113 protein-coding genes, 1 pseudogene and 1 riboswitch (1 of these 115 only partly in view) are annotated in these 111,546 nt (G+C 63.1%); of the genes and pseudogenes, 57 read left to right on the forward strand and 57 right to left on the reverse strand.

The annotated features are described in order from the left end of the window. The 3 genes and pseudogenes from ABVV53_RS06680 to ABVV53_RS06690 form a co-directional block, all read right to left on the reverse strand. On the reverse strand, positions 1 to 237 hold a 237-nt coding region (locus tag ABVV53_RS06680; RefSeq protein ID WP_353983617.1), incomplete at its 3' end, for a transposase. An 81-nt stretch (positions 238 to 318) separates the two neighbouring features. Continuing rightward, a pseudogene (locus ABVV53_RS06685) lies at positions 319 to 741 on the reverse strand (transposase); the annotation flags it as partial. Positions 742 to 829: 88 nt separating this feature from the next. Further along, positions 830 to 1,309, reverse strand: a complete 480-nt coding sequence (locus ABVV53_RS06690) for a response regulator transcription factor (RefSeq protein WP_353983618.1) — start codon at positions 1,307 to 1,309, stop codon at positions 830 to 832. Positions 1,310 to 1,696: 387 nt separating this feature from the next. On the opposite strand from ABVV53_RS06690, the gene ABVV53_RS06695 reads away from it, so the two are divergent. The 10 genes from ABVV53_RS06695 (at position 1,697) to ABVV53_RS06740 (ending at position 11,055) form a co-directional block, all read left to right on the forward strand. After that, the gene (locus ABVV53_RS06695; RefSeq protein WP_353983619.1) at positions 1,697 to 1,936 is read left to right on the forward strand and encodes a hypothetical protein; all 240 of its coding nucleotides are present in this window, start codon (positions 1,697 to 1,699) and stop codon (positions 1,934 to 1,936) included. Next, positions 1,933 to 3,153 carry a WcaI family glycosyltransferase gene (locus tag ABVV53_RS06700; RefSeq protein WP_353983620.1) on the forward strand — a complete coding sequence of 407 codons (1,221 nt, stop codon included), beginning with the start codon at positions 1,933 to 1,935 and terminating at the stop codon, positions 3,151 to 3,153. Before ABVV53_RS06695 ends, ABVV53_RS06700 begins: the two co-directional genes overlap by 4 nt. Positions 3,154 to 3,253: 100 nt before the next feature. Further along, positions 3,254 to 3,592, forward strand: coding sequence for a spike base protein, RCAP_Rcc01079 family (locus ABVV53_RS06705; protein WP_353983621.1), 339 nt, complete (start codon positions 3,254 to 3,256; stop codon positions 3,590 to 3,592). Between the two features lie 13 nt (positions 3,593 to 3,605). After that, positions 3,606 to 5,003, forward strand: a complete 1,398-nt coding sequence (locus tag ABVV53_RS06710; RefSeq protein ID WP_353983622.1) for an SGNH/GDSL hydrolase family protein — start codon at positions 3,606 to 3,608, stop codon at positions 5,001 to 5,003. Beyond that, complete coding sequence (locus ABVV53_RS06715) at positions 5,000 to 6,169, forward strand: glycosyltransferase family 4 protein (RefSeq protein WP_353983623.1); 1,170 nt, start codon at positions 5,000 to 5,002, stop codon at positions 6,167 to 6,169. Before ABVV53_RS06710 ends, ABVV53_RS06715 begins: the two co-directional genes overlap by 4 nt. Continuing rightward, entirely contained in the window at positions 6,162 to 6,770 is a 609-nt protein-coding gene (locus ABVV53_RS17275; protein ID WP_419956757.1) for an LbetaH domain-containing protein, read from the forward strand. The genes ABVV53_RS06715 and ABVV53_RS17275 overlap by 8 nt, the downstream gene beginning before the upstream one ends. Continuing rightward, positions 6,767 to 7,744, forward strand: coding sequence for a glycosyltransferase family 2 protein (locus ABVV53_RS06725; RefSeq protein WP_353983624.1), 978 nt, complete (start codon positions 6,767 to 6,769; stop codon positions 7,742 to 7,744). Before ABVV53_RS17275 ends, ABVV53_RS06725 begins: the two co-directional genes overlap by 4 nt. A gap of 8 nt (positions 7,745 to 7,752) precedes the next feature. Next, positions 7,753 to 8,352, forward strand: coding sequence for an LbetaH domain-containing protein (locus tag ABVV53_RS06730; RefSeq protein WP_353983625.1), 600 nt, complete (start codon positions 7,753 to 7,755; stop codon positions 8,350 to 8,352). Continuing rightward, positions 8,349 to 9,695: a hypothetical protein gene (locus ABVV53_RS06735; protein WP_353983626.1), complete on the forward strand. Its 1,347-nt coding sequence runs from the start codon at positions 8,349 to 8,351 to the stop codon at positions 9,693 to 9,695. The genes ABVV53_RS06730 and ABVV53_RS06735 overlap by 4 nt, the downstream gene beginning before the upstream one ends. 1 nt (position 9,696) lies before the next feature. After that, a complete protein-coding gene (locus ABVV53_RS06740; RefSeq protein ID WP_353983627.1) occupies positions 9,697 to 11,055 on the forward strand; it encodes a lipopolysaccharide biosynthesis protein in 1,359 nt (452 codons plus the stop codon). Positions 11,056 to 11,120: 65 nt separating this feature from the next. Here ABVV53_RS06740 and ABVV53_RS06745 read toward each other — a convergent pair whose 3' ends face one another. Together ABVV53_RS06745 and ABVV53_RS06750 are read right to left on the reverse strand one after the other, a co-directional pair. Continuing rightward, complete coding sequence (locus tag ABVV53_RS06745) at positions 11,121 to 11,930, reverse strand: class I mannose-6-phosphate isomerase (protein ID WP_353983628.1); 810 nt, start codon at positions 11,928 to 11,930, stop codon at positions 11,121 to 11,123. Then, positions 11,927 to 12,964, reverse strand: coding sequence for a mannose-1-phosphate guanylyltransferase (locus ABVV53_RS06750; RefSeq protein ID WP_353983629.1), 1,038 nt, complete (start codon positions 12,962 to 12,964; stop codon positions 11,927 to 11,929). Before ABVV53_RS06750 ends, ABVV53_RS06745 begins: the two co-directional genes overlap by 4 nt. A 194-nt stretch (positions 12,965 to 13,158) precedes the next feature. On the opposite strand from ABVV53_RS06750, the gene rpoZ reads away from it, so the two are divergent. Continuing rightward, positions 13,159 to 13,503, forward strand: coding sequence for a DNA-directed RNA polymerase subunit omega (gene rpoZ, locus ABVV53_RS06755; RefSeq protein ID WP_353983630.1), 345 nt, complete (start codon positions 13,159 to 13,161; stop codon positions 13,501 to 13,503). Between the two features lie 34 nt (positions 13,504 to 13,537). Then, the gene (locus ABVV53_RS06760; protein ID WP_353983631.1) at positions 13,538 to 14,353 is read left to right on the forward strand and encodes a ParA family protein; all 816 of its coding nucleotides are present in this window, start codon (positions 13,538 to 13,540) and stop codon (positions 14,351 to 14,353) included. Positions 14,354 to 14,441: 88 nt separating this feature from the next. Here the strand turns inward: ABVV53_RS06760 and ftsH are convergent, their stop codons facing one another. From ftsH to ABVV53_RS06780, 4 genes are all read right to left on the reverse strand, one after another. Continuing rightward, complete coding sequence (gene ftsH, locus ABVV53_RS06765; RefSeq protein WP_353983632.1) at positions 14,442 to 16,373, reverse strand: ATP-dependent zinc metalloprotease FtsH; 1,932 nt, start codon at positions 16,371 to 16,373, stop codon at positions 14,442 to 14,444. A gap of 143 nt (positions 16,374 to 16,516) precedes the next feature. Then, positions 16,517 to 17,581, reverse strand: a complete 1,065-nt coding sequence (locus ABVV53_RS06770; RefSeq protein ID WP_353983633.1) for a sensor histidine kinase — start codon at positions 17,579 to 17,581, stop codon at positions 16,517 to 16,519. Positions 17,582 to 18,272: 691 nt separating this feature from the next. Further along, the gene (locus ABVV53_RS06775) at positions 18,273 to 19,019 is read right to left on the reverse strand and encodes an SDR family NAD(P)-dependent oxidoreductase (RefSeq protein ID WP_353983634.1); all 747 of its coding nucleotides are present in this window, start codon (positions 19,017 to 19,019) and stop codon (positions 18,273 to 18,275) included. Next, positions 19,019 to 20,533: a replicative DNA helicase gene (locus ABVV53_RS06780; protein ID WP_353983635.1), complete on the reverse strand. Its 1,515-nt coding sequence runs from the start codon at positions 20,531 to 20,533 to the stop codon at positions 19,019 to 19,021. The genes ABVV53_RS06775 and ABVV53_RS06780 overlap by 1 nt, the downstream gene beginning before the upstream one ends. Before the next feature lie 156 nt (positions 20,534 to 20,689). Between ABVV53_RS06780 and ABVV53_RS06785 the strand changes: the two genes are divergently transcribed. The 4 genes from ABVV53_RS06785 to ABVV53_RS06800 all read left to right on the forward strand — a co-directional run bounded on the left by ABVV53_RS06785 (position 20,690) and on the right by ABVV53_RS06800 (position 23,178). Further along, positions 20,690 to 21,172 carry a UPF0262 family protein gene (locus ABVV53_RS06785; RefSeq protein ID WP_353983636.1) on the forward strand — a complete coding sequence of 161 codons (483 nt, stop codon included), beginning with the start codon at positions 20,690 to 20,692 and terminating at the stop codon, positions 21,170 to 21,172. Between the two features lie 8 nt (positions 21,173 to 21,180). Beyond that, on the forward strand, positions 21,181 to 21,891 hold the full coding sequence (locus tag ABVV53_RS06790) for a glycoside hydrolase family 25 protein (RefSeq protein ID WP_353983637.1): 711 nt from the start codon (positions 21,181 to 21,183) through the stop codon (positions 21,889 to 21,891). Further along, positions 21,888 to 22,328, forward strand: coding sequence for a cytidine deaminase (locus ABVV53_RS06795; protein ID WP_353983638.1), 441 nt, complete (start codon positions 21,888 to 21,890; stop codon positions 22,326 to 22,328). Before ABVV53_RS06790 ends, ABVV53_RS06795 begins: the two co-directional genes overlap by 4 nt. A 79-nt stretch (positions 22,329 to 22,407) precedes the next feature. Then, the gene (locus tag ABVV53_RS06800) at positions 22,408 to 23,178 is read left to right on the forward strand and encodes a hypothetical protein (protein ID WP_353983639.1); all 771 of its coding nucleotides are present in this window, start codon (positions 22,408 to 22,410) and stop codon (positions 23,176 to 23,178) included. 10 nt (positions 23,179 to 23,188) lie between these two features. Here ABVV53_RS06800 and ABVV53_RS06805 read toward each other — a convergent pair whose 3' ends face one another. The 3 genes from ABVV53_RS06805 to ABVV53_RS06815 form a co-directional block, all read right to left on the reverse strand. After that, complete coding sequence (locus ABVV53_RS06805; RefSeq protein ID WP_353983640.1) at positions 23,189 to 24,241, reverse strand: acyltransferase family protein; 1,053 nt, start codon at positions 24,239 to 24,241, stop codon at positions 23,189 to 23,191. Positions 24,242 to 24,316: 75 nt separating this feature from the next. After that, on the reverse strand, positions 24,317 to 25,486 hold the full coding sequence (locus ABVV53_RS06810) for a M14 family metallopeptidase (protein ID WP_353983641.1): 1,170 nt from the start codon (positions 25,484 to 25,486) through the stop codon (positions 24,317 to 24,319). Beyond that, positions 25,483 to 26,094 carry a DUF4136 domain-containing protein gene (locus tag ABVV53_RS06815; protein WP_353983642.1) on the reverse strand — a complete coding sequence of 204 codons (612 nt, stop codon included), beginning with the start codon at positions 26,092 to 26,094 and terminating at the stop codon, positions 25,483 to 25,485. Before ABVV53_RS06815 ends, ABVV53_RS06810 begins: the two co-directional genes overlap by 4 nt. A gap of 207 nt (positions 26,095 to 26,301) precedes the next feature. On the opposite strand from ABVV53_RS06815, the gene ykgO reads away from it, so the two are divergent. From ykgO to ABVV53_RS06845, 6 genes are all read left to right on the forward strand, one after another. Continuing rightward, entirely contained in the window at positions 26,302 to 26,427 is a 126-nt protein-coding gene (gene ykgO, locus ABVV53_RS06820; protein WP_003046794.1) for a type B 50S ribosomal protein L36, read from the forward strand. 33 nt (positions 26,428 to 26,460) lie between these two features. After that, on the forward strand, positions 26,461 to 27,171 hold the full coding sequence (locus ABVV53_RS06825; RefSeq protein WP_353983643.1) for an HAD family hydrolase: 711 nt from the start codon (positions 26,461 to 26,463) through the stop codon (positions 27,169 to 27,171). A 126-nt stretch (positions 27,172 to 27,297) separates the two neighbouring features. Beyond that, positions 27,298 to 28,728, forward strand: a complete 1,431-nt coding sequence (locus ABVV53_RS06830; protein ID WP_353983644.1) for a circularly permuted type 2 ATP-grasp protein — start codon at positions 27,298 to 27,300, stop codon at positions 28,726 to 28,728. A 13-nt stretch (positions 28,729 to 28,741) separates the two neighbouring features. Further along, on the forward strand, positions 28,742 to 29,689 hold the full coding sequence (locus ABVV53_RS06835) for an alpha-E domain-containing protein (RefSeq protein WP_353983645.1): 948 nt from the start codon (positions 28,742 to 28,744) through the stop codon (positions 29,687 to 29,689). A 14-nt stretch (positions 29,690 to 29,703) separates the two neighbouring features. After that, positions 29,704 to 30,573 carry a transglutaminase family protein gene (locus ABVV53_RS06840; RefSeq protein ID WP_353983646.1) on the forward strand — a complete coding sequence of 290 codons (870 nt, stop codon included), beginning with the start codon at positions 29,704 to 29,706 and terminating at the stop codon, positions 30,571 to 30,573. Positions 30,574 to 30,632: 59 nt separating this feature from the next. Then, complete coding sequence (locus ABVV53_RS06845; protein WP_353983647.1) at positions 30,633 to 31,394, forward strand: proteasome-type protease; 762 nt, start codon at positions 30,633 to 30,635, stop codon at positions 31,392 to 31,394. 5 nt (positions 31,395 to 31,399) lie between these two features. Here ABVV53_RS06845 and ABVV53_RS06850 read toward each other — a convergent pair whose 3' ends face one another. Further along, positions 31,400 to 32,728, reverse strand: coding sequence for an HlyD family type I secretion periplasmic adaptor subunit (locus tag ABVV53_RS06850; RefSeq protein WP_353983648.1), 1,329 nt, complete (start codon positions 32,726 to 32,728; stop codon positions 31,400 to 31,402). Beyond that, complete coding sequence (locus ABVV53_RS06855) at positions 32,725 to 34,467, reverse strand: type I secretion system permease/ATPase (RefSeq protein WP_353983649.1); 1,743 nt, start codon at positions 34,465 to 34,467, stop codon at positions 32,725 to 32,727. Before ABVV53_RS06855 ends, ABVV53_RS06850 begins: the two co-directional genes overlap by 4 nt. Positions 34,468 to 34,728: 261 nt before the next feature. Here ABVV53_RS06855 and ABVV53_RS06860 point away from each other — a divergent pair, with 261 nt between their 5' ends. Beyond that, a complete protein-coding gene (locus ABVV53_RS06860; protein ID WP_353983650.1) occupies positions 34,729 to 34,995 on the forward strand; it encodes a hypothetical protein in 267 nt (88 codons plus the stop codon). Positions 34,996 to 35,026: 31 nt separating this feature from the next. Here ABVV53_RS06860 and ABVV53_RS06865 read toward each other — a convergent pair whose 3' ends face one another. Together ABVV53_RS06865 and ABVV53_RS06870 are read right to left on the reverse strand one after the other, a co-directional pair. After that, positions 35,027 to 35,443: a Rap1a/Tai family immunity protein gene (locus tag ABVV53_RS06865; protein ID WP_353983651.1), complete on the reverse strand. Its 417-nt coding sequence runs from the start codon at positions 35,441 to 35,443 to the stop codon at positions 35,027 to 35,029. A 75-nt stretch (positions 35,444 to 35,518) separates the two neighbouring features. Next, positions 35,519 to 36,298 (reverse strand): metallophosphoesterase family protein, encoded by a 780-nt coding sequence (locus ABVV53_RS06870; protein ID WP_353983652.1) that lies wholly within the window; start codon positions 36,296 to 36,298, stop codon positions 35,519 to 35,521. Between the two features lie 521 nt (positions 36,299 to 36,819). On the opposite strand from ABVV53_RS06870, the gene ABVV53_RS06875 reads away from it, so the two are divergent. The 5 genes from ABVV53_RS06875 (at position 36,820) to ABVV53_RS06895 (ending at position 42,178) form a co-directional block, all read left to right on the forward strand. Further along, positions 36,820 to 37,398 (forward strand): polysaccharide biosynthesis/export family protein, encoded by a 579-nt coding sequence (locus ABVV53_RS06875; RefSeq protein ID WP_353983653.1) that lies wholly within the window; start codon positions 36,820 to 36,822, stop codon positions 37,396 to 37,398. A gap of 47 nt (positions 37,399 to 37,445) precedes the next feature. Continuing rightward, a complete protein-coding gene (locus ABVV53_RS06880; RefSeq protein ID WP_353983654.1) occupies positions 37,446 to 37,934 on the forward strand; it encodes a hypothetical protein in 489 nt (162 codons plus the stop codon). Between the two features lie 78 nt (positions 37,935 to 38,012). Beyond that, positions 38,013 to 39,311 (forward strand): outer membrane beta-barrel protein, encoded by a 1,299-nt coding sequence (locus ABVV53_RS06885; protein WP_353983655.1) that lies wholly within the window; start codon positions 38,013 to 38,015, stop codon positions 39,309 to 39,311. A gap of 52 nt (positions 39,312 to 39,363) precedes the next feature. Further along, positions 39,364 to 41,496, forward strand: coding sequence for a GumC family protein (locus tag ABVV53_RS06890; protein WP_353983656.1), 2,133 nt, complete (start codon positions 39,364 to 39,366; stop codon positions 41,494 to 41,496). Between the two features lie 55 nt (positions 41,497 to 41,551). Next, the gene (locus tag ABVV53_RS06895; protein ID WP_353983657.1) at positions 41,552 to 42,178 is read left to right on the forward strand and encodes a hypothetical protein; all 627 of its coding nucleotides are present in this window, start codon (positions 41,552 to 41,554) and stop codon (positions 42,176 to 42,178) included. Here the strand turns inward: ABVV53_RS06895 and ABVV53_RS06900 are convergent. Continuing rightward, entirely contained in the window at positions 42,143 to 43,636 is a 1,494-nt protein-coding gene (locus ABVV53_RS06900) for an O-antigen ligase family protein (protein WP_353983658.1), read from the reverse strand. The two genes, ABVV53_RS06895 and ABVV53_RS06900, sit on opposite strands and share 36 nt — an antisense overlap. Before the next feature lie 362 nt (positions 43,637 to 43,998). On the opposite strand from ABVV53_RS06900, the gene ABVV53_RS06905 reads away from it, so the two are divergent. Continuing rightward, on the forward strand, positions 43,999 to 45,009 hold the full coding sequence (locus ABVV53_RS06905) for a glycosyltransferase family 2 protein (protein WP_353983659.1): 1,011 nt from the start codon (positions 43,999 to 44,001) through the stop codon (positions 45,007 to 45,009). 40 nt (positions 45,010 to 45,049) lie between these two features. Here the strand turns inward: ABVV53_RS06905 and ABVV53_RS06910 are convergent, their stop codons facing one another. The 3 genes from ABVV53_RS06910 to ABVV53_RS06920 form a co-directional block, all read right to left on the reverse strand. Beyond that, positions 45,050 to 46,426, reverse strand: a complete 1,377-nt coding sequence (locus tag ABVV53_RS06910; RefSeq protein WP_353983660.1) for an O-antigen ligase family protein — start codon at positions 46,424 to 46,426, stop codon at positions 45,050 to 45,052. 400 nt (positions 46,427 to 46,826) lie between these two features. Further along, positions 46,827 to 48,176, reverse strand: a complete 1,350-nt coding sequence (locus ABVV53_RS06915) for an oligosaccharide flippase family protein (RefSeq protein WP_353983661.1) — start codon at positions 48,174 to 48,176, stop codon at positions 46,827 to 46,829. 3 nt (positions 48,177 to 48,179) lie between these two features. Next, on the reverse strand, positions 48,180 to 49,223 hold the full coding sequence (locus tag ABVV53_RS06920) for a glycosyltransferase family 4 protein (protein WP_353983662.1): 1,044 nt from the start codon (positions 49,221 to 49,223) through the stop codon (positions 48,180 to 48,182). An 829-nt stretch (positions 49,224 to 50,052) separates the two neighbouring features. On the opposite strand from ABVV53_RS06920, the gene ABVV53_RS06925 reads away from it, so the two are divergent. Beyond that, positions 50,053 to 51,069 carry a transglutaminase-like cysteine peptidase gene (locus ABVV53_RS06925; protein WP_353983663.1) on the forward strand — a complete coding sequence of 339 codons (1,017 nt, stop codon included), beginning with the start codon at positions 50,053 to 50,055 and terminating at the stop codon, positions 51,067 to 51,069. Between the two features lie 27 nt (positions 51,070 to 51,096). Here the strand turns inward: ABVV53_RS06925 and ABVV53_RS06930 are convergent, their stop codons facing one another. The 11 genes from ABVV53_RS06930 to otsB all read right to left on the reverse strand — a co-directional run bounded on the left by ABVV53_RS06930 (position 51,097) and on the right by otsB (position 61,923). Beyond that, the gene (locus ABVV53_RS06930; RefSeq protein ID WP_353983664.1) at positions 51,097 to 52,275 is read right to left on the reverse strand and encodes a glycosyltransferase family 4 protein; all 1,179 of its coding nucleotides are present in this window, start codon (positions 52,273 to 52,275) and stop codon (positions 51,097 to 51,099) included. 100 nt (positions 52,276 to 52,375) lie between these two features. After that, positions 52,376 to 52,852 carry a glycosyltransferase gene (locus tag ABVV53_RS06935; protein ID WP_353983665.1) on the reverse strand — a complete coding sequence of 159 codons (477 nt, stop codon included), beginning with the start codon at positions 52,850 to 52,852 and terminating at the stop codon, positions 52,376 to 52,378. After that, positions 52,849 to 53,238, reverse strand: a complete 390-nt coding sequence (locus tag ABVV53_RS06940; RefSeq protein WP_353983666.1) for a glucuronosyltransferase — start codon at positions 53,236 to 53,238, stop codon at positions 52,849 to 52,851. Before ABVV53_RS06940 ends, ABVV53_RS06935 begins: the two co-directional genes overlap by 4 nt. A 230-nt stretch (positions 53,239 to 53,468) precedes the next feature. Beyond that, positions 53,469 to 54,431, reverse strand: a complete 963-nt coding sequence (locus ABVV53_RS06945; RefSeq protein WP_353983667.1) for a cell wall hydrolase — start codon at positions 54,429 to 54,431, stop codon at positions 53,469 to 53,471. A 247-nt stretch (positions 54,432 to 54,678) separates the two neighbouring features. Further along, complete coding sequence (locus ABVV53_RS06950; RefSeq protein WP_353983668.1) at positions 54,679 to 55,278, reverse strand: thymidine kinase; 600 nt, start codon at positions 55,276 to 55,278, stop codon at positions 54,679 to 54,681. Positions 55,279 to 55,300: 22 nt separating this feature from the next. After that, entirely contained in the window at positions 55,301 to 56,305 is a 1,005-nt protein-coding gene (gene galE, locus ABVV53_RS06955) for a UDP-glucose 4-epimerase GalE (protein ID WP_353983669.1), read from the reverse strand. Positions 56,306 to 56,404: 99 nt separating this feature from the next. Further along, positions 56,405 to 57,190, reverse strand: a complete 786-nt coding sequence (locus tag ABVV53_RS06960) for a sulfite exporter TauE/SafE family protein (protein WP_353983670.1) — start codon at positions 57,188 to 57,190, stop codon at positions 56,405 to 56,407. 247 nt (positions 57,191 to 57,437) lie between these two features. Further along, positions 57,438 to 57,686 (reverse strand): hypothetical protein, encoded by a 249-nt coding sequence (locus ABVV53_RS06965; RefSeq protein WP_353983671.1) that lies wholly within the window; start codon positions 57,684 to 57,686, stop codon positions 57,438 to 57,440. Between the two features lie 132 nt (positions 57,687 to 57,818). Further along, positions 57,819 to 59,261 (reverse strand): alpha,alpha-trehalose-phosphate synthase (UDP-forming), encoded by a 1,443-nt coding sequence (otsA, locus tag ABVV53_RS06970; RefSeq protein WP_353983672.1) that lies wholly within the window; start codon positions 59,259 to 59,261, stop codon positions 57,819 to 57,821. An 83-nt stretch (positions 59,262 to 59,344) separates the two neighbouring features. Next, on the reverse strand, positions 59,345 to 61,147 hold the full coding sequence (locus ABVV53_RS06975; protein ID WP_353983673.1) for a glycoside hydrolase family 15 protein: 1,803 nt from the start codon (positions 61,145 to 61,147) through the stop codon (positions 59,345 to 59,347). After that, complete coding sequence (gene otsB, locus ABVV53_RS06980; RefSeq protein ID WP_353983674.1) at positions 61,144 to 61,923, reverse strand: trehalose-phosphatase; 780 nt, start codon at positions 61,921 to 61,923, stop codon at positions 61,144 to 61,146. Before otsB ends, ABVV53_RS06975 begins: the two co-directional genes overlap by 4 nt. Positions 61,924 to 62,063: 140 nt before the next feature. Here otsB and ABVV53_RS06985 point away from each other — a divergent pair, with 140 nt between their 5' ends. From ABVV53_RS06985 to ABVV53_RS06995, 3 genes are all read left to right on the forward strand, one after another. After that, on the forward strand, positions 62,064 to 62,621 hold the full coding sequence (locus tag ABVV53_RS06985) for a hypothetical protein (protein WP_353983675.1): 558 nt from the start codon (positions 62,064 to 62,066) through the stop codon (positions 62,619 to 62,621). 78 nt (positions 62,622 to 62,699) lie between these two features. Next, on the forward strand, positions 62,700 to 63,152 hold the full coding sequence (locus ABVV53_RS06990) for a Dps family protein (RefSeq protein WP_353983676.1): 453 nt from the start codon (positions 62,700 to 62,702) through the stop codon (positions 63,150 to 63,152). An 88-nt stretch (positions 63,153 to 63,240) separates the two neighbouring features. Further along, complete coding sequence (locus ABVV53_RS06995; RefSeq protein ID WP_353983677.1) at positions 63,241 to 63,732, forward strand: NUDIX hydrolase; 492 nt, start codon at positions 63,241 to 63,243, stop codon at positions 63,730 to 63,732. Here ABVV53_RS06995 and dinB read toward each other — a convergent pair. Next, a complete protein-coding gene (gene dinB / locus ABVV53_RS07000; protein WP_353983678.1) occupies positions 63,714 to 64,838 on the reverse strand; it encodes a DNA polymerase IV in 1,125 nt (374 codons plus the stop codon). The genes ABVV53_RS06995 and dinB overlap by 19 nt on opposite strands. Before the next feature lie 151 nt (positions 64,839 to 64,989). Here dinB and ABVV53_RS07005 point away from each other — a divergent pair, with 151 nt between their 5' ends. After that, positions 64,990 to 66,240 carry a multidrug effflux MFS transporter gene (locus ABVV53_RS07005; protein WP_353983679.1) on the forward strand — a complete coding sequence of 417 codons (1,251 nt, stop codon included), beginning with the start codon at positions 64,990 to 64,992 and terminating at the stop codon, positions 66,238 to 66,240. Between the two features lie 15 nt (positions 66,241 to 66,255). Here ABVV53_RS07005 and ABVV53_RS07010 read toward each other — a convergent pair whose 3' ends face one another. The 5 genes from ABVV53_RS07010 to crtY all read right to left on the reverse strand — a co-directional run bounded on the left by ABVV53_RS07010 (position 66,256) and on the right by crtY (position 70,712). Beyond that, positions 66,256 to 66,402 (reverse strand): lmo0937 family membrane protein, encoded by a 147-nt coding sequence (locus ABVV53_RS07010; protein ID WP_353983680.1) that lies wholly within the window; start codon positions 66,400 to 66,402, stop codon positions 66,256 to 66,258. Between the two features lie 74 nt (positions 66,403 to 66,476). Further along, positions 66,477 to 67,469, reverse strand: coding sequence for a phytoene/squalene synthase family protein (locus ABVV53_RS07015; RefSeq protein WP_419956758.1), 993 nt, complete (start codon positions 67,467 to 67,469; stop codon positions 66,477 to 66,479). Further along, entirely contained in the window at positions 67,466 to 68,044 is a 579-nt protein-coding gene (locus ABVV53_RS07020) for an LOG family protein (RefSeq protein ID WP_353983681.1), read from the reverse strand. The genes ABVV53_RS07015 and ABVV53_RS07020 overlap by 4 nt, the downstream gene beginning before the upstream one ends. Next, entirely contained in the window at positions 68,041 to 69,519 is a 1,479-nt protein-coding gene (locus ABVV53_RS07025; protein ID WP_353983682.1) for a phytoene desaturase, read from the reverse strand. The genes ABVV53_RS07020 and ABVV53_RS07025 overlap by 4 nt, the downstream gene beginning before the upstream one ends. Continuing rightward, complete coding sequence (crtY, locus tag ABVV53_RS07030; protein WP_353983683.1) at positions 69,516 to 70,712, reverse strand: lycopene beta-cyclase CrtY; 1,197 nt, start codon at positions 70,710 to 70,712, stop codon at positions 69,516 to 69,518. The genes ABVV53_RS07025 and crtY overlap by 4 nt, the downstream gene beginning before the upstream one ends. 75 nt (positions 70,713 to 70,787) lie before the next feature. Between crtY and ABVV53_RS07035 the strand changes: the two genes are divergently transcribed. Together ABVV53_RS07035 and ABVV53_RS07040 are read left to right on the forward strand one after the other, a co-directional pair. Beyond that, positions 70,788 to 71,327: a GNAT family N-acetyltransferase gene (locus tag ABVV53_RS07035; protein ID WP_353983684.1), complete on the forward strand. Its 540-nt coding sequence runs from the start codon at positions 70,788 to 70,790 to the stop codon at positions 71,325 to 71,327. 86 nt (positions 71,328 to 71,413) lie between these two features. Further along, a complete protein-coding gene (locus ABVV53_RS07040) occupies positions 71,414 to 72,250 on the forward strand; it encodes a MipA/OmpV family protein (protein WP_353983685.1) in 837 nt (278 codons plus the stop codon). Positions 72,251 to 72,297: 47 nt separating this feature from the next. On the opposite strand, the gene ABVV53_RS07045 is transcribed toward ABVV53_RS07040, so the two are convergent. Beyond that, complete coding sequence (locus ABVV53_RS07045) at positions 72,298 to 73,020, reverse strand: Coq4 family protein (RefSeq protein WP_353983686.1); 723 nt, start codon at positions 73,018 to 73,020, stop codon at positions 72,298 to 72,300. Positions 73,021 to 73,197: 177 nt separating this feature from the next. Between ABVV53_RS07045 and ABVV53_RS07050 the strand changes: the two genes are divergently transcribed. Continuing rightward, positions 73,198 to 73,842 carry a TetR/AcrR family transcriptional regulator gene (locus ABVV53_RS07050; protein WP_353983687.1) on the forward strand — a complete coding sequence of 215 codons (645 nt, stop codon included), beginning with the start codon at positions 73,198 to 73,200 and terminating at the stop codon, positions 73,840 to 73,842. An 18-nt stretch (positions 73,843 to 73,860) separates the two neighbouring features. On the opposite strand, the gene ABVV53_RS07055 is transcribed toward ABVV53_RS07050, so the two are convergent. The 3 genes from ABVV53_RS07055 to ABVV53_RS07065 form a co-directional block, all read right to left on the reverse strand. Further along, positions 73,861 to 74,448: a uracil-DNA glycosylase family protein gene (locus tag ABVV53_RS07055; protein ID WP_353984195.1), complete on the reverse strand. Its 588-nt coding sequence runs from the start codon at positions 74,446 to 74,448 to the stop codon at positions 73,861 to 73,863. Positions 74,449 to 74,552: 104 nt separating this feature from the next. Beyond that, positions 74,553 to 75,305 (reverse strand): alpha/beta fold hydrolase, encoded by a 753-nt coding sequence (locus ABVV53_RS07060; RefSeq protein ID WP_353983688.1) that lies wholly within the window; start codon positions 75,303 to 75,305, stop codon positions 74,553 to 74,555. A gap of 118 nt (positions 75,306 to 75,423) precedes the next feature. Continuing rightward, a complete protein-coding gene (locus ABVV53_RS07065) occupies positions 75,424 to 76,047 on the reverse strand; it encodes an SOS response-associated peptidase family protein (RefSeq protein WP_353983689.1) in 624 nt (207 codons plus the stop codon). 49 nt (positions 76,048 to 76,096) lie between these two features. Then, a riboswitch (TPP riboswitch) is annotated at positions 76,097 to 76,221 on the forward strand. A 36-nt stretch (positions 76,222 to 76,257) separates the two neighbouring features. Between ABVV53_RS07065 and thiC the strand changes: the two genes are divergently transcribed. The 5 genes from thiC to ABVV53_RS07090 all read left to right on the forward strand — a co-directional run bounded on the left by thiC (position 76,258) and on the right by ABVV53_RS07090 (position 79,845). Further along, positions 76,258 to 78,117, forward strand: a complete 1,860-nt coding sequence (gene thiC, locus ABVV53_RS07070) for a phosphomethylpyrimidine synthase ThiC (RefSeq protein ID WP_353983690.1) — start codon at positions 76,258 to 76,260, stop codon at positions 78,115 to 78,117. A gap of 29 nt (positions 78,118 to 78,146) precedes the next feature. Further along, complete coding sequence (locus ABVV53_RS07075; RefSeq protein ID WP_353983691.1) at positions 78,147 to 78,440, forward strand: YciI-like protein; 294 nt, start codon at positions 78,147 to 78,149, stop codon at positions 78,438 to 78,440. A gap of 154 nt (positions 78,441 to 78,594) precedes the next feature. Next, entirely contained in the window at positions 78,595 to 78,981 is a 387-nt protein-coding gene (locus tag ABVV53_RS07080; protein ID WP_353983692.1) for a nuclear transport factor 2 family protein, read from the forward strand. Between the two features lie 354 nt (positions 78,982 to 79,335). Next, complete coding sequence (locus ABVV53_RS07085) at positions 79,336 to 79,542, forward strand: cold-shock protein (RefSeq protein WP_353983693.1); 207 nt, start codon at positions 79,336 to 79,338, stop codon at positions 79,540 to 79,542. 72 nt (positions 79,543 to 79,614) lie between these two features. Beyond that, positions 79,615 to 79,845: a hypothetical protein gene (locus ABVV53_RS07090; RefSeq protein ID WP_353983694.1), complete on the forward strand. Its 231-nt coding sequence runs from the start codon at positions 79,615 to 79,617 to the stop codon at positions 79,843 to 79,845. Positions 79,846 to 79,865: 20 nt separating this feature from the next. Here ABVV53_RS07090 and ABVV53_RS07095 read toward each other — a convergent pair whose 3' ends face one another. The 4 genes from ABVV53_RS07095 to ABVV53_RS07110 all read right to left on the reverse strand — a co-directional run bounded on the left by ABVV53_RS07095 (position 79,866) and on the right by ABVV53_RS07110 (position 85,425). Further along, complete coding sequence (locus tag ABVV53_RS07095; protein ID WP_353983695.1) at positions 79,866 to 83,291, reverse strand: AAA family ATPase; 3,426 nt, start codon at positions 83,289 to 83,291, stop codon at positions 79,866 to 79,868. A gap of 27 nt (positions 83,292 to 83,318) precedes the next feature. Beyond that, positions 83,319 to 84,074 (reverse strand): DsbA family protein, encoded by a 756-nt coding sequence (locus ABVV53_RS07100; protein WP_353983696.1) that lies wholly within the window; start codon positions 84,072 to 84,074, stop codon positions 83,319 to 83,321. Between the two features lie 107 nt (positions 84,075 to 84,181). Next, entirely contained in the window at positions 84,182 to 84,865 is a 684-nt protein-coding gene (locus tag ABVV53_RS07105; protein WP_353983697.1) for a thioredoxin domain-containing protein, read from the reverse strand. Next, positions 84,862 to 85,425, reverse strand: a complete 564-nt coding sequence (locus ABVV53_RS07110) for a DUF721 domain-containing protein (RefSeq protein WP_353983698.1) — start codon at positions 85,423 to 85,425, stop codon at positions 84,862 to 84,864. The genes ABVV53_RS07105 and ABVV53_RS07110 overlap by 4 nt, the downstream gene beginning before the upstream one ends. A 29-nt stretch (positions 85,426 to 85,454) precedes the next feature. Between ABVV53_RS07110 and ABVV53_RS07115 the strand changes: the two genes are divergently transcribed. From ABVV53_RS07115 to nudC, 3 genes are read left to right on the forward strand one after another with little or no spacing between them, the layout of a single operon-like run. Continuing rightward, entirely contained in the window at positions 85,455 to 86,516 is a 1,062-nt protein-coding gene (locus ABVV53_RS07115; RefSeq protein WP_353983699.1) for an A/G-specific adenine glycosylase, read from the forward strand. Continuing rightward, positions 86,513 to 87,817: a serine hydrolase domain-containing protein gene (locus tag ABVV53_RS07120; protein ID WP_353983700.1), complete on the forward strand. Its 1,305-nt coding sequence runs from the start codon at positions 86,513 to 86,515 to the stop codon at positions 87,815 to 87,817. The genes ABVV53_RS07115 and ABVV53_RS07120 overlap by 4 nt, the downstream gene beginning before the upstream one ends. A gap of 3 nt (positions 87,818 to 87,820) precedes the next feature. Further along, a complete protein-coding gene (gene nudC, locus ABVV53_RS07125) occupies positions 87,821 to 88,744 on the forward strand; it encodes an NAD(+) diphosphatase (RefSeq protein WP_353983701.1) in 924 nt (307 codons plus the stop codon). 74 nt (positions 88,745 to 88,818) lie between these two features. On the opposite strand, the gene ABVV53_RS07130 is transcribed toward nudC, so the two are convergent. Genes ABVV53_RS07130 through mgtE form a run of 3 tightly spaced genes read right to left on the reverse strand, consistent with a single transcriptional unit; the run spans position 88,819 to position 90,951 of the window. Next, a complete protein-coding gene (locus tag ABVV53_RS07130; protein ID WP_353983702.1) occupies positions 88,819 to 89,037 on the reverse strand; it encodes a hypothetical protein in 219 nt (72 codons plus the stop codon). A 60-nt stretch (positions 89,038 to 89,097) separates the two neighbouring features. Further along, the gene (locus ABVV53_RS07135; protein ID WP_353983703.1) at positions 89,098 to 89,493 is read right to left on the reverse strand and encodes a DUF1489 family protein; all 396 of its coding nucleotides are present in this window, start codon (positions 89,491 to 89,493) and stop codon (positions 89,098 to 89,100) included. A gap of 24 nt (positions 89,494 to 89,517) precedes the next feature. Beyond that, positions 89,518 to 90,951 carry a magnesium transporter gene (gene mgtE / locus ABVV53_RS07140; RefSeq protein WP_353983704.1) on the reverse strand — a complete coding sequence of 478 codons (1,434 nt, stop codon included), beginning with the start codon at positions 90,949 to 90,951 and terminating at the stop codon, positions 89,518 to 89,520. A gap of 158 nt (positions 90,952 to 91,109) precedes the next feature. On the opposite strand from mgtE, the gene ABVV53_RS07145 reads away from it, so the two are divergent. After that, positions 91,110 to 91,580 (forward strand): peptidylprolyl isomerase, encoded by a 471-nt coding sequence (locus ABVV53_RS07145; RefSeq protein ID WP_353983705.1) that lies wholly within the window; start codon positions 91,110 to 91,112, stop codon positions 91,578 to 91,580. A gap of 107 nt (positions 91,581 to 91,687) precedes the next feature. On the opposite strand, the gene ABVV53_RS07150 is transcribed toward ABVV53_RS07145, so the two are convergent. From ABVV53_RS07150 to ABVV53_RS07165, 4 genes are read right to left on the reverse strand one after another with little or no spacing between them, the layout of a single operon-like run. After that, entirely contained in the window at positions 91,688 to 92,572 is an 885-nt protein-coding gene (locus tag ABVV53_RS07150) for a LysR substrate-binding domain-containing protein (RefSeq protein WP_353983706.1), read from the reverse strand. A 32-nt stretch (positions 92,573 to 92,604) separates the two neighbouring features. After that, a complete protein-coding gene (locus ABVV53_RS07155; RefSeq protein WP_353983707.1) occupies positions 92,605 to 93,531 on the reverse strand; it encodes a hemolysin family protein in 927 nt (308 codons plus the stop codon). Positions 93,532 to 93,552: 21 nt separating this feature from the next. Next, positions 93,553 to 94,044, reverse strand: coding sequence for an rRNA maturation RNase YbeY (ybeY, locus tag ABVV53_RS07160; RefSeq protein WP_353983708.1), 492 nt, complete (start codon positions 94,042 to 94,044; stop codon positions 93,553 to 93,555). Positions 94,045 to 94,055: 11 nt separating this feature from the next. Next, positions 94,056 to 95,081, reverse strand: a complete 1,026-nt coding sequence (locus ABVV53_RS07165; RefSeq protein ID WP_353983709.1) for a PhoH family protein — start codon at positions 95,079 to 95,081, stop codon at positions 94,056 to 94,058. A gap of 261 nt (positions 95,082 to 95,342) precedes the next feature. Here ABVV53_RS07165 and ABVV53_RS07170 point away from each other — a divergent pair, with 261 nt between their 5' ends. Next, the gene (locus ABVV53_RS07170; RefSeq protein WP_353983710.1) at positions 95,343 to 95,834 is read left to right on the forward strand and encodes an RcnB family protein; all 492 of its coding nucleotides are present in this window, start codon (positions 95,343 to 95,345) and stop codon (positions 95,832 to 95,834) included. A 34-nt stretch (positions 95,835 to 95,868) separates the two neighbouring features. Here ABVV53_RS07170 and miaB read toward each other — a convergent pair whose 3' ends face one another. Continuing rightward, entirely contained in the window at positions 95,869 to 97,203 is a 1,335-nt protein-coding gene (gene miaB, locus ABVV53_RS07175; RefSeq protein ID WP_353983711.1) for a tRNA (N6-isopentenyl adenosine(37)-C2)-methylthiotransferase MiaB, read from the reverse strand. A 280-nt stretch (positions 97,204 to 97,483) separates the two neighbouring features. Here miaB and argS point away from each other — a divergent pair, with 280 nt between their 5' ends. The 8 genes from argS (at position 97,484) to tatC (ending at position 104,151) form a co-directional block, all read left to right on the forward strand. Continuing rightward, positions 97,484 to 99,244 carry an arginine--tRNA ligase gene (gene argS, locus ABVV53_RS07180; protein ID WP_353983712.1) on the forward strand — a complete coding sequence of 587 codons (1,761 nt, stop codon included), beginning with the start codon at positions 97,484 to 97,486 and terminating at the stop codon, positions 99,242 to 99,244. Positions 99,245 to 99,246: 2 nt separating this feature from the next. Beyond that, positions 99,247 to 100,053, forward strand: a complete 807-nt coding sequence (locus ABVV53_RS07185; protein WP_353983713.1) for an SPOR domain-containing protein — start codon at positions 99,247 to 99,249, stop codon at positions 100,051 to 100,053. Between the two features lie 103 nt (positions 100,054 to 100,156). Then, positions 100,157 to 101,182 (forward strand): beta-N-acetylhexosaminidase, encoded by a 1,026-nt coding sequence (nagZ, locus tag ABVV53_RS07190; protein ID WP_353983714.1) that lies wholly within the window; start codon positions 100,157 to 100,159, stop codon positions 101,180 to 101,182. Next, the gene (locus ABVV53_RS07195) at positions 101,179 to 101,970 is read left to right on the forward strand and encodes a segregation and condensation protein A (RefSeq protein ID WP_353983715.1); all 792 of its coding nucleotides are present in this window, start codon (positions 101,179 to 101,181) and stop codon (positions 101,968 to 101,970) included. Before nagZ ends, ABVV53_RS07195 begins: the two co-directional genes overlap by 4 nt. Continuing rightward, a complete protein-coding gene (scpB, locus tag ABVV53_RS07200; RefSeq protein ID WP_353983716.1) occupies positions 101,967 to 102,533 on the forward strand; it encodes an SMC-Scp complex subunit ScpB in 567 nt (188 codons plus the stop codon). The genes ABVV53_RS07195 and scpB overlap by 4 nt, the downstream gene beginning before the upstream one ends. A 111-nt stretch (positions 102,534 to 102,644) precedes the next feature. Beyond that, entirely contained in the window at positions 102,645 to 102,899 is a 255-nt protein-coding gene (locus ABVV53_RS07205; RefSeq protein WP_353983717.1) for a twin-arginine translocase TatA/TatE family subunit, read from the forward strand. Between the two features lie 30 nt (positions 102,900 to 102,929). Beyond that, entirely contained in the window at positions 102,930 to 103,313 is a 384-nt protein-coding gene (tatB, locus tag ABVV53_RS07210; protein ID WP_353983718.1) for a Sec-independent protein translocase protein TatB, read from the forward strand. A 31-nt stretch (positions 103,314 to 103,344) separates the two neighbouring features. After that, positions 103,345 to 104,151, forward strand: a complete 807-nt coding sequence (gene tatC, locus ABVV53_RS07215; RefSeq protein ID WP_353983719.1) for a twin-arginine translocase subunit TatC — start codon at positions 103,345 to 103,347, stop codon at positions 104,149 to 104,151. Between the two features lie 36 nt (positions 104,152 to 104,187). Here the strand turns inward: tatC and ABVV53_RS07220 are convergent, their stop codons facing one another. Next, on the reverse strand, positions 104,188 to 105,033 hold the full coding sequence (locus tag ABVV53_RS07220) for an arginyltransferase (RefSeq protein WP_353983720.1): 846 nt from the start codon (positions 105,031 to 105,033) through the stop codon (positions 104,188 to 104,190). 359 nt (positions 105,034 to 105,392) lie between these two features. After that, positions 105,393 to 106,697, reverse strand: coding sequence for a threonine ammonia-lyase (locus tag ABVV53_RS07225; protein WP_353983721.1), 1,305 nt, complete (start codon positions 106,695 to 106,697; stop codon positions 105,393 to 105,395). An 82-nt stretch (positions 106,698 to 106,779) separates the two neighbouring features. On the opposite strand from ABVV53_RS07225, the gene ABVV53_RS07230 reads away from it, so the two are divergent. Further along, on the forward strand, positions 106,780 to 107,676 hold the full coding sequence (locus ABVV53_RS07230; protein WP_353983722.1) for an NAD(P)-dependent oxidoreductase: 897 nt from the start codon (positions 106,780 to 106,782) through the stop codon (positions 107,674 to 107,676). Then, positions 107,673 to 109,394, forward strand: a complete 1,722-nt coding sequence (locus ABVV53_RS07235; protein ID WP_353983723.1) for an amidohydrolase — start codon at positions 107,673 to 107,675, stop codon at positions 109,392 to 109,394. The genes ABVV53_RS07230 and ABVV53_RS07235 overlap by 4 nt, the downstream gene beginning before the upstream one ends. A 5-nt stretch (positions 109,395 to 109,399) precedes the next feature. Here ABVV53_RS07235 and ABVV53_RS07240 read toward each other — a convergent pair whose 3' ends face one another. Both ABVV53_RS07240 and metC read right to left on the reverse strand, forming a co-directional pair. Next, the gene (locus ABVV53_RS07240) at positions 109,400 to 110,527 is read right to left on the reverse strand and encodes a mechanosensitive ion channel family protein (protein WP_419956767.1); all 1,128 of its coding nucleotides are present in this window, start codon (positions 110,525 to 110,527) and stop codon (positions 109,400 to 109,402) included. Between the two features lie 5 nt (positions 110,528 to 110,532). Then, a protein-coding gene (metC, locus tag ABVV53_RS07245) for a cystathionine beta-lyase (RefSeq protein WP_353983724.1) crosses the window boundary here: on the reverse strand, positions 110,533 to 111,546 show its 3' portion. The gene runs 204 nt beyond the window's last position; only the last 1,014 of its 1,218 coding nucleotides appear in the window; the start codon falls outside the window, past its right edge; the stop codon is at positions 110,533 to 110,535.

Genomic DNA, 111,546 nt, shown 5'->3' on the forward strand with positions numbered 1-111,546 from the left:
GATGTGCTTGTCCAGGCTCAGGTCAGCAACGAGCTGCTTGAGCTTACGCTTCTCCTCTTCGAGCTGCTTAACCCGCCGCAGCTCGCCGACACCAAATCTGCCGTACACCTTCTTCCAGCGGTAGAATGTCTGCTCGAAGATCCCCATACGGCGGATCACCTCCGCGACCGGTGTACCCGTCTCCGCCTGCTTCAACGCGAAAGCAATCTGCTCCTCGGTGTACCTCGACTTCTTCAATTCCCAGCTCCTTGCCTGATGGCTCTAAAGCGCCGGAAAAATCTCACTCAAAGTGGATGAAAAAATAGGCAGGACGTCGCAGGTTTCATCGATGAACACGAGCCGTCCGGGATCGAGATCTAGCTGGCGATCGAACTGGTCGTGTCGCTGGCTCAGGACGTCGGGGCGGTCTTGCTTGATCGCATGGCCAGCCTTTTTTGCGCGTCATCCCGTGACGAACGAAGAAGCGGTGAAGCCCGGCCATCGAAACACGTTGGCCGAACTCGATCAACGCTACGCGCAGTCTTCCAGCGAGATGTCCTTGCACGCCTCCCACACCGCAAGAATCTCCGCCCGCCGCTCCTCTTTCGACGCGAGCGCATGTCGCCGCCCTGAGGCTTGGGAGCGAAGCTGCCGGTCTCCCGCCGATCCGCCAAACCGGGCCGCTGCCGATCGGCAACTCATCCCGTCATCAACCGCAGCCAGAAGCCGGCTGCGCAAATCCATTGACAGCGGCTGCCCCATCCATGCTGGCCTCCTCCACCAGCACGAACTCTGAATCAAGTCATGCCAGGTGGGATACCCCGCTGACTCACGACGCTCGAAAACCGCTCTAATGGATCAATGCAGCTTCGATGGCGATGCGGATCGCTTCTGAGCTGTGGTTGGCGCCGAGTTTGTTAAGCATGTTGGCGCGGTGAATCTCGACGGTCCGGGGGCTGATGGCGAGCTTCTCGCCGATCAGACGGTTGGACAGGCCATTGGCCACTCCGTCGAGAACCTGACGCTCCCGCTTGGTTAAACGCTCCAGGCGCGACCGCGCCATCACCTCGCGGAGTTTGGTGTTGCCGACAGCTTCCGTTTTTTCGATCGCGCGAGCGAGCGTATCTTTCAGTTCCCCCGCAGGAACCGGCCACGCGACGTATTCCACGGCGCCGTCGAGAACCGCCTGCACAATCTGACGCGGTGCCGGGTCTTCTGAAAAGCCAACGATCGGGTGCCATTCTCCGTGAGCCGCCATCTTCTCGACCAAGCTGACGATGTGGTCTGCCTCGTCGTGGATCATGATGACTCCGAATCTGGGCCAAGACATAGCGAGCTCTTCGATATCCTCGAATGGCTCAATATGCATATCAGCGGCTGCCAGCGCGTGACTTATCGACGCCCGTCGCCGAGAATGGCCATCGATCAAAGTAAGATTGGATGCGTGCTCCAACGAATATCCCCTAAGGATTGTGCCTAAAGGGATACTCCCGCATTTTAGCCCACGTGATTGCCGCAATCCCATCCGTTTCAGATGGACAAGCACTGGCCGTCGCCCATTGATGGCGGATGTCCTAAGGCTGCCTGATCGCCAAACCGGAATATTAACCTCCGACTTCCGAATGCGCCGTGGATTGGCGTGCAATCGCGAGGAGGGCCCATTCCTGTATTAACCAAGATGACCAAATTGTAATTTGTCTCGGACAGGAGTCCGTGGTTGCTGTTTATCATTAAGATTGGGGGCAATCACGATGAACTATGGTCGGCTTTGCGCGGCTTGCGGCAGCCCGTATTCACGAAAAGGGCAATTCAGCACAGCTTTGGTGCGGACACGGTGAAGGTGTCCAAGCGGAGCCGTGCTGCGGCACGGGCAGGCACCAATTCGCTGGCGCAAGGCAAGCGGGCGGCGAGCCGCGTTGTCAGCCAAAAGCCTGTGATGAGGGCTGAAGCGGCGTGAATGTCCTGATCCTCGGCATCAACTATGCGCCTGAGCTTGTGGGCATCGGACCCTACACTGCAGGTATGGCCGGGGCGCTCGTAGAGGCCGGGCACCGGGTGACCGTGATCTGCGCTCAGCCGTATTACCCGCGCTGGCAAGTGGAGCCCGCCTTCAAGAGCAAGCGGGTCCGCCGGCGGGTGGAGCATGGCGTCACTGTCGTTCGCCTGCCGATCTACGTGCCGCGGGAGCCTAGCGGTACTCAACGATTGCTGCACCACATGAGCTTTGCTGCCCTTGCTCTGCCTTGCGCTCTTGCTGAAGCGCGTCGCTGGCGTCCGGACGTGGTGCTTGCAGTCGCGCCCTCGCTGGTCTCCACGGTCGTCGCCAAAGCGGTCGCCAAACTGACCGGAGCCAAGTTCTGGCTGCACTTGCAGGACTTCGAAGTGGAGGCCGCTTTCGCGACGGGGCTCCTCGCAAGCGACGGGCTGGTCTCGAAAACGGCCCGCGCGTTCGAAAAATGGTGTCTGCGCGCGGACCGACTCAGCACGATCTCGCCCCAGATGTGCGCGCGCCTGGCCGGAAGAGGTATCGAGACGGACAAGATCGTCGAACTTCGAAACTGGGCCTCGCTCGAGAGGATCGCACCGCTCAGCGGTCCTTCGCGTTTTCGTGCGGAGTGGGGCATCGATCGGCCGCACGTCGCGGTTTATTCCGGTAGCATTGCCAACAAGCAAGGCCTGGAGCTCATCGTCGAAGCGGCCCGGCGCCTGCGCCACCGCAAAGACCTTGCTTTCGTGGTATGCGGCGAGGGGCCTTTGCGCGAACGGCTGATAGCGTCGGCCGAAGGTCTGGACAATATCCAGTTCCAAGGACTTCAACCCGCCGAGTGCCTGAGCGATCTGCTCGGCCTCGCCAGTGTGCACCTGCTCCCGCAGATCGCCGGTGCGGCGGATCTCCTGTTGCCCTCGAAGCTCACCAACATGTTTGCTTCAGGACGTCCGGTCGTGGCGACTGCGGCAGCGGGCACCGGCCTTGCCGAGGAGGTCGATGGCTGCGGTATCGTGGTGAAGCCCGGTGACGCCGAAGCCTTCTCCGAAGCGATCGAGCGACTGATCGACGATCCCGACTGGTCCGCCGAGCTGGGGCGACGGGGCCGTGAGCGGGCGGAGGAGCGCTGGAGTCGCTCTCGAATACTTGGGCGCTTTGAGCTCCAGCTGTCCGAGCTTGCAGCATGATTTCCGGAAGTTCGTATTTTGTTCTTTCCTACAGCGCCAGATCGCGCATAGTTTCCCGGCTCCACAATCCGCGGGAGACTCCCGCGCGTAGGAGCTGTTGATGACCTTTCAAATCACTGCACCTGCGGCCTATGTGCCGCAGACCGCCATTGCCTTTGCCGGGGCGGACGGCGCCGCTCTCGTGTCGCGTAGCACACCGTTGCCGACGAGCGAGCCGTCCTACCATGGCGCTGCCGCCATCACCCCGGATGTGGAGTTCGCGCCAGCGCGCGCCATCGCCGTCGTGGCGATCGGATCGGGTGATGTCGCCTTCCGGTTTGCTGACGCCAGCACCATCGTGGTTCCGGTCTCGGCCGGGCTGACGATCCTGCCCTTTGCGGCAACGCAAGTGCTGGCGAGCGGCACGACCGCCGCTGCCTCGTTCCACGCACTGGCCTGAAGGAGGATCTGCGATGCTCGCTGTCATGATCCCCGCGGCAAGTCCGCGCGAAATCGCCAACCAACGTTTGCTCGATCGCCTGCGCCGTACCGCGAAAGCCGCCGACATCAGCAATCCCAGGATTGCCGGAACCGTTTCGACACCGCCCATCGTTGTCGATCATGGAGCGACTTTTCCCGCCCTCACTTCGTCCACTCTCTACCCTTGCAACGGCGTCAGCCAAGGCGTGTGGCACGTCGTCGGTGGCCGCTATGCCAGCGGCGGCCGCATCAGCGCAGGGGTGCAGGACGGGGTACCCAACCAGCTGAACAGCTACGCCCGCTGGGAGGTGATGGCAGACAGTCGCTACTTCACCGCTCGTCTAGGCCCCACCAGCGTGCCGTATCGCTTCATCGTCGATGGGCGCTACGTGTCGCTGTCGGGGACGGTGCTTGAAACGACCACCGGCAACACAGACCAGTATCTGACGCTCGATTTCGGCAGTCGTGCCGTGCGCCGCATCGTTGTCGAAGCGATGAGGACCGGTCGGCTCGCAGGCGGGGCGGTGGAGGATGGAGCGGCGCTCTGGCCAGTTGATGCGAGCGACGTCCCTCACACGGTGTTCCTGGGCGACAGCTACGTCTTTGGCTCAGGCCCCGATCTCACCGCGGATGGCGTTGCAGTACAGATGGCCGACAGGATGGGGCTTGCGCTTCAGGCCAGCGGCTCCGGCGGCACCGGCTGGAACCAGAGCGCCAGCCATGTCTATCGCTTCGACCAGCGCATCGACAATGGCGATCTTGGCCTGGCGTACCATTCGCCCGAGGTAATCTTCCTGCATGCATCCGTGAACGATGCTTATGCCGGCCAAGACAACGCGATCGTCAAGACGAACGCGCTCGCTGGGCTGCGTTCTGCGCGCGCGCAATTTCCGGGCGTTCCCATCATCGTCTTCGGGTGCATTGCCGCGCCGAACCGGAGCGAGTCTTTCATTGCTGCAGCCGAGGCGAGTGTCGCGCAGGCGGTGGCAGCCTTCGCCGATCCGTTGTGCCGGTTCGTGCCGATCAATGGCGATCCGCAGGGGCGCTGGATCAGCGGATCGGGCTCGGAGCTGCGGTTCAGCACCACGCTTTCGGATGCCACCAGCGCCACGTTGGCCACACCGTGGCCGGCGGGCACTTCGGCTTCGACTTACACAATTATCTTTTCCGACGGCTCAACGCGGCTGGCCAGCTTCACTCAGAATGGCACGAAGGTGACCTGGAGCGGACCGGTCACGGCAGGAGCGATGGCGATGGTACGCCAGACGGAGGGCAACGCGCGCTTTACGATCCACCCGGACTGGATTCACCCGAGCAGCTACGGCGCCGCGTACATCGGTGAGCGGTACGCCCGCAGCGCTCTCGCGGTCCTGGAGGATATGCTCGGATGACTGGGGCGGCCAGCCATGAGGCCTCGGCTGAGACGCCGCTGCGCGTCGCCGTGATCTATCATGTCTGGCCGCACTACCGGGAGGCCGTGATGCAGGCGATGGATCGCAGCAAGGCGATTGCCTACGACTTCTACGGCAGCGGCGAGCCGCTTGAAGGCATTTTGCATGCCGACACCGCAGCGGTCGATCGCTTCATCAAGGCGCCTTTCCGTCGCCTCGGCAATTTCCTGTGGCAGCCGCAGGCGGTGAAAGCAGCAGGCGGCGGACACTACGACGCACTCATCATGTTGGCGGACCCAAACTTTGTCTCGACGTGGGTTGCGGCCGTACTTGCGCGCTGGCGGCGCACTCCGGTCCTGTTCTGGGGGCATGGCTGGCTGAAGCCGGAAAACCGGCTGAAGCAACGCGTACGCCGCCTCTACTTCGGCTTGTCGCATCAATTCCTTGTCTACGCCGAACGCGGAAAGCGACTGGGTACCGCAGTGGGATTTCCGCCCGAGCGCATCACCGTCGTCTATAACAGCCTTGCAGTAGAGCGGGCCGACGCCGTGATCGCACTCATCGAGAGCGGGATGACGAATGCCGAGCGTCCGCAGGCGTTCTTCGCTGATCCTGGCCGCCCCTTGCTCATCTGTACCGCGCGGCTGACCGCGAGGTGCCGGTTCGATGTGCTGCTCAAGGCCGCCGTGCTGCTTGAGGAGCGCGGACAGGCCGTCAACGTGCTGCTGGTGGGTGAGGGCCCGGAGCGAGCAGAGCTGGAGCGCATGGCGGCTGAACACGCTCTGGAGGTGCTTTTCTTTGGCGCTTGTCATGACGAGGAGTTGGTAGGTCCGCTTCTTTACCACGCCGATCTCACAGTCTCGCCCGGCAAGATCGGGCTCACTGCCATGCACAGCTTGATGTACGGCACGCCGGCGATCACGCACGGTGATTTCGACGCGCAGATGCCCGAGGTGGAGGTGATCGAAGAGGGCCTTACCGGGGCATTCTTTCGGCGTGACGATGCCACGAGCCTTGCTGATGCAATCGCATCCTGGCTCGCCACCGCTCCGCCTCGTGCGAACGTACGGCACCATGCCCGTGCCGCGATCAAGGCGAAGTGGGCGCCGCAGGTGCAGGCCGCGATCATTGAGCGGGCCGTGCTGGAGGTTACAGGCCGTGCCTGATCGTGTGTGCGGGCAAGGCATGCCGGAGCCGGATCGCACGACGGACGCGGTAATCGCCCGCTGCCGTCGCGAAGTGGAAGGCAGCGCGAAAGCGGCGGTGCGGCGTATGCTCCTGCCTTGGATTCGCCGCCGCCTGCGGCTCGCGGAAGTCGGGGAGGGCTTCCAGTGGGGCAAGGACCTGATCGTCGGCCGGGGCAGCCGGATCGGGCGCTACGCTTATCTGGGGCCGGGCTTCGCCGCACACGGCCCTGTCGTTGTAGGTGACTTGTGCATGATCGCGGCAGGCTGCCGGATCGTGGGCGCCGACCACGTGTTCGACATCGCGGGCACCCCGACACGGCTGGGCCGCCCGGACGAACCGCGCCGCGTCACGATCTTTGGAGCCGACGCCTGGGTAGGTGAGCGAGTGACAATCCGTGAAGGCGTGAAAGTGGGCGAGGGGGCGGTCATTGGTTCGGCGGCGACTGTCGTGCGTGACGTTGCCCCCTACACCATCGTAGCCGGAACGCCGGCGCGCTTAATCCGCGAGCGCTTCGATCCGCACGTGCGTGCGTTTCACGATAGTGAAGTGCGCGGCGTCCTGCGCGAGGCGGCGGAATGACGGCCTTGAGACACTTCGAAGCCCCGCGCTTGTCCGCAGGTGGTGCAGTGCGAGCCGGATATCTGCCGGGCATCACCACGATCATCCTTACGCTAGACGAAGAGATCCATATCGCTCGCGCCATTGCCAATGCCCAAGCCTTTTCGCGCGAGGTGCTGGTGGTGGACTCCTTCTCGCGCGATCGCACTGTCGACATCGCGCGGAGCATGGGCGCGCGCGTGGTGCAGAATGCCTGGGTCAACTACGCGCGGCAGTTCCGTTTTGCGCTGGAAGAGTGTGGCGTACAAACCGAGTGGATCCTGCGGCTCGACGCCGACGAGCTTATCGGCCCGGAGCTGGCGAAGCGCATGGAACTGGTTCTTCCGACGCTTACGCAGGATGTGACCGGCATTGTGCTCAACCGCCGCCACGTCTTCATGGGAAAGTGGATCCGCCACGGAGGCCGCTATCCGCTCCATCTCTTGCGGGTCTGGCGCAACGGCCTGGGGGAAGTCGAAGATCGGTGGATGGACGAACACGTCCGGGTTCGCGGGGGGCGTACCATCGCTTTGCCCGGCCTCTTCGAGGATGCCAACTTGCGCGACATCGCCTTCTTCGTTGCCAAGCACAACGGCTACGCTGCGCGTGAGGCTCTTGACGTGCTTGGTAAAAGGCACGGCCTGTTCGCAGAGGGACCGGAGCTGACTGCCGCCAACAGCGGAGAGCAGGCCGGGCTCAAGCGGCATTTGAAAGCGAAAGTGTACAATCGGCTGCCTTTCGGCATCGGCCCTCTTGCCTACTTCCTCTACCGCTACGTCTTTCAACTGGGCTTTCTCGATGGACGTGCCGGGCTGGTCTACCATCTGATGCAGGGCTTCTGGTACCGGTTCCTGGTCGACGTGCGCGTACTCGAACTTGAGCAGGCAATTCGATCCTGCGTCACGCCAGAGGAGAAGCGGGCGGCGTTGCGCGATGCAACGGGGCTGAAGTTGTGATCTCTGTTGTGAAGACCTCCAAGCCCTCGCCGATCCTCGATGCGGAGCGCGCCAGTCCTCGCACCGGCGGCGCAAGCTTCACGATGCGCCTGCGCCTGCATCGCGCACTGTTCTTGCTGTGCTGGATGGTGCTCGCTGCCTGGACACCACCGCCGCTGCGCGCGTGGCGCCGCTTGATCCTGCGGGCATTCGGCGCGCGTGTCGCCAAGGGCGCCAACGTCTACGCCAGTGCACGGATCTGGTATCCGCGGTTTCTGGTAATGGGCGAGCATGCGACGCTGGGGCCCAGAGTGAACTGCTACAATCAGGCGCCGGTCACGCTGGGAGCCTTCGCCGTGGTATCCCAGGATGCAACTCTCTGCGCGGGAACCCACGACTACGAGGATCCCCACTTCCAGCTTCAGGTGCGGCCGATCACGCTCGGCGCCCATTGCTGGGTCGCGGCGGAGGCTTTCGTCGGCCCCGGTGTGACCGTCGGCGAATGGGCCGTGCTCGGCGCGCGGGGCGTGGCGATGAAGGATCTTGAGGCAGGCGTTGTCCATGCCGGAAACCCTGCAGCCGCGATCAGACATCGTCGCTTCGGCCGGCAGGGGGCGGCGCGCTCGTGATCGCGGGGTTCATCTGGATCTTCTTTCTAGCGGGAGCGGCGATCAACCTCGTCATTCTCGCGCGGCTCGACTTGTCGCGGCTCGACTTCCTGGACGGTATCCTGATCGGGCAGGGCTACTATGTCATGATCCCGCTGTTCGTATTCCTGGTCGAGGGACAGTCGGTTCTACCCGAACTTTCCTTGATGTACCGGCCCTACGACGATCTGCCGACGACCGCGTTGCTCATCCTTGGCATGTTCCTGCTGCCAACAATCCGTATGCTCTTTCCCAGAGTGCGGGCGAGCAGCGCTGATACCACCGACCCCCGTGTGTTCACGACCGTGATCCTGCTATTCATCGTGACAGGCCTGGTCTCCTTCATGCTCACCGGCCTCGCTAAAGGCGGGCACTGGCAGGCAAACCTCGAGGGCGCGTTCGAGAATCCTGCCTTCCTGCCGATCAAGTATGCGTCGAACGTCGCGCGGAACGCGGTCTTCGCCGTGCTGCTCTACAGGGTCACGACCGGACGCATGACGGCGCAGCGCGCGATCCTGTTCGGCGCGGCTCTCGCTGTGCTTGACCTACTCACGACGTTCAATCGCATCACGGCCGTGTATCTCCTGCTCACTGCCATGCTGCTGATGAAGCACCGGCCCTTACGGATGGCACTGGTGGGCGGCGCAAGCTTGTGGGCCTTGTCCACCTTCAGCACGATGTGGCCAGCATTCCGTGGCTTGGCGACGGCGCAAGGCTACACCCTGAGTTCGTTCGCTGCGGCCTGGGAAACGGCGCAGCGAGCGCAGAGTCTTCGCTCCATGACGACCGATGCCGCACTCAACGGGGTTTTCGAGTCCTCCAATCTCGTGGTGCTGAACTGGATCGTCGAGAACTATGGTACGACCACCCGACCGTTCCTTTCCTATGCCATGTTCGCCCGGCCAATCACGCTGCTGTTGCCGGGAGGAGTGTGGCCGGATCGGCCTCAGAACTTTGGCCTTACCCTTGGGGACGGCATCGCAAACCTGCCTTCGCTGGCGCTGAATTCCACGCTGTATGGGGAGAGCTACGCCAACTTCGGCTGGTTCTGGCCTCTCGGCCTCGGCGTCTTTCTGCTGATGTGGCACGCAATCTTCCGGTCTATCGCTCCCAACGCACGTGGGGTGCAGATGATCGGCGCTTTTGCCGGCATTGCCATGTGGCGCTTCGACGCCTCGTTCATCGGTTGCTCGGCACTGTTGACGGCCGGGATTGTGTTCGGCCTCCGCTTGCTGCGGCTGAGCCGGCCCAAGCCAGTGAGGCAGCTCTACCTTCTGCCGCCACCGCTGTGGGCAGCGCCTGAACCGATCTTACGGAAGAAGTGACGTGATCCGCCGTGTTGCCGCCGGAATCGGCATGACGACCTTCGACAAACTGGTGGTCGCCGCCACGCAGCTCGCGCTTGTACCCATCCTGGCGACGCACTGGGGTCTCGCTCTCTACGGCAAATGGCTGCTTCTCGCGACCATCCCGCAGTTCTTGAGTGTAAGCGACCTCGGGTTCGCGACTGCTGGAGGCACCCGGATGACGATGGCAGCCGCGCGCGGCGACCGCGAGGAAGCCATCAGCATCTTCCAAAGTGCCTGGCGTGCGATCCTGGCTAGTTCTGGCGTGATTATCTGCCTTCTCTCGGCAGCGGTTTGGCTCTTGCCCGCCAGCGGGTTCGGTGAAGCGCTGCTAGGATCGTCTGCGGAATTGCAGCTGACCCTGTGGCTGCTGGCGATTTATGGCGTTTTCGCGGTTCAGGGCAGCATCTTCTTCGCGGGCTTCCGCGCGGCGAACCGATTCGCGACCGGCGCCTTCTGGAACGCCATGGTGCTGCTGATAGAGAATGCGGTGCTCGTCGCGGTGGTGCTGAGCGGCGGGGGACTGGTGGGGGCCGCCGCGGCATGGTTGCTCGGTCGGCTAACGGGGCTTGCCCTCCAGATGCTCCTCCTGCGGCGGATGGTGCCTTGGCTCGTCATTGGGCTTCGGCGTGGGAGCTGGACGCAGGCGCGTGCACTGTTGGCACCTGCAGGGGCCGTGATGCTGCTGCCCATCGCCCAAGCTCTGTTATTGCAGGGGACTGCGCTGATGGTGGGCGCAGTGGCCGGGCCTGCAGCCGTGCCGATCTTTGCGGCGACGCGCACACTTTCCAGAGTGGGCATGCAGATGTGCTGGATCGTCAGCACTCCGCTGATGCCAGAGTTCTCGGCCGCCGTGGCTCGTGATGACCGCAACGGCATGGCGACGATGGTGCTGGTGATCCTGCTGTTCTCCGCCGGGCTGGTGCTGCCGTACGCACTGGGGTTCATGGCGTTGGGGCCTTGGATCATTGAATTGTGGACTCACGGTGCGATTGCGCCGCCGGTGAGTCTGGTCACTGCAATGGGCTTCGCGATCCTGTTCGGGGGCGTGTGGTACCCGATCTCCAACCTGATCCTCGCGTGTGACCGACAGGCGAGCTACACGGTCTGGTACGCCGTGCTGGCACTGTTCAGTCTGCCTGCGGCCTGTCTGTTAGTCGAAGCCTGCGGTGTGGCAGGAGCAGGATACGCCGTTGCCGCCCTGGACTTCGTCATGCTGCTGGTGATCGGACGGTTGGCGAGAGACACGCTGGCGAGCCGCCAGGAGCTATTCGCAGCGGTGCCACGCTTGCAGAGCTATCTTCGCCGGCTCGTGAGCGGAGCATCTATGGCAAGCTAGCTGTGCTCTGTCCTGCTGGGCTACTCGAAGCCTGTCGTCCCAGATCTCGACTGGCAGCCAACGCTTCATGTGCAAGGTGCTGCAAGGAGGCACAAGCCCGAGCTGTCAAAAGCCACTTCGGCAAGGCGGTCGGCAACGGCACAGCCGCCGGGAGCGATCTCTTCGCCCGCTACGTGCACCCGCCCCTCACGCGGGATCACCAGCAGCGCGCCGGCATAACGGGCAGCGGTATTTTGGTCAGGCACGCCAGCCACCTGATCGAGCCGGAACAGCGGGCCTTCGACCAGAGTTGCCGAGCCGCCTGCAGGCGCCTTGCTCTTGCAACTGGCTGGGTAAGGCTCGCCTTTGGCTACAGCCATGCCGTCATTCAAATGCAGCTCGCGCGGCCGCCCATAATCATAAAGACGGTACGTAAGATCGGAGTTCTGCTGGACTTCGATCAGACTGACGCCTGCGCCGATGGCGTGCACCGTATTGGCCGGGATGTAAAAGAAGTCGCCCGGCGCGACGGCATGCCAATCGAGCAGCTCCTCGATGGAACCATTCAACGCCGCTTTGCGCATTCTATCGGGATCGACGTGCGCCTTGAAGCCGATGCCCAGCTTTGCTCCCGGCTCGGCATCAACGATCAGCCAGCACTCCTCCTTGCCCTGCCGGCCAAGTCCCTTTTCCTGGGTTTGGCTATCGGAGGGGTGCACCTGGATCGATAGAGCCTCGCTCGTAAAAATGTACTTCACGAGAAGTTGCGGCAGTTCCGGCGGGGGCTCGAACCAGATCTCGCCAATGCGTTCGGCTGCCGGAGCTACGAAGGGCGCAGGCAGCACGTCCCGACCCCACGGCTTTGCCACCTTGCAGGTCGCAAGCGCCCGGCTCATTGGTTCACAGCACCGGAGAGCTTCCCTACCTTCTGCGCGCCTTCGGCCGTAGTTATCATGATGTCGTCGCCGTCAACTACGACATAGACCCCCTCAAGACCGATGACGGACACACGTGGGCCGTCGCTGTCCACCAGGACATTGCGGCAATCGACCAGTTCCACCTCGCCCCGCGCGCAGTTTCCCGCCTCGTTCCGCTCGCGCGCTGCATGCAGCGCTGGCCAGTTTCCAATGTCGGACCAAGCCATGTCGGCTGGCACCATCGCCGCTCTTTGCGTGTTCTCCATCACGGCGTAGTCGACCGACTCACTGGGCGCTTTCGCGAAGGCTTCCCGTTCCGGGTGGAACTGCCGCCCGTCTGCAGTTCCACTCTCCACCGCCTCGCGCACCTGCTGCAGGATGGCGGGACGATGAGTGCCGAGTTCTCCTAGGAAATCGCTGACGCGAAACGCGAAGATACCGCCATTCCACGAGTATATCCCCTCCGCCAGGAAAGCCTGAGCGCGCCTCAGATCCGGCTTCTCGACGAATTGCGCAGTGCGAAACCCATGGCTATTGATAGGCTCGCCGCGCTTGATGTACCCAAAGCCGGTCTCAGGAGTGGTCGCTTCGATCCCGAACGACACCAGCCAGCCTTCCTGCGCCAGCTCCGCCGCTGTGTGAGCTGCTCGTACGAAGGCTTCGGGGTCGCCGATGTGGTGATCACTGGGGCACACCAGCATCACAGCATCCCCCGGCAGGCGCAAGGCAGCGAGAGCGATGGCGGCAGCAGTGCTTCGGGCGCAGGGCTCCACGACGATCGTACTACCCGGCACGTCGCCCGACTGAGCCTCGACATAGCCCAGGTGGGGGGCGCCCGTAACTACGATCGGGGGAGCAAAACCGGCACTTGCCGGGCAGCGGGCCAGGGTGGCCTCGAAAAGAGTCTTGTCGCCGACAAGAGGCAAGAACGGCTTGGGCTTTGATGCCCGGCTGCGGGGCCAGAGCCGCGTTCCACTGCCGCCGCAAAGTATAACCGGTACGAGTTGATTCATCAGGAGGTCCTAGCCACCGTCGCGAGATTTTCTACTCAAAACGTGGTTTGGCTTAGGCGGCTATCTCTTTCAGGTCCGTTTCCGCGCTTACCGATTTTTCCGGACTTCTGCCCTGTCGGTGCGTTCGTTGACTGCAGACGCTTTTTCCACTATCGGCTGGCCTTTCCATTCTCGCAGATGACCTGGAGTGCCCTATGGCGCGCGTTACCGTCGAAGATTGTGTCGACAAGGTTCCCAACCGTTTTGATCTCGTGCTCCTGGCAGCGCAGCGTGCGCGGGAGATTTCCGGCGGTGCAGAACTGACCGTTGACCGCGATCGTGACAAGAACCCCGTGGTGGCCTTGCGTGAGATCGCCGAGACGACGGTGAAGCCCGCGCAGTTGAAAGAAACGCTGGTCACATCGTTGCAGCGGGTGCTGCCCGAGGATGATGACGAGATGGACGAGATCGGTTCGCTCAGCCAGTCCGCAGAAGCGCTGCGGATCACGGCTGCGGCGCCCACGCGCAACACCTCTGTCGGCGCCGACTACGACGGCTAAGGCGGAACGAATAGTGGGGCAGGTGAGGCTGGGCATGGCGAAGCGCAGCAACACCCTGCCCCGAATCGCGGGCGTCGGCCGGTCCGCTTCTGCCACCTCCGGTAGCACCCGGAGCGTTGGCACCATCGCCGTTTACAGCGTCAAGGGTGGGGTCGGAAAGACCACTATCGCGGCCAATCTGGCTTGGTGTTCTGCTGAGCTCTCCGGGCATAAGACGCTTCTTTGGGACCTCGACGCCGCCGGTGGTTGCGGCTTCCTTTATGGTTTGGAGCGGGAAGGCTCGCGAGCGGCAGGCACGGTGTTCTCGCGCGACACTGCTCCAGAGAAGCTGATTCGTCGAACTGCGTTCGACGGCCTCGATATTCTTCCTGCCGACGAATCCATTCGGGCGCTTGACGCGACACTCGCTGCAATCGGCAAGCGCAAGCGCCTCGCCAAGCTGACCAGCGAGCTGAGTTCTCACTATGATCGTATCGTGCTGGACTGTCCACCGGTGCTGAGCGAGCTCAGTGCTCAGGTCATGCGTGCGGCCGACCTCGTAATTGTGCCCCTGCCGCCTTCTCCGCTTTCGGCCAGGGCGCTCGAAGTCGTCGTGCGCGAGGTGGCGGATCACGCGAAGCGGCATCCACCCATTCTGCCGGTGCTTTCCATGCTGGACATGCGCCGGGCTCTGCACAAGCAGGCGCGTGAGGAGAACCCGGCTTGGCCGGTAGTGCCTTACACCAGCGTGATTGAGCAATGTGCCGTGCAGCAGCGGCCGGTCGGTGCAATCGCGCCGGAAAGCCCTTCTGCGCAGCATTTCATCAGCTTGTGGCGCGCAATTGAGCGGAAGCTATCGCAGGTCACGTAGAGCCGCGTTGAGGGCAGAAGGCTGCCGTCGGCAAAGAAAAGGGCCGGAGAATCTCCGACCCTTCAGCTTGTCAGTTCTGTGCCTGGCTTTAGGCGCCTTGGGGTGCGGGGCCGCCTGAGAAGCGCTTCCCCGCCTTCGGGATTGAGGAGCCGTTCACGGGGTTTGTCCGAGCCGGTCCACGTGGTTCCTCAGGCCGGTCGAGCTCGCCCGTCTCCATAAGCTGCTTGATTTCATCGCCAGTGAGCGTCTCGTATTCAAGCAAGGCGCGTGCGAGTTGCTCCAGTTTCTCGCTCTGCGTCTGCAGGATTTCCGTCGCCCGCTTATGGGCGGTGTCAACAAGCAGCCGGATCTCAGAGTCTATCAGCTTGTTGGTTTCGTCCGAGGCCATCGTGCGGTTTGAGCCGCCCATGCCGAGGTAGCCTTCCTGCTGTTCCTCATATTGAAGCGGACCGAGCTTATCCGACATGCCCCACTTGGTGACCATGTTGCGGGCAAGTCCCGTCGCGTACTGGATATCCGAAGAGGCGCCGGAGCTGACCTTGTCATGGCCGAAGATGATTTCCTCTGCCACGCGTCCGCCCATGGCGACCGAGAGGTTCGCCAGCATCTTATCGCGGTGGTAGGAGTAGCTGTCCCGCTCCGGAAGGCGCATGACCATGCCCAGAGCGCGACCGCGCGGGATGATCGTCGCCTTGTGGATCGGGTCGGACGCAGGCTCATTGACCGAGACGATTGCATGGCCTGCCTCGTGATAGGCAGTCATCTTCTTCTCTTCTTCAGTCATGACCATCGAGCGGCGCTCGGCGCCCATCATGACCTTGTCCTTCGCGTCCTCGAACTCCTGCATCGCCACCAAGCGCTTGTTGCGACGAGCGGCGAGCAGAGCGGCTTCATTGACGAGGTTGGCAAGGTCTGCGCCCGAGAAGCCCGGCGTGCCGCGGGCGATGACCCGCGGGATGACGTCAGGGGCCAGCGGCACCTTCTTCATGTGAACGGCGAGGATCTTCTCGCGGCCCTCGATGTCGGGCACCGGCACCACGACCTGGCGGTCGAAGCGGCCCGGACGCAGCAGCGCAGGATCGAGCACGTCGGGACGGTTGGTCGCCGCGATGATGATGATGCCCTCGTTGGCCTCGAAGCCATCCATCTCCACAAGGAGCTGGTTCAGCGTCTGCTCGCGCTCATCGTTCGAGTTGCCCAAACCATGCCCGCGATGGCGACCGACGGCGTCGATCTCGTCGATGAAGACGATGCAAGGCGCGTTCTTCTTTGCCTGTTCGAACATGTCGCGCACTCGGCTGGCGCCGACGCCCACGAACATCTCAACAAAGTCCGATCCCGAGATGGTGAAGAATGGCACGCCCGCTTCACCCGCGATGGCGCGGGCAAGCAGGGTCTTGCCGGTGCCGGGCGACCCGACCAGCAGCGCACCCTTTGGAATCTGTCCGCCCAGCTTGGAGAAGCGGCCGGGGTCGCGCAGAAATTCGACGATCTCCTGCAGCTCCTCACGCGCTTCATCGATGCCTGCAACGTCATCAAAGGTGACGCGGCCCGAACGCTCCGTCAGCATCTTGGCTTTGGACTTGCCGAAACCCATGGCGCCGGACCCGCCGCCCTTCTGCACCTGACGCAGCGCAAAAAACGCGATGCCCAAGATCAGGATGAAAGGGAGGGCCTGGACGAGGATGTAGAGCAGCAGGTTAGGCTCTTCGGGCGCTCTGCCAGCGTAGCTTACGTCATGCTCCTGAAGAAGTTGCGGCAAGCTGGTGTCGTTGGGGATCGGCACAGTGCTGAAGCTGTCACCGTTCTTGTATTTGCCGACGATCCGGTCCTGCCCGACCTGCACTTCGGCGACGGTACCCTCGGCCACCTTGGCGCGGAAGTCCGAGTAGCGGATCGCTTGACCGACATCGCCGCGCGAGCCGAACATTGAGACCACCATAAGGAGTGCAAGGAAGATACCTCCCCAAACGAGAAGGCTCTTCACCCAGGGATTTCCGGTGGGCTGATCGTCGTTCATAGCTGTCTTTCGGAGTCCATTTGCCTCACCAATGTAGGCTTGGCGCGCTGAATGACAAGTTAGCGCAATCCCTCACAGAAATCGACGCAACGGATGGAGAGGAGCCGATGCTCGAGCTGCTCTCGCGGTGGAGTTGCGACCGATCAGCACGGGTTGGGAGTAAGTCGCCGCTTGGGTATGATAAGACGCATCCTGGATCCCGGGGCAGCGTTTTCCAGCGCATACTCAGCGTTCAACTGACGGCTAAGAACGCGCGAGATGCGCAAGCCCAAGCTGTCCGCCTGGTTGAAATCAAAGGCATCGGGGAGCCCAGCTCCGTTGTCGTGCACTTCCAGTATCACATCCTCGTTGCGCCGCTCCAGCACTACGCGGACTTCCCCCGTCTCACCTCCTACGAAGCCATGCTCGGTTGCGTTGGCAAGCGCCTCGGCCAAGATCAGCGCCATAGGAACGGCGCCTTCAGGCGCAAGGACCAGGTCCGAGGTGGTCGTCACGCTATAGGTGATCCCCGGACGCCCATTCGATCGCATCAACTGCTCGCTGACTTCGCGGATGAAGTCATCGAGCGGTACGAGTTCGCCATTGTTGCGGTAGAGCCGGCGCTGAATGCTCCCGATGACCTGCACGCGCGCAACGGCATCGGAGATTGCGCGTCGCGCCTTGGGCTCGTCGAGGCTCCGGAGCTGGAGCGAGAGCACGGCGGCCACCATTTGTAGATTGTTGCCGACTCGGTGCTGCAATTCCTGGAACAGCAGTTCGGATCGCTCCGCCAAACGGGCGCTCTCCTGCGCAAGTGTCCTACCCCGTTCCCGCGCCTCACGAACCCGGGCGTTGGTTGCTTGCAGCCAGTGAATAAGCGCGATGTTCAGGGCGACAACGAGGACGTAGAAGGCGAGCGCCGTCAAAGCGCGGTGGTCGAACGCGACGGCATCTGCGGGCTCAATGAAGAAGTACCATGCGAACAGTCCGCACAAGATTGCGGCGAATAGGCCCGTGGCGCGGCCGAAGAAAAACGTGGCGATCATGACGACGGGCAAGAACGCCACGAACGGATAACCCGGTGGCAAGACGGGCGCGAGTGCTATGCGCCCCGCCAGCGCGGTTACCGAGAGAACAATAGTGATTACATAGCGCACGACCGGCCGCTGCTGCAGAACGGGCAGCTGCTCGATACGATCTGTCGGCTTACTCAACTCAAAACTTGTCATGCAGCCTGCGCCGGCCCGGCGACCCTTTATGTTTTTGGTGCCTCTACTTGCCTTTGGATCGTAGGGCGAAGCTATGTTCTTGTTCTCGAGAACTACCAATCCCGTGGTCCGATGGCGAGCGGAATCCGGTCATTTTTGAAACCCATGCCCGCAAGGACGGGTAGAAAGACTGCGAAATGGCTCTGTGGGCCCACTCTCCGGTGCTTGCCGTCGCTCTGACGTATCGCCTGCTTTGCCGCCGAATCAGATACAGGAGAGGAGGCAATGGCGAAATTCGTCCTGGTGTGTGGCGGCGGTCACGGCGCCTGGTACTAAGACAAGCTGAACCTGCTTCATCGAGAACGCGGCGACTTGGTGTTCTCGCCTAGTCTCCCGGGCTGCGGCAGCCGCAGGCACACGGTGATGCCCTTCACCGACCGTGAGACGCAACACGCGGACATCTTGATCTGCTCGAGCAAGACGATTTGTCCCACTTGATCCTGGCGGGCCGCCGCTATGGCGACATGGTCATGATCGGCGTTGCCACCCCTCTGCTTGAGCGCATTCGCGAACTCGTTTACCTGGATGCTTCGCACCCCCGCCGATGGCGTTTCGCTGCACAGGAATGCTCCACATCGGATCGGGCCGGCTTGTGTCGCGATGCGAGGCGTGGAAGGCGTGGAGCTGGTGCTCTTCTTACAGCCCGACAGGGCTACGCGTGCAGGCCGCCGTTGATGCTGATGACTTGTCCCGTTATTTTCTGAGCGCCTTCACCGCACAGGAAGACGGCTAAGGGCGCGATATCCTTTGCGCTCGGCAGTCCAAGGCTTGCGCGGCTTGCGGCCTTTGCCATGCGTTCCGAACCCATTCTGCCGGCGCTTTCGCTGCCTTCGACGAAGCTTGGCGAGATGCAGTGCGCGCGCACGCCGTGGCGTGCAGCCTCGAGCGCGAAATTGCGAATGAAACCTATGGCAGCGGCGCGCGCCGCGCCGATGAGCGTCTGGCGAGGGGCGGCGAAGACTCCGGCGTCCGAGGCGAAGGAGATGAGGGTGCCACCGTCCTGGACGAGGTGGGGGTAAGCGGCGTGTGCCAGCCGCTCCAGCCAGCCGACGGACTGATCCAGAAAGGCGCCAAAAGCGTTGGGCTCAGTCTCAGCGAACAGTCCGGTGATGCCAACGGGACCGCATGCTGTGCAGTCGATCACGGCATCGATTCGCCCGAACTGCTCAGCCACTTCGGCGACCAGCGCTTGCGCGGCATCGCCCTCGCGGATGTCGGCGACGAAGCCTTCGACGGGGCCGGTTACGCCAAGCTGCGATGCCAGCGCATTCACTTTGTCGGCGCAGCGCCCGTGAATCGCCACCGTCCAGCCTTGCGTTTGCGCTTCGCGGGCAATGGCCGAGCCGATGGAGCCGCTGCCACCGGCGATCAGCATGACCTTGCCCTTGTCCGCCGTCATTAATCGTCGTCGTAGGCCTGCGCGAGCGCGTCGTCCGCGAGGTCCGAGAAGCGCGTGATTCGCGCCTCGAAGCGCAGGCGCACCTTGCCGGTCGCGCCGTGGCGCTGCTTGGCGACGATCAGTTCGGACAGGCCGGTGATCTGCTCCATCTTCTCGCGCCAGGCCTGCCATTTGGTGTGAACATCCGGCGGATCGCTGTCAGTCGGTTCCTTCGGCTCGGTCGCCATCGCGTAGTAGTCTTCGCGATAAACGAACCAGACCATGTCGGCGTCCTGCTCGATCGAGCCGGATTCGCGCAAGTCGGACAGCATCGGTCGCTTGTCCTCGCGCTGCTCCACTGCACGCGAGAGCTGCGACAGCGCGATCACGGGAACCTGCAGTTCCTTCGCCAAAGTCTTAAGGCCGCGGCTGATTTCCGAGATTTCGTTGACGCGGTTGTCGGTGGCACGCCCGGAACCCTGCAGCAGCTGCAGGTAGTCGACCACGACGAGCCCGATATCGTGCCGCCGCTTGAGCCGCCGCGCGCGTGTGCGCAGTGCCGCGATCGTCAGCGCCGGGGTATCGTCGATGTACAGCGGCAGCTCGGCGAGCCGCTGGCTGGCGAAGGAGAGCCGTTGGAAGTCGTCACGGCTGATCTTGCCCATGCGCAGCGCTTCCGAGCTGATGCCCGACTGTTCCGCCAGGATGCGCGTGGCCAGCTGGTCCGCGCTCATTTCCAGGCTGAAGAACACGGTTGCCGCGCCGACGGACTGGTCCAGTGGGATACCATCCTCGATGTCGCGCCGTAGACGGTCGGCTGCGTTAAACGCGATGTTGGTGGCGAGCGAGGTCTTCCCCATACCGGGGCGTCCCGCCAAGATGATGAGGTCCGAATCGTGCAGGCCGCCGATCTTGGAGTTCACCGAATTGAGGCCGGTCGTCTTGCCGGAAATGTGGCCGCCAGAGTTGAACGCCTTCTCGATCGCGCCGATGGCAGTGCGAGTGGCCGTGCTGAAGCTCTGCGCCTCGTTGCCCGTCGCGGCACCCTCGGCCACTTTGTAGAGCGCAGCCTCCGCCTGTTCGATCTGCTCGAGCGGCTCCACCGAATCGGAGGTGTCCATCGCCGATTCGACGAGATTGCGTCCCACCGAGACCAGTTCGCGCAGCAGTGCGAGGTCATAGATCTGTTCGGCCAGTTCTCGCGGAGCAAGCAGACCTTGTCCGTTGGCGGTCAGGCGAGCGAGGTAAGCGACCCCGCCCAGGGCCTTCAGCGCCTCGTCGGCTTCGAAGTAAGGCCGCAAGGTGATGGGGGTAACGACCGCCTTGCGATCGAGCAGGTGCAGGACCCGCTCATAGATTCGGGTGTGCACCGGCTCGAAGAAATGCAGCGGCGTGAGCGGCGTCTGCAGTTCTTCAATCACACGGTTGTCGATCAGCACTGCGCCGAGAAACGCGGCCTCCGCCTCGACGTTGGACGGAAGGGTGCGCACCGCCGGCGCTTCTGCATCGCGGATCAAGAGAGCTTGTTGGACCATGAGCCCCTGATTTTGCTCCGCCGCAGGCACTACGGCAAGCACCAGCTTGCGGCATATTAATCCACAGCTTGTGGATCGATCGCCGTGCCCCGCGCCTGTCCCACCCACACCCGGTGGGTTGGACACACTGTCTCAAAAGCGTAAGGCGCCGCGATCATGCCGGAACAGCGCATCTCTCATATCGAGCTCGACGAGGCGACCATCCTCTGGCGCAACGACGATATCGAACAGGAGCGCCGTATCGCCATCTTCGACTTGATCGAGGATAATAAGTTCAAGCCGCTGCGCGCTTTCACTGCGGGGCATCACGGGCCCTACCGGCTGCGCCTCTCGGTGCGCGACGGGCGGCTCTCCATGGAGGTGGCAGATGAGAGCGGCCAGCATCTCGAATCGTTGATCCTTGGAATGGCCCGTTTTCGACGGTCTATCCGGTCCTACTTCGGAATCTGCGAAAGCTATTTTCAAGCGGTGCGCAAGGCCAGCGCGCAGGAGATCGAAACCATCGACATGGCGCGCCGCGGCATTCACAACGAAGCGGCTGAGATGCTGCTGGAGCGGCTGGAGGGCAAAGTAGAGACAGACTTCGCCACCGCCCGGCGTCTGTTCACATTGATCTGCGTCCTGCACATCAAGGGCTAGGGCAGCACATGGCACGCAAGGCAAAGAAACGCCTCGGCACCCGCACGCGCATCAGGATCCTGGGAGCGTTGCTGCTAGTGGTGCTGATCGGCGGGGGCTGGGCATGGTGGCACCTCCACCACTGGATTCCGTTGCGCGAAGAGTTTCCGATGCAGGGTGTGGAAGTCGGTGCGGCAGACGGTCCTGTCAGCTTCGCATCCCTCAAGGCGATCGGCGCCGACTTCGCCTATATCGACGCCAGCGTCAGCGTGTTTGCGCGTGATCCTCGGTTTGTCGCGAATTTCGAGAATGCGCGCGCCGCCGGCATGCAGGTGGGGGCGGTCCATCGCTATGACCCCTGTCAGCCCGCTGGACAGCAGGCGGCCAATTTCGTGACGACCGTGCCGCGTGACCCAGCGCTCTTGCCGCCGGCTATTGAACTCGACATGCTCGCCGATACCTGTCCGATCAAAGTCACGGATGCCAAAGTCGAAAGCGAGCTGATGACGTTCCTCAACCAAGTGGAGACGCATACGGGCAAGCCGACCGTGCTCAAGATCACGGAGCCCTTCGAGGAGCGCTATCGCATCGCCCGCAAGCTCGACCGCAATCTGTGGCTCGTCTCGGAACGTGTGCAGCCGGATTATGCCGGCCGCCCGTGGACCCTGTGGACTGCGAACACGGCCCTCGCCAACGAAGTCTCGGATCAGGGGCTGCGTTGGGTGGTAGTGCAACCATGAGCGGCGGGCCTGAAGATGCTCGGCGCGATGAACTGCTTGCAACCGCGCGGGCTGCTGCTGGCGGTGCTTATGCTCCTTACTCGAACTTCCATGTGGGCGCGGCGCTGCTTTTTGCCGATGGTTCGGTGGTGACCGGCGCCAACGTCGAGAACGCCAGCTACGGTCTCTCGCTCTGCGCCGAAACCGTCGCCGTCGCAAAAGTGCTGAGCGAGCACCAAAGCGGCGGCCTGGTGGCGGTTGCCGTCACCGGAGGCGCGCCGGGTGCGGCCGGAAAGGGCACGACCGTCACGCCATGTGGACGTTGCCGCCAAGTGCTGAACGAAGTAGCGCAGCTCGGAGGCACCGACCCCGTTATCTGGTGCGATGGAGTGGAGCCGGTTGAGACTACGCTCTCTGCCTTGCTGCCGCATGCCTTCGGGCCGGCCAACCTGAAGTAGGAGGCTGCTTGCAGTAATCGGTCGCAGGGCGCCGGGTGGCGATTGCGGCTCAACCGCATCAGGGCTAGCGCGACTGGCGATGGACACCGACAGCTATCGGCCCGCATCCGGGTACCAGCCAGGCTCTCCCCGAGAGCGGCTGATCTCGTCCGTTCTGTCGATCGGCATCATCCTGATCGTGGTGCTGGCGATAATCTTCCAGGCGGTCGTCTCGCCGGAGCGATCGCAGAGCAAGCGTCCGGTCACCTTCAACGTCGCTGCCGAAGATTCCGACAAGGCGGCGCGCAGTAGCCAGGCACGCCCGAAGGCTCCACGTGCAGCCAATCGCGCGCAGGAGCAGTCGAGTTCTCGCCCCAAACCGCCGGTGACGGTGCAGAAGCAGATCGCAGCGCCCGAGACAGAAGAAGACATCCCGGGGTTCATCAAGATGTCTCGTGCCGATCTCGCCGCGTCGGACATAAGCCGGATGAAGGAGCCGGCTAGCGGTTCCGACACGAACGGGCATGGCAACGATGCAAGTACCGCTTATGGGCCCGGTGAAGGACCGGGAGGCGTCAGGCTCTACGAGGCGGACTGGTATCGCAAACCTACGGATGCGGAACTTGCCACGTACATGCCTCAGAGCGGCGCGATCTCCGGCTGGGGGCTGATCGCGTGCCAGACGGTCGAGCGTTATGGCGTCGAGAACTGCCAGATTCTTGGGGAGTCGCCCCGTGGGTCCGGGTTCGGACGTGCCGTGCAGAATGCGGCGTGGCAGTTCAAGGTGCTCCCGCCGCGGATCGACAACAAGCCGCAAATCGGGGCCTGGGTCCGCATCCGTATCGACTACAGAGTTCGTGAAGCCGGTTGATAGGCGAGGTTCAAATTGCCGAAGATGCGGCCGTTTTGCGCCACCTCGCCCTTGGGTCGACGTACCGGAGCCATCGTCCGATTGGCTTTTCGACGATCAGGTGGACGGCAATCGCGGCAATGACGCTGGCGCCGATTGCGCTGGCTATGCTGAGAGCTGGCATGTCCGACCCCACAAGCCTGCCGACGATCAGGCCCGTTGCCGCAACCAGGTACATGTGGACGAGGTAAAGGCTATACGACGCATCGCCCAGAAGGAGTCCAAACCGCCAATCCGGCAAAAGCCGCTCCGAGCAAAGGCCAAGCAGGACGAGCGATGCCGCTGCCAAGGCGAATGTCGCGTCCGTAAAAGGGCTGAGCGGCGCAGTTTGCGGCGCGTTCAAGGCAAGCGCTATGAATACCGCGGCGGATCCGAGCCAGATCGGCGCCAGCCGCGCATCGCAAGCCAGGAAGGATTGGCGTTGGTATAGCAGTCCAACACCCATGCCGACGCAGAAGGTCAGGAGCAGGGGCGCAGTCAGGAACAGGGGAATCGCGGACTCGAATGGGACGACGGCTCCCGCGATCACGAGCAGCACGAACAAAAGCGTGACTAACAGCACTCTGCTTCGGGCACTCAGAAAGGCTAGCGAAGCGAAAGCTAGATAAAAGAACATCTCATAGTTGAGAGTCCAGCCCAGCTTCATCAATGGAACAATCTCTCCATTCTCTCGTGCGTAGGGAATAAAGAAGAGAGACTTAATCAGCTGGTCCCACGAAAACGTGGTGTTCTTCAGGAGTGTCGGGGCGAAAATTGCAAGAAATGAGACTCCGAACGTGACCAGCCAGTATAGCGGTGCGATACGTTCGATACGCCGACGCAGGAACTTTCCGGGAGCGAATGCACCTGTGCCCGTGGTGTAGATCATGATGAAGCCGCTGATCACGAAGAACAGCAGCACTCCGAACGAGCCTAATCGCTGATACGTCGCCTCCGCATGAGCAAGCGGATGCAGCAGCGCATGCGCCACGACGACCAACAGCGCGGCCGTGGCGCGCAAGTACTGGATGGACCGAATCTTCATTGCCCCGCCCCTCCGTTGCACGTCACGTGCATCGCCATAGAAGGTGGGAAAGTCCAGTAAGAACGCGTAGTTCGGTTACGTGCTGGTGGTACGACTGTCCGCCGATCCCGCTTCCAGCCACTCCAGCAATGCGCCCAGGCAATCGCGGCCGAGCTGCGCGGAGCGTTCCGGGCTCCAGGCCTGGTGCGCATCCGCTGCGGGGTTGTGGTCCTTGAACGGCATCTCCAGCGTCATTGATACACAGCCGCGTGCGACGAACCGCTCGGCGAGCTGGTTGGTCGACATGGCGAGGTTGCCCTTCCCGGCCGGGGTGATGGGATAGCCGAGCGCAGTCTGGAAATCGGGCGTTCGCCTCTCCAGGATCTGGGCGAAGCTCCGGAAACCCTCGCTCTGCTGCGGCTTGAGCGAGGGGATACCCTCGAACCCTGCAAGGAAGACGGCCGGGATCGCCTCATCCCCGTGGATGTCCATGGCAAAGTCGACGCCGCTCTCATCCATGGCATTGCGCAACGCGAGAACTTCCGGCGAGCGCTCGGCCGTGGGATTTTCCCATTCGCGATTGAGGTTCACGCCAGCGGCATTGGTGCGCAAGTGCCCACGCGCGGACCCATCGGGGTTCAGGTTGGGAATCAGGTGCAAGCGGCAGCGACTGCGCAATTCGCGTGCCGTGGAGTTTGCGGGATCAGCCAGCATCGCCAAGGCCCCCTCCATCCACCACTCGGCCATCGATTCGCCGGGGTGCTGGCGCGCGTAGAGCCAGACCTGCACCGGTCCTTCTCCGCTCTCAAGGCAGTCTATCGGCTGCCCATCTAGCGTGGCGCCGAGACACCGGTAGTCAAATCCGGGTGTACTGGCGATTCGCGCGACAAGGTCATGGTGGCGCTCCATCGAGTAGGGCGCGAAGTAGGCGAACCAGGCGATGTCGCTTGTCGGTGTGTAGCGGATGGTGAGAGTGCCGCCTTCGGCGCGTTCGTCCCAGCTGGTCTCGGCGCGTCCCCAGTACTGGCGGTCTTCCGACACACAGGCCCGGTATCCGGACCAGCCCATCGGATAGGCCGAGCCATTGAGCCCGGTGATACGCAGGACCAAGGTGCGGCCGCTTCCGCCCGAAACGCGGAAGTGGAACCACTGGAAGAAGCTCGATTCGCGATCGGGGCGAATTGCAAGGCGCGCTTCATCGCCTTCAATCGAAAGAACCTGGATGTTACCGGAATCGAAAGCGGAGGAGATCTGGATAGCCGTCATTCCACGGTGATAGTTTCGCCGGACCGTCCGGGGAAGTCCTTGAACAGCGCCTCCGCCATCTTCGCGGCGCCCAGGGAAGTCTGCGCAAGCGGTGAGTTCGCCTTCACCGCAAACGCGGCGCGGCCTTCCCAAAGGCTGCGGCCGGTGGCGCGATCACGAATCATGACGCTCATGCGCGTCTCGACTTGCTCGGGCGGCGGGCCAGACAAGTTGATCCCGAGCCCAAGCCCCACGCCTGAACCGAAACTGCCGGTGCTGCCGCCAACCCCCACCGAAACCGGGCTTCCGGATCGTTGCGGCACCAGCGTATCACGCTCGACGCTGAGTATCGCCACTTGCGAGCCGGCCAGCGAGTCGGGAGGTGTCTCGGAATAGCCAAGTCGCGCCAGCTCGCGGGCGACGGCGGCGGCGTAAGTACGAAACTCGATGCTGGCGCCATCTTCGCCGGGCGCCGGCTCAACCTGGATCGCGCCGCGGCCCAGCATCGTGGTATCCGGCAAGTGGAAGCGCGTAACTTCGACAGGTCCCACGGGCGTGGCGCAGCCGGCGAGCACCGCACAAGCGGCGAGCGCTGCGCCGGGCAGCAGCATGCGGGCAAAGGGCTTCATTGCATCGTCTCCCTGGGACCCGTGGATTGTCCCTGATCTTAAAGGAATTTGTGCTTTTACGAGCGGCGATGCAAGGGGAGTGCCATGCGTGCGGGTGCCAGCGGGCGCTGCGCTTGGCTTGACTTCGCGGCGTACTCCCACTAACGGCGCGGCTTCGATTTTCCGGCGGTCGGAACCGCCACGAACCGAATCACGGAAAGAACTGCCATGAAGATCCGCAACAGCCTGAAGTCGCTGAAGGACCGCCACCGGGATAACCGCGTTATCCGTCGTCGCGGCCGGACGTATGTGATCAACAAGACCAACCGCCGCTTCAAGGCGCGCCAGGGCTAATCTTCGCGCGTCCTCCTGCGGGAGGATGCCGACATGACCGGCGGGTATGAAGCACCGCATGGGGCCCCCGCCAACGCGGGGGCTCTTGTTTTGTCCGGTACAGGCGGCAGCGGCGGAGAGGATGCTCTGGTTGAAGCAGTGGTTTTCGACGTCGGGCGCGTGCTTGTCCGTTGGGATTTGCGCTGCCTGTATCGCAAGCTGATCGACGATCCCGCGCGGCTGGAATGGTTCTGTACCACCGTCGTCACTGAGGACTGGCATTTCCAGCACGACGCCGGACGTGATCTCGACGAGATGGTCGCGGAGCGAAAACGTGCCTTTCCGGACTGCGACGATCTGATCGACGCTTACGCGACTCGCTTCCTGGAGACGATACCCGGCCCTGTGGAGGGGACGCACGAGATCGTGCGCCGGCTCGCTTCTCGCGGGGTGCCGCTTTACGCGATCACCAACTTCGCCAGCGTGTTCTGGCGGCAGTTCGAACCCACGGATACCATCTTCGCGCAGTTCCGCGACATTGTGGTTTCCGGCGACGAGAAGATCGCCAAGCCGGACAACCGCATTTTCGAGCTGGCTGCGGAGCGATTCGGCCGCGCGCCGCAGACCATGCTCTTCATCGACGACAACGCAGCCAATATCACTGCGGCGAGCGCACTGGGTTGGCAGGTGCACCATTTCGCGGGAGCTGCCGCTTTGGAGGAGGATCTCGCAAGCAAAGGGCTGTTCGGTCCTGTGGTGAGCTAACCATCGGCGGCGACCCTTGGCCTAAGCTTGAGAAAGCGCGCGCCACCCCTTTCTTTCGCACTCGCAGCATAACCCGCTTGGCAATTCGTGATCGGTGTTGCATCACTTTGTCAAACGGGAGTCACGATGAGTTCTGCGAGCCGGTCACTCTACGACGAAATGCTCCATGAGGACGGCTCGATACGTCCCGCTTACGCTGATTACTGCGAGTGGTACGATAGTCAGGACAGGGCCTGGCTGCGCCGGCAGGACGCGGAGGCAGAACGCTTCTTTCGCCGCATTGGCATCACCTTCAACGTCTATGGGGATGATGCCGGCGAAGAGCGGCTGATCCCCTTCGATATGCTTCCGCGGATTATCACCGCGAAGGAGTGGCGCACGTTGGCGCGCGGGATCGAGCAACGCGTCAGAGCGATAAACGCCTTCCTGCAGGACCTGTACCACCGTCAGGAGATCATCAAGGCGGGGCGCCTGCCGATCCATCTCCTGCGCGAGAACGATGCCTTCCTCACGCAGATGATAGGGTTCACCCCGCCGGGAGGCGTTTACACTCACATCGTCGGCATCGATCTTGTGCGCACTGGAGCGGACGAGTTCCTGGTGCTGGAGGACAATGCCCGAACGCCCTCGGGGGTCTCGTACATGCTCGAGAATCGCGAGACGATGATGGCGATGTTCCCGGAGCTGTTCACCAAGGTGCCGGTCCGCCCGGTCTCGGATTATCCGCGCCGGCTTGCTCGTTCGCTGCGGGCCTGTGCTCCGGCTTGCGCGGGCCCGCGTCCGTCGGTGGCGGTACTCACGCCAGGTATCTATAACTCTGCTTATTTCGAACATGCCTTCCTGGCGGACCAGATGGGCGCGGAATTGGTGGAAGGCAGCGACCTGCGAGTCTGCCAGGGGCGCGTGCAGATGCGCACGACCGAAGGTTACAAGCCTGTCGACGTGATTTACCGCCGTGTCGACGACAACTACCTTGATCCACTCAGCTTCAACCCCGACAGCGTGCTGGGGATCGCCGGGATCATGGACGTGTACCGTGCAGGCGGTGTGACCATCGCCAACGCACCTGGCACCGGCATAGCCGACGACAAGGCAATCTACAGCTTCATGCCCGAGATCGTGGAGTTTTACACCGGCGAGAAGCCGATCCTTAAAAACGTGCCGACGTGGCGGTGCAGTGAACCCGACGCGCTGCGATATGTGCTCGACAATTTGTCCGAGCTTGTGGTCAAGGAAGTCCATGGTTCCGGCGGCTATGGCATGCTGATCGGACCGACATCGTCGAAGAAGGAACTCGCCCGGTTCCAGGCGAAGCTGCGCGCCAAACCAGAGAACTACATCGCCCAGCCCACGCTTTCGCTTTCCACCGTTCCTATTTTCACCCGCGAGGGTCTGGCGCCTCGGCACGTGGACTTGCGACCCTTTGTGCTGGTTTCACCTGACGGCATCGACATCACTCCGGGCGGCCTCACGCGCGTGGCGCTCAAGAAGGGATCACTGGTGGTGAATTCATCGCAGGGCGGCGGAACCAAGGACACTTGGGTGCTCGACGAATGAGGGGTGCTCGCTGATGCTCGGGCGGGCCGCCAACGGCGTTTACTGGATGGCACGGTATCTTGAGCGTGCGGAGAACACTGCGCGGCTCATCGACGTCGGCTTCCACCTCGCGCTCACGCGCGGCAGCCGCGCCTCACAGGAAGAGGAATGGCGGTCGGTCCTGACCACCACCGGGCAGGAAGCCGGGTTCGTCGCCCATCACCACGAGCTGTCGGGGCCGCTGGTGTTCAACTATCTGCTGCGCGACCGCGAGAACGTCGGCAGCGTGCTACAGATGGTGGAAGCGGCGCGAACCAACGCGCGAGTAGTGCGAACGAGCATCACCAACGAGGTTTGGGAAGCCGTCAACGAAACCTGGATGGTCATGCGCGAGTTGCTGGCGCGTCCGGTACGCGAGACGAACCTCGGTGAGGTGCTCACCACCATTCGGCGCCAGGCGGCACTCGTTCGCGGGGCCATGGAAGGGTCGATGCTGCGCAACGAGGTGTTCAACTTCTCGCGCATCGGCACTTTCATCGAGCGCGCCGACAACACCGCCCGGATTCTGGACGTCAAATACTATGTGCTGCTCCCCTCCGTCGCCTGGGTAGGGTCCAGTCTCGACAATGTGCAATGGGACACGCTGTTGCGATCGGTCGCGGGGAACCGCGCCTACTCGTGGCTTAATGCTGGAACGATGGACCCGCGCGAAATCGCTTGCTTTCTGATTCTGGACAGCCGCTTCCCACGAAGCCTTGCATTCTGCTTCGACAAACTGGGCAGCAACATGGCGGGTCTCGCGAGGCAGTACGGCGGCGAAACCCGCGCGCATCAGTTGCTGCGCGATGCGGGATCGCGGCTGCACGACTTGAGCATCGAGCAGATTTTCGAGAGTGGTCTGCACGAGTTCCTGCAGGACTACATCGGCAGGACATACCGCATTGGCGAGGCAATCGCCGCGGACTACGGCTTCATCACTTAGGAAACGGACTAAGCGTGCTCCTCAATATCGTACACGAGACTCGCTATTCCTTTACCCAGGGCGTTACCCACGGGCTTCAGCGATTGCGGCTCCGACCCAAATCGTCGCATGGCCAGACCGTAGTCGAGTGGACCACCCAGCTTGAGGGTGCGGTGCACGAGGCTGAATACGACGATCAAAATCGCAACCGGGTCGAACTGGTTTCCATCGAACCCGGCGCCCGTGAAGTGGTCGTGACGTGCCGTGGCACGGTTCATACCGCCGACAACAACGGGATAGTAGGCGACCAGGCGGGGCACATGCCGCTGTGGTGTTTTCTGCGCCCCACGCCGTTGACCCGCGCAGGCCTTAAGGTGCGTGCGCTGGTCGCCCGCGTCGACGCAGATCGAACCGACAGGCTGACCTACCTCCACAAGCTGAGCCATGCCGTGCGCGAAGCGATCGATTACGTTCCGGGAGTCACCGACGTGAATACGTCCGCGGAGCAGGCCTTGGCGGTCGGGCGCGGCGTGTGCCAGGATCACGCGCATGTGTTCATAAGCGCTGGTCGCCTGGTGGACATTCCCACCCGTTACGTCGGCGGCTACCTGAAAATGGATGGTCAGATCGAACAGGAGGCGGGGCATGGTTGGGCGGAGGCCTACGTGCCCGATCTGGGGTGGGTCGGTTTCGACGTGTCTAACGCGATCTCTCCGGACGAACGTTATGTTCGCGTTGCAACGGGGTGCGATTATAGTGAGGCGGCACCGGTAACGGGAATTGCCACGGGAGCAGGGGAAAGCCGCCTGTCCGTGCATGTCTCGGTGGAGGAAAGTCAGGCAGGTCAGCAGCAGCAAGCGCAAGACCAGCCTCCAGGCGAACAACAGCAGTCGCAAGGCGGCTGACTCCGGCCAGGTGCCGCAGGGGGCGTCAAGCCCGAAGTGATGAAGGATTCTACGAGATCATGACCTATTGCGTCGGCATGATGCTGGATCGCGGGTTGGTGCTGATGAGCGACACCCGCACCAACTCTGGCGTCGACAACATCTCGGTGTTCCGCAAGATGTTTCATTGGTCTGTGCCCGGAGAGCGGATCGTCGCGGTGCTGACCGCCGGCAATCTCGCCACGACGCAGTCGGTCGTGAGCCAACTGGAGGAGCGAAACAAAGCGCCTTCGGAGCGGCAGAACTCCCTGCTGGAAGCGCCTACGATGTTCCAGGTGGCCACGGTCGTCGGCGATGTGCTGCGTGACACGATCGCCTCGCGCGCCTCTAACAATGGACAGGCTGCAGCGAGCACGTTTTCCGCTTCGATGATCGTCGCCGGCCAGATCGAGGGCATGGAGCCGCGGTTGTTCCTGGTTTATCCGGAAGGGAACTTCATCGAGGCCAGCTTCGACACACCCTTCTTTCAGATCGGCGAGACCAAGTACGGCCGTCCCATCCTGATCCGTGGCTATGACCGGGACATGAGCTTCGAAAGCGCGGTAAAGCTGCTTATGCTGTCTTTCGACTCGACACTGAAGGCGAACTTGTCCGTAGGACTTCCGCTGGACCTGTTAGTGATCGAGCGCGATGGACTAGAGCCTCTGCACGAGCGCCGGATAGACGGCGGGAACCGCTACTTTCAAACCGTATCCGCAGGCTGGGGGGAAGCGCTGAAAAAAGCTTTCCTGTCGCTTCCGGAGTACGCGTTCGACGAGCAGGCGCGCAGCCCCTCCCAGTAGCGCCCTCAGTCGTTGAACGCCCGCGCCATCTGGTCCCGGAACGGCTTGGTGAGATAGGAAAGCATAGAGCGCGAGCCGGTCGAGACGAAGACCTCGGCAGGCATGCCGGCTTTCAATTGCAAACGCTCGCGTTTGATCTCGCTCTGATCCAGCTGCACCTGAATGCGATAGAAGCTCATACCTTGGGCGGAGTCCTCCGTACGCTCAGCCGATACGAAAGTGACTCGTCCGGCAATCTCTGGCGTGGTCTGGCCATTGAAAGCTGAAAGCCGCACGCGAACATCTTGCCCGATGTTGACGCGATCCACGTCTGTGGGGCTGATCGCGGCTTCGACGATCATGCGATCGCGGTCGGGAACGATCTCCATGATCGTATCGGTCGGAGGGATCACGCCACCGATCGTGGCTACGGCAAGCTTGTCGATCACGCCATCGTAGGGCGCCTTGATCAGGCTGCGAGAATACTGATCGCCCGCGCTGGCGCTCCGGACGCGCTGCTCATTGAGCGCCGCGGTGACTTGTGCCAGCTCCGCCCCGGCGTCCGAGCGGGCGTTTTGGTCCAGCGAAATGGCTTGTTCGTTGGTTTCGGAAATGCGGGCGCGGGTCTCGGCAATTCGGGCTTGCAGGGCGCCGATGGAGCCGTCCATATCCACAGCAGTTCGCTCAAGCTCATTGCGCCGGCTGATGGTCACCAGACCGCGCTCCCAAAGCTGCCGAACGCCTTCGCGCTCGGGCTCAATAAGCGCCTTCTGCTTGCCCAGCGCGGCAATCTGCGCCTGGAACCCTGCGATCTGCTCGCGCAGCTGGCGGGTCCGCTCGTGCAATTGTCCGCGCTGGCCTGTCCGGCTGGTGGCGCGAAGGCCGAACAAACGGCGTTCAGTGGCCATGGCATCCTGCGCCGAAGGGTCGGTGCGAGACGCGAGTTCAGGCGGAAATGTTATCGCGCCCAGGCCTTGGGTCTCGGCCTGGAGCCGCGCTTGGTGGGCGAGCAATTGATCCACTGACCGAGCAGAGAGATCGGCGCTGACTTCAGACACACTCGTGTCGAGCCGTATCAGCAACTGGCCGGCCTTGACCCTGTCTCCGTCGCGCACGTGAATCTCGGCGACAATGCCTCCCGTGGGATGCGAGATGCGCTTCACCTCGGTTTCCGCTCCGAGTCGGCCCTGGCCCACGACAGAGCCGCCGATCGGAACCAACACCGCGGCCAAGCCAAGTCCGAGAAAGAGGACGGCGAGAGCCAGCAAGGCAATGGAGCGAGTCCGCCGCAGCGAGCGTTCAATTTCGCCATCCTGCATGAAACCGGCAGGCGCGTTCATGACAAGAGTATTCATGCCGCCACCGCTTCGAACTGAGGCTCGCCCGTTCGCGACTCGACGGGTGTGGGCGCAGAGGCGATCGTCAGCTTTTTGAGGACGTCCGCCTTCGGTCCGTAGTCCGTGACGCGCCCGCCTTGCATGACTGCGACCAGATTGGCGCGATTGAGCGCGCTGGGCCGGTGGGCAATGACAACCACGACGCCGCCGCGATCGCGTACGTTGGCGATCGCCCGATCGAGAGCGGCTTCGCCCTCTCCGTCGAGGTTGGAGTTCGGCTCGTCGAGCGCGACGAAGAACGGATCGCCGTAGAGCGCTCTTGCCAGGCCGACGCGTTGCCGCTGGCCGGCCGAGAGTTGTGCGCCCTCGCTGCCAACCGATGTGTCGTAGCCCTGAGGCAGCGATACGATCAGGTCGTGCACGCCGGCAGCTTGCGCAGCTGCCACGATCTTGCCTGAGTCATGCTCGATTGCGAAACGCGAGATGTTCTGCGCAATCGTGCCTTCCATCAGCTCGACGCTTTGAGGAAGGTAGCCGATGTAGCTCCCCAGGGTGTCAGAGGGGTACTGGTCGATCGCCGCGCCATCGAACCGTACCTTGCCGCGAACGGCGGGCCATGCCCCGACCAGCGCCCGCACCAGCGATGTTTTGCCCGAGCCGCTTGGACCCACGACACCCAGCACGTCGCCCGCCTGCAGCTTTATGCCGGTCACGTGCGCGATGGCCGTCTGCGAACCCGGTGGTGCGACTACGAGGTCTTCGATTGTGATGCTATTGCGGGGTTGCGGGATGACCGTCTGTACCTCCGGCTGTTCGGGAAGGCGCCCCAGCAGCGTCGAAAGCCGCGTCCAACTGTCACGAGCGGCTGCGAAGGGTCTCCAGCTCGCGATGATCTGATCGATAGGGGAAAGCGCCCTCGCGGAGATGACGGAGCTTGCGAATATGACTCCGCCCGTCGCCTCGCCGCTGATCACCAGCAAGGCGCCGACGGTGAGGACGAGAGATTGCAGTAGCATCCGGAACACGCGACTCGCGCCAGTGAGCGCTCCACTATTCCGGGATAGGGCATCATGCGCCTTCAGGTGCGCGTCATTGGCGAGCAGGAGCCGGTCAAGGCTGCGCCGCTCCATTCCCAAGGCGCGCAGCAGTTCCACGTGGCGCCACCGTTCCTCCGCGACTGCATTGCGTTCGACAGCGGTACGGGCGAGTTCCGCGGAAGGCTGCTTGCTGCGGACGTGCGCGAGATACGTCAGCCCCACCATGACCAGGCCGCCAGCCAGAGCAGTAAGGGCCAGCCAGCAATGCAAAAGTCCGAGTACCAGGAGAAAGAAGAGGGCCCACGGCAAGTCCATGAAGGCAGCTGGGCCGGGACTGGCAAGGAAAGCCCGGATGCTATCCGCATCGCGCATTGCTGAGCGGGCCACTTTCGCCTGTGAAGGGTCGCGCGCCAGGGCCTGAAACGCAGAATCATGCACGCGCGCAGCGATGCGGGCATCGAATGCTGCTCCGATGTCGGAAAGCATGCGCGAGCGCAGCACGTCGAAGATGCCCTGAAACGCGTAGATCGCCCCGACCATGAGCAGGAGGCCGACCAGCGTGGGAATGCTCTGGCTCGGCAGAACCGAGTCATAGATCATCATCATGTAAAGCGAGCCGCCGAGTTGCAGCACGTTGAGCACAGCCGTCATCGCGGCTGTCATCACCAAGGCGTTGCGAGTCCGCAGGAGCGTCTGACGCAGGTACGTGTTCTGTCGCAAGCTTGCCAAACTCCAAGGCAACGGACGAGCTGCACTCCGGGGAGTGGATTCGTCGTCGAGGAGTTTGCTATGCCTCGGAAAATCCAAATCTTTTCCTAATGACAGGCCACATAGGTATTTGCCCTTAGTGCAGGCAAGCCGCGGGCCCGGAGCCGCCTCGGCGACATCCCATGGCTGTGGCTTTGGAAAAAGTTAACCATTGGCTTTAAAGTCATCGCAATTCCGGCACGGCACAACGGGGGTCAGAGCCGGAGTAGTGCCATGTACATTCAGCGCAAAACTGACGTCGAGAGCTTTGAGGAACATCGCGGCGTTCACGTCCCCAGCGGTCCTGCCGAAGTGGAGAAACTTGGCTCGATCGCGTCCGACGACTCGCATGCTCGCGCGCTTCAGTACCGCCTGACGGAAGCCTTCAGCGAAACGCCTGAAGACGAAAAGTTGCCGATCCGGCAGCGCGTGGCGGTTATTGCCGGCGCGACGAGCGCTTTGTGGCTGATGATCGGCGCGGCAGTCTACGCCGTTATCTAAGTCACCGGCCCGGTCTCTTGCAGACGGCAGGCTAAGGTTTCTTCGGCTTCGCTGATGAGGTTGCCGAGCTGCCGTTCTGCGGCCCCGATATGCAGGGGTACGTCTCTTTCAACGCCACCACGATGACCGATGCCGCTTGGCCGGAGCGGTTGGTGGGATAGGCAGTGACATACGTCAGAAACGACCTGCGGAGTTCGCTTTGCGCCACGCCCACGGGGGCGCAGAACTCTTTCACTCCCAACCAGACTTCATATGCCCGCATCGCGTCATGAACCGCGGCAATGTAGGCAAAGCAGTACGATATGTCCGCAGGAGCGCCCGCTACAGAGCAGCGATCGGCCAGTTCGCCTGCCGTAAGGTAGCCAAGCTCACTGGTGGAGGTCGGCTTGGTCGGCGGTGGCGGACTCTGCACGGGTTGGGCGACTGCGAGCAAGGCTGCGAGGAGCAACGTGGTGAATCCTTATCTATTGTGCTGGACAGCGACGACCGAGGCGAGTGATCAAGCGGACCCGAAAGCCGTCGCTCAGGCGGCCTGATCCTCACCCTGGCCGAATTCACTGGTGATGATTTCGCGCTGCTCCCCTTCCAGGTAGAGGGCGGTCAGTACGCCAGTACGATAAGCGCCGGTATCTATTCCGATGCGGTAGGGGCGCATCTCCACATCTGTCGAGATGCTATGGCCATGTACCACTACAGCTTCGTGCCGGGTCACGTCATCGTGCAGAAATTCGTCACGGATCCACAGCAGGTCGGCTCGCTTCTGCCGCTTCAGGGCAACACCTGGCCTGACGCCTGCATGGCAGAATAGATAGTCGCCTGAGCGGGCCGTCAGCGGCAATGCGCGTATCCAGGAGATCCACTCCGATGGAATGACGCGCCGAATCTTCTCGATAGCCTCGCGGGGATCCTCGTTACGGTCGGGCGGTTCGATGCCGAAGCTGCGAAGCGTCGCATCGCCGCCAATGCGCATCCACGCGCGCATCATGCCCGGCTCACCGTCTAGGGCGCGGAGCATGAGTTCCTCGTGATTGCCCATGAGGACGATCACTTTCTTCGTCTCTTGCTGCAAGCGATAGAGGGAACCGATGACCTTTGCCGAATCCGGACCGCGATCGATGAGATCTCCCAGCAGAATGATGTGCGTAGCACGGGCACTTGGCAGAGCCTGAACGTGGGTTTCGATACGTCCAAGCAAATCCTGTAGCTGACCGTAGCAGCCATGGATATCGCCAACGGCGTAGATCCTCTCGCCAGGAGCCGTCGCATGTGCCGTGGCGCGGCCTCTACCGAAATTGAAAACCATCTAGTACTCCGACTCGACCCGACTGCAGCGTGGAAGGAACTCGGCGCGATCGAGCGCGTCACCACCTCTCCTCCAACATCCGGCGCTGCAGGGAAGGGAGGGAGATCCGAGTCACGATTGCTGCAGTGCAGCGATATTTCACATTGTGACGTAAAGCGCCAGCCACCGCAAGCGGCCATTAGGCAAGTAGCTGTTGTCCCACCAGCGGCCCTGGCAAGGGTCCGGGCAAGTTGCGGCGCAAGAGGTTGGTACACCGCTTTCCGTCGAAATACTCACACGATTTTCGCCCAGTCCTCCATCTATTGTCTGCAGTCTTAAGGACCGGGATTGTTGCCGTATTGCCAACTGCCTCGCTTCTCTTCCTGACTACAGGTGTGACATTTTGAATACAGCGCCCAATCGCTAACACGAATTTGCCCGCTAGTTTCGATCTGGCACGCCTGCGTGCATGGCTTCTTGTGTCCGTCCGTAAAACTCCTTAGAGCCATCTGGACCAAGTTTAATCCAAGGTGGGGTCTATCGTGATACAACGGTTCGTGCTTGCAGTGCTGCTGAGCATCTTGGCGACTGCCTGCGCTCCGTCCGTCTCGGGCGGCCTTGTCGATTCGGGCGATCGCTACGCTTTGCAGGCCGCCGACGAGGGGGAGTACCGACTGGGCGTCGGTGATCAGGTCAAGCTCACAGTATTCAATGAGCCGACTCTCTCGGGCGAATTCAGCGTGGCTGCAAATGGATCGATGTCCATTCCGTTGGTCGGCGATATTCCGGCGATGAACATGACGACCGATGAAATCGGGAAGGCGGTTCAGACCAAACTCGCCGACGGATATCTGCGTGAACCGCGAGTTAGTGTCGAAGTGGTGAAGTTCCGCCCCTTCTTCATTCTGGGCGAAGTTAAGGCGCCGGGTCAGTACCCCTACGCCAACGGATTGACTGTTTTGAACGCCGTCGCGACGGCCGAAGGCTTTACGCCGCGGGCGCAGCGGAAGGTGGCTTATATTCGCCGGGCGGGATCGTCCGTGGAAGAGGCGTACAGTCTCACGCCGGACCTGCGGGTCTATCCTGGCGACACGGTTCGCGTCGGCGAGCGCTACTTTTAAGCAATAAGATGAGAGGGGCGGACGTGAAACAACAGGGAAAGCGTCGAATGGCAATGTGGATACGTTACGGCGTCGTGGGCGCGCTTGGGCTCGCCGGGGCAGGTATGGCGGTTGCCCAGCAGGCAGGCCTGCAGCCGCCGGAGTTGCGTGCAGCGCCAGTGGTCGACGAGGCGCAGGTTCAAGCCATCGCTGTTCGCTTGGCTGCCGCAATCAATGCGGAAATCGCAAGGATGCCCGCGGACTCGTCGGTTGAGGACTACGAGGCCGCGATGATCTTCATCCTCGTCCAAGATGAAAATCCGCTGGATTCGATGCTTGTCGCGTTGGACATCGTAGAGGCGCGGCCGAACTTGTCCCCCGTTGTGAAGCAGGCGATCGACAACGTTCGAGCCATATTGTTGCGGCGGTTCCGCAGAGGTACGTCGGCCCTTCTGCAGGGCGGCGGCTTCAGTAATGCTGGCTTTGGCGCCTTCGGCGGAGCGATCGTGGGGATCGGCGGCGGCGGCGGTGGTGGTGGGTCCAACTACACACAGTAAGTGGACGGCCGTGTCCAAATTGTCTGACGCGTTGGCGCCAATTCAATGGCGCATCGTGTACATGAGGGAACTGCGCAATTGAAACAGGCACTTCTAGGCCTCGGGCTGCTCGCTTCCGGCCTCTCTTCGTGGCCGCAGGCGGCGCTCGCGCAATCCGAAAGCTTGCTCCTGGAGCCGAGCCTTCCTGCTGATTACGATCGCGGGCGCAATGTCAGTGTCACGGAGCGGGCCAGGCCGGACTACGACCCCTTGGGGCTTCACGTCGGTTCTTTCCTCGTCTTCCCGCAAATTCAGGCTGGTGCCGGCTACAGCAGCAACATCTACCTGGACGACAGTGGCGAGCGGACCGATGCTCCGTTTGTTTTCCTTTCGCCGTCCGTACGGGCCGTAAGCGATTGGTCTCGCCACCGGGTCCAGTTTCGTGGTTCCGGAACGCTGCGTCGTTTCATCAATGAGTCGGCGCGGAACGAGGACGTGTTTTCGATTGCGGCCGATGGGCGCTACGATGTCAGCTCAGAGGTTGCGGTCAGCGCCGAAGGCCAGTTCGCCCAATTCTTCGAATCGCCGCTGTCGGGGGAAGTGGATCCGGGCGTCTCGGCATTGTCCAACTACCAGCGGGCATCAGCAGGGTTGCGCGCGGAATATCGCGTGGGTCAGATTCGCGCGATAGCAGCAGTCGACCGGGCCGACTTCGATTTCAGCAACATCACTTTGCCCGATGGCACCGTTCGCAGCCAAGCTGATCGTGATCGCACTATTGAGCGCCTGTCGGGCCAGCTGCAGTATGCCTGGACGCCGAGCGCCAGCGTTTACGGACGAGCCTTCTATACCGAGATCGACTACGATCAGGCTTTGGCGAACGGAAACGCGAACCGGGACTCCAAGGGAACCGGGCTGATCGCTGGCTTAAATCTGGACCTGGCCGGATTTCTGCGCGGTATCGTCGGGGTGGGTTACCTCTGGCGTGAGTACCACTCGCCGCTATACCGTGACGTGCAGGGCTTCTCAGCCGAAGCGCGGCTCGAATACTTCCCGAGTGAACTCACGACGGTGACGCTCGCGGGACGTCGTGTGATCGAGGACAGCAACCTAGGTACGAGCAACGCGTACTTCGACACCCGGTTGAGCGCCCGCGTGGATCACGAATTGCTTCGTAACCTTATCCTCTACGGACAGGGTGAGGCGTCATTCCAGAATTTTATCGGCACCACGGACAAGAGCAACGTCTATCGGATCTCGAGCGGAGCTCGGTATCTATCCTCACGTGACGTCGCTCTGGAGCTGGGTGCCGCTTACGGCACGCGGAACTCAAACAGCATCTCGCGAGCGGAGTTCGACGAGTTCAGAGTACAAGCATCCCTGATACTGCAGCGCTAACCAGTCGCCAGGCACGCCAGGCCCCGAATTAGAAGTGTGAAGGTAAGTTCCAATGGAAATCGTGCACACCTCCGACGCACAAGACGGTAGGTTTTCCGATCTTGTCGCCATGGTTACCGACACGCTCCGGCGCCGTTGGCTGACGATGGCGATCGTTTCTGCCGTGATCTTCGCGCTCGGAGTTGCCGGCGTTTTGATGCTCACGCCGCAGTATTCAGCCACCGCGCAGATACGCATCGACCCTTCTCAGAATCCGCTGTCGCGCAATACGCAACAGGAAACGCAGCAGAGCCTCTCGGCAGAGGCGATTGAAACCGAAGTGGCGGTGCTGAGTTCTCTCGACCTCGCGCGCGCCGTGGTACGGCGCCTCAGACTTACGTCGGACCCGGAATTCACGGAAGTTATCGACAGGTCTGCCGAGGCCGCGACGATGAGCACGGCCGATCGTGAAACCGCGATTGCGCGCGAATTGCTGCAGAACCTTTCGGTGGGTCGCGAGAAGCTGTCGTACATCCTTGGCGTTACTTTCCGCTCGGAGGATCCGGAGAAGGCTGCCCTTATCGCTAATGCATTCGCCGAGACATACCTCAGCACCAAGACCGGCTCGCGTGTCGGTACGGCCGAACGTCAGGTGGAATGGTTTAACCAGCGCCTTGCGGCGCTGGGGGAAGAAGTTCGCGCTGCAGACGCCGCACTGGCGCAGTACCGCGCTCGTGCCGGTTTGACCCAGAGCGGGGGAGCAGCAGGTACGACAATTGTCGACCAGCAGGTCGGTCCGCTGTCCAGTCAGCTTGCGACGGCAGAGTCCGAAGCCGCGGCAGCTCGCGCTTCGTTGAATGCCGCACGTAACCAGATCGCGCGTGGCGGCATCGACTCCGTGTCTGAGGTGCGGATGTCTAACGTGATCGCTGACTTGCGTCGGCAGCGGGCGGATATCCTCCGCAATATGGGCGAAGTTCAGGCGCGCTACGGCGAGCGCCACCCCGAGAGCGTTCGCGTTCGCGATCAGCTCGCGGCCGTCGACCAGCAGATTGAAGACGAGGCTCGACGCGTGATCGGCTCGCTGGAAGCGAACGCTACTGCCGCCGACGCGCGCGCCGCAAGCCTGCGAGGCTCCATGAACAGGCTGGAAGGCGAGCAGGCGCAGAATACGCGCAATGCCGTCATTGCCGAAAGCCTTCAGCGCGAGGCAGAAGCCAAGCGGGCTGCTTACGATCGCTTGGCTGCTGCATCGCTCGAGAGCACGCAGGTCGCACAGGATCAGATCTCGCAGGCCGTCATCGTCAGTCGGGCCGAACCCCCGCTGAGTCCGAGCTTCCCGAACAAGCCGCTCTTCATAGCTCTGGCGCTGGTTGTGGCGCTTGCGGCCGGCGCGGGCACAATCGCGGTGCAGGAGATGCTGGTGACCGGGCTTCGCAGCGTCGAGGATGTCGAAACGCAACTCGGCATACCTGTTCTGGCGGCGATCCCGAAGGTTGGGCGCTCGAAGAACCCGGCCGACCTGCTGCTGGAGAAGCCGACCTCGATGTATGCGGAATCTCTGCGCATCGCGAGGGCATCCATACTGGGCGTGCGCACTGCACGTCCTCCTCAGGTGATCGCTCTGACTTCGGCTCTGCCAAGCGAGGGCAAGACCACTACCGCGCTTTCGTTCGCTCGGACTCTGGCCACTAACAACGCCCGCACTCTTCTGCTGGAGTGCGACGTTCGCCGTGCAGCGCTTCGCCCGCTGGTTTCGAACGCAATGGACAAGCCTGGCATCGTTGAGGTGCTGCACGGTGAGGCATCCGTCGCCGAGGCAATCCAGTCCGGTGACGTGCCCGGGCTGGATCACATGCTGGTGCGTGAACAGTACTTCAGCTCTGGGGATCTCTTCGGCGGTGGCGCTATGGAAAAGGTCTTGGCCGAGTTGCGCAGCCAGTATGACCTAATCGTGCTGGATCTGCCGCCGCTTGTCGGCCTGGCCGACGGCCGCTTCCTTGCTGTTCTTGCCGACGTGACTGCTCTGATCATCAAGTGGGACGCGACTCCTGCGCAGGCCGCAGCGTCGGCTCTCGGCTGGCTCAAGGCAGACGGCGCCAATCCGGTCGGCGCGATCTACACCATGGTGGACTCGTCTGCGGAGGCGATCGGCGGGTTGTACTATTCGAAGAAGTATTCCGGATATTACACCCAGGCGGCGTAAAGCGCCCGATGGCGGAGCAGGGCGGGTATTGCACCCGTCCGAGGCTCTGGCGCCGATGAACCGATGGACGGGGATTGCAGCCGCTTGCGCCGCTGCGCTGATGGTGGCTGGGGGGCTGGCCGTGCAGCGGGAGGCTGTGATTGCGGCCTCGGTGGAGCGACTTGAGAGGCAGGCGGCAGCTTTGCGCGCTGAAGTGCGCCCGCCTCGGCGTACCCTGCGCATCGACAAGGATGCTTCGCCGCGGACACTGCTGGCCGATGCGCTGTTCCTTGCACGACAGGGCGGCGACGCTCGCGATCCACATCGTCGTGCGGAACTGCTGGCCGCCGACGAGGCTGTTGGAGCGGTCATCGCTCGACGACCGCAGTGGGGAGAGGCCTGGGTGGTTCGCTCTCTTGTTCGCACCGAGCTAGGGGGAGCGAACGACCCCCAGGCCACCGCCGCGCTTGAGAAGAGCTACGCACTCGCGCCCTTTCTTCGCGACGCAGCAGAGTGGCGCATTTCCCGTGCGTTTGCAGCTTGGAGCTACCTGGACCCGTACGCCCGTCAACGAGTGATCAATGAAGCTGTGATCTATGCGCAGCTCAACGGTGCGGCACGCATCCGGACGTTTGAACTTGCGCGCGGGACTGCCGCTTACGTTCCGCTATCCGTTGCCTGGCATGCGCGGACGCAGCGCTGATCGGCCGTGTAGGCGCAGCCCGCGGCCCCAGAGTAGCCCCGTCAGGAACATCGCAAGGAAGATAGAAGCGGGCACATCCAAGGCGATGTCTACAAGTGCGCAGACCAAAATCTGCATGGACATCGCAAAGACGCCCACAAAGACAATCGACATGCGACCGGACCAGATCAGCGGGAGGACATCACGGGCAATTCTCAATCCGGCAAGGAACATCAATGCCAGATATGGAAGGCCGCCCTCCAGGGCGAGCTGGAGGACGATATTGTGCGCAGAGTTCACGTACCACAAGGTCTTGCCGAGCACGGGATTATCGAGGCTGGCGGCGTTTAGAGCCGGGAAGGAGCCGGGCCCATAGCCCTGGATCGGGGCCTCCAAGACAAGAGAAACATAGTGCTGCCACATCAGCGAGCGCACTGCCACTTCCGTGCCGATCGCCTCGAAGCGGGTGAGAAGCAACTCGGACGACGTCAGCCCGATCGCGCAGGCCAGCGCCGCGAACACCAGGCCGAATCGGTACGTCTTGCGCCCTCTTCCCCTCGCCGTTCGAGTCGTGAGGAAAAGGGTGAGCACTCCGAGAGCCATCACCGCAACGATAGGAAACCGGGCAGCAGTCAGGAAAGCCGCGACCAGAGCTATGCCCGCGATCGCAAAGCCCGCCAGTGCCACAGCCATATCCTTGCTGCGATTGCCCTGCTGCAGCCGGTTGGCGCTCATCATCAAGGCAAGGATAATGGTTCCGCAGGCGACAGCCGCCGTTACGTTCACATTCCCGATCAGCCCGGCAAAACGTCCTTGGCGGCTAATCGCCCAGAACGCGGAGGATCGGGAGGGCTGGTCCAGAAAATGCAGGATGAGGCCGGCGAGCAGACTCATCCCGATGAAGAACGTCACCAGTTCTAATGCCTTCCGGCTTCGTACGCGCTTCATGCCGAGAATGCTGCCACAAACGAGCGCCGCAAAGCTGCCGAGCCAAGAGAGCAGAGATGTCGCAGCGAAATCGGGAGCCAGCGGCATCGGCGTGTCGGATACAGTCACTCCTAGAGCTCCGATACACACCCACGCGAATGCAAGCACTGCGGGGACAAGCACGGGCTTGCGCTCTCGCCAGAACTGCTCCTCTGGCCGCTCCGCCAACAGCAGAGTCAGCAGCATTCCGCCGCCGAGAATGGCGACCACGGCTTGGCCGGTGGCACTGTTGAGGCCGTTGAACGCCAGTCCGACGGTCACTGTCAGAGCGCACAGGAAGGGTAGCGCGCCTCGAAGAACATGGGAGAAGGAAGGTCTTTGCAGCCGCACGGAGGGAGCCGTGGCGATGCCCGAAGTGGGGACGCCACTCACGGGCGTGTAGCTATGGATGTTCGCATCGGTCTTGGATGCAGCAGGTTTGCCATAGAGCCAGCCAAATCCTTCGAAACCAATGTAAACGCATCCCAGTACGTTCTTGTCGCCCTCCAGCACTTTGGCGCAGTCGAGTCTACCACGAGTTGCGCGCGCTGCAGGTTCAAGATCGATCGGCCTTGCCTCCCCGGAGCGGGCATTAGACCGCTTTCGAGCGGTCTTCCGTGATGCGAGGAACTCGGCTGGCAACGCAGCCGCCGCAAAGGCCTCGATGATGTGAACGAGGCGGCTGAGCCCTAAGCGGCCGCTCCAGCGCTATACTCAGCAGAGTGCCTATGGTAGGCGAACGCGTCTTCAGCAGCCAGAGAGCTCGCCGGCGTTCAGGCTTCGATGTTCCTCATACTTTGGCTCATCCGGATCATACCGCAAAGCAGCTGCAACCGCATTATGTGGCTCTTGAACACGTTGGAGGTGAGACCTGCATGTTGATCGTCGTAGGCATTAAAGCACTCAACGAAGAAGATCACATAGCCCGGACAATCGAAAGCGCGTTGGCCGCTCTCGATCCGTTCACCGGGAAGGTGGTTTTAGCAGACAGTGGTTCCGTTGACCGGACGGTCGAGATCGCGCGCCGCTATCCAATAGAGATCGTGCAACTCGCCAACACGGACGAGAGGTGCTGCGGCGCTGGGGCTCAGCTTGCCTATCAGTCCGCAATGGACGCCGACTTTTTCTACCTGCTCGATGGCGATATGGTGCTCGATGCAGAGTTCTTGAAGGTTGCAGTGGCGCGGTTGCAGGCAGATCCACAAGTCGCAGGGATCAGCGGCGTTGTCGTGGAATGTAACCTGGTCAGCCAGCAATACCGGATCAGTCAGCAAAATACGAAGCACGAAGAGGCGAATGTCGATCGTCTCGACGGCGGCGGGTTATATCGAGTCGCCGCAGTCGCCAGCGTGAACTACTTTGCAGATCGTAATCTGCATGCGTTTGAGGAATTCGAGCTTGGGGCCAGGCTCACTTCCAAAGGTTGGCGGCTTCTGCGGATCGGCCAACCCGCAGTCTATCATTACGGGCACCTCACCGGCGGCTACCGTCTGCTGTGGCGGCGCCTGCGGAGCGGGTATTCCGGTGGTGCGGGCGAAGTGCTGCGCGCCGCGCTCGGCCAGCCGCACTTCAAAGCGGTGCTTCTGCGTCTACGGCACCTTCATGTCGGCGCCGTGGTGATTGTCTGGTGGATGATGCTGGCGGGCGCGGCTGCATCCGCCGCGTGGCCGTTGCTGGCTGTGATTATCGCCGCGCCTTGGGCCGGTCTTGCTCTTCGGAGAGGCTCGGCCGCTCTTGGCCTCTATTCTCTCGCGTCTTGGAACGTTGCGACGCTAGGCCTAATCGGCGGCCTTCTTCAGCGCCGCACCCCCCCAACCGAGCCACTTTCACACAAACGGCTTAAAAGCTTGGCCACGGGCACGCAAACTCAGACCGGTATTCGCTGATCGTTCGCCATTCCCCAGCATCGCCCCGCGGCGTGTGAGTTTAACGCAGATGCTCCAAGAGGCCCTCGTGCTCGTCTGCACCGCTATCTGCTGAGGCAAGGCTGCGGCGGCGCGACAGCGTACGTCTCGTTGAGCGGGACTCTCGAGCGACGCTGATTCGCACAATCAGAGCGATCGCCAGAAGCATAAACACGTTCATCAGCATGTCGCGATCAAACATGCTTGTTTCCGTGCCGTTGTGCCCGGCTCCGAAGAAAAGAATGGCCATGGGCAGCGCGCCCTCGCTCGCATCCTCCCGAGGGAGCCGCAACAGGCGCTGCACTGGCCATATCAGCACAGCGAATACAACAAGGGCCACGCCGACCGGCCCTATCGTGATCAGCAGATCGATGTAGCCCGAGTGGCCTGTAGCTACTCGAGTCACCCAGTTCGCTGCGTATCGGAAAATCGGGCTGTCTGCAGTGAACCAGAACGAACCGAATCCTGCGCCCCAGTAGTTACTATCGGCTGCGTACCGGAGCAATGTCGTCCAGATCGCCATGCGACCAGTGAAGGCGGTAGGATCGCTGAAATAGGTGCTGAGAGTGTCGCTCCGCCAATCGAATATCGCTAAAAAGACGACCGCTGCGGTGAACAGGGTGAACAGGAGTACTACAGCGACCGACCGATAGCGAGAGGGGAAGGCGCGATACAGCCAGCCAATAAAGACCGAACCGACCAGCATGATGCCGGAAGTCTTCGACTGGGTGAAGAACAGGAACACGCACGCCGCAACTATGGTAGGCCATCTGATCCAGAGCGGCATTTTCCCGCCGCCAAATAGGAAGAACAGGACGGTCAGCGCGCAGACGGCGCCCATGATGTTCTTGTTCATGATGATGCCGCGCCAGTCGCCGACTAGCTTCATGTCCACTTCCTCGTCGGACTGGTGGATGCCAAACTCGGGGAAGGCGTACACGGCGACGACGCTGGCGATGAGTGTAGCAATCAGCATTGCACGAACCAGCAGGACTGTCTGCTCATACGGTATGTAGCGGACGGCAAGGAAGACCGACCACATGACCGCAACGGTCAGGACAAGTCGCCGCGCACCAACTGCGACGTCGACGGACCACAGCAGGGAGAGCGCACACCAGGCCAGCGCAAGGACAATCGGCCAAGGGATCACAAGAAGGCGCGCGGGGTCGCTGATGGGCCTGACTGCTGCCATGAGCAGCACCAGTGTCACTAGGTAGACCAGCTGTCGCAGCACAGAGCCTTCGCCAGCCTCGCTGGTTCCACTGAAGGTCAGCGCTGGCGTTAGCAGCACCATGACAAAGAAGGCGACGAAACTGAACACCAGAAGTTGGTTGCGGAAGGGCAAACGCCTGTCGACCTTTGTGTCAGGGCTCGTTTGCCATGGCATCGCTTTGTTCATCTACGGTTTCCAACCTGCTGCGACTTCGTACCTGTCGGCTCGACGGGGGAATGTGGATGGCGGCTGCCGCCACAGACCATCAACTTCGATGACCCGGAACTTTGCAGTGCCGTTGTATGTGAGCCAATCCACCCGCAATCCTTTGCGGTATCGGGCACCCGCAGTAAGGTAGATCTCCGCACCCGAGCGAGGCCACTAAGCGCTCCCTCGTTCGCAGTGCAACCCGCGAAAGCCGCGGGTACATCCCTCCACCGCTCAGGAGCCAAGCAACTGCGTGAGCCGTTGCTGGCGGACGGGCGGGAGGAAACACCAGCGCCAATTGGCCACCGACGTCTGATCACCCACCCGATCGGCGGTCTTGGCTGCAGGGATCCAGTACGTGCGGAGCGACTCAGGCGTTTCATGGTGAACTTGCCCCCTCGTTCGCGAACAAGCCCGCGAAAGGTACGCCTAGGTCAAGTTGAGTGCGCACCACGATCACGCTCGCTATGATGAGGGCGAACAGCAGCGCCGCAGCGGCGTCTTGCCTTCGAAAGGTGGTGTCGGTGAGATGCTGCCCCACTGCAATTCCGAGATATAGCGTAAGCTCGCCCGCGAGCACGGCGAGTACCACACCTCCTACACCATAGAATGCGTATCCCGACGGCATTGCCACTGCCAGCACGACCAAGCGGGCGACGTTCGCGTAGCTGTTGAAAGCAGGGCGGCCAATGCCAAGCAGCTTGGCCTCGTTCAGGTTGGACAGCACGGAAACGAAGGCACTTACGAGCAAAACCGCCAGCATCCAGCCAGCCGCCGCGTAACGAGGATCATAGAGCAAGCGCACCAGCCAGTCGCTCCAAGCTGACGCGGCGCCCAGACCCGCCGCTGCGAGCAGAACGAACTTCCAGCGAGTTGCCCTTAGCTCGTCCAACTGCCGCGGTTCTCGGCCTTCGCTCTGAGCAGCCATGAAGGGGAAGACAATCTGATAGCTCAGGCGCCGCGCAACCCGAGGCGGCAGATCGGCTAATCCTTTGGCTATGCCGAAGACGCCCAATATTTCGAGAGAAGCCACTCGTCCCAGATAAAGGCGATCGAGATTGGTGGAGGCATACATGAGGAGGGAAGAGACCATGATCCACTTGCCGAACGACAGGATCTGGCGCAGTGCTTCACGATCAAGGAGAAGCCGATGGGGCGGATGCGGCAGCCGATAGCTGAGCAGAGTGCGGCCCAGCATGGAGACGAGTAAGGCTGCTATCTGCGCCCAAACGGTTGGCCAGATTGCGGCAACCAGTACAGCGACCGCGACGTTAATGCCTTCCACCTTCAACTCGAAGACGTTGCGCCTGCGAACCTCAAGCCCCTTCGCCAGCGCGAATATGGCGGTGGAGGCGCAGCCAATGATCAGCGGCGTAAAGCTGACCGCTACGAGAACGGCAAGCTCTATCCTGAAGAAGTCAGCCAGCCAGGGAGCCGTGGCGAGGAACAGGGCCGTCAGGAGTATACCGCGCAGGATCTGGACTGTCCAAGCGGTGTTGAAAAAGCGTTCGTCGAGGCCGCGCGGATTCTGCACGATGTTCTGTTCGACACCTACGTCCGTCAGCAGCTCCACTCCGAGGCGGACGCTGTGAGCGATGACGATAACGCCGAAGATCTCGGGCGCAAGCAATCGCGCCAGGATGAGATTGGAGCCAAAGCGCAGGCCGTATGACAGCCCGATCAGGCCGCCCGTCGTGAGCGCCTTCGACAGGAGCGAACTCTGGCTCATCGTCTAGAATGTTGCCGTCATCGCTTGTCGCAGCAGGGCGACGCAATTGCTCCAGTCGTAATCCTCTCGAACTTTTTGCGCAGCTTCGATGGCTTGGCTGCGCAGTCGGGCAGGCTCTATGTTCGACAGAAACGCAGTGGCTTCCTCCACTGGCGCTTCCTCGGAAACCAACTTGCCCGCGTAAGTCTCGATCATATCGCGAGCGCCCGCCAGTTCCATGCATACAGGGAACACGCCGCAAGCCAGCGCCTCCAGTACGATGAGCGGGTAGGAGTCGATCCGCGAGAGGTGCACGAGCACGTCCGAGGCGCGCAGCAGCCGCAACTGCTCGGCCTCCGGGACATGGCCGAGGATCTGGATATGATCCTTAAGTCCGTGCTGGGCAATGCGCGCCTCCAGTTCCGCCATGGTGGCGCGGTTGGCGCCGCCGGTGATGCGAGCGAAGAAGGGCGTGCCGCGATCACGCAGTGCGGCACATAGGTCGACGAAAAGGAAAGTGCCTTTTCCTGCCGAAAGCCGCCCCGAGTGGATAAGCTGGATTGCCTCACCTTTGCTCCCCGGATCCAACTCTGCCCAAAGTGGTGTCGGAAGGAACGTGCGGATGTAAGACCGCGGAACGCCAGGAGGTAAAGCGATCTCCAGCTCTTGTGTGGACGAGATCAAGGCGAGCCGTGAGGCGCGGCCCAGAATCAGTTTGCTGATCTGGCGCAGCATCGGGTGCGACTGGGACCGCCAGTTGGACCCCAGATGTGGCGTCACCATGACTCGGTGCCCCATCAGTCGCGCAAGCAAGACATACGCGAGGTCGGGTAGGTTCACGTATTGAACCCAGACGCCCCCGGCCTTACCACCGTGCCTGCGTACGAGGCGGAGCGCGCGCAGAAGGAAGGCAGGCAGGCGCCACACCGGAAGGAACGCGCTGTCGGCCGCCACCAAGTCCAACTCAATATCGGAAGGCGTCGCTGCAAGAGCCTCGCGCGAGCGCTGGCAGAAAGCTACGACACCGCCGTGATGCGCGACGGTGCCCCCGATTACCAGCACTCGCATCCGTTCTTCGCCTCCCGTCATCCAATCCGGATAGATGATTGTCGACCCGATAGCATCCCTGCCGATACCACACATCGGATAGTCGTGCAGCGTGCTCTACGCGGCCACGGAAAGCTGCGGGGTGAGCAGGCAGTCAGCGGACAACAAATTGTGTCCAACAGACATGAGGCATGATCTGTTTTGATAAGGTTTGGTGCGGAGAGCCGTCGGTTCGCTATCTCAAGCCCAGTGTTGTCGGTATATGGCATTTCTGCGAACGTCGATGAAAGGAAGCCGCGGCTGATCTTTGCCGCTTTGCGCCAGGAGAGCGATGGCGATTCGCGCTTTCGATTCGGCTGCGCCCTCCCGCCAGGAGATCCTTCGCTGCTCAACGCGCGAACGGCTTCGCCCGAGGAGCGCCAGTCAAACAGCGTGTTGCTCATGCAGACTGACGAATTCCGGAGGGCAAGATTCCGTAGTCCTTGAACACTTACCCATCCCACAGTTCGCAGACGACCTGGCTTTAGCGGCGAAGCTACCCGATCCCGACCGGACTATCAAAATAAAAGTTTTGCCGCTTTGGTATTGTGCATCGAAAAACCGTCCGGCTGTTTATGCCTCGTGATGAACAATTTTCATATTGTAATTATCACGTTGGTGGCGGCTATCATGAAAATAGCAGTGCGGCGCAAGGCATTTTCCCAGTTATGTAGGCAAGAAATCTATGTTTCTATGAAAATCATCAGCTCTCCACCTTGGGCGAGGGTGTAGATGAAAACGGTGCGTTAACCTTAAGTCACAAGTAAAAATAGGCAGTGATCTGCGATTCTGACTTCATCAGGAGGTCGGAATGACATCACGATTCAAGGGTTTGGCAGTGCTTTTAGCGGGTTGTGGCTTTGTGACGGGCGGACCAGCGATGGCAGCAGCAGCGGCGGGGAACGCCTTCATCCCGCTGGGCGAAATAGCTGATGCTCCCAGCGGCTTCGTGGAGATGTGCGAGCGCGATAGCGCTCTGTGCTTCGCCGGCATCGAACAAGCGCCGTTACGTGTGGAAGAGGAATTCGGCGCCCAAGATCTCATCTCCGACGAACTCGTCGCTGCAGAACCTTCGCAAGAGGCATTCTCAAATGCGCAGTGCCTGCTCTTGTCCAGATTGTCCTCTTATGTTGCGTCGTGGGCGCCGGGGAATACTGGCAGCCCCGTACGCGCCGGCTTGAGCGATCCTGTTCCAGGTGCCGCGCGGAGAGGATGCGGCGAGTCTGGGCTCTCTGTTCAATCTGCTGTGATCTCCTCAGCCGCCTTTGTTCGCCCGGTCGCCCCTTATCAGAAGACATGGCTCTCGCGGCAGTCAGTTGCCGGAGAGCAGCCCGCAGCGGACCGACAGCCGCTCAGCCGAAAGCTGCGTACGTCAAGCCAAGCTGGCGGCACCATGGCGCTTCTCAAGAAGGTCAACAGCCGAGTGAACCGGCACGTGCGGCAAGTCTCCGACTACGACGTGCTCGGTACCGATGAGCGCTGGGATCGTCCCGGGAGTGGCCGCGAGGCGGTCGGCGACTGCGAAGACCTGGCTATCGAAAAGCGCATGCAGCTGGTTGAAGCGGGATTCGCGCCGAACGCGCTGTTCTACAGCACTGTCTACAAGCACGGATTTGGTCTGCATGCCGTGCTGATCGCTCGGACCGAACAGGGCGACGTGGTGCTCGACAGCCTCTCACCTCACATCATCCCCTGGAACAAAGCGAAGTATAGCTGGCTACGCGTGCAGTCGACAGAAGATCCAACTGTCTGGCGTCGGATAGGCGCACCCGTGGCTGTACCCGTTCTCGCAGCGGAGGCTAGTCACTCGGCTGCAGGCATCTCCTGATCGGGCGCACTCCTTCATTGGGCGGCTTCACCGCGCAAGCTGGCGGTAGAGCAGGGCGAACTTGCGGGCGCAGGCATCGATGGAAAAGCGCTCCTCAAACAACTTGAGAGCCGCTGCGCCCATCGCGAGCCTGCAAGCCTGATCCTCGATCAGCTCGGCCAGGCAAGTGGCAAGCCCATCGACATCGCCGGGCTCGACCAGCAGGCCGGTGACCCCGTCTTCGATCTGCCGCGGAATGGCGCCGATGCGCGTTGCCACCACCGGAAGTGCACGTGCCATCGCTTCCAGAATGGCGACGGGCTGATTTTCCGCACGCGAGGGTAGGACAAATATGTCAGCGTCCCGAAGGACCTGGTCCACGGCGGGCTGGTCCACCCAGCCGAGGAAATGCACGCGATCGGCGATCCCGACCTTACGGGCATGCGCACGCGCTGCTTCGACGTCACCATTGCCTCCGATCGTCACCCGGAATTGCAGGCCCCGTGCAGCCAGTGCGCCGAGAGCGTCGATCAGCACATCGGTGCCCTTGCGATGTCCGACGACGCCGAAGAAGGCGATATGCGCCGGCCGCTCTCGTGGTCTGGGCTGAAGATCGTCCGCAGCGGGAACTCCATTCGCGATCTCCGTGACCTGGGCTGCAGGAACGCCCAGATCCTCGCGAACGAAATCCGCCCATTGCTCGCTCAGCGCCACAACATGGTCTGCGTTCTGGAAGAAGCGCTGCACCATGCGAGCCTGAGTAGGGCGCAGGGAGCGGAAGTACTCGTCGTAAGCGCTCCCGTGTAGATGGATGAGCACAGGCCGCTTCAGGGCGCGAGCGGCCTGTGCATAGACCATCTTTCGCCACGTCGAGCCTCTGGGCGCCACGTTGATGTGTACCACATCAATTGGGCAAGCTAGCGTGAACCTCACGAACTTCGCGAGAGAAACAGGAACGCTCAGGTGTTTCAGCATCGAAGTCCCGGCCAGGCGAGTAGCCATCGGATACGTGCTGATGTCAGGATCCGTCGCAGCGAGACTGCGCACGAGATAGCCGATGATGCGGCCCATCCCCCCTTGCGATTCCTGTCCTTCCGACAGCAACATGGCGACGTTGATCGCTCGCGGGCGCGATGCGCCCGTCCCCGCACCGGGGGCTTGCGTGTGCGCCTTGCCAAAGCCCGAGGGCCCCGTCTTCCGGCGCCAACTGTCCGTTGGGGGCGCCACGCTTACCTCACGATGCGTACTGAACTTCGGCAACGAAAGCTCACGGCGACGTGTGGCATGAGCCGCGAGGCAACAGAAACGGTAGGTGGGCCAGCGCGCCTCATCCTGCGCCTCCGATAAACTGTGCGAGATGGTCCCTCAACCGAATAAGCTGAGGACTCGCGACGATGGGTGGCGGCGGTTGTAATCGCGCGTGCAGGAGTTCGGCGAGTTCTTCATCGGTGTTCGCCACGTAGATCCCGGGGTGTTGTCCAAGAGCTGCGGTGGTGGCTAGCTGGTGATCGCTACGATGTTCGTTCAGCGCTGCCCGGCGGGGGTAGAGAATGACCGGTTTACCATGTTTGCGCGCCATAAGGATGGTGCCGATCCCTGCGTGCGACACAAGAACCGCTGCATCTCGGACGAGCTGCGAGAAGCGTGCGGGCTCAAGCCTGGCCCTCCACTCCATGTTTTGCGGCTCATAGGCCCCACTGCCGGTTTGAGCGAATACGGGTTGATCTAGGGATGGCGCAAGTGAGTCGACCGCTTTGATCAAGCGGTCAAATGGCAGCTGGGTGCCTACCGTCAGAAAAATCACAGCAACGATCCTGCGTATTCGCCGGGACGGGCAAGGTGCTCCCACTGCGTGAGCCAAAGCGTCGAGAAGCGACGCGCCAGCCTGCCACTCATGGACGGGGTTTCCGAGTTCGCCATGCTATCGAGCCATATGGTGCGTGCCCCAAGCAGCCTCCCAACAATCAGGCACACGAGGCCTGGGAGGGCGCCAGTCGATATGACTACGTCCGGCCGCACCTCCCTCATCATGGCGAAAGCCTGCCCCACGCAACGCAAGCAGTCCAGCGGCTGGTCGCGATTGGCGTCCTTCAGGACCCGAAAGTTGTTGAGCCCCTCATGAGCGGCCAAGTCCGGATCGGTCGTCGCGAACAGCACATCGAATTGCTCGAGCGTAGAGCGCAAGAGCATCATCTGTTCCCAGTGGCCGCCGCCGGACGCAACCGCCAGGACTCTGGGTCGGCTTGGACTAGATCCTCTCATGATCCAAGACCTAGACTGATAACTGCCGTGAGCGAAGTCAAATGTTGGGTCTGAAGTGTCCCATTCCGAGTCCCGTTACTCGTCGGGCCTCTCGACAGGCGAAAATAGGCCCTCGAATCGCTTGAGGTCAGAGAGGCGAGCGCCGAATGTGCGGTCGCCTAATTCAGTGCAACGGGCGCCGTTTTCATCGCGATCTCACGACCGGCGACAGGCGGGGGCGTCGTGCCGAGGACCCAACGCTCAGCCACAACCGGCGTTTCGGCGAGGCCGGGCCGGTCATGCTCTTCTTTCGCGATGCTCTGATCCAACACGCGCCGCTCGGTCGAAACTGGGCTTGCGCCTGCCTCAAGTGCCAACGATGCGACGGTCGGCTCGATCGGCAGGGCTCCCGTGGCGGAGTTCTCACCAGCATAAGCGCTACGAAAAGCGACCTGCGTTCCGGCCGTGCCGGTCCAGCGATAGAAGATGTGGGCACCCACCACGGCAGTCTTCAGCAGCGTCGGGGCCCAGTAAGGCAGGACGTAGTTCGCGTGGTAGTGAGTCGACAAGCCGACCGGCGCATAGACTCGGCCGCTCAGAGCTTCGGCTGCCAGTGCCTGCGCTCGGAGCCAACTGCTCTGGCGTGGCTTACGCAGGAGCGAACCGTCGCAAGTGAAAGAGAACTGGCAGCCAGTCTGCCGTTCAGAGCCCTGGTACACCACGCCGCACACCGAGTTGGGATAGGCGGTGTGCCGGACTCGGTTGAGAATCACTTGGGCGACGGCACGCCCGCCGTCGATGCTCTCGTTACCCGCTTCGTAGTAGATGGCCGTGGTCATGCACTGGAGCGCTTGAGCGAAGTCTCCGGAACCTCCAGATACGATCAGCGGAGAGGACGAGGGGTTAGCCACGGTCGCAACCGCAATGGCGGAGTTGGCGGCCACTGCGTCCTCTACCGAGAGCGGCTTGAGCACGGCGGGATCCGAGGTGATCAACTCGGCTACGCGCTCTGGAGAGACATCGGCTGGCGGCTGGTGCGCTTCGGCCTGGGCGAAGTCCTGCGAATCGCCTTGGCTTGCGGCGAGGGCCGCATAGATGGCGGTGGAGGCGATCGCGAGCAGCACGAATCCCACGGCGCCCATAGCCCGGCGCCTGATGGAACGAATCTGCGGCTGATAGTCGGATGCGTAAGTGAGCTCCACGCCTGACTTTTCTCCATCTCAACTGAAGGCGCGCGGTAGCACTGAACCTGACGCCGATAAAGCAGTGCTATGTTGCGTTGCGGCATGCTGTGCCGAGAAGTCCATGAATGGAACAGAAACTGGGAAAGGGAACAGAAGCTGTCGCGGACGTTTGGCGAGCCTGCCACGACTGTTCGTCGACTGCGGTTCACCCGTGTTTGAGTGGTGCCCAACCATGGAAGGCGATCGAGAAGTGCATGCGACATAATGCCACATAGCTCTCGTTACCCCCAATGAGCGTCTGATCGCCGTCGCGCGTGGCGTCGCCTTTTGGGTCAATGCGCAGGTTCATGGTGGCTTTCCTGCCGCAGTGGCACACTGCCTTCAACTCGACGAGTTGGTCCGCGATGCCCAGGAGCGCTGCGGAGCCGGCAAATAATTCGCCGCGAAAGTCCGTGCGCAAGCCGAAGCACAGCACGGGGATGTGGGCGAAGTCGGCAAGGCGGGCGCATTGCCAGACTTGCTCGGGAGTGAGGAACTGCGCCTCATCGATGAGGATGCATGAAAGGGGGGTGGCGGCGTGGCGCGTCGTCGCTGCCGCCCACAGATCTGTCGCGGCGTCGAAACGGTGCGCGTCGGCGCCCAGGCCGATTCGGCTCTCGATGGCATGATGCTCGCCACGCGCGTCGACCGCCGCCGTCCACAGCATTGTCGCCATCCCGCGCTCGCGGTAGTTGAAATCGGCCTGAAGCAGGCTGGTCGATTTGCCCGCGTTCATGCTCGCATAGTAGAAGTAAAGCTTGGCCATCAGAGCGAAAGGTGGCGACCGGTCAGCCTTGGCCGCGCAGATCAGTCAGCTTGCGCTCCCAGGCGAGTGCATGGCTCACGATCGTTTCGAGATCGGCGTACTTGGGAATCCAGGGCAGCGTTGCCTTGATGCGACTGTTGTCCGAGATGAGCGAATCAGGATCACCAGCGCGGCGGCCCTGAAGGCGCCGATCGATGGTGCGGTTCGTCACGCGATCAACGGCGTCGAGAACCTCCAGCACGGAGAAGCCGCGCCCGTAGCCGCAGTTCATTGTCAGCGAGCGCGCCGGCTCAGCGATCAGAGCTTCCAGCGCGAGGACGTGCGCTTCGGCCAGGTCGGATACGTGGATGTAATCGCGCACGCCCGTGCCGTCCGGCGTATCGAAGTCGGTGCCGAACACGCCAACATGCTCGCGCTTGCCCAGCGCCGCCTCGACGGCAACCTTAATGAGGTGCGTGGCGCCCGCCGTTGACTGCCCGGTACGCGTCTGGGGATCTGCGCCGGCCACGTTGAAGTAGCGCAGCGCGCAATAGTTGATCGGGTGGGCGCGGGCCGTGTCCGCGAGCATGAACTCGGTCATCAGTTTGGACATGCCGTAGGGGTTGATCGGCGCTTTCGGGCTGTCCTCTGTTACCGGTGAGACTTCGGGGATGCCGTAAGTCGCTGCGGTGGAGCTGAAGATGAAATGGCTCACCCGCGCCTCTACCGCGGCCGCGATCAATGCGCGGGTCTTGGCCGTGTTGTTGTGATAGTACTTCAGCGGGTTTTCGACAGACTCCGGCACGATGATCGAGCCGGCAAAGTGCATGATTGCACCCACCTTCTGTTCCGCGAAGATCCGCGCCAGCAGCGCCGTATCTTCGATGTCACCTTCGTAGAGAGTAACACCGTCGGGGATGGCAAAGCGGAACCCGGTGGTGAGATTGTCGATCACGCAGACGGGCCACCCACGATCGACCAGAGCCCAGACGGCGTGGCTGCCGATGTAGCCGGCACCGCCGGTCACGAGAACGGGAGGTCTTTCCATGGCTTCGATCCGCTTCGTCTTGCCGCCGTGCCCTATGCGCCCGGCGCGCCGCTTATGTTGCGGCACCGCGCGAATGGCAACAGCGCGTGGAGGTCGACTTCAGGCCAGGAGCATCTTCATGCCGGAGAAGCCGAGCATGGCGGCAAGTGTTAGGCGCACCCAGGTCTCGCTCACCCGGCCCGCGGCCAGAGATCCCGCGATCACCCCGGGGACCGAGCCGATCAGGAGCATGCCCAGCAGTGACCAGTCTACGTTGCCGAGCCACGAATGACCCACGGCCGCAATCAAAGCGAGAGGGATGGCATGGACGATGTCAGTGCCGACGAGCGACTTGGCGCTGAGCCTCAGCGGGTAAAGCAGCATCAGCACGAGCGCAACGAGCGCTCCGGCGCCAATCGAGGTGAGGGTGACGAGGCATCCCACGACGGCTCCCGCGACCACCGTCATGATCACTTGAACCGTTCCGACACGGGCGCCGAGTTTTCGGCGCAACAGAGTGACGGGCGAATGGATGATGTGCTTGATCGGCACGATGATGGCGGTGAGCACCAACATAGCGCCCAGCAGCTTCATCAGCAGCTTCGCGTCCAGGCTGCCGCCTTGTTCCGAGTTGAGGTAGAACAGCGTCACAATTGCCGCCGGCACGCTGCCCAGCGCGAGGCGGACGATGACTTTCCAGTCCGGCGAGCCGAAGCGTCGGTGGACGATGCCGCCCACTGACTTGGTAAGGGTTGCGAACCACAAGTCGGTGCCGATAGCCATAGCCGGCGCAAAGCCGAAACCGAGGACGAGGATCGGCGCCATCAGCGAGCCGCCGCCGACACCGGTCATTCCCACGAGGAAACCGACCAAGGCGCCCGCAAGGGAGTAGGCGAGCTCGGTCATGCGCTCGTGGCGTGTACCGTCCAGCGCGACCGCAGCAGGCCAACAAGGGCCTGCATGTCGGTGCCGGGAGTATCAGGAGTGAACAAAAGAGACCGGATAAAAATCTTCCATCGCGTCAGTATCGACCGGCGATGCGCCTTTGCGCGCTCCCCGACGACATTACCTTGCCGCCTGCACGCGTTGAGGCAAGTTCTTTCGCGAGAGTGAAGCTGCTATTCCGGCTATGTCAGCCGTGCCGACGGAGGAATTAAGCTTGTGCGAAATGTGCGATGATGCGCGCGTCCAGCGGTTCGCAAAAGCGCGCGCGATAGCGGCCCCCGCCATTGTTTTCCGCCGTGACGGTGAACGGCCCAACTGCCCCGATCCAGAGATCGAGCGGCCCTTCGATGGCGCAGTCGACGATATGGGGCTGGAATTCGCACTCAGCATCGCAAAGCGCTGAAATCGTGACGGGCATGCGCGCTCGCATGCCGATGCATTCACCGTAAATCGCCATCGATCTATCCTGCAGCCCCAGCGGAAGGGGCTCTCCCAACTTTTTCGGGTCGTTTGCAGATCAATGGGCAACACCCGCCTCTTGTCCTGCAACGCCTTCTTTAAACGCTGATTATGTAAGGACGGTTTCAGATCAAAGCAATTCTGATGAACTTTCATCGGGCGCCCGAGGCGGCTCGGCTTGCGGCGGTGCCGGCGGCGCGTCGCCCTGCAGGACAGTGACGAATTGTTCCCGCCAGAGCACAACGTCCTGATCTCTCACGGCCGCCAGAAGTGCCTGATGGCGGCGGCGGCGCTCTTCCAGTGGCATCTGCAAGGCGCGCTTGATCGCCTCGCTTACTTCTTCGGTGCTGTGCGGGTTCACCAGCAGGGCATCGGTAAGCTGGTGCGCCGCGCCAGCAAACTGGGACAGGATCAGAACGCCCGGATCCTCCGGATCCTGCGCGGCGACGTACTCCTTGGCGACCAGGTTCATCCCGTCGCGCAGCGGAGTGACTAGCGCGATGTTGGCCGCGCGGTAGAAGCCGGCGAGTTCCGAGCGGGGATAGCCCTGGTTGACATAGCGGATTGGCACCCAGGCGACGTCCGCATGGGCGCCGTTGATGTGACCGGTCTTTTGCTCCAGATCCTGGCGAATCTGCTGGTAGCTGGCCACATCCTCGCGTGAGGGCGGAGCGATTTGGAGCAGCACCACATCCTTGGCCATGCCCGGATTATCCGTAAGGAACCGTCCGAAGCTGTCGAATCTTTCCCCGAGACCCTTGGAGTAGTCCAGCCGGTCCACGCCGATCAGCATCTTGCGCCCGCGTACACTGCTCTTCAGGCGGTCATGCGCCTCAAGCGCCTCCTGGCTGCGTGCGCCCTCCGTAAACTCGTCGAAGTCGATGCCGATCGGGAAGGCGCGGGCGAGGATCTGGCGCCCCTCGTACTCGATCGCGCAATCATCCGTGACACGCAGGCCCATTTCCTTCTTCACGTAGTGAATGAAGCTGTCGAGCCACTCCTCCGTCTGGAAGCCGATCAGATCGTAATGCAGCATCGAAGCGACCAGCTGCTCATGATTGGGCAGCGAGACGAACAGCCGCGTTGGCGGCCAGGGAATGTGCAGGAACAGTCCCATCCGGTTCGTCACGCCCTTGTCGCGCAGCATCGCGCCCAGCGGAAGCAAGTGATAATCGTGCACCCAGACGAGGTCGTCAGGTTCGATCAGTGGCAGAAGACTGTCCGCGAACCGCTCGTTTACGCGCTCGTACCCCTCATCGAAGCTGCGGTCATACTCGGTGAGGTCGATGCGGTAGTGAAACAGCGGCCAAAGCGTGCGGTTGGCATAGCCGTTATAGTATTCGTCGATATCCTGAGGCTCGAGATCGATGGTGACCGTCGTCACATCGCAGTTGCGCTGCATATCGAGGTGACCGGTGAACGTCTCGATCTCCTTGCCCGACCATCCGAACCAGATGCCGCGATGTTCGCGTAGAGCCGAGGAAAGAGCAACGGCCAGTCCGCCCTGCGCGCCGGCAGCGCCCATCGCCTGCGGGACGGAAACCCGGTTCGAAACGACGATCAGCCTGCTCATTTCAGTCCCCTCATGTGCCGACGCCGCTGCTCATTTCTGCCCCGGCTGTCCGATCGAATGGCGTATCAGCCAAGGCAGAGATGCTAGCGCCAGTCACGCCACGACCGCGACAGAAGACCGGCGCAGTTGATGATACCGACTAGCGAATAGGTCTGAGGAAAGTTCCCCCATAGCTCGCCCGTTTCGAAGTCCATATCTTCAGACAAAAGGCCTGATTGGGTGCGATGCCCCAGCATGGCTTCGAACAGCGCGCGCGCTTCTTCATCGCGCCCGTCGAGATGCAGCGCCTCGATCAGCCAGAATGTGCAGATGTTGAACGCGGTCTCCGGCAGGCCGAAATCATCCTCGTTGGCATAGCGCAGCATGTGCTCGCCGCGGCGCAACGTGCGCTCCACGGCCTTGAGCGTTGCCTGAAACCGCGGGTCATCGGCAGCAACGTAGCGCAGTTCGACCAGTTGCAGCAGGCTGGCGTCGAGTTCATGGCCGCCGAAGCTGGCGGCATAGTGGCCTCCCTCTTTGTGCCAGGCGCCTTCTTCGATATTCGCGCGCACAATAGCGGCGCGCTCGCGCCAGACTTGCTCTCGGTCGCAAAGGCCCAGCACTTCGGCCGCGTTGGCGAGCCGGTCGCAGGCCGCCCAGTTCATCACTGCCGAATACGTGTGGACCGCAGTGCGCGTGCGCAGTTCCCACAAGCCCGCGTCAGGCTGATCGTGCAGTTTCCACGCCAGCTCACCGACCTTTTCCAGGCTGGTGAAGTCTTCCACGTTCCCCATCCGCAGCAGGCGCCGGTCGGAAAATGCCTGAATGTTGGGAATGATGATCTGGCCGTAGCAGTCGTGCTGCATCTGGTAGTACGCCGCGTTGCCGACGCGCACCGGGCCCATGCCGCGGTAGCCCGGCAAGGCCTCTGCCTCCCACTCGATGACCTCCCTGGCGCCGCTGACCGAATACAGCGGCTGGATCACGCCCGACGTCGAATCGTCCACGATGTTGCGCAGGTACGCGAGGTACTTTTCCAGCACGTCGAGCGCGCCGAGTTGGTTGAGGGCCTGCACGGTGTAGTAGGCATCGCGAATCCAGCAGTAGCGATAGTCCCAGTTCCTTTGCGAATCGGGTGCCTCGGGGATCGAGGTGGTTAGTGCCGCCACGATGGCGCCGGTCTCCTCGTGCTGGCACAGCTTGAGAGTGATTGCGGCGCGAATCACCGCTTCCTGCCAGTCGAGCGGGGTGGCGAGGCCACGCACCCAGTGCTGCCAGTAGCCCTCGGTCATCCGCAGCATGGCGTCGAGCTCATGGCCGATGTCGCCGACGAAGGGCTCGTCGGGACCGAGGAAAAAGGCGAGTTGCCGTTCGACGCGGAAGGCGCGCTCGTCGAGGATGTAGCCGACGGGCGCATTGGTGGTGAGCCGCAGCGCATGGCGATCGTTGAGATAACGGATGTGGTTCGTGCCGTGCGTGATCGGCGCCGTCAGCGAGCCATAGCCGCTCATCGGCTTGAGCGTGATCTTCAGGCGGGGGGAGCCGCACACCGGCCGCACGATACGCGCGAAGGCGACCGGGCGGTACATGCGGCCCGACCGTTCGAACCTCGGGCAGAAGTCGAACACGTCGACTTTGCCGCCGGCGTCGTCTTCGAGCCGGGTGCGAAGGATCGGAGTGTTGCGGATGTACTCCTGGGTGACGGAAACCTGATTTTCCAGGCTGAACCGCCATGTGCCGAGGTCCTGCCCATCCTCGCCCCGGAGCAGCGCGCAGAATGCGGGGTCCCCGTCCACGCGCGGAACGCAGCCCCAGATCAGCGCCCCGCGCCGGTCGATAAGGCCAGCCACCTGACAATTGCCGATCGGCCACAGTTCAAGCGACGTGGTCGGCGCGGTCGTGCTCAAACCGCGTTCTCCAGCCAGCGATGGACCGCGGCGACATCCTCAAGCCGATAGAGCGCGCGTGTCAAGCGCATCGGGCCCACGAGAACGCCGCTGCCGTCAAACACACGCACGGCGGCGAACGCGTCTTCGTCGGTCACGTCATCTCCAAGGAAAAGCGGGCGCGACCCCTTGAATGGCGACATGCTCATGAAGCGCGTCACGGCGCTTCCCTTGTCCGAACCGGGCATGGCCAGTTCCACCACCATCTTGCCGTGCTTGACCTTCAGGGCGTGCTCCGTGGCGAGGTCCGTCGCGAACTCCAGCAGTTGCTCGGCCACTTGCGGGCGATCCCGATAGTGCACGGCAGCACTGAAGGGTTTCGCCTCAAACACCAGGTCACCGTGCCCTTTCGCGAAAGAGGCGAGGGCGGTGCGTACCGCCTCGGGCAGCGGTTCAGCCAGCGCTTCGACTTCCGTTGCGCCTGCCGGACGGAACTCACCTCCGTGTGAGCCCGCCATCGCAAGCGGAACAGGCCCCAGGAAGGCGTCGAGCATGGCAAGGGAGCGTCCGCTCACTACCGCAAGCCGCCCTTCCAGGCGGTGCGACAAGTCCGTGAGGACTTGCGGAAGGTGAGGGGGGACAACGATACCCTGCGGATGCTCCGCGATCTCCACCAGTGTGCCGTCGAAGTCTAAAAAGACCGACAGTTCACTGGCCGTCTTCAGCGGCGATGGAGCGGGCAGGGCGGACGGATTTGCGGCGTCCGCAGGCGAGAGAGTGGGGGATGCGATCGTCATTGGCCTTTTAGTGGGACATTTCACACGCAGGGCGCAAGACCGCATCGCAGCGCCAGCCCTGAGGCCAGTCGAACGGATTCGGCGTGGGCGGGTTCCAGCGCGATTGAATTGCACCGCGCATGCGGCCATGCTCGGCGCTGATGGGGCCCTTTTATCTCACGCTCATGGCGGTGCTGTTGTCAGGTGTCGCCGCGCGGGACCAGGTGACCATCGCCGCGCTCACCCGCAGCCAGGGGCAGCGCTTCGGCGTCTTGGCCCTTAGCCTGACGGTTGGGGTGCTAACCTCTGCGGCCGCAGCCTACGCCGCGTCAGAGGTGCTGGCCATACTGCCGCCCCCCGCGCGGCCGATCCTCGCCGCGATCGCTGTGGGGCTGGCAGGGCTTGAGTCGCTTGTGCTTTCACCGCGCGAAAATCCACGTGAGCCGACGCACTCGCTCGGCGCTCTCGTGATCGTGCTTGTCGCTCACCAACTGATCGATGCCGCTCGCTTTACGCTGTTTGGCCTTGCGGTCGGTACGGGCGCTCCGCTGGCGGCCGGTTTGGGCGGAGCACTGGCAGCGTTGCTGCTGGCCGGCGCTGCCTGGATGTGGCCGCAAGCTTTCATAGCGACGGGCATTCGCGTCGCGCGGCGGGTGGTGGGAGCAGCGCTCCTATTTGCTGCGCTCATCATGTTCCTGGGATTTCGTGGAATACTCTGATCGCTATTTCAGCCGAACTGTGTCTGTCGGGGCGTGTTATTCCGGCATAATCCCATCCACCAATCGGAGGCACGCACAATGACCAGTAACGCCAAGGCCGCGCTGATCGACAGTCTCAACGGTCTGCTCGCTGACGCTTTTTCGCTCTACATCAAGACCAAGAACTTCCACTGGCACGTACGCGGCCCGCAGTTCCACGATCTGCACTTGCTGTTCGATACGCAAGCGACAGAGATCTTCGCGCTGACGGACCTCATTGCCGAGCGTGTGCGCAAGCAGGGCGGAGCCACGCTGACCAGCCCCGCCGCGATTGCCGCCAAGACGCAGATCAAGGCGCAGGACGACAACAGCATCGATGCCATGGCGATGGTCAAGGAACTTGCTCAAGACAACAACACCTTTATCGCCAAGCTCCGGGAAGTGAAGGCTGCTGCCGAGGAAGCCGGCGACAATGCCACCGACGGAATCGTCGACGACTGGACCGATCAGGCCGAGCAGCGTGCATGGTTTTTGCGGGAAATCATGGGCTGAAGATATTGGCGGCACCAGACAGCGGGAAGGCGATCCATGCTGGACATCGCGATGGCAGGACCGCCGCAGGCGTTCGGGCAAGGGTGACATGCTTCACCTGATCCCGGCGCCGCTGCACCGTTGCCTCTATCGCCTGGCTTATATCGCACGGTCCGCATGGTGGCGCACGCTGCGCCCGACCATCCATGGCTGCCGCATCATCGCCCTCGATGCCGAGGATCGCGTGCTTCTGATCCGCCAAACCTATGGACCGCGCTACTGGTCGGCGCCGGCGGGCAGTATCGCCCGGCGAGAGGACCCCGTCGCTACGGCGCACCGTGAACTGGCGGAAGAGACCGGCTGCACTTTGGAGGACGCCCGGAAAGTGGCCGAAGTGCTCGAACGCCCGATGGGTGCTTACAACGTGGTTCACGTGGTCGTGGGGCGAGCGGGAGGCACGTTGCGCCCGGACGGCCGTGAAGTGGACGATGCCGCCTGGTTTGAGCTCGATGCTCTCCCCGCCGATATCTCGCCAAAGGTCTCGAGCGACCTGAGCGGCTGGATTGCCGCCTGGCGTGAGGCTCACAGCAGCGAGAGCTGACCGCCTGATGCACTCGCTGCGTGCTCCTGCGGCTCCCGCAGCAGCGAGGAAAGCGTCAGGCCCATCAGGCGCACTGGCTGCGGCAAAGGCATCAGTTCCTCAAGCAGAGCATGGCCCAACCTTGCGAACATCGCCTTGTCCGTGACGCGTGGGCTGACCGAGCGGGCGCGGGTGAGCGTGCGGAAGTCGGCATAGCGCAGCTTGAGCGTGACCGTACGGCCCTTGGCACCGGTGCGCTCCACGCGCTCCCACACGATGTCCACGATCTGGTCCATCGTCGCGCGCAGGTCGTCGGACTTCTGTATGTTTTCGAAGAAGGTGCGCTCTCCCCCCACGGACTTGCGTTCGCGGTTCGCGCGCACTTGCCGCAAGTCGATGCCGCGCGCGGCGCGGAACAGGTATTCCGCGAAGCTGCCGAAGTGGGTGCGCAGGAACGGCAGGTCCCTGGCGGCGAGATCGGCTCCGGTCGCAATCCCCAGCGCCGCCATCTTCTCCGCCCCGCGCGGGCCGACGCCGTGGAAGCGGCTTACCGGAAGGGCCGCCACGAACTGCGCGCCCTGGCCGGGGCGGATGACGCACAGCCCGTCCGGCTTGTTCTGGTCGCTGGCGAGCTTGGCGAGGAACTTGTTGTAGGAGACACCCGCGCTGGCGGTCAGCTGCGTTTCTGCACGGATCCGCTGGCGGACTTCCTGCGCGATCCGCGTGGCCGAGCCGATGCCCTTCAGGTCATGCGTGACGTCGAGGTAAGCCTCGTCGAGCGAGAGCGGTTCCACGTGCGGCGTATAGTCCCGAAAGATCGCGCGGATTTGCTCCGAGACGCCCCTGTAGACGTCGAACCGCGGCTTGCGAAAAATGAGCTGCGGGCAAAGCCGCACCGCGCGGGCGGAGGGCATGGCCGAGCGCACGCCGAACACGCGCGCTTCGTAGCTGGCGGCGGCCACCACGCCGCGCCCTGAAGAGCCGCCGACCGCGAGCGGCTTTCCGCGAAGCTCGGGCTCGTCGCGCTGTTCCACGCTGGCGAAGAACGCATCCATGTCGACATGAATGATCTTGCGCAGGCCAGCCTCGTCCTCGCCTTCCGGTTCGCCGCTAATCGTCTGCGACATCGCCATAAACGACGAATAGCGGAGGTTGCGCGTTTGCCAAAGCGGTCCAACGCAAGCATCCGCTCAAGCCGTCCATCCGTTCGCCTCAATCTTGCAGGGTGGCTGGATCTTCGACTGGCCAGAGCGGCAGCATTGCGCCATGAGCGCTGCCATGCCTGCCCGTCCAGCTCCTTCCGCGCCCCTGAGAGAGATCGAGTTCGTCGGCCTGATGGCGGCGATCCAGGCGCTGCAGGCGCTGGCGATCGACGTAATGTTGCCCGCGCTCGGCCACATCTCGCGCGATCTGAACGTTACCGATCCAAACGAGCGGCAGCTCGTGGTCGGCATCTTCCTGATCTGCAGCGGCCTTGGCTCCTTGTTCCCTGGCGCTATTGGCGATCGCTTCGGGAGGCGGCCCGTCGTGCTGTCGTGCCTGGGCGTCTACGTGGCCATCTCGCTCGCCTCGGCACTGGTTACGGACTTTACCGCGCTCTTGATCCTGCGCGGGCTGCTTGGATTCTTCACCTCTGGCATGATGGTCATGCCGATGGCGATCATCCGCGACCGGTTCTCCGGCGACCGGATGGCCCGCGTCCAGTCTCTCGTGGCGATGACGTTCATGGTCGTGCCGATGCTGGCGCCGACCGTAGGGCAAGCCGTGCTGCTGGTCGCCGACTGGCGCTGGATCTTCGGCGTGATGGCGCTGCTTGCAGCCGGGGTGGCGTTCTGGACCTTCATGCGCCTGCCCGAGACGCTGCACGAGGAGCACCGCCAGACGATCATGCCGCGCACGATCATCGGCAATATGGTGGCTGCCGTGCGCTGCCGGGCTGCCCTCGGTTATTTCCTTGGGGCGTCCTTCATTCAGGGCGCGTTGTTCGGCTATATCAACAGCTCGCAGCAGCTCGTCGCAGAGCATTTCGGCGCGGGCGTCCTGTTCCCATTCGTGTTCGGAGGCATGGCGCTGGTGATGTCCGGCACCAACTTCGTCAATTCGCGCATTGTCGAGCGGTTCGGCGCCCGCCGCGTGTCTCACATGGCGACGATCGCCTATCTGGTCGTGGCCGGGGCGCATCTCGCCTGGGCCATGTCTGGTGAGACGTTGTGGGTGTTCGTGCCGCTGATGACGATCAGCATGTGCCTGATGTCGTTCATCAGCGCCAACTATCAGTCGATCGCGCTGCAGCCTTTTGCCCGGACTGCAGGCGCAGCGGCTTCCGTCATGGCGTTCGTGCGGCTTTTGCTGGGCGCCCTGTTGGGCACGCTGATCGGCCAGGCCTACGACGGCACGGCGCGCCCGCTGCTGGCGGCGATGACGGTTGCGGGCGTGATCGCCTTGGGCCTCGTGCTTTATTCAGAGCGCGGCGTGCTGTTCCGGCGGCTCAACGCGCCAGCGCGGCCGACCGTCAACCCCAAGAGCTGACGGCGGCAGCCGCGGCTACATTCGCCGGCCACGGAACAACTGCACCAGGCCCACGACCAGCGCGATTACCAGCAGAAGGTGGATGATGGCGCTGCCGACCTTGAATATGATCAGGCCTAAGAGCCAAAGCACGAGAAGAATAGCGGCGATCGTGTAAAGCATGTGGGGTCCCCTCTTGGCCTGACACGCCAAAACACGTGAACGTCAGGATTGCTCCCGCTGTGCAGCCGCAAACTTCACGCGCGGCGCGCGATGGCGGCAAGTTCCCGGCGAGAGAGTGCAGGAGTAGGTGCGGCGGCAGCGCCACTGCGCCGTGCTTCGACGGCGGCGGACAGCACCATGCGCAGCTTCTGCCTGCGGGTGGTGCGCACCCGGTGGTCCCAGGCGTGCGCCCCGCGCCGCTCTACCTCGCGCCCGATCGCACCGTAAATGTTCGCCGCCGCCAGGATCGCCCAACGTTGACGGAAGGGTAGCCGCGCAGCCCCCACCCGCGCCGAAGCCTCGTAGCCTCGCGCCAGAGCGCAAGCGCGCCCCACGACACGCACCAGCGCGCCGCGATAATGCGGCTTGGTGATTTCACCCGGCGGAACGTCTTCCTCGACGTTCCATTCGACTGGCAAGTATCGCCGGTCGGCGGCGTCGTCTTCGAGCACGTCGCGCACGATGTTGTTGAGCTGGAAAGCAATGCCAAGATCGCAGGCGCGGTCGAGCGTGTCCTCATCCTCGGCCGGCACGCCCATGACCGTCGCCATCATGACGCCCACTGCTCCCGCCACGTGATAGCAGTAACGCAGCAAGTCAGTCTCGCTGCGTGGGCGCCACTCGGCCGCATCGAGGGCGAAGCCGGCGATCACATCCTCCGCCATCGCCTGGGTCAGCGGCACTTCGCGCGCGAGCAGGCCCAGGGCATCGAACGCAGGATCGCCGGTCCATGTGCCGGCGAAGGCAAGTTCGGTCAGCGTGCGAATCGTGGCAAGAGCCGCTTCGGGATCGAGGTTCTCGCCCAGAGCACCGCCGTGCTCCTGGGCATCTGCAAGATCGTCGCAGGCCCGGCACCAGGCGTAAAGGAGCCAGACCCGCTCGCGCGTGGTGCGGTCGAACAAGCGGCTCGCTGCGCGAAAGCTCGCCGATCCCTTGCGGATCGATTGGTGCGCCGCTCTGACCAGCTCCTCGCGCCTGCGGTCAGGTGCCGCTTCGCCGCTCGTTGGGGGACTTGCGTCTGGGGTCACAAGGTGCGCGGATCCATTGCCACGATTGACTGCGGCGGCTCGTGCGCGCGCATCCGATGCAGCAGGAGGTCGAGCTCGGTCTCGGCGAGGATGATACCCTGGTGGGCAGGACGCACGAAGCCGACTTCCGCCATGTGCCGGTTAAACGCGAGCAGTCCGTCGTAGAATCCCAGCGCATTGAGCACGCCGACCGGCTTGCTGTGGTAGCCGAGCTGCGCCCAGCTCACCGCTTCCCACAGCTCGTCCATCGTGCCGACGCCGCCGGGCAGCACCAGGAAACCGTCCGACAAGTCAGTGAAGGCAGCCTTGCGCTCGTGCATCGTGCCGACGACGGTGAGCTCGCAATCGTAATTCGCGACTTCGCCCTGGACCAGCGCTTCGGGAATGACGCCGATCACCTCGCCGCCTGCAAGCAATGCCGATCCCGCCAGAGCGCCCATCAGGCCCAGCCGTCCGCCACCATAGACAATGCCGATGCCCTCGCGGGCGAGCGCGGTGCCGACATCACGGGCGAGTTGGACGTAGCGTGGGTCTGCCGGCGTTGCAGAGCCACAGTAGACAGCCAGGCGCTTCACCTTAAATCCTCCAGCATCAGCTTGGCCGTGGCTTTGGCGCTTCCGACCACGCCGGGAATGCCGGCGCCCGGATGCGTGCCGGCTCCGGCGAGATAGACGTTCTTCAGCTTGTCGTCGCGGTTGTGGCCGCGGAACCAGGCGCTTTGAGTCAGGATCGGCTCCAGACTGAAGGCGCTGCCGAGGTGCGCAGAAAGGTCTGCCGCGAAGTCGGTGGGCGCATAGTGGAACTGCGTGATGATCCGGTCGCGAATATCCGGGATCAGCCGGCGTCCCACTTCATCGAGAACGCGCTCGGCTAGCACCGGGCCGACTTCATCCCAGTCGATCGGCAGCTTGCCCATGTGAGCGACCGGCACCAGCGCGTAGAATGTGCTCTTGCCCGGCGGCGCCATCGAGGGGTCGGTGACGGTGGGGTGGTGCAGATAGATCGAGAAGTCGCGCGGCAGGACGCCATGCTGGTATATGTCGGTCAGCAGCCCTTCGTAGCGCGGACCGAACAGGATCGTATGGTGCGGGATGCCCGGCCATGTTCCCTCCACCCCGAAGTGGACGAGGAAGAGGCTGGGCGAGAAGCGCTTGCGGGCAAGCTTCTTCGCCATTTCCGGGCCGCGTCGGCTGCCCGACAGCAAGTCGCGGTAAGTGTGCATGATGTCGCCGTTGGAGGCGACGGCGTCGAACCGCTCGCGCCAGCCGCTGGCAGTCTCGACCTCCGTCGCGCGATCGCCAACGGTGTGGATCTGCACCACTTTGTCTGACAGGCGCACAGTGCCGCCCAGCCGCTGGAAGTGCTTCGCCATCGCCTTGGCAAGCTGGTTGGTACCGCCTTTGGCCCACCACACGCCGCCATCCTTTTCCAGCTTGTGGATCAGGGCGTAGATCGCGCTGGTGGTCATCGGATTGCCGCCGACAAGCAGCGTGTGGAACGAAAGCGCCTGGCGCAGGCGCTCATCCTTGATGAAGTGCGAGACCATCGAGTAGACCGAGCGCCACGCCTGGTAACGCGCTAGCGCCGGCGCGGCCTTCACCATGCTGGCGAAGTCAAGGAAGGGCTGGTGGCCGAGCTTGACATAGCCTTCCTGGTAGACCCCGGCCGAATACTCCAGGAAGTCCTCGTAGCCAGTCAGGTCTTCAGGCGCGAAGCGAGCGATCTCGCGGCGCAGCGCCGGCTCGTCGTTCGAGTAGTCGAACACGGTGCCGTCGGGCCAGTTGAGGCGGTAAAACGGCATCACCGGCATCAGTTCGATATCATCGGCCATGGTGTGGCCGGACAGCGCCCACAGCTCGCGCAGGCAGTCCGGGTCGGTGATGACGGTGGGGCCGGCGTCGAAGGTGAAGCCCTCGCGCTCCCAGGCGTAGCCGCGTCCGCCGACCTTGTCGCGGCCCTCGATCAATGTGGTCGCAATGCCGCCGGACTGCAGGCGCAGCGCGAGCGCCAAGCCGCCGAAGCCGGCTCCGATAACACAGGCGCGTTTCACGTGCGTTCTCCCAGTGGAGCGAGCGGGCGCCCCCGACCCATGAGGCTGGCAACGGCTCGTCCAATCGGCACCGGCGGCTTGCCGGCGAGAACGCGCAGCATGTCGGCGCGCGTGGAACGCCCGGCGTAGAAGCGCTCGATCAGCGGTTCCGGTAAGCCATAGAACCGCTCAAGCACTTTGTAGCGCTGGTCGGGCACGGCAGCGCCAAAGAGCATACGCGTCAACATCCGGTAGAAGCGTCCCTCGCGCCAGTGCTCGCGTGCCCATGCATGACAGGCTCGCCCTACGGCTTCGGCGGAGAGTTTGTCGAGAGTGCAAAGGTGCAAGGCGAAGCGCAGGGCGATCGGCAGCGAGTAGCTGGTGAGCGGGTGGACGAGCGCGGCCCTTGCTCCGGCCCGGCCGGCCCCGCTCGGCCCCGCGGCTTGCCAGAAGGCCTCGAAGTCTCCGGAGCCGATCACCGGAAGCACGCCGGTTTCCTCGTACTCAACGGTGTCCACTTGCCAGCCCTCACGCGCCGCATACGCGGCGATCCGCTCGCGTAGCGCCGGCAGGTCAAGCGTAGGCCCATCGGCATAATATGTGTCCTCGACGAAGATCTCGGTTGTCGAGAAGGGTAAGGCATAGACGAAGCGATAGCCGTCGAGCTGCGGGACAGTTGAATCCATAACGATGGGATCGGTTAGACCGTGCGGCGCCGAGAGACGCAGCATTTGCCCGGCGAACTTCTGCCACCCGCCCGCCATGTGCGGCATTCCTGCAGAGCCGCGGGCATCGATGACGGCGCCTGCGGCGAACGCGCGGCCGTCGGCCAGCGTCACCGTTTGCGCAGTGGCGCTGGTGACGCGCGTACCGGTCAGCAGACGTTCTGGGTCCAGGACCTCGCGCAAACGGGCGTCGAGGCGCGCGCTGGTGATGCTGCGATAGGGCGTCGTCAGCACGCGGCGGCGCTGGGGAAACCGCACCTCATATCCCGTCCAGCGTGCGGCGATCAGCGGTTCGAGCAGTTCGGCGCCAGACCCCGCAGCTTCGACATCGCTGGCGAAGTAGGACCAGACGTGGTCTCCGCCGCAGCGCCCCCCCTGTTCAAACACGTAAACGCGCAGGTCCGGGCGCCGCGCGGCGAGGGCGAGCGCAATGAGGCCCCCGGCCAGACCGCCGCCCAAGATCGCGATATCGATTGACGGCGTCTTCATCCTGGACTGATCTAGGCGTTGGAAACACTTGCCGCAACTTGGCGCGGCGGAGGCTTTGGGGCATGTTTCATTTCGATGACTAACGTGCTGACTATCTGCGAGGCGTCCCAGGAGGACGCTGCCGCCATTGCCGAGATCTACGCGCATTACGTGCTGGAGAGCTCTGCCAGTTTCGAAACCGAGCCGCCGAGTGCCACGACAATGGCGAAGCGAATCGCCAAAGTCGCGGATCAGGGCTGCCCGTGGCTGCTCGTTCGTGACGATACCGGTGAGGTGCTCGGCTTCGCTTATGCGCAGCGCTTTGGTCCGCGTGCCGGCTACTATTACAGCTGCGAAACGCACATCTTCGTTCGCCATGATGCACTGGGCCGGGGTATCGGCACGATGCTCATCAATGCGCTGATCGCCGCATGCGAAGAGCGCGGTTATCGTCAGGCCTTTGCGCTGATCGCCGGGACAGAGCCTGCGGCGGTCGTGCTACATGCGCGGGCCGGCTATCTCCCCTGCGGCACTTTGACAGGCGCGGGCTGGAAGCAGGGCCAGTGGGTCGACGTGTTCGTCATGCAGCGAAAGCTCGGCACCGGGAACGAAACGTTGCCCGAAAGCCACGCCTGAGCGGATTCGCATGACTGCGCGTCCGGAGCAGCAACGCTCCTGCTCGCGGTGCGTTTCCAAGGCGCTTTTACAGGGGTTCAATACCGATGCGTACGCTTTCCGTTCTCACTTGCCTTGCCGCGGCGCTGATCTCTCAATCCGCTGCTGCTCAGGAGGCGACCGGAGAGTCGATACTCGATGGCGACCGGATCACCGTTGCAGCGGGTGCTGTCTACATGCCAAGCTATCGCGGATCGGACGATTACACAGTCTCTCCGTTTCCGGTGATCCAAGGCCAGGTGAATGGGATCGGCATCAACCCGCGCGCGGGCGGCGTCGCGCTCGACTTCATTCCTGACGGCGATGCTCGCATTGGCTTCTCGCTGGGCCCCGTCGTGTCCTATTCCGCCAATCGCGCGCGCGGTATCGAGGATGAGGTGGTGAGGGCGGCCGGAAAGCTGGACGAAGCGATCGAACTCGGCGCCACGGCCGGAGTGACAGCCTACAGGCTGCTTAACCCCTATGACGCGCTCACTCTTTCGGCCGATGTGCGGTGGGATGTCGCAGGCGCCCACGAGGGGATGGTCGTCACACCGAACCTCACTTACACGACCCCGCTCAGCCGCGGTGCGCTTGTTGCGCTCAATGTGAGCGCGCGTCATGTCGACGACGATTTCGCGCGCTACTACTATTCGGTGACCCCAGGCCAGAGCCTGGCCAGCGGCCTGCCGCTCTACAGCGCTGAGGGCGGCTGGGATAGCGTCAACGTCGGCCTGCTTGGCGGCTATGACCTTGACGGGGACCTGCTCAACGGGGGCTTCGCGCTGTTTGGCGGTCTGGCTTACTCGCGGATGCTGAACGACGGCAAGGACACGCCTTTCACCAGCATCCGGGGCGATGCGGATCAGTGGATGGCCGGAGCCGGTCTAGCCTACACGTTCTGATTGCCGCACCAGATAGCCGCACCGATGCGGCTATCTGGTGCGCTGTTTCAGAAGCCGATGGGCGTGAACGCCTGGTAAGCACGCGGCGGTGCGATGCCGAGCCGCTTGCGCGCTTCATCAAGCGGCTCTGAGAGCAGTCTTTCGTAGTCCTCGGCCAAGAGCCATGATGCCCGGCGGCCGTTGCGGTATCCTTCCCAGATTGCCCGAACCGCCGGTTTGCCGCCGGGCGTCCGCCACGCCTGGATCATCGCGCCGATCGCGATCAGCGCCCAGCCCAGACCCCGCGTCTGCGCAAAGGAGAAAGCGACGAGGCAAGCTTCGCCAAGCGGATCATCCGCCCGATACCCCGTCAGTATATGCCAGATGTCATGGATGTCGCGCGTTCTGCGCCCGAACCAGGCATAGGGATGCTCCGCGTCCAGCACCAGGTCGTCGCTGCGACTGATCATCGCCAGCCCTTCTGCCGTATAACCGGTCTGCGCAAGAAATCGCCCGTAAGCTGCGCCGACGCTTCCCGCTGGGAACTGCGCGACGTAATCGACGTCCGTCAAACGCGGTGCGAGCTCTACACGGGAATAGGCGATGCGTCCGCCTTCGGACGTGCGCAGCAGCCGGTCATACCCGGCCCGATTGGAACTGGCGTTCAGAGCACGCATGATGCGGAAGACCTGCGTCGTGTCGTTCGCATCGGCGAGCAGGCGCCGGACGGCGATAAACGCGGTGCGCCAGTCCTTGCGCTGGGTTACCGTGTCGATGACGGCGGCGCTCATGCTCGGTCTCCGTGCAGTTGCTCTCCGCGCAGGCGCGTGGCCCTCTCGGTCGGGGTGTGCATCATGGCTGTCTCCAACATCTCATTCGGTGAGCGGCAAACGTCTTGCCGTCTCGTCTGCACTCCATAATATGAGCGATGCTCACGTTATTGAAACTCGCGTTATGGTGGAGCACTGATGGCGGACAAAGAGGGCGGTAATCCGCCAATCGGGGTGAGAGCGCCGCGCCAGGAGCGGGCCATGCACAAGGTCGCGCTCATATTGGAAGCGGCGATGCAGCTTCTGGAGAAGGGAGGCATGCCGTTGCTCACGACGAATGCCGTGGCGCGGACCGCCGGCGTGAGCGTCGGCACGCTCTACCAGTACTTCGCCAACAAGGACGCCATTCTTGACGCACTGGCGGATCGGGAAATCGCGGCCTTGTCGGAGCGAGTCCTGCGCGTAATTGCCGATCCGGCCGAGATGCCGCACGCCGAGCGTGTGAGCCGCATCGTCCGCGCCGTCACCGCACTCTTTGGGCAGAGGCGACGGGTGCAGCGGATCGTGCTCGAGCACTCGCTCTCCCGTGCGGGCACGCGGCTCGGCCCCCTGATCCAGGCCACCGTCGGACGGCTGACCTCGGACGAGCACTCCCCAGCAGGTGTTTCACTGAGCGAGGCGGAAGCCTTCGTGCTCACCAATGCGTTCGTGGGCGTGATGCGAGCCATGATTATGCGCAGCGAAGACGATTCGCCCGCTGATAGGGAGATCGAAGAAGCCCTGGCGCGGCTGATCACGGTTTTTGCCGAACACGGCCTTGTTGCGCGGGAACGGAGTGCGTGATGCCGAGCAGCCTTGAGATCAGATCCCCATCTTGCGCAATCTGTCCTTCAAGGCCGGTAGCACCTCGGCCTCGAACCAGGGATTGCGCGCCATCCACATTCGGCTTCGCCACGCCGGGTGCGGCAAGGGCAGCAAGCCGGCCGGAGCCTCGCGCCAGCGGCGCACCGCCTCCGTCATGTTCGGCGCAAAGTCGCGGGGAAGATATCGCTTCTGTGCGTGCATGCCGACAAGCAGAGTGAGCTCGACCCGGGGCATTCCCGCCATCAGCCGGGCATGCCACAGCGGCGCGCACTCGGGACGAGGCGGCAGATCGCCGCCATCGCCTTTGCCGGGATAACAAAACCCGGTGGGCATCTGCGCCACGCGGCTGGTGTCGTAGAACGTGTCGCGATCCACACCCAGCCAGTCGCGCAGGCGATCGCCGCTGTCATCATTCCAGCCGATGCCGCTTGCATGAACCTTGCTGCCAGGAGCCTGCCCGATGATCAGCAGCCGCGCACTGGATGACCCCGCCACAAACGGCCGCGGCTCATGCGCGAGGGCACCCGCACATGCACGGCAACCACGGACTTCGGTCAGCAAGGCGTCGAGTGGGTCAGCGGACATGACGCCGGAGATGTGACCGCGCAAGGGCCGCTGCAAGTAAGGGTCAAAAGTTGGAGCTTTTAGATGCGCGGCGAAATTTGGTGGAGAGCCGACTGGGGCAGTCGTCAGATGGCACTTCTGTCCGCTTCGATGCGGATGACCTCTGCCAAGCCATGGGGCCGAGTGTTCATCACTTGATGACCTGCATCGATCATCACCGTGCGTTCCGTTCTGAAACGTTCTGCAAAGACGTGCTGCCACCCCGCTGGCAGTATCTTATCTCGTAAGCACAGTACGAAGGTTGATGGAACGACATCCAGACTGTGATAGTTCCAGTCCGTGAAAGCATACGTCGCCAATGGCCAATGATCGCTTCCCAACTCTGACAGGAACTCAGTCTTAGCTGACTGCCCCATGTCGTTGCAGAACATGGTCTCGTAACGCTGCTCGATGGGTGTCGTTGCAGGGTCCATCGGCCAGCCGACTTCCTCCGGGTTATCGCCTTGAAGGCCCTGTCCAATCATCTGCTGCACTGACTGCCCCGGAAGGGGGATAGAACACGAGACATAGATGAAGCGCTGAAACAGTTGGGGGTGTCGCGTCATCATCAAGGCCATTGCTTGGCCCGCTTGCGAATGACCTACCAAGACGACATCTTTCAAGCCACTTGCTTCAATGTCTTGTATCAGTTCGTGGGCAACATCTTCGAGCGTCAGATCATCCGTGGAGCGCCGGCGCTTTGATCCGCATCCGGGCACGTCGAGCTTCAGGACGTTCGCCACGTCTCTTCCTCGTTGCGCTTGCAACGCCTCGATTGTGTCGCCCCAAACCCAGCTTCCTTGACCTCCGCCGTGAAGAAACGCGATGTTCATGGTCATGTAACCTCCCACTCGGTTATGATCGCCAAAAGTGTCGATGGAAAGATCGCCGGCGAGGCACCGAAAGGGCGATGTCATCGACTGCTTCTGGGGTGTTAGCTGCCGTCTCGATCATCACCTATCTCTCCCGCTCCAGCATCAGCGATGACGAATACGGCGCCAGCAGCGCTTGTGCCCGGTCCCAGCCGCCGCGCAGCCAGAGGTCCTGTGCCTTGCTGTCGGCGGGGAGAATCACCAGCATGCTCTCTCGCCCGGCGGCGCGCAATGCGGCGTTCGGTTCGCAGGTGAGGAGAGCAAAGCTGGGCACTTCGCTGTCCTTCCACACACCGGCCATGGCGAAGATCGGCTGGTCCGCGCAGGCGAACCAGTGCCGCCGCCGCTTGCCGTCGCGGTCGGTCCCATTGCCCCACTCCATGAAGGCCGTCGCCGGGATGAGGCAGCGGAACTCGCTATTGCGCAAGTTGCCGATCCAGAACGGGCTTTCGGCGTTGCGCACCGAGAGGATGCCGTGCCGGGGCGCGTCGAGGACCGAGGGCGGCGGCGGAACGCCCCAGAGGCGCGGCACCATTCGTCGCGGCGTTCGCCCTTCCGGGCGCGGCCCGGCTACGAACTCGCGCCCTGCCGTGATCACCGGCGCAAAGCCGCCGGGCGCCACGTGGCCGCCGGTCCAGGGGTCGTCGCGCTCGTTTGCGCCGAACGCAGCGGCGACGTGCGGGGCGGCGGCGTCGAGGCGGTAAAGCATCGTCATCGCCGTACAGCGCTAGACGCGCGCCCGGCTCACGTCTATCATTGCGAAACCACCGGGGAGCCAGCAGGTCCACATGGATTCTGGGCTGAGAGGTGCGGGTATGCTCCGCACGACCCGTCGAACCTGAACCCGTTAATACGGGCGGAGGGAGTTGGCCGGGCGCCGCCCGTGATCCGCTCCCATCCGCCGATCTGAGGAGCGCGCATGGCCGACATCAACTCCAAACTGGAAATCGGCGTCACCACCGGGCCCATCCGTGGATCGAAGAAGATCCACGTCGGCCCCCTCGGGGTCGCCATGCGCGAAATCCATCTTGAGCCCAGCAGCGGTGAGGCGCCCGTGCGCGTCTACGACACCTCCGGCCCCTACACCGATCCCAACGTGCTGATCGACATTCAGGCTGGCTTGCCGCAGCTGCGCCGTCAGTGGCAGCTCGATCGTGGCGACGTTGAGGAATACACACCCCGCGAGATCAAGCCCGAGGATAACGGGCTTAAGGGTCCGGACCGCTCCGGCGGCGTCGCGCCGTTCCCCAACGTCGCCAAGACAGTGCTGCGTGCCAAGCCGGGCGCCAATCTCAGCCAGATGCACTACGCCCGCCGCGGCATCATCACGCCCGAGATGGAATACGTCGCCGTACGCGAGAATCTCGGCCGCGAGATGCTCAAGGAATACATCCGCGACGGCCAGGATTTCGGCGCGTCCATCCCTGACTACGTGACGCCTGAATTCGTGCGCGACGAAGTCGCTCGCGGCCGCGCGATTATCCCTAGCAACGTCAACCACCCCGAGTGCGAGCCGATGGCGATCGGGCGCAACTTCCTGGTCAAAATCAACGCCAACATCGGCAACTCCGCCGTCGCCTCGGACGTCGCCAGCGAAGTCGACAAGATGGTCTGGTCGATCCGCTGGGGCGCGGACACCGTCATGGACCTCAGCACGGGCCGCAACATTCACGACACGCGCGAGTGGATCATCCGCAACAGCCCCGTGCCGATCGGTACCGTGCCCATCTATCAAGCGCTGGAGAAGGTCGGCGGCGTGGCCGAGGACCTCACATGGGAAGTCTTCCGTGACACTCTGATCGAACAGGCCGAGCAAGGCGTGGACTACTTCACCATCCACGCCGGCGTGCGCCTTGCTTACATCCCGCTCTCGGCCAAGCGCGTGACCGGCATCGTTAGCCGCGGCGGCTCGATCATGGCCAAGTGGTGCCTCTCGCACCACAAGGAGAGCTTCCTTTACGAGCACTTCGACGAGATCACCGAGATCTGCAAAGCCTACGACATCGCCTACTCGCTGGGCGACGGCCTGCGCCCCGGCTCCATCGCCGACGCTAACGACGAGGCCCAGTTCGCCGAGCTCTACACTCTGGGCGAACTGACCAAGCGCGCCTGGGAGCAGGACGTCCAGGTCATGATCGAAGGTCCCGGCCACGTACCGATGCACAAGGTCAAGGAGAACATGGACAAGCAGCTCCAGGCTTGCGGAGAGGCTCCGTTCTACACCCTCGGGCCCTTGGTGACCGACATCGCGCCCGGCTACGACCACATCACGTCCGGCATCGGCGCCGCCATGATCGGCTGGTACGGCACCGCGATGCTCTGCTACGTCACGCCCAAGGAGCACCTCGGCCTGCCCGATCGCGACGACGTGAAAGTCGGCGTGGTTACCTACAAGCTGGCCGCTCACGCCGCTGACCTCGCCAAGGGCCACCCCGCCGCCAAGGTGCGCGACGATGCGCTCAGCCGCGCCCGGTTCGAGTTCCGCTGGCGTGACCAGTTCAACCTCTCATTGGACCCGGACACCGCCGAACAGTACCACGACCAGACACTGCCGGCGGAAGGCGCCAAGTCCGCGCACTTCTGCTCGATGTGTGGCCCGAAGTTCTGCTCGATGAAGATCACGCAGGAAGTACGTGACTTCGCCGCCAAGCAGAACCAGCCCGTCACCACCTTCATCGCCGCCGACGAAGCCGAAGCCGGCATGAAGGCGATGAGCGAGAAGTACCACGAGATCGGCCGCGAACTGTACATCGGCGCGGGCGACCGCGAGCACGACTGAGTCCCACCGCAGAGCGAGGGAGCACAGACATGGCCCACTGGCTGCTGACGTACGACCTCGCCGCCGACTACCTTGATCGCCGCACGGCCTTTCGCGACGAGCACCTTACGCTCGCCCGAGAGGCCGCCGCGCGCGGTGCCCTCCTGCTGGGCGGCGCGCTAGACCCGCCGGAGCAAGCGCTTCTCCTGTTCCACGGCGACACCCCCGCCGCGGCGGAAGCATTCGCGGCAGCCGATCCTTACGTCGCCAACGGCCTGATCGCGCGCTGGTCCGTGCGCCAGTGGATCACGGTAGTCGGAGAAGCCGCAGCAAACCCGCTCTGAGACAAGCCTCTGCGAGCTGGCGAGAGACCCTTGCGTCACAAGGCCACAGAAAAGCTGCGACGGCTATTGCCCTCGCGCTCCCTATCATATCGGCCTCGCACACACACGCTCAGCACGGCTTGCCGAGGTCTCGCCCCCGTCGCACAACACGGGAATGAACCCCGCCGCAGAACTCGCCATCCGCACCCGCCGCGCCGCCTTCAATCGTGCCATCGCCGAAGGTGACGCAACTGCTATCGGCCTCACTCTCGCCCGCGACTGCGTGATGCTCACCGGCACCGACAGCGCCGTGATCGCGGGGCGCCTCGCGCAAGTGAAGGTCTGGAAGCGAGAGTTCGCAGCAGGGAGCCGCGACATCTACGTGCGCACTCCCGAAGCCATCGACATCTCCGCCGTCGAGCCGATCGCCATGGAGCACGGCTCCTGGCACGGCACCAACTCCTCCGGCGAGCGCACCGCAGAGGGCACTTACGCTGCTAAGTGGCGCGAAGTTGCCGGCGAGTGGGTAATCGAGGCGGAGGTCTTCGTTACGATGGCGTGAAACCGCTTTTTGAAAGTATGGCCGCTAGGGACGTTCTGTCTCAGGAGAGCGAGGACTCATGCGCTGTGCGGCGCGGGTTTGTTGAAAGCCTACAAAATGCCTGTTCGGTATCAACGGTTCATGCGACGCGGTGGGTCGATTAGGCGAATGTGCCGGGGCGTGTTACAAGGCTCCCGCTGACGTCGAATTTTGCGACGGACTTTGCCGATTTGACGAGCGCCCGGACCTTAAAAGGACATCCTTTGAGGGGAAGAGCGCAAGGCTGACGACGACTTCCTTTCGATTGACGACCCGACGCACGGCCTTGCCGCATGTTGCGGCCGGGCAACCCATGTTTCTCGAAAGGAAACTCTTATGCCGATCGGCACCGTAAAATTCTTCAACGCCGACAAGGGCTATGGTTTCATTCAGCCCGACAACGGCGGCGCCGACAGCTTCGTGCACATCTCGGCCGTTCAGGCAGCCGGCATGATGACTCTCGAGCGTGACCAGCGCGTTTCGTACGAAGTCGAGCGTGGGCGTAACGGCAAGGAATCGGCAACGAACCTCGCCACTGCCTAACAGCAGCGTGCCGGATTGGTCATCGGACCGGTCCGGCCGACCTGCAGCAACCCCTCCACAAAGGAGCCGCCCATGAGCATCAGCTACGAATTCGCCACCGAACGGGCTGAGGAAGCCGCTCTCGCCGCTGAAACGGCAGAGTTGGACAATGTGCGGGACCGCGCGCTGCGCTCCGAAGCCGCTTGGCGCGACATGGCCGTGCGCGCCCGCAAAACCGAAGAATCGCGCGCGAAGCGTGAAGCCACCGCCGAAGCCGCGCGCGTCACTGCCGCAGAGGCTGCGGCTGAGGCAGAAGCCGCCTAGGTTCTAGAACTGCAAGGCGGCTATTCCGCCGCCAGCAGCTCTTCCGCAGCGCCAAGATCGACGCTGACCAGGCGCGAGACGCCTCGCTCGACCATTGTCACGCCGAACAGGCGGTGCATGCGGCTCATCGTGACCGCGTTGTGCGTCACGATCAGATACCGCGTCTGCGTCTCTGCCGCCATCGCGTCCAGCAAATCGCAAAAGCGCTCGATGTTGGCGTCGTCCAATGGCGCGTCCACCTCATCCAGCACGCAAATCGGAGCAGGGTTGGTGAGGAACAGCGCGAAAATGAGCGCGACTGCCGTCAGCGCCTGCTCACCGCCCGAAAGCAGCGTCAGCGATTGCAGGCGTTTGCCGGGAGGCTGAGCGAATATCTCGAGCCCCGCTTCTAAGGGGTCATCGGAATCCACCAGCGCCAGGTGCGCCTGCCCCCCTTGGAACAGGCGCGTGAATAGCCGGCGGAAGTGCCCGTCCACTGCCTCGAAGGCGCTGCGCAGCCGCTCGCGACCCTCGCGGTTGAGGTTGCCGATGGAACCGCGAAGCCGGTTAACGGCCTCGCTCAGTTCAGCCTTTTCAGCAGCATTCGTGCCCAATTGTGCCTCGGCTTGTGCCAGTTCATCAGCCGCGACAAGGTTGACCGGGCCAATCCGCTCACGCTCCCCGACGAGCCTGTCCATGGCCGCCGACTCCGCCTCGGCCGCGCCTACTTCGTCGGCCTCGAAGCCGAAGCGTCCCGGCAGCAACGGGGGAGGGGATTGGAAGCGCTCGCCCGAAAGACGGTTCATTTCGACCCGGCGCGCATCCTCATTCTCGGCGCGCGCGGCGGCTCCCGCTCGCGCCTCTCTCGCTGCGGCGAGTGCCTCCTGCGTTCGGGCAAGCGCTGCGTCTGCCTCTCGTGCGCTGTCGGCAGTCTTGCTGAGCTCGGCTTCGGCAGTGGCGAGTTCGACGGCGAGGCGTTCCTGGATCGCAGTGGCAACGACGATTTCCTTCGCCAGCTGGTCCGGGCGGGCCGCGATGCCGGCGCGCTCTTGTTCTATCTCCTCGAGACGGCGAGTGGCCTCTGCGAGACGTTTGGCGGCGTCGCCGGCGCGCGCTTGCCAACCGCGAATGTCGGCGCGCTGGGTGGCGGTTCGCTCGCGCTGCGCGCTGAGCCCCTGATCATGGGCGGCCAGACTTGCAGTGGCGCCTTGCAAGGCGCGCTTGGCGGTCTCGTGCGCTGCCCTGACCTGCGCGAGCGCAGCGCGACCCTCGGCCGGATTCGGCAGTGTTGCGTGGCGTGCCCCTGCCGCGTCATACTCGGCTTGCGCAGCGCGCTGTTGCTCCGCCAACTCCGACGCAGAGCGACCGAGTTCGGCGCGGCGCGAGGCCAAGCGAAGCCGAGCATCCTCGGCCTGATCCAGCGCCCTGAGTGCCGTTCGCTCCTCGTCGGCAGCTCTGGCCAGCGCACGCTCTCCAGCCACCGCAGCAGTCTGCAGGTCCGAGAGCGAATGTTGCACCTGAGTTGCCCGCGTCTCTGCTTCGGTAGCACGAGCGCGCAGAGCAGGCAGTTGTGCGTCGAGCTCCGCAAAACGGTTCTCAGCTTCGAACCGCGCTGCCTCCGCGCCCCCTTCGCCGCGCGCAACAAAGCCATCCCAGCGCCGCAAGGCGCCGGCGCGCGTGACCAGCCATTCGCCAGGCTGCAGATCGGTTCCATGATCCGTCTCGGCGAACCGGACGAGAGCGAGCCGCGCGGCCAACTCGGCCGGACACTGTGTCACGCGGTGAGCAAGGCTGTCGGGAAGCGGGGCGGGCGCTACCGCACCAGCCCAGAATCGGCCGTCTGCCACCTCAGTCGGTGCCCCCAGCGGCGTTTTGGCATCTCGACCCAATGCGGCTGCGAGAGCCCGCTCGTAGCCCGGCTCCACCCGCAGCGCGTCGATAGCTGTCGGTAGTCCGTGTGCTGCCTTTGCGCTTTTCGCGCGGGCCTGACGGTCCCGCAACAAGGCGGCATGTTCACGCTCGATGCCGGTCAGGTCGGCACGAGCGGTCGCGAGTTCGCCGGCAGCTTCGTCGCGAGCGGCCTGCAAGGCAGCCTTGCGTCCACTCAGTTGGTCGAGGGCGCTGCGAGCCTGGACGACGGCGCTTGAGGCTTCGTCCCGCCGCCGTCCTGCCGTTTGCACGGCCGCATCCAGCCCTTCCATGCTTGGTAGCTCGACAAGCTGAGCGGCGACACGAGCAGCCTCCTTCTCAGCCCGCTCCAGGCGAGTGCGGGTCTGGGCCAGTTCGGCTTCTGCGATACGCCAATCCGCTTCTGCGCTTGCCTGTTCGGCGGTCGCTTGCGCAAGATTGAGCTCGGCTGCTCGCGCTGTGGCTTCGCCCCGATCAAGCTGTGTAGCCAAACGAGGGCGCTCAGCCTCCGCCAGTTGCAGTTCTTTCGTGCCTTGCGCCAACTCCCGCTCAAGTCGGGCAAGCGCCTCGGCCGCATCGCGCGTGATGCGGTCGGCGTCGCCGCAGTCCTGCTGGAGCCGTTGGCGCTGACGATCAAGGTCTGCAAGACGTTGCTGAGCGGCCTCCAGCTTGCCAGCGAGACCGGTGAGCTGATGGGCTTGAGCATTTGCGTCGTCGCGGCGATCAGCGACCACGTCGCGAGTAGTCGCCAAGGCCTGCGCTATCCTCGCCTGCGCCTCTTGAGCCACATGCAGTGCCTTCTGCGCTTCAGCGACGCGGCTCTCGGCGGCTTCGGCTTCCTTGCGAGCGGCGTCGGCCGCAGCGGCAGCATCGCGCCAACGGGCAAACACCAGGCGCGCTTCGGAAACGCGAATCTGGTCAGAAACTGCCTTGTAGCGTTCCGCCGCACGCGCTTGCCGGCGCAATGTGGCAACGTGCTTGTCGAGGCCGGCCATCAAGTCGTCCAGGCGAGCGAGATTGGCCTCAGTCGCGCGCAGCTTGGTTTCGGCATCCTTGCGGCGAACGTGCAGGCCAGCGATCCCGGCAGCCTCTTCCAGCATCGCCCGCCGTTCGGCCGGCTTGGCGGCGATCACGGCGGCGATCCGGCCTTGGCTTACAAGCGCTGGCGAATGGGCGCCGGTGGCCGCATCGGCAAAGATTAGCGCGACGTCCTTTGCGCGCACGTCGCGGCCATTGACGCGGTAGGCACTGCCGGCACCCCGCTCGATGCGGCGCACGACCTCCAGATCCTCGGCATCGGCTGTCTGCACCTGGATCACGACCTCGGCAAAGGCTCGTGGTGGCCGGGAGGCGGTGCCGGCGAAGATCACATCCTCCATGCCGCCGCCGCGCATCGACTTGGGCGAGCTTTCGCCCATGACCCAGCGGATCGCCTCCAGCAGGTTCGACTTGCCGCACCCGTTCGGACCGACGACGCCAGTCAGCCCCGGATCGATGCGCAGTTCGGCCGGCTCGACGAAGCTCTTGAAGCCGCTGAGCTTCAGCCGCCGAATGCGCATCGCAGGTTCAGGCTCCCGGCATGGAGATCAACGCGCCCCCGCAGCCTCGAGCTTGCTCTCGAGTGTTGCCCAGTCTGCGGTGCCGACCGGGGCGCCGCTGATGAAGAAACTGGGGGTGCCCGTCACGTTGTACTTGGTTGAGGCGACTTCCGTCTGCTTCGCGAGCGCTTCGGCCTTTGCCGTATCGGCAAGGCAAGCCGCGGCTTGATCGCGCGAGATGCCGCGCGCTGCGAAGAACTCGGTCATCCCTGCGAGATCAGCAATCGCCTGCATGCGCTGAGCAGGAGGCAGCGCCGCCGCCTGCTGCAGGCGAGCGTCGCCGACGCTCTGCAGATTGCTGAACATGGTGGGCTGCCAAGCCCAGAACTGCTCGCTGAGCGGGATGACAGCCTCCTCCGAACCGCACGTGGCGAGGAGGGTGGCAGGCACGTCGAGTGCGTTGAGCATGAAGTAGCGCAGCTCATAGCTGACACGTCCGCTCCCGACGTATTCGTTCATGAGCTCTTCAGAGCTTTCCTTGGCGAAGTCGGCGCAGTGCGAGCAGGATAGAGCGCCGTATTCAACCAGCTTAATGGGCGCCTCGGGGTTGCCCACTCGGTAGCCACCTTCCTCGGTCTTCGTCACGACGTCGGTCCACGCCTTGCCCGCAGGCGCTTCGACCTTCTCGATCGGCTCACCGCTGGTCGGCGCTTCCGTTGGGGTCTTGTCGCCGCAGGCAGCGGTGGCAAGCGCGAGGGGAATCATGGCCACGCCAAGCGCGAAAGAGCGAATCCGGGAAATCATGGAAGAGGTCCTTCTTGCAGGAGGGCGTCAGCTAACCCGAAGCCGGGCTGATATCAAAGTGGCGGTTGGGGGTGGAGGCCTTGTCTCCACAGATGAAGGGGGCAGGCTCAGAGCCTTGAATCGATCTGTCGTGCGAGCGTTTCCCAGTCGTGGATGTCGGCCAGCAGTTCGCCGTTGATCGCGAAACTTGGTGTACCCTCCACTCCCGCGGCAATGGCATTCTCGGTCTGGCCAGTCACCCGCTTCATCACGGCGTCGTCTGCGAGGCACTGATCCACTTGCGCGCGCGAGTAGCTCCAGCGAGCCATGATCTTGTAGAAGTCAAAATCGGAAGCGATCGCGCGCAGGCGTTCGCGTACAGGGCCGGTGGTCCACCGCTCGGTCTGAGCTGAGCTGAAACTCGACATCTTGGATAGCCATTGGTCCTGCGCGCCCATAAAACCATCGTGACGCGCGAAAAACATCTTGGGGTTTCCGCAGTTGGTCAGCATCGCGACCGTCAGGTCGACCGGATTGCGAAGGACCTGCTGCACGGTGACGGACAACTTCCCTTGTGGCACGTAGGTCAGCCGGAGCGCGCCGTCGGCTTGACGGTGGAAGTCGCCGCAATGTGGGCAGGTATAGCTTACATACTCGGTCAGCTTCACCTTCGCGCCAGGATTGCCCAGCGTGTAAGCTCCGTCCGGACCCATGGTGATGGTCGCGTTCCAGTTCGGGTGCGGTGGGGAAGCCGCCACGGTCATGGCGGCAAGGGCCAGCACAGCGATCATGCGAATGGGTCGGGGAATCACGTCTCGTCCTTGTCCTTTGCTGTCGCCATACTGCGCGCAAGCGATTCCAGAACCGCTCGCAATTCCGGATCACCGATATCGCGGAGCGATTCGCCCAGCTCCATCGGCACAGGTTTCAATGAAGGCGGCGCTTTCGGTGCAGAAGCAGGCGGTGCCTTAACCTCGCCTTGTCGAAGCTTCACCCTCGCGACTGCATTGTAGCCGAAGAAGCGGTTCACCCGCTCCACGATCTCGGGGATCACGTGCTGGATGATCGGCGCGTGAGCGGGCACCACCACCAGCTGCAGAATACCGTCATGCCTCTCGCCCGGGGGAAAGCGGATCGATTCGGGTGTGCAGATACGGGCGTGCCTCGGGCCCACGATCTCCGGCCAGCGGGTAACGACGCTTGACTGGACGAAGCCGAAGCGCCGGAACGCCGTGCGACCTACCTCGGGCATCAGGTCCGAAATGGCACGAGCCTGGCCGCCGCGCGGACGTTCGTAGCGCTTGAGGGTTCCCGCCTTCGCTTCAGCGCTCTTGCTCGTCTTGCCGTCTGCCAAGTTCTCGACCCGTTCCATTACCCATTGGCCAATGCCATAGCGCTGCGATGGATGCCAGTTCGCAAGATGTCTCCGGTGCGTTGCTCGACTGGTACGATGCGCATGCGCGCGATCTCCCCTGGCGTTCGTTGCCGGGAAGCCCGCCACCAGACCCTTACCGCGTGTGGCTCTCGGAGGTCATGCTGCAGCAGACGACGGTTGCTGCGGTGAAGAGCTATTTCGCAAAGTTCACGGACCGCTGGCCTACGGTCGAGGCGCTGGCTGCGGCAGATGAGGGCGAGGTGATGGCGGCGTGGGCGGGGCTGGGTTACTATGCCCGCGCTCGCAACTTGCTAGCTTGCGCTCGTGCGGTAGCGGACAGCGGCGGCAAGTTTCCGAGCAGCGAGCCTGGCTTACGCGCCTTGCCGGGCCTGGGAGCCTATACTGCCGCGGCGGTGGCCGCGATTGCGTTCGGGCAGCGTGCTGTCGTGGTTGACGCCAATGTCGAGCGCGTGGTCTCTCGCCTCTTCTTCGTGACAGAGCCGCTACCCGGCGCACGCGCAGCGATCCGCCGCCACGCAGACGCAATTACGCCCAGTACGCGGGCCGGCGACTTTGCACAGGCGATGATGGACCTTGGCGCCACCATCTGCACGCCGCGGGCACCTCGATGCCTTTTGTGCCCTCTCTCCTCGTCATGTGCGGCGCGGGCCAGCGGTGAGGCGGAGCGCTTCCCCGTGAAGGCGCCCAAGAAAGCGCGTCCGCAGCGCAGCGGACGAGCGTTCTGGGTAGAGCGTAACGACGCGGTATGGCTGGTACGCCGTCCCGGTAAGGGCATGCTCGGTGGCATGCGCGCACTGCCCGACGATGGCTGGAGCGCGCGAACGGACGGTGAGGGCGCCGCACCTCTTTCCGGGCCCTGGGACGCCGGTGGCGTGGTGGCGCATGGCTTCACGCATTTTCAGCTTAACCTCCACCTGGCAGTTTACCGCGGCGACGAATGGTCTAGTCTTGCCGCGCAGGAAGGCGAATGGTGGCCGCTGAAGACGATCGGCGATGCAGGACTGCCAACACTTTTCGCGAAGGCGGCGCGCCTGGCGCTGGCTGCAAGGGGAAAGGATTCTCGATGAAAGGTGTAAGCGAACTTGAGGCCGCTTTGGACCGGCGCGCGCTGCTCTCGCTTGGCCTCTGTGCAGGTCTGGGATCACTGCTGCCCAGCCTCGTGCGCGCCGCCGAGCTGCCCGAACTTATGCCGCATGTGCGGGCCGTTATTGAAAAGTGGGTGGGACCGGGCAAGTTCCCCGGCCTCGTGGCCTCGTTAGGGCTTCCTGGGCAAGAGGCACAGTTCATCGCCCGAGGCAGCGACGGCTTCACCGATCTCGACCCGATGACGCCGGACACGCTGTTCCGCATCTATTCGATGACGAAGCCGGTGACGGGCATGGCGGCGATGCAGCTTATCTCGCAAGGCAAGATGGGCCTCGACCAGCCGCTCTACGAAATCCTGCCGCAGTACCGGCACATGAAAGTGCAGGATACGTATGACGGCTCCATCACGGCCTTGCATCCCGCGCCCCGGCCCATCACCATACGCCAACTCCTGACTCACACCTCAGGACTTGGTTATTCCATCATTCAACAGGGCCCCATTGCTGAATTGATGGCAGCGAAGGGGCTGACCGCAGGCAGAGTCACGCGGTTGCCCGTACCCGGCATCTTCCGCTCGCAGGCCGTGGAGGGGCTAGACGTTTTCGCCGACCGTCTCGCCGAGGTGCCACTGGTCTACGACCCCGGTACCAAGTGGAGCTACTCGCTTGGACTAGACCTCATGGGCAGAGTCATCGAGGTGGTCTCCGGCCAGCCTTTCGACATCTATCTGCAAGAGAATATATTCACTCCCACCGGGATGGATGACACCAGCTTCCAGGTCGCGCCCGCCGATGCTGGACGGCTCGCTACCAACTACGGTGTGCTTGAAGGCATCTTCGTGCCGATCGACGAGGGCGCCACTTCGATTTACCTGGAGAAGCCGGCCTTTCCTTTCGGAGGAGCCGGCCTTGTCAGCAGCCCTCGCGATTACGACCGCTTCCTGCGGATGCTGGCGCAGCTTGGTGAAATCGACGGCAAGCGCGTCTTGACCGAAGAGGCTGTGCGGCTCGGCACGTCCAACCTGCTGCCCCCCGGGGTAGCAGGTCCCAGCATGATGGGGCCGGCAAGCGGCTTCGGGGCGGGTGGCCGCGTCGGCTTGGGCGAAGAAGCTGGCATCTTTGGTTGGGCGGGCGCGGCAGGAACCGTGGCGATGGTCGATATAGTTCATGGGATCCGCTCGCAAATCTTCGCGCAGTTCATGCCGCCCACGGCCCTGAACCTCTTGCCCGAATTCCAGACGGCGCTGAAGGCGGATGTCATGGCCCTGCTGCAAAGGCGGTGAGGGGTGCTCGACCCTCTCCAGGCTGCGCCGATCGCTTTCGCCGGCTCCCGTATCGACCGCGCCGACCATCTGCGCTCCGATCCGGCTGCTGTAGTTGCGCTACGTACAAGTGGAGGGCGGCTGTTACGGCTCGATGGCCTTGATCCCGTGCTTACCGAAGCAGGCACGTTGGACTGGGGCGAAGTAGCGGATCTTCCTGCCGAGGCGGAGCTGGTGTTTCTGGGGCTGGACACCGATCGCGAGGGTGTCGGCTGCTTTGCGCAAGTGCCAAAAGAACCTGCAGGTAATGCTTTCATGACGGGGCCACGAAGCTGGGGCGCCATGGCAGTGCTGCCGAGCGATGAACTGGCGGTATACGGGAGTGCTCGCGCGCTTGTCGGATGGCACATGCGGCACCGCTTTTGCGCTGTATGCGGCAGTCCGTCCGATCTGGCGAAAGGTGGCTGGCAGCGGACTTGCCGGAATCATGAGTGTGGCGCTGAGCATTTCCCGCGCGTCGATCCGGTGACGATCATGCTGGTCGAGCACGACGGGAGATTGCTGCTGGGACGGCAGCCCCGCTTCCCTGCCGGGCGTTATTCAGCGCTGGCTGGCTTCGTTGAACCGGGTGAGACGATCGAAGAGGCTGTTGCTCGTGAGGTATTCGAGGAAGCAGGAGTGCGGATACGCGGCGTCACGTATGTCGCCAGCCAACCCTGGCCTTTTCCGTCTTCGCTCATGATGGGCTGTCATGCCTATGCGGACAATCCCGGCATAACGATTGACGAGACCGAGTTGGAAGATGCCCGCTGGTTCTCACGCGGCGACGTGGCCGAGGCACTTGAGGCGATCGATAGAGGCGAGAACGGTCGCGCATTCGGCGCGCCACCGGCTACGGCCATTGCGCATGTTCTCCTCCGCTGGTGGATTGATCGCCAGATCGGATGAGGCGTGGCAGCTGTCTTGCTTCGGCCGGTTAGAAGGGGCGCGCGTGTCGGCCTGACCGACACGCGCCTTGGCGGTTACTGCCGGTTTGTCTTGGGTCTCGGCACTCGGTCCCCTTCATCCGACTTGCGTACGCGCTCCACTTCGGGCTCGCTACCATCGGCATTGGAGAGCTCGGCACGGCTCCCTACGTCTCGCTGCAAGGTTCCGCCTGCCGAGGATCCTGTACCGCCTCCAAGTTCCTGGGCGCGATCGATTAAGTCGTTGTCCGGGTGGCGTGATTGGCGTTCTGGCATGGTATTATCTCCTTCTGCCCATACAACGGCTGGGAGAATAACCCCGTTCCTCCGCCTGTCTCAGACCAGCCCCAGCTTCGCGAGTTCGCCGATGAGGCGGGGCGGCAGGACATCGCCTGCAGTCTCGCCGTCCGAAAGGTCATGCGGCGCTTCGTCTTCGTCAAGGTAACGCCAGCCCTGGTGCGCGCGCTTGGGCCTGGTGTGGACGGGGATCAGGAGGGGAGCCAAGCGAATATGCCATCGGCCATCGTCCCGCTGTGCAAAGCCCTTGAGCGGTGAGCGGCCAATCAGCGCGTGCTCAAAGATCCAGTAAAGTGAGCCTCCCGCCATCTCCTCATGCCGCTTGGGCAGATAACGTGTGGTCAGCAGTGCTTCATTGGCATGGCTCTCAAGCCACGCCTTGAGGCTGGAAGGGCTCTCGGCACTGTAGGCAATCTTCGTCATGTGGAGGGGCATGACGGGGAGATAAGGATGGTTCGGTTAGCCGACCATACCCGACATCGTGGCTAGGCCAAGGAAGACGAGAAAGCCCATCGAATCCGTAACCATGGTGACGAAAATAGAGGAGGAAATTGCCGGGTCTGCCTTGAAGCGATCTAGCGTGAGTGGCACGAATACGCCTGCAAGGCCCGCTACGACGATGTTGGTCATCATGGCCAGAGCAATGACCAGCCCCAGAATGGTATTCTGAAATATGAGGCTGACCGCTATGCCGATGATGACAGCGACAGTGCTGCCGTTCAGCAAGGCGATAGCCATTTCGCGACGTATCGCGCGCCATGCGTTTGTTGACGCGAGCTGATTGGTGGCCAGTGCGCGCACGGTTACCGCCAGCGTCTGTGTCCCTGCATTGCCTCCAAGCCCTGCGACAATCGGCATAAGCGTGGCGAGTGCCACCATTCTGGCGATTGTGTCTTCGAACATCGCGATCACGGAGGAGGCCAGGGTGGCGGTCAGCAAATTGCCGATGAGCCAGCGCACCCGCGCCAGGTACGCATCGCGGATCGGTTCGTGAATGTCGCCGTCGCCCGCACCGGACAACAGCAGGGCGTCCTCTCCCGCCTCTTCCTGAATGATGTGGACGACATCGTCGACGGTGATCTGTCCTACGAGCCGACCGGCATCGTCGACGACAGCCGCAGAAATCAGCGCGTACTTCTGGAAGCGTAGCGCAACTTCCTCCTGGTCCATCAGCACGGGGATCAGCGTCTGGTCCCTTGCCATCACATCAACCAGCGAGATCGAGCGGGGCGTGCGCAAGATCCAGGATAGCGCACAAGTGCCCACCGGGCGGTGCATGGGATCGACGACGAAGATTTCCCAAAACTCGGTCGGCAGCTCACGCCCTTCGCGAAGAAAATCGATGAGATCGCCAACCGTCATCGATTCCGGAACCGCTACAAATTCACGGCTCATCAAGCGACCAGCGGATTCGCTGGGGTAGGCGAGGGCGGCCTCAATGGCGGCACGGTCCTCGGGGTCGAGCTCAGCCAGAATGGCTTGTTGGTCCGCGCGGTCAAGGTCCTCGATCATCGCGACGGCGTCGTCGGTTTCCAACTGCTCCGCGATTTCCGCGACGACGTCTGCGGGCAGGCCCTCCATCAGCCGTTCGCGAACCCAGTCATTGAGTTCGGCGATAACCTCGACGCCCATGAGGTCGCGGATCGCCCGAGCCAGCGCGATCCGCTCTTCCTCGTCGGTGAGTTCAAGCAGATCGGCAATGTCAGCGGGGTGAAGCGGCTCGACTAACGCATAAACGCGCTCGAAGTCTTCGTCGCGCAGAGCTTCCCGAACGTTCCGGAGGAAGTCGGGCCTAAGCCGGTTGTCCTCGTCATGGTGCTCCTTCTCAGCCGCGGCTTCATAGCCGCGGTCAGCATCCTCCACCAGTTCGTCTTCGATGTGCTCCGCCGCCATGCGCGAGCGGTCTAAGCAGGTCTATTTCAAAAGCAACCGCACATGCTGCACCGCGGTGCGTCCTGCCTCGTTTTCGACCGTCTGACGATGATCTCGGAGCTGAGGGTGACATTGGGTGGCCAGTGCCTGTAGGAGGGGGCAAACGACAGGAGACGCTAATGGCCGATGAATACCTCACTCTGACGCTCGACACGGGCAACGCTGGCGGTGGCGACGTGAAGATCAAGCTGCGTCCGGATCTGGCGCCGGGTCACGTCGACCGGATCAAGGAACTGGCCGGCGAAGGTTTCTACGACGGCGTGAAGTTCCATCGCGTGATCGAAGGTTTCATGGCACAGGGCGGCTGCCCCAACGGTACCGGCATGGGCGGCTCCGACAAGCCTGACCTCAAGGCGGAGTTCAACTCCGAACCGCATGTGCGCGGCGTATGCTCGATGGCCCGCACCAACGCTCCGCACTCGGCCAACAGCCAGTTCTTCATCGTCTTCGACGACGCCACCTTCCTCGACAAGCAATATACCGTCTGGGGCCAGGTTGTCGAAGGCATGGAGCACGTGGATGCGCTGCCGAAGGGCGAGCCGCCAGCGAATCCAGGCAAGATCGTCAAGGCGACCGTCAGCGAAGGTTGAAGCTAACTAGACTGCTAAAGCGAGATCGGGTGGCGGAACGCTCCGCCTCCCGATCTCGAATGTTGTGGCGAAATCTGCGAAGTTACGCCCGGCAGCGGCCGAGGCGCTTAAACATTTGCCTGCAGGAGCCACTCCCGGAAGATCTTCACGGGACGCGCCTCCAAGTCCTTGTGCCGGCAAATAAACCAGTAGCGATAGGGACTCTCGACGTCGATGTCGTAGAGCACGGCCAGTCGGTCATCTCCCGCGCGGCGGAAGTGGTCGTCGTGCATGATCGCAATGCCGAGGCCCTGTGCGGCGGCTTCCAGCACAAGCTGGCCAGAGTTGAACCGATCGATCGAGGCAGGCTCGAGCTTGCTCATGCCCAGCGCCGCTTTCCAAGCGTCGAGGCTGGCAGGCAGGTCGTTGTGGATGAGGAACGTCTGGCGCGAGAGCTTGGCCTGATCGGGAACGTCGCCGAGCTCCCTGGCGACCTCCTGAGAGACGATCGCGTAAACCTTGTTGTGGTCGAGCTGAACTGAGTAGAATGCAGGATCTGGCGCTTTCGCCAGGATGATGGCGGCATCCAGAGAATCGCCCACTTGGTTCTCAAGGTTAGGGCCGGTTTCGATATCGATATGCAGGCGTGGATGCAGCCGGCGCAGCTCGGGCAGCCGCGGGAAAAGGCGCTGCCCCCCGAACAATGAGGGGACGCCCAGATGCAGCCTAAGCACTTGGCCACGCTCGACTTGAGATTCCACGGCCTCTGCGAGCTCTTCCAGTTTCGGGCCTACCACGTTGTAAAAGGCCAAGCCTTCGTCCGTCAGCTTCATCGATTGATGCTGGCGCGTGAAAAGCCTCTTCCCGGTGAAGTCCTCCAACGCCGCCACTCGGCGCGACAGCGCGGACGGAGACAGCGCCAACTCGCTGGCCGCCGCTTTGGCTGAGCCTAGGCGGACAACGCGTACGAAGGCCTCAAGTGCTCGCAAGGGGGGCAGACGACGTACGACCAATGTATTCTCTTCTTCCGCTCTTGGCGCCAGTTTTACCCGGCCTGCCTGTTCGGCTCACTCTCGGCCCTACTGACCGGCGGGTGTAGCCGGAGTCTTGTTACGTGGCGTTCGTTGCCGTCGGTCACCTCAATACGCCAGCCGCTCTCGTGATCGAGGATCGAGCCGACCTCGGGCACTTGCTCGGCCAGCACAGAGGCCAGACCACCCAGAGTATCCACCGCTTCTTCCACTTCGGCAAGGCGAGGGTCGATCTTCTCCGCCACTTCCTCAAGCTCGACGCGCGCATCGGCGTCCCAAGCGCCGTCTTCCAGCTGCACCAGCATGACCTCAGGCGCGTCGTCGTGCTCATCCTCGATATCGCCGACGATCTCCTCGACAAGATCCTCGATCGTGATGATGCCATCGGTGCCGGAATACTCGTCGATCACGACGGCGAGATGGATGCGCTTGGCGCGCATATCGGCCAGCACGTCAAGCGCACCGCGTGCTTGCGGCACGAACAACGGTTGACGCAGCAAAGTTGTCCAGTCCGCAGGCGGCACGTTGCCGCGTGCGAGGATTGGAAAGACATCCTTGATGTGGATCATGCCGCGGACTTCGTCGAGAGATTCTCCGAAAACGGGCATGCGGCTGTGCCCGTGCTCGGCAAAAGCCTCGATCACCTCCTCCCAACTTGCCGAAGCGGGGATGGCGATGATGTCGCTGCGGGGGACCGCTACGTCATCGGCATCGTTCTCGCTGAAGTGCAGGAGATTGCGAAGCATTTGCCGCTCAAGAGGCGACAAGTCGCCGCTCCCGTCGTCAGCGCTTTCACCGTGTTCGTTGATCACATCCTCTATCTGCGAGCGCAGCGACTGGTCGACGTCGGATACGAACAAGCGGCGGATGACGCGCCAGAGCGTGCCGTTACTGTCCGGGTCTCCCGATCCGGACTCCGCGTTGCGGCCATTCTCGGCCATCTTAATGGTCAGCCCCTATAGCTAAAGTTCGGGTGCATATGGGTCTGCAAGGCCCATGATCGCAAGAGCCTTTGTTTCGAGTGCCTCCATCGCGTCTGCGTCGGCCTCGCTCGTTTCGTGGTCGTATCCAGCGAGATGAAGCAATCCGTGGACGATCAGGTGCGCCGCATGGTGCTCCACGGATAGACCTTTGTCCTGCGCTTCCCTGGCGCAGGTCTCCAGCGCGAGAGCGATGTCGCCGAGCAGCTCGGGAGGGCCATGAGGCGTGAGAGCCACCAGGCTAGCGCGATCGAGCATCGGGAAGGACAGGACATTGGTCGGTTTGTCCTTCCCGCGCCAATCCCGATTGAGAGCCTGAATCTCTTCGTCGTTCGTGAACAGGAGGCTTGCCGCGAGGCGGGGGTTCCGAAGTTCGTCGGCCACCTGCGCAGCGGCTTCTGCGGCACGCTGCGCGAGGTCTTCCCAAGCCACCTGAGAGGGCCAAGCGGCCTCGATATCGATGTCCAAATCCATCGTGCGCGTACTTACTCGGTGGGTCCTTCGTAGGCATCAACGATCCGTCCCACGATCGGGTGGCGCACCACATCCGCCGAGGTGAAGCGGGTGACGTCAATGCCTTCAATGCCTTCGAGGCGGGAAACTGCATCTGCAAGGCCGCTCATGCGGTCCCCGCCAGGAATGTCGACCTGGCGCGGATCGCCGCATACCACCATGCGGCTGTTCTGGCCGAATCGAGTGAGGAACATCTTCATCTGCTCGCGCGTGGTATTCTGCGCCTCATCAAGGATGACGAAGGCATCGGCCAGCGTGCGCCCGCGCATGAATGCGATCGGAGCGATCTCTATCTCTCCACTGGCGAGGCGGCGCTCCACCTGCTCAGGAGGCATGCAATCGTAGAGCGCGTCATACAGCGGGCGCAGGTAAGGATCGACCTTGTCCTTCATATCGCCGGGCAGGAAGCCGAGCTTTTCGCCAGCCTCGACGGCGGGGCGCGAGAGGATCAGTCGTTGGACAGAGCCGGTCATCAACTGGCTTACCGCCTGTGCGACCGCGACGTAAGTCTTGCCAGTGCCCGCCGGACCAAGCGCGAAGATGATATCGGACTTGGTCAGCGCGCGCATGTAGTCGATCTGCGTTGCCGAGCGCGGCACGATCGTCTTGCGACGGGTGCGTATCATGATCGGCGGCACACCCCCGCCGGCATCGCCCGTGACGATACCTTCCAGCGTGGGTTCGGCGGACATGGTGATCAGGGCCTCGATGGCGCCGGAATCGAGATCGTGGCCTTGCTCCAGGCGGTGATACATCCCGGTCAATGTCTCGCGAGCCCGAGCAACAGCGTCTTCCGGGCCTTCGACCTGAATGCGATTACCTCGTGCGGCGATATAGACGCCCAGACGATTCTCGACCTGGACGAGGTTGGCATCGAATTGGCCGAACAATGTCCCGAGCAGCGCCGGTTCGTCGAACTCGACCTCAACACGCGCTCTGCGCGGTGCATCTGGCCTGAACTGCGTCGGCTCACCGACGCGCGCTGACTTTCGAGCCATGCGCCCCTTTCATGTAAAAGCGCGGTTGTAAGACCATCAACTTAGGCCTCATCCCGCCAGGTGCAAGCAGTCACGAGGCAACCTTGGGACATTTCATGACGCTGAGCGTTCGGCCTGTCGTGCTGCCCAAGCAAATGTCACCGTCTGCGACACTCCTGCATCTACGATGAAAGCCGGGTTTCCCGTCGGTTCAGGCGGGGGGCGGCAAAGTGCCTTTCACTGTCCAGGCCGGTTCAAACGGCGCGACAAGGGAGTGAAACAATGCGTAGAATCATCATGGCAACATTAGTCGCCAGCGCTCTGGTGCCCGCGGCGCTGATTCCTGTAGCTGCGCATGCGCAGAGTGCTCGCGAGGTCCGCGAGAGCGCGCGCGAGGTGCGGCGCGACCAGCGCGACTTGCGAGAGGCGCAGCATTACGGAGACCGCCGCGACGTTCGCCGGGCCGAACGGGACCTTCGCGATTCGCGGCGTGAGCTTCGCCAGGACTGGCGCGATCACCGTCGTGCAAACCGGAACGATTACCGCCGCCCTGCCTACGCCGGCCCCCGCGGCTACGCTTATCGTCCGGTGGGCGCCGGTCACCGGTTCGAGCCAGCCTATTACGGCAGGCGTTACTGGATCAACGACTATCGCCGGTATCGCTTGCCATCACCGGGTCGCGGAGCTCGGTGGGTCCGTTATGGCAACGACGTAGCGCTGGTTAACATGAGCAACGGCCGCGTGCTGCGCGTGTACGAACGGTCCTTCTGGTAGTATGGCAGTATCCCGGCGCTTTGCCGCGCCGGGGTCAGGCTGCCGCCTGAAGGACCGGGCGGCCTGCGAGAGAGTTCGGTCCAGCTTCCAACAGCTCCAGCTGCACCAGCTGGCCGATGGCGCCCTCGCCGACGAAGTGCACCGATTGCAGCCAGGGTGACTTGCCCAGCCACTGCCCGGGATGCTTGCCGCGCCGCTCGATGAGAACCTCGCAGGAGCGGCCGACGCTGGCCTTGTTGAAGGCATGCTGGTCGCGGTTGAGTGCGCCCTGGAGCCGCTGCAGGCGCTCGTCCATTACGGCAGGTGCAATCTGCCCGTCCATCGCCGCCGCTGGCGTGCCCGGCCGCGGCGAGTACTTGAAGCTGAAGCACTGCGCGTAGCCAACAGCGCTGACGAGTTGCAGGGTCTCTTCGAACTCGGCGTCGGTCTCTCCGGGGAAGCCGACGATGAAGTCGCCTGAAAGCGCGATGTCCGGGCGGACCGCACGCACTTGCTCCAGGATTCGCAAATAGCTTTCTGCCGTGTGGCTGCGGTTCATGGCCTTGAGCACCCGGTCCGAACCCGATTGGACCGGCAAGTGCAGGAACGGCATGAGCTTGGCGATCTCCCCGTGTGCCTCGATAAGGGCAGGGGTCATGTCATTCGGGTGGCTCGTCGTGTAGCGGATGCGTACCAGGTCCGGCATGGCCGCCAGTTCACGGATCAGGCCATCAAGGCCGATCGTGCGGCCGGCCCCGTTCTCGCCGGTCCAGGCGTTGACGTTCTGCCCCAGCAGCGTGATCTCACGGGCACCGCCGTCCACCAGCCTGTGCGCCTCATCCATGAGGTCGGCGAAGGGGCGCGAGACTTCCGCGCCGCGGGTGTATGGCACCACGCAGTAGGTGCAGAACTTGTCGCAGCCCTCCTGCACCGTGAGGAACGCGCTTGGGCCGGTGCGGCGTCGCGCGGGCAGGCTGGCGAACTTGGTTTCCGCCGGCATGTCCGTATCGGTCGAGCGCCGGCCCTCCGCGGCATCGCGCACCATCTCGGGCAGACGGTGATAGGCTTGTGGGCCGACCACCATCTTCACCGATGGCGCGCGGGCCATGATTTCCTCGCCCTCGGCTTGCGCGACGCAGCCAGCGACCGCGATCAACGGGCTTGTGCCGTCCTCGCGCTTGAGGCGCCCGATGTCCGAGTAGACTTTCTCCGCCGCCTTCTCGCGGATGTGGCAGGTGTTGAGCACCACAAGGTCCGCATCCGCACCATCGGGAGCGGCGGTCAGGCCTTGTTCCGCCAGCAATTCAGCCATGCGCTCGCCGTCATAGACGTTCATCTGACAGCCGAAGCTTTTGACCTTGTAGGTCTTGGGGGACGAAGGAGACTGCATGGGGCCGGGCTGATAGCGCAGTTGAGGAGGCAAGGACAGAGGTTGAGGCAAAGCGCTGTTTTTGTGTACTGCCTTTTCTTTTGAGAAGAAAAGGTTAGGCTTCAATCGGCGTCAACTTCCGCGTTCAGGCCGGAAGGGGCGGCGCTGCTTTGATCATCCAGCTTCTTCTCACGACCTGCACCCTGTAGGAAAGCCAAACGCGGCGGAGCATCGAAAGCCTTGCCCCGCGCGAGCGGCGCCATGTTCCCTTTGCGCTGCAAACCCGCTAATCGCGCGCCCCATGAACACGGAAAATCGCACTCTCTACGCGGCCTTCACGGGCCATCTTGCCGCCGCGCTCGATGCGCTGGAGACGGCGGGCACGCTGCCCGCTGGAATGAAGCGAGGCGCGATCACTGTAGAGCCGCCGCGCGATCCTTCGCACGGAGACCTCGCCACGAACGCCGCGATGGTGTTGGCCAAGCCTGCCGGGCTCAAGCCGCGTGACCTGGCGGAGGCGCTTGTCGCTGAACTGACCAAGCTGCCGCTCGTCGAGTCTGCGGAGATTGCAGGACCCGGCTTCATCAACTTGCGCCTGTCGGCTGCGGCATGGCTGGCAGAGCTGCGCGCGATGGCGACTCTCGGCGCTGACTACGGCCGCTCCGACATGGGCGGCGGCAGCGTGGTGAACGTCGAGTACGTCTCGGCCAATCCGACTGGCCCGATGCACATGGGTCACTGTCGCGGCGCGGTCGTGGGCGATGCCTTGTGTACGCTCCTGGAATTCGCAGGGCACAACGTCATCCGCGAGTACTACGTCAACGATGCGGGGGCGCAAGTCGACGTGCTCGCCCGCTCCGTGCACTTGCGGTACCGCGAAGCGCTGGGCGAGACGGTGACGATCCCTGAAGGGCTCTACCCCGGCGACTACCTCGTGCCGATCGGCCAGGAACTGGCGCAGGAGTTCGGCGACAAGTACCTCGGTGCTCCCGAAGGCGAGTGGTTGCTCCTGTTCCGCGAGCGTGCCGTTGCGGCGATGCTGGTCATGATCAAGGAAGATCTGGCGCTTCTTGGCATCAAGCACGACCTGTTTGCGTCCGAAGCAGAGCTGCAGGCGGCAGGTAAGCCGGCCGAGGCGGAGGCCTTCCTGCGCGGGCGGGACTTGGTTTACGACGGTGTGCTGGAAGCGCCCAAGGGCAAAACCCTGGAAGACTGGGAGCCGGTAGAGCTGCCGCTGTTCCGCTCGACCAAGTTCGGTGATGATCAGGATCGCCCGATCCGCAAGTCTGACGGAAGCTGGACGTATTTCGGCGCTGACCTCGCCTACCACTTCCAGAAAGCACAGGGCGCGGACGCCTTGGTGGACATCTGGGGCGCGGATCATGCCGGCACCGTAAAGCGCATCAAGGCAGCCGTCGCTGCCCTCACCGGTGCAGATGAGGCCGGGGCGGAACGGGCGCCGATCCCGTTCGAGATCAAGCTGGTGCAGATGGTGCAGTTGCTGCGCAACGGCGAGCCCGTGAAAATGAGCAAGCGCGCCGGAACGTTCGTCACGCTTGCCGATGTGGTGCGTGAAGTGGGGAAAGACGTGGTCCGCTTCACCATGCTGACTCGCAAGCCCGAGGCGCAGATGGATTTCGACTTCGCCAAAGTGGTGGAAGCGTCGAAGGAAAACCCGGTGTTCTACGTGCAGTACTGCCACGCCCGCGTGTGCTCCACGCTGCGCAAGGCGGCGGCAGAAGGCTTCGCGCCAGCACCCGATCACGTGGAGTTGCTGGGCGCTGAAGAGCTGGAGCTGATCAAGCTCGCCGCGCAGTTCCCCCGTATCGTCGAAGCATCAGCTGCTGCGCGTGAAGCGCACCGTATCGCCTTCTTCCTGCAGGACCTTGCGGCCGCGTTCCATGCTTACTGGAATCTCGGCAATGATCGCGTCGAAAAGCGGTTCATCGTGGCACAGGATGGTAACCTTACCTCTGCTAGGCTTTTTCTTGCTGCACAGATCGGGCAGTTGGTACGCAACGGGCTGGCTCTACTCGGGGCCGAGGCGGTGGAGGAAATGTAAGAATGTCGTTTCCGAGCGAGGGGCGTGAGGGATCGGGTGAACCGCAAGGCTATGAGAGTGGAAAGGCGCAGGGCTTTTCCGCTCCGTCGAAGTTTTCCGCTCCGCAAGACGATCGCCGTTTCGACAGCCGCTTCGCCGCAGCTGATGAGCTAGACCTGGGCGACGACGACATCCGGCTTCCCTGGCTCGAAGGCGACGACAATGATGAGGACGAGCAGCCTGGCCACAACACGGCGCAGCTGCTTGTTTTCGTGCTGATGGGCCTGGTGGCTCTTGCGCTGATTGTTGGAGCGATCTGGTGGGCGCAGCGCGACGGAGCTGACCAGACGCTCGTTGCCGATGGCGCGACCATCGAATCTCCCGACGCCCCGTACAAGACGCGGCCTGACGATCCAGGTGGCGAGTTCGTGGCCGGTTCGGGCGACACCAGCTTTGCAGTTGCCGAAGGGCAGACCCGGCAGGTCCGCATAGACAGCAGTGCTCCGGTGCCGACCAGCACTCCGACGGCAGAGGTTTCTCCAGCCGCAGCGTCGAGCACTCCTGCAGCGGAAGCGCAGGGTTCCGGCGACACCAGCGGAGTGGGCGTGCAAGTGGCCGCCTATTCCACGCGTGAGCTGGCTGAGCAGGGCTGGTCGCGGCTCTCGCAGCAGTATGACATGCTTTCCGGCGCGCGCTATCGGATCGTCGAGGGGCGTGCGGATATCGGCACAGTCTATCGGCTCCAGGTGATGGCTGGTGATGTGGCTGCAGCGAACCAGTTGTGCACGAACCTCAAGAATGCGGGGCTGAGCTGCCAGGTTAAGCGCTAGTCTCGAAGCCCTTGCTTGGCGGGGGAGGGCTTTCGGTGCGTTTTGCACATTGGCTGCGGTCCTGTTGCTTGCGAGCGAAGCGGATTTCTGCGAATCTGCGTTGATGCTGCCTGCAATTTTCGGCCTAATCGGGCTGACGCTCAGCGACGATGAGCTCGCTTTCTTCCGTGATGCCGACCCGGCTGGATACATCCTGTTCGGTCGCAACATCGACAGTCGCGAGCAGCTGCGCGCGCTGACCGATGCGCTGCGGTCCATTCATGGTCGCGACCGCCTGTTCATCTGCATCGATCAGGAAGGTGGACGAGTCGCGCGGATGAAGCCGCCGGTCTGGCCTGCGTACCCGACAGGCGAGGCATTCGGTCGCCTTTACGAACTGGCTCCGGCGAGCGCGATCGAGGCAGCACGCTGCAATGCTGAGGCGCTGGGGCTGGACCTGGCAGAAGCGGGAATCAGCGTTGACTGCTATCCCTCTCTCGACCTGCGGCGCCCCGGCGCGCACGACGTGATCGGCGATCGGGCCTTCGGGTCCGACCCGATGCGGGTTGCGGCGCTGGGACGGGCGGCTCTGGACGGGCTCGCGCGTGCAGGCGTCGTCGGGTGCATCAAGCATATGCCCGGCCATGGGCGCGCGATGGCGGACAGCCACAAGGAGCTGCCGGTCGTCGTTGCCTCGGCCGATGAACTGGAGGAGGATCTCGCGCCCTTCCGCAGCCTTGCGAAAGCGCCGGTCGGGATGACCGCGCACGTGCGCTACACCGCCTGGGACGCCCAGAACCCCGCCACCCTTTCGCCAGGGGTCATCGAGAACGTCATTCGCCAGCGCATCGGTTTCGCCGGCCTGCTGCTTACCGATGACCTCGACATGCAGGCGCTGGAGGGAAGCGTGCCCGAACGGGCAGCACGAGCCATCGCGGCGGGCTGCGACGTCGCCCTCAACTGCTGGGCCAAGATGGACGACATGATCGGCATTGCCAACGCCTTGCCAGCGCTGTCGGACGAGGCGAACCTGCGCCTCCAGCGGGTGCTGACCTCGGCGGAGGTCAGTGGCACTGCAGGCGATGCCGCCGAACTGACCGCCAAGCGCGACGCTCTCCTGGCGCTGCTGGAGCGTGGCGACCAGGCATGAATGCGGTCGCGCCGGTTGACGGCCTGCCTCTGACCGGCGCGCCCGACGAGGGGCAGCCGCTCTATCTCGAGATCGAGGGTTGGGAAGGGCCACTGGACCTGCTGCTCGATCTTGCGCGGCGGCAAAAAGTGGATCTGCTTCGCATCTCGATCCTTGAGCTGGTCGATCAGTACCTTGCCTATATCGACAGTGCCGAGCGGATGCGGCTGGAGCTTGCAGCCGATTACCTCGTGATGGCGGCCTGGCTCACTTATCTCAAGTCCGCGCTTCTGCTGCCCAAGGAAGAGCAGGAGGACCCCAGTCCCGAGGAGTTGGCGCTTCGCCTGCAGTTGCGCCTGCAGCGTCTCGGCGCGATGCGTGAGGCAGCGGCTCGGCTGATGGGGAGGGACCGCCTGGGTCGCGACGTGTTCGTCAGGGGCGCGCCCGAAGGTTTGCGAGTCGACCGCCGCAATCGCTGGCAATGCGGATGGTTCGACCTCGTTCGTGCCTACGGCGACGTGAAGATTCGTAGCGAGCCCGTGGTTCACATGGTCCGCGAACGCCCCGTGATGACGCTGGAAAGCGCACTCGCCCGCGTTTCTTCGATGCTCGGCGTGGCGATCGAGTGGATGGAACTGCGCGAGTTCCTGCCGCCGCCGAGCCAGGCTGAGTGGTCCGATCCGCGCTTGCGGCGCTCGGCCCTGGCATCCAGCTTCGTGGCGGCGCTGGAACTTGCGCGCACCGGGAAGGCGGAAATCGCGCAGGAGGAGACGTTCGGACCGCTTTGGCTGAAAGCAGTTCGGGCGTGAGCGGTGCCGATGACCTCGTCCGCGCGGTGGAGGCGACGCTGTTCGCGGCCGAGGCGCCGATGACGGCCGATGCGATCTCCAATCACCTGGGCGGTGCACAAGTACGATCGGCGCTCGCAGAGCTGCAGGCGCATTATGCCGGCCGTGGCGTGCGGCTGGTGGAGCGAGGCAAGCGCTGGCACTTCCAAACGGCGCCCGACCTCGCGCATTTGTTGCGCCGCGAGCGTGAGGACGTGCGCCGCCTGAGCCGCGCGGCGACCGAGGTGCTCGCCATCGTAGCCTATCATGAGCCGGTGAGCCGCGCCGAAATCGAAGCGGTCCGCGGCGTCCAGACCGCCAAGGGCACGCTAGACGTGTTGATGGAAGCGGGATGGGTGCGGATCGTCGGGCGGCGCGAGGTGCCGGGACGCCCGGTCATCTACGCAACGACGCCGGAATTCCTCAGCCATTTCGGCCTCGCCTCGCTGAAGGAACTGCCCGGTATCGACGAGATGAGGGCCGCCGGGCTGCTCGATCCCGTGGATGACGAAATGATCGAGAGTGCCATGCAGCGCGAGGGCTAGCTAACTGCCTGGTTGCTGTGCGGCAAGCTCGGAAGAGGCTGGCATGTGCGGGGTTAAGGCCCTAGATGGGCCCTGCGTCACAGACTGACGCAAGCATTTGGAGTCGCAGTTATGGGTGGCCTATCGCTTTGGCACTGGATCATAGTCCTGCTGGTGGTCTTGATCCTGTTCGGCCGCGGCCGCATCTCGGAAATCATGGGTGATTTCGGCAAGGGCATCAAAAGCTTCAAAGAAGGCATCAATGACGAGAGCAGCGAAAAGCACACTCCGCCACCGCCTCCCGCCCAGATTCCGTCGCAGCAACCTGAGACTCACGCCAATCCCGACGTGACGCCTACCTCGAGCGAGCCCAAGACTAAGGTCTGATCGCCAGATCAGCGCTAGGCGACCACGATCATGTTCGACATCGGGGCATCCGAACTGCTGATGATCGTCATCATCGCGGTCGTCGTTATCGGGCCAAAGGACATGCCGATGGCGCTCCGTACTGCCGGGCGCTGGATCGGCAAGATGCGCCGCATCTCCGGTCACTTCCGCTCGGGTATCGACACCATGGTGCGTGAGGCCGAGCTCGAGGAAATGGAGCGCAAGTGGCGCGAGCAGAACGAAGCCATCATGAAGGCGCATCCGCAGTTGCCTTCCGCCGAGGATATGGGGCCGAACTCGGTCTCGGCCGAAGCGCGGCAGCCCGCAAGCGTGGCCGTAAAGCCGGAAAAGGCCCAGCCGGAAGCCGAGCCGCAGCCGGAGGCCGAACCGCAACTACCGCTGCCGCCGCCATGATCGCTTCGCTCCAAAGTCAGGGTTGGTGACCGTGGCTTTTCGTCTTTCGGACATCGACGATACGCAGGCTCCGCTGCTCGACCACCTCATCGAGTTGCGCACCCGTCTGGTGCGCGCACTCGTCGCTTTCGCGATCGCCTTTGCGGCGTGCTTCTACTTTGCGGACGATATTTTCGCCTTCCTGGTGCGACCGCTGACTGCCGCGTTTCCGCCGGGTGAAGGCAGGCTGATCTATACCAAGCTGTACGAAGCCTTCTTCGTGGAGGTGAAGGTGGCCATCTTCGCTGCGTTCTTCATCAGTTTCCCGATCATCGCCAACCAGATCTGGGCTTTCGTGGCACCGGGGCTTTACTCAAAGGAAAAGCAGGCTTTTCTGCCGTTCCTGATCGCTACCCCCGTGCTGTTCACAATGGGCGCGGCGCTTGCGTACTATGTCGTGATGCCAACTGCCTTTCACTTCTTCCTAGGGTTTGAGGGGCAGCGGGGCGGGCTCAAGCTCGAGGCGCTTCCCGGCACCGGCGACTATCTGTCGCTTGTCATGCAGTTCATCCTGGCATTCGGAATCAGCTTCCTTCTGCCGGTGATGCTGATGCTGCTGAACCGTGCCGGCATCGTCAGCCGAGCACAGGCGCTCGCTGCCCGCCGCTACGCGATTGTGGGGATCTTCGTTGTCGCTGCGGTGGCAACGCCGCCCGACGTGATCTCGCAGCTCCTGCTCGCGATCCCGCTCATCCTGCTGTTCGAGGGCACGCTGCTGCTGATGTGGTTTACGGAGCGCCGTGACGAACGCGAGAAGGCGGCTGAAGAGCGCTCGGGCCGGGACGCACCGGCAGAGTGAAGCTGGGGCCGGAAACGCTAACGCCGGCAACCCCGATCAAGCGACAACGCGGGCACTTCCCATCGCAAGCCCGTCCTTGTTCGCACCTTCGCCACCAGTGCCGCGTGGCATGCTGACTGCGGCGGCGATCAGGGCGTCCTGCTCGCTCTCCGAAATACGTTCCCACCCCGAGCGAGTGAGGCGCTCCAGCGGCCGGTAGCGCACCTTGTACTGCATGCGGGGCGAACCCTCGACCCAATAGCCAAGATAGACGAAGGGCATGCCCATCTCCACCGTCCGGCGGATGTGATCGAGGATGATGTAATTGCCCAATCCCGAGCGCGTATCATGATCGGGATCATAGAAGCTGTAGATCATTGACAAGCCATCGCACTGCTTGTCCGTCAGGCAAGCTCCGACCAGACGGCCGGGGGTGACACCGTCCGCTGAAGGCTCACGATATTCGATGACGTAGCTTGTGACAGGTGTGTGCTCGACCATGTCGGCGAAGTCGACTTCGTCCATGTTGGTCATGCCGCCCTCAGGATGGCGTGCGCCCAGGTACCGCTGCAGCAGTTCAAACTGCTCGCTGGTGGACCATGGACGGCATACCGTCGCCACCAAGTCGCTGTTGCGTTTCAGGTTGCGCTTCTGAGTCGAGGACGCCGCGAACTCTTCAGCCGCCACCCGCACCGATACGCACGCCTGGCAGTCAAGACACGAGGGCCGGTAAGCCACACTCTGGCTGCGGCGAAAGCCGATTCGCCCCAGCGCATCGTTCAGCGCGTCGGAGTGCGGACCCTTGAGTTCGGTGAACACCTTTCGCTCGCTGCGCCCGGGAAGATAGGGACACGGAGCCGGGCTGGTCACGAAAAATCTGGGAAAGCGAACGGGTGCCGTCACCGGGGTGTCTCTTCCTCTTAGTATTCTGCCGAAAATCCTGCCCCAGATATGCATGCCGCACCTCGGCGTTTAAAGTGTTTTAACCACATTTCCCGTTCTTGAGCGCGGAAACTGCACAGCAGTGGATACATCAGCCTTGCCACCGTCCGACTTTGAAACAGCGCGTCGCCAAGACGTTCCACTAAAGCCGGGGACGCGCAAGCGGCGCTGTGTTCTTTGCGCGCGGCGGCAGAAGCGCCGGCTGAGTAAAAGCCTGGCCGCCACGAACTGAATACAGGATAGACTGCCGCTCCCGGCAGCATGGGGCCTAACGCGTTGCTGCATCCCACCGGAACGCCTGAAGCCCCCGGTGGCTCCCGTTAGTTGCGGGCGCGCAGCGATCGGCCGGGCCGACGCCCAGAAATCGTCATCACCTCGTAAGCATAGCCGGCTTCGTCGAGGTCCAGAAGCAGCCCCTCGAGCGCGTCCTTGTCACGGATCTCGTACTCGATTTCGGTTTCGGTGCTTTTGGCCGAGAGTACGCCGAAGATCCGCTGGTGCGAGACCTCAATGATGTTGGCGCCATTGCGAGTGAAGAGGCCGGCGAGCTTGGAGAGTTCGCCTACCTTGTCGTCGAGCAGGACGGCGATGCGGCCGATTCGGCCCGATCGGGCAAGATTTCGCAGGATCACGTTGGCCAAGAAGCGCGGATCGATATTTCCGCCGGTGAGGATTACGCCGATCTTGCGACCGACGAACTCGGGCCGGAAAGCTCCGTTCTTTGCCGGCAGGAGCGCCGCGAGCCCGACTGCGCCAGCGCCTTCCACGACAGTCTTCTCAATATCGAGAAGCAGCGAAATGGCTTCCTCGATCCGGGTTTCGGATACGACTCGCATCTCGTCCACGTGCTCCATCACGGCGGCACGGGTGAGTAGGCCCGGCTCTTTCACCGCGATGCCCTCGGCGATCGTGTCCCCGCCGCCGGCAACCGGCTCGGAGCGCTTGAGAAGGTACATGGCGGGATACTGGTTCGATTGAACGCCGACGATACGGAGGTCGGGCTTCACGCTCTTCGCGGCGACCGCAACTCCAGAGATCAGCCCGCCCCCGCCTACCGGCACGATGATCGTGTCGAGTTCGGGGGCGTCCGCGAGCATTTCGAGGCCAACGGTGCCCTGTCCGGCCATGACTTCGCGGTCGTCGAAGGGGTGGACGAAAATGAGGTTACGGGCCTGCTCCATCTCGCGAGCATGGGCGTAAGCCTCGTCGAAGCTGTCTCCTTCGAGCACGACCTCGGCGCCGTGACCCCGCGTCTGCTGCACTTTGACGATCGGAGTGGAGCGCGGCATCACGATCGTCACGGGGATGCCGAGCCGCCCCGCGTGATACGCCAAGCCTTGGGCGTGATTACCGGCCGACGCCGCGATAACGCCGCGCGTCTTCGCATCGGCCGGCAGTGTGAGCAGCTTGTTGAGCGCGCCGCGCTCTTTGTAAGCGGCGGTGAATTGCAGATTTTCGAACTTCAGCCAGACTTCGGCGCCCACGATCTTGCTGAGCGTGCGGCTGTAGAGTGTCGGCGTGTGAATGACCTTGCCCGAAATTCGCGCCGCCGCGGCGTGTACGTCCTCGGCGGTAAGCGCGGCCGACGCTGGCGGCGCCGCGATTTCTTTGAGCTGCTGGTCCATGAACGCGGGCTACCGGAATCTCCGGCCGAATGAAAGCACGCCGACGCTTCCACCTTGCAGGGACAGGCTCTAAGGGTGCCCCATGAGCCATGCCAGAAAAGTATCTTTCCTGGGGCTGGGCGTCATGGGCGGCGCAATTGCGCGGCACATCGGCCAGGCCGGACACGAGCTGACGATCTACAACCGCTCTCCGGAGCGCGCCGAAAAGTGGCAGGAGACAAACCCTGGCCTTGCCGCTCGGGTGGCCTCGAGCCCGGCGGATGCGGCGCAAGGCGCGGATGTCGTCATCACCTGCGTCGGCAACGACGATGATCTTGCCGATGTCGTCCTTGGCCCCCACGGTGTGTTCAAGTCGCTGCGGCAGGGCGGCACGTTCGTGGACCATACGACTGTCTCGGCCCGGATCGCCCGGCAGATCTCAGTGGAAGCGCGCGACTTGCAAGTTCACTGCGTCGATGCCCCGATGACCGGCTCGCAAATCGGCGCGGAGAACGGGACGCTCACCCTGATGTGCGGCGGGCGCAAGTCCGCCATCGAAGCCGCGCGCCCGGTGATGGAGGCTTACTCTCAAAGGATCGTTCACGTCGGCAAGGCAGGCTCGGGACAGACGGCCAAGATGGCCAACCAGATCTGCATCGCCGGCATCGTGTCCAGCCTTGCCGAAGCGGTCCGCTTCGCACAGGCTTCGCACCTCGACATGGAGCGCGTCTACGAGGCGATCTCGGGCGGTGCCGCGCAATCCTGGCAGATGGACAATCGCTGGAAGACCATGGACGCGGACGAGTTCGACTTCGGCTTCGCCATAGACTGGATGCGCAAGGATCTTGGCCTTGCAATGGACGAGGGCCGGGGGCTCGGCGTCTCGCTTCCCCTCACTGCGCTGGTCAACCAGTTCTATGCGGATGTGCAGGCGATGGGCGGCGGTCGGCTCGATACCAGCGCCATCATCAAGCGCTTGCCGCGCAAGGGTGGAAAATGAGCCGCCGATTCGCAGCAGCCCTCGCGCTGCCTCTGTTTGCGCTCACCGTCGAGGGCGCCTGGGCCGATATCCTGGTTGACGATGTCGTCGGCATTACGCCGGACGGAAAGGGCGGGCTGGACCGCTTCACCGGCTTGCTGATCGATGACAGCGGCCACATCGCCGCGGTCTATCGCGAGAAGGACAAGCGGCCCAAGAAGGTAGCTTACAAGGTGGACGGCAAAGGCCGTGTCCTGGTTCCCGGCATGATCGATGCGCACACGCATGTAATGGATGCCGGCTTTGCCAGGATGACGCTCGATCTCTCGGCGGCGCGCTCGCTCGAAGAGGCTCTCGCGCGGATAACCGCATATGTTGCGGTCCATCCGGACCGCGCCTGGATCGAAGGCGGCGGGTGGAACCAGGTGAGCTGGGGGCTCGACCGGATGCCGACCGCTGCCGAGCTTGACCGTGCGACGGGTGGCAAGCCTGCGTTCCTCACGCGCATCGACGGGCACGCCGCTTGGGTGAACACAGCAGCCCTCGCAGCGGGCGGCGTGACCGAGACGACCGCCGACCCTGCCGGAGGCCGGATCGAGCGCATGGAAGGCAGTCGTAAGCCCGCAGGTGTGCTCGTCGACACCGCGCAGGCACTCGTTGGCGCGAAGGTGCCGCAGCCCCGCCCCTCGGACCGCGACACCGCATTTGGTGAAGCCCAGCTGGAGTTCTTGAGCCAAGGCGTGACGGCGGTCGCGGACATGGGAACGACGATCCGCGACTGGCAGGCCTATCGCCGGGCAGCGGACGCCGGGAATTTGCGGATGCGCATCGTTGCTTATGCTGGCGGCGTGGATGACATGGTGCTGATCGGCGGCCCTGGGCCGACGCCATGGCTCTATGGCGATCGCCTCAAGATGCAAGGCGTGAAGCTTTATCTCGATGGTGCGCTGGGCTCTCGCGGCGCTTGGATCAAGGCGCCTTATGCCGATGCGCTCGACGTAACGGGGCTGCCGCGCCTCACAGAGACGCAATTGGGCAACCAGATGAGCCGTGCCGCGATCGATGGCTTCCAGGTCGCGGTTCACGCCATCGGTGACAAGGCCAACGACCTCGCGCTCGATACCATTGAGCAGCTTTCCGCGACCTATAAAGGCGACAGGCGCTGGCGCATTGAGCATGCACAAGTCGTCGACCCCATCGACATTGCTCGCTTCGGCGCGCACGGAACCGTCGCGTCGATGCAGCCCCAGCATCAGGCGTCCGACCGGATCATGGCCGAAGCGCGATTGGGCCCCAGCCGCCTTTCCGGCGCTTACGCATGGAAGTCGCTCGCGGGGGCGGGAGCGAAGCTAGCGTTCGGCTCGGACACGCCGGTCGAGCCGGCGCAGCCCTTCGTCGGCATGGCCGTGGCGATCAGCCGCCAAGATGCGGACGCTCAGCCGCTCGGGGGCTGGCAGCCGCAGGAGCGCCTCACCATCGGTGAGGCCATGGCCGCTTACACGACGGGCGCTGCCTACGCGATGTTCGCGGAAGACCGACTGGGTCGGCTGGCGCGCGGCATGCGCGCCGACTTCCTGTTCGTCGATCGTGACCCGACCACCGTCCCACCCGAGGCACTGCGCCAGACCAAGGTTCTGGAGACCTGGATCAACGGGCAGCAGGCGTGGAGCGCAAGCCGCGGTGTGGCCAAGCCGGTCGCGTCACCGCCGAGCCGGGCGTCAGGATCGGACGGGCGGTAGAGCTCTTATCCCGCCGTGCGGTCTTCACCTGAGGCGGGGGAGTTGGAAATTTCACTGGCGTCCAGTCGCCTGTCCCGTTCCAAGGCGTCCAGCAGGGTGCGGAAGGCCTCGCTGTCCCGCAAGTTGAGATCCCGCTGCGGAAACGGGATCTCGACGTCGTTCTCCTTAAACAGCCACCACAGCTTTTTGAGCACCTCGGAGCGCACGTTGCCCACGCCCTCCTCGGGGTCCTGAATCCAGCAATGGATCACGAAGTTGACCGAACTGTCGCCGAAGCTGTCCATCCACACGGTCGGAGGGGGGACCTGAAGCACGCGCTTTGCGCTGCGGGCGGCCTCCAGCATCAGTTTCTCGGCCTGCCCGATGTCTGAACTATAGGCGACACCCACGGGCACCTGAATGCGCACGTTCTTGGAGGAATAGGACCAGTTCTCCACCTGATTAACCATCAGGTTCTCGTTCGGGATCAGGTATTCCTTCTGGTCGCGCGTGGTCAGCGAGACGGCGCGGATGCCAATGCGGCGGATCTGGCCGAATGTCGATTGCCCGCTCTGATCGGCAATGGCGATGACGTCGCCCGGCTTGATCGACTTGTCGAGCAGCAGGATGATGCCGGCGATCAGGTTGCCGAAGGTCTTCTGCAGGCCGAAGCCGATGGCCAAGCCGAAGGCGCCGGAAAAGACGGCAAACGCAGTCAGGTCGACGCCCAAGACGTCGATGCCCACGAGGATCGCGACGCCCCAGACGAACAGGCTGATGACCTTTTCCGCCAGCAGTTCCTGCGTCTGATCGAGCCTGGTCATGCGCCCGAGCACGCGACGAGCCATGCGGCTGGTGAACCACGCGGCTGTGATGACGAGCGCGATGACGATCAGCACAACCAGGAGATCCCACAGCGAGACCCGCGTGCTTCCAATCTGCAGCGCGAGCTCGTCGAGGGTGTTCACCACCTCGCCCGCCGATCCGCTTTTGGAGGCCACAGCGTCACGGATCCCATCGGCGGCAGCAACCGGCTGCTTCACCACGACTTCTACGGTGGGCGCGGGCGCTGGGAGAACCACGGCATCTGTGGCGATCCCGTCCGGCGCGATGCCCTCGGCAGCGCCGGTGGCGTCGACCTCGGGAGGGACTATGGCGCTCACTTGTCACCTGCCTTTGCGAATGCGCGCTCAATGTCGGCAATGAGGTCGTCGGGATCCTCAAGGCCGATCGACAGGCGAACGCCGAAGCGGTCCACCGGATCTGTGTCGGCAGGCGGCCAAGCCATGACGCTGCGGATCGGTGCCGGGTCGACGGGCACTGCCAGACTCTCGAACCCGCCCCACGAGTAGCCGATGCCGAACAAGGACAGCGCATCGATGAACCGGACTCTTCGGGCCGCGTCACCGCCACGCAGGACAAAGCTGAACAGGCCGCATCCGCCGGTGAAGTCGCGGCTCCAAAGCTCGTGACCGGGTGCGCCGGGTAGCATCGGGCACAGCACCCGGGCGACTTGTGGTTGATCCACCAGCCATCGCGCGATGTGCAACGCACTTGCGGTCTCACGCTCCAGCCGCAGGTGCAGCGTGCGCAGGCCGCGTAGCGCCAAGGCGGCATCGTCCGGTGAGACAACATGGCCCAGGCTCTGCGCTCGCAGCCGGAGGCGGTCATATAGCTCGGGCCCGGCGCTTGCGCTGCCCATCATCAGGTCGGAGTGTCCGCCGATGTGCTTGGTCAGCGCCATCAGCACCACGTCTACTCCATGGCTGAGCGACGCAAAACCGGTCGGCCCAGCCCAGGTGTTGTCGAGCACGGACACGGCCCCTCGGCTCCTCGCGATACTGGCAAGGGCGGGAACGTCGCACACTTCCATAGTCAGGCTGCCCGGCGCCTCAAGCAGGACAACGCGCGTGCGATCGCAGAAAGCAGCCTCAAAGGCTGACAGATCGAGCGGATCGAAGTAGCGCGTCGCGACGCCGAAGTCGGCCAGCAGCCCCTTGCCCATCGCGCGGCTGGGGTCGTACGCATTATCCGTCATCAGAACGACGTCGCCGGGGCGCACCAGCGTGAGCAGAACGCCGGCAATCGCGGCAACGCCGGAGGGATAAAGGACTGTGCCGGCGGCTTCCGGCTCTAGCGCCGTCAGCGCGTCTGCCAGAGCCCACTGCGTCGG

The organism is Novosphingobium kalidii (assembly GCF_040534015.1).
GTDB classification, from domain to species: domain Bacteria; phylum Pseudomonadota; class Alphaproteobacteria; order Sphingomonadales; family Sphingomonadaceae; genus Novosphingobium; species Novosphingobium kalidii.

Coding starts and splice junctions, on each gene's coding strand:
- ABVV53_RS07065 (WP_353983689.1), bottom strand. CDS start 76,047: ATGCTTTACCGCCTCGACGCCGCCGCCCCGCACGTCGCCGCTGCGTTC.
- ABVV53_RS06960 (WP_353983670.1), bottom strand. CDS start 57,190: ATGACCGAGCTCGCCTACTCCCTTGCGGGCGCCTTGGTCGGTTTCCTC.
- ABVV53_RS07100 (WP_353983696.1), bottom strand. CDS start 84,074: ATGATTTCCCGGATTCGCTCTTTCGCGCTTGGCGTGGCCATGATTCCC.
- ABVV53_RS07120 (WP_353983700.1), top strand. CDS start 86,513: ATGAAAGGTGTAAGCGAACTTGAGGCCGCTTTGGACCGGCGCGCGCTG.
- ABVV53_RS07040 (WP_353983685.1), top strand. CDS start 71,414: ATGCGTACGCTTTCCGTTCTCACTTGCCTTGCCGCGGCGCTGATCTCT.
- ABVV53_RS06705 (WP_353983621.1), top strand. CDS start 3,254: ATGACCTTTCAAATCACTGCACCTGCGGCCTATGTGCCGCAGACCGCC.
- ABVV53_RS07235 (WP_353983723.1), top strand. CDS start 107,673: ATGAGCCGCCGATTCGCAGCAGCCCTCGCGCTGCCTCTGTTTGCGCTC.
- ABVV53_RS07195 (WP_353983715.1), top strand. CDS start 101,179: ATGAATGCGGTCGCGCCGGTTGACGGCCTGCCTCTGACCGGCGCGCCC.
- ABVV53_RS06830 (WP_353983644.1), top strand. CDS start 27,298: ATGAGTTCTGCGAGCCGGTCACTCTACGACGAAATGCTCCATGAGGAC.
- ABVV53_RS06775 (WP_353983634.1), bottom strand. CDS start 19,019: ATGACGGCGGACAAGGGCAAGGTCATGCTGATCGCCGGTGGCAGCGGC.
- ABVV53_RS06965 (WP_353983671.1), bottom strand. CDS start 57,686: ATGGCGATTTACGGTGAATGCATCGGCATGCGAGCGCGCATGCCCGTC.
- otsA (WP_353983672.1), bottom strand. CDS start 59,261: ATGAGCAGGCTGATCGTCGTTTCGAACCGGGTTTCCGTCCCGCAGGCG.
- ABVV53_RS06895 (WP_353983657.1), top strand. CDS start 41,552: ATGAACCGATGGACGGGGATTGCAGCCGCTTGCGCCGCTGCGCTGATG.
- ABVV53_RS07145 (WP_353983705.1), top strand. CDS start 91,110: ATGGCCGATGAATACCTCACTCTGACGCTCGACACGGGCAACGCTGGC.
- ABVV53_RS06745 (WP_353983628.1), bottom strand. CDS start 11,930: ATGAGCCGGGCGCTTGCGACCTGCAAGGTGGCAAAGCCGTGGGGTCGG.
- miaB (WP_353983711.1), bottom strand. CDS start 97,203: ATGCAGTCTCCTTCGTCCCCCAAGACCTACAAGGTCAAAAGCTTCGGC.
- ABVV53_RS07035 (WP_353983684.1), top strand. CDS start 70,788: ATGACTAACGTGCTGACTATCTGCGAGGCGTCCCAGGAGGACGCTGCC.
- ABVV53_RS07115 (WP_353983699.1), top strand. CDS start 85,455: ATGGATGCCAGTTCGCAAGATGTCTCCGGTGCGTTGCTCGACTGGTAC.
- ABVV53_RS06790 (WP_353983637.1), top strand. CDS start 21,181: ATGGCACGCAAGGCAAAGAAACGCCTCGGCACCCGCACGCGCATCAGG.
- ABVV53_RS07110 (WP_353983698.1), bottom strand. CDS start 85,425: ATGGAACGGGTCGAGAACTTGGCAGACGGCAAGACGAGCAAGAGCGCT.
- ABVV53_RS06785 (WP_353983636.1), top strand. CDS start 20,690: ATGCCGGAACAGCGCATCTCTCATATCGAGCTCGACGAGGCGACCATC.
- ABVV53_RS06825 (WP_353983643.1), top strand. CDS start 26,461: ATGACCGGCGGGTATGAAGCACCGCATGGGGCCCCCGCCAACGCGGGG.
- ABVV53_RS06710 (WP_353983622.1), top strand. CDS start 3,606: ATGCTCGCTGTCATGATCCCCGCGGCAAGTCCGCGCGAAATCGCCAAC.
- ABVV53_RS06835 (WP_353983645.1), top strand. CDS start 28,742: ATGCTCGGGCGGGCCGCCAACGGCGTTTACTGGATGGCACGGTATCTT.
- ykgO (WP_003046794.1), top strand. CDS start 26,302: ATGAAGATCCGCAACAGCCTGAAGTCGCTGAAGGACCGCCACCGGGAT.
- ABVV53_RS07155 (WP_353983707.1), bottom strand. CDS start 93,531: ATGGCCGAGAATGGCCGCAACGCGGAGTCCGGATCGGGAGACCCGGAC.
- rpoZ (WP_353983630.1), top strand. CDS start 13,159: ATGGCGCGCGTTACCGTCGAAGATTGTGTCGACAAGGTTCCCAACCGT.
- ABVV53_RS06805 (WP_353983640.1), bottom strand. CDS start 24,241: ATGAAGATTCGGTCCATCCAGTACTTGCGCGCCACGGCCGCGCTGTTG.
- ABVV53_RS06920 (WP_353983662.1), bottom strand. CDS start 49,223: ATGCGAGTGCTGGTAATCGGGGGCACCGTCGCGCATCACGGCGGTGTC.
- ABVV53_RS06810 (WP_353983641.1), bottom strand. CDS start 25,486: ATGACGGCTATCCAGATCTCCTCCGCTTTCGATTCCGGTAACATCCAG.
- ABVV53_RS07170 (WP_353983710.1), top strand. CDS start 95,343: ATGCGTAGAATCATCATGGCAACATTAGTCGCCAGCGCTCTGGTGCCC.
- ABVV53_RS07185 (WP_353983713.1), top strand. CDS start 99,247: ATGTCGTTTCCGAGCGAGGGGCGTGAGGGATCGGGTGAACCGCAAGGC.
- ftsH (WP_353983632.1), bottom strand. CDS start 16,373: ATGAACGACGATCAGCCCACCGGAAATCCCTGGGTGAAGAGCCTTCTC.
- ABVV53_RS06985 (WP_353983675.1), top strand. CDS start 62,064: ATGGGGCCCTTTTATCTCACGCTCATGGCGGTGCTGTTGTCAGGTGTC.
- ABVV53_RS06850 (WP_353983648.1), bottom strand. CDS start 32,728: ATGAATACTCTTGTCATGAACGCGCCTGCCGGTTTCATGCAGGATGGC.
- thiC (WP_353983690.1), top strand. CDS start 76,258: ATGGCCGACATCAACTCCAAACTGGAAATCGGCGTCACCACCGGGCCC.
- ABVV53_RS06940 (WP_353983666.1), bottom strand. CDS start 53,238: ATGCTCTTGCGCTCTACGCTCGAGCAATTCGATGTGCTGTTCGCGACG.
- ABVV53_RS06890 (WP_353983656.1), top strand. CDS start 39,364: ATGGAAATCGTGCACACCTCCGACGCACAAGACGGTAGGTTTTCCGAT.
- ABVV53_RS06905 (WP_353983659.1), top strand. CDS start 43,999: ATGTTGATCGTCGTAGGCATTAAAGCACTCAACGAAGAAGATCACATA.
- ABVV53_RS06950 (WP_353983668.1), bottom strand. CDS start 55,278: ATGGCCAAGCTTTACTTCTACTATGCGAGCATGAACGCGGGCAAATCG.
- ABVV53_RS06910 (WP_353983660.1), bottom strand. CDS start 46,426: ATGAACAAAGCGATGCCATGGCAAACGAGCCCTGACACAAAGGTCGAC.
- nagZ (WP_353983714.1), top strand. CDS start 100,157: ATGCTGCCTGCAATTTTCGGCCTAATCGGGCTGACGCTCAGCGACGAT.
- ABVV53_RS06800 (WP_353983639.1), top strand. CDS start 22,408: ATGGACACCGACAGCTATCGGCCCGCATCCGGGTACCAGCCAGGCTCT.
- ABVV53_RS07075 (WP_353983691.1), top strand. CDS start 78,147: ATGGCCCACTGGCTGCTGACGTACGACCTCGCCGCCGACTACCTTGAT.
- ABVV53_RS06770 (WP_353983633.1), bottom strand. CDS start 17,581: ATGACAAGTTTTGAGTTGAGTAAGCCGACAGATCGTATCGAGCAGCTG.
- ABVV53_RS06750 (WP_353983629.1), bottom strand. CDS start 12,964: ATGAATCAACTCGTACCGGTTATACTTTGCGGCGGCAGTGGAACGCGG.
- ABVV53_RS06780 (WP_353983635.1), bottom strand. CDS start 20,533: ATGGTCCAACAAGCTCTCTTGATCCGCGATGCAGAAGCGCCGGCGGTG.
- ABVV53_RS06945 (WP_353983667.1), bottom strand. CDS start 54,431: ATGGGCGCCGTGGGATTCGTGCTGCTCGCGATCGCCTCCACCGCCATC.
- ABVV53_RS07165 (WP_353983709.1), bottom strand. CDS start 95,081: ATGGCTCGAAAGTCAGCGCGCGTCGGTGAGCCGACGCAGTTCAGGCCA.
- ABVV53_RS07055 (WP_353984195.1), bottom strand. CDS start 74,448: ATGTCCGCTGACCCACTCGACGCCTTGCTGACCGAAGTCCGTGGTTGC.
- ABVV53_RS06845 (WP_353983647.1), top strand. CDS start 30,633: ATGACCTATTGCGTCGGCATGATGCTGGATCGCGGGTTGGTGCTGATG.
- ABVV53_RS06715 (WP_353983623.1), top strand. CDS start 5,000: ATGACTGGGGCGGCCAGCCATGAGGCCTCGGCTGAGACGCCGCTGCGC.
- mgtE (WP_353983704.1), bottom strand. CDS start 90,951: ATGGCGGCGGAGCACATCGAAGACGAACTGGTGGAGGATGCTGACCGC.
- ABVV53_RS07045 (WP_353983686.1), bottom strand. CDS start 73,020: ATGAGCGCCGCCGTCATCGACACGGTAACCCAGCGCAAGGACTGGCGC.
- ybeY (WP_353983708.1), bottom strand. CDS start 94,044: ATGGATTTGGACATCGATATCGAGGCCGCTTGGCCCTCTCAGGTGGCT.
- otsB (WP_353983674.1), bottom strand. CDS start 61,923: ATGACGATCGCATCCCCCACTCTCTCGCCTGCGGACGCCGCAAATCCG.
- ABVV53_RS07135 (WP_353983703.1), bottom strand. CDS start 89,493: ATGCCCCTCCACATGACGAAGATTGCCTACAGTGCCGAGAGCCCTTCC.
- ABVV53_RS06795 (WP_353983638.1), top strand. CDS start 21,888: ATGAGCGGCGGGCCTGAAGATGCTCGGCGCGATGAACTGCTTGCAACC.
- ABVV53_RS07130 (WP_353983702.1), bottom strand. CDS start 89,037: ATGCCAGAACGCCAATCACGCCACCCGGACAACGACTTAATCGATCGC.
- ABVV53_RS07050 (WP_353983687.1), top strand. CDS start 73,198: ATGGCGGACAAAGAGGGCGGTAATCCGCCAATCGGGGTGAGAGCGCCG.
- ABVV53_RS06880 (WP_353983654.1), top strand. CDS start 37,446: ATGGCAATGTGGATACGTTACGGCGTCGTGGGCGCGCTTGGGCTCGCC.
- ABVV53_RS07060 (WP_353983688.1), bottom strand. CDS start 75,305: ATGACCATGAACATCGCGTTTCTTCACGGCGGAGGTCAAGGAAGCTGG.
- ABVV53_RS07230 (WP_353983722.1), top strand. CDS start 106,780: ATGAGCCATGCCAGAAAAGTATCTTTCCTGGGGCTGGGCGTCATGGGC.
- ABVV53_RS06690 (WP_353983618.1), bottom strand. CDS start 1,309: ATGTCTTGGCCCAGATTCGGAGTCATCATGATCCACGACGAGGCAGAC.
- ABVV53_RS06725 (WP_353983624.1), top strand. CDS start 6,767: ATGACGGCCTTGAGACACTTCGAAGCCCCGCGCTTGTCCGCAGGTGGT.
- ABVV53_RS07225 (WP_353983721.1), bottom strand. CDS start 106,697: ATGGACCAGCAGCTCAAAGAAATCGCGGCGCCGCCAGCGTCGGCCGCG.
- ABVV53_RS07080 (WP_353983692.1), top strand. CDS start 78,595: ATGAACCCCGCCGCAGAACTCGCCATCCGCACCCGCCGCGCCGCCTTC.
- argS (WP_353983712.1), top strand. CDS start 97,484: ATGAACACGGAAAATCGCACTCTCTACGCGGCCTTCACGGGCCATCTT.
- ABVV53_RS06925 (WP_353983663.1), top strand. CDS start 50,053: ATGACATCACGATTCAAGGGTTTGGCAGTGCTTTTAGCGGGTTGTGGC.
- ABVV53_RS07090 (WP_353983694.1), top strand. CDS start 79,615: ATGAGCATCAGCTACGAATTCGCCACCGAACGGGCTGAGGAAGCCGCT.
- galE (WP_353983669.1), bottom strand. CDS start 56,305: ATGGAAAGACCTCCCGTTCTCGTGACCGGCGGTGCCGGCTACATCGGC.
- ABVV53_RS07095 (WP_353983695.1), bottom strand. CDS start 83,291: ATGCGCATTCGGCGGCTGAAGCTCAGCGGCTTCAAGAGCTTCGTCGAG.
- ABVV53_RS06995 (WP_353983677.1), top strand. CDS start 63,241: ATGCTTCACCTGATCCCGGCGCCGCTGCACCGTTGCCTCTATCGCCTG.
- ABVV53_RS07010 (WP_353983680.1), bottom strand. CDS start 66,402: ATGCTTTACACGATCGCCGCTATTCTTCTCGTGCTTTGGCTCTTAGGC.
- dinB (WP_353983678.1), bottom strand. CDS start 64,838: ATGTCGCAGACGATTAGCGGCGAACCGGAAGGCGAGGACGAGGCTGGC.
- ABVV53_RS06870 (WP_353983652.1), bottom strand. CDS start 36,298: ATGGTTTTCAATTTCGGTAGAGGCCGCGCCACGGCACATGCGACGGCT.
- ABVV53_RS07005 (WP_353983679.1), top strand. CDS start 64,990: ATGCCTGCCCGTCCAGCTCCTTCCGCGCCCCTGAGAGAGATCGAGTTC.
- tatB (WP_353983718.1), top strand. CDS start 102,930: ATGTTCGACATCGGGGCATCCGAACTGCTGATGATCGTCATCATCGCG.
- crtY (WP_353983683.1), bottom strand. CDS start 70,712: ATGAAGACGCCGTCAATCGATATCGCGATCTTGGGCGGCGGTCTGGCC.
- ABVV53_RS06860 (WP_353983650.1), top strand. CDS start 34,729: ATGTACATTCAGCGCAAAACTGACGTCGAGAGCTTTGAGGAACATCGC.
- ABVV53_RS06990 (WP_353983676.1), top strand. CDS start 62,700: ATGACCAGTAACGCCAAGGCCGCGCTGATCGACAGTCTCAACGGTCTG.
- ABVV53_RS06915 (WP_353983661.1), bottom strand. CDS start 48,176: ATGAGCCAGAGTTCGCTCCTGTCGAAGGCGCTCACGACGGGCGGCCTG.
- ABVV53_RS07085 (WP_353983693.1), top strand. CDS start 79,336: ATGCCGATCGGCACCGTAAAATTCTTCAACGCCGACAAGGGCTATGGT.
- ABVV53_RS06760 (WP_353983631.1), top strand. CDS start 13,538: ATGGCGAAGCGCAGCAACACCCTGCCCCGAATCGCGGGCGTCGGCCGG.
- ABVV53_RS07205 (WP_353983717.1), top strand. CDS start 102,645: ATGGGTGGCCTATCGCTTTGGCACTGGATCATAGTCCTGCTGGTGGTC.
- ABVV53_RS06815 (WP_353983642.1), bottom strand. CDS start 26,094: ATGAAGCCCTTTGCCCGCATGCTGCTGCCCGGCGCAGCGCTCGCCGCT.